General features: G+C 70.7%; 75 protein-coding genes and 5 tRNA genes. 36 read left to right on the top strand and 44 right to left on the bottom strand.

The annotated features are described in order from the left end of the window. The 4 genes from ACFY2A_RS27235 to ACFY2A_RS27220 form a co-directional block, all read right to left on the bottom strand. On the bottom strand, positions 1 to 891 hold an 891-nt coding region (locus ACFY2A_RS27235; protein ID WP_387175718.1), incomplete at its 3' end, for a lytic polysaccharide monooxygenase. Positions 892 to 1,206: 315 nt separating this feature from the next. Then, positions 1,207 to 2,304, bottom strand: a complete 1,098-nt coding sequence (locus ACFY2A_RS27230) for a lytic polysaccharide monooxygenase (protein WP_387175716.1) — start codon at positions 2,302 to 2,304, stop codon at positions 1,207 to 1,209. A gap of 207 nt (positions 2,305 to 2,511) precedes the next feature. Beyond that, positions 2,512 to 2,952, bottom strand: coding sequence for a GNAT family N-acetyltransferase (locus ACFY2A_RS27225; protein ID WP_387175714.1), 441 nt, complete (start codon positions 2,950 to 2,952; stop codon positions 2,512 to 2,514). Between the two features lie 124 nt (positions 2,953 to 3,076). Then, positions 3,077 to 3,337 (bottom strand): Prokaryotic metallothionein, encoded by a 261-nt coding sequence (locus tag ACFY2A_RS27220; protein WP_203994429.1) that lies wholly within the window; start codon positions 3,335 to 3,337, stop codon positions 3,077 to 3,079. Positions 3,338 to 3,488: 151 nt separating this feature from the next. On the opposite strand from ACFY2A_RS27220, the gene ACFY2A_RS27215 reads away from it, so the two are divergent. Together ACFY2A_RS27215 and ACFY2A_RS27210 are read left to right on the top strand one after the other, a co-directional pair. Beyond that, positions 3,489 to 4,238: a lytic polysaccharide monooxygenase gene (locus ACFY2A_RS27215; RefSeq protein WP_332908026.1), complete on the top strand. Its 750-nt coding sequence runs from the start codon at positions 3,489 to 3,491 to the stop codon at positions 4,236 to 4,238. 128 nt (positions 4,239 to 4,366) lie between these two features. Beyond that, positions 4,367 to 5,032, top strand: a complete 666-nt coding sequence (locus ACFY2A_RS27210; protein ID WP_387175711.1) for a DUF305 domain-containing protein — start codon at positions 4,367 to 4,369, stop codon at positions 5,030 to 5,032. Between the two features lie 98 nt (positions 5,033 to 5,130). On the opposite strand, the gene msrB is transcribed toward ACFY2A_RS27210, so the two are convergent. Then, entirely contained in the window at positions 5,131 to 5,541 is a 411-nt protein-coding gene (gene msrB, locus ACFY2A_RS27205) for a peptide-methionine (R)-S-oxide reductase MsrB (RefSeq protein ID WP_099846960.1), read from the bottom strand. Positions 5,542 to 5,588: 47 nt separating this feature from the next. On the opposite strand from msrB, the gene ligD reads away from it, so the two are divergent. Then, complete coding sequence (gene ligD, locus ACFY2A_RS27200; protein ID WP_387175709.1) at positions 5,589 to 6,614, top strand: non-homologous end-joining DNA ligase; 1,026 nt, start codon at positions 5,589 to 5,591, stop codon at positions 6,612 to 6,614. A gap of 189 nt (positions 6,615 to 6,803) precedes the next feature. Here the strand turns inward: ligD and ACFY2A_RS27195 are convergent, their stop codons facing one another. Together ACFY2A_RS27195 and ACFY2A_RS27190 are read right to left on the bottom strand one after the other, a co-directional pair. After that, positions 6,804 to 6,998 carry a DUF397 domain-containing protein gene (locus ACFY2A_RS27195; protein WP_387175707.1) on the bottom strand — a complete coding sequence of 65 codons (195 nt, stop codon included), beginning with the start codon at positions 6,996 to 6,998 and terminating at the stop codon, positions 6,804 to 6,806. Next, positions 6,991 to 7,869: a helix-turn-helix domain-containing protein gene (locus ACFY2A_RS27190; protein ID WP_387175705.1), complete on the bottom strand. Its 879-nt coding sequence runs from the start codon at positions 7,867 to 7,869 to the stop codon at positions 6,991 to 6,993. Before ACFY2A_RS27190 ends, ACFY2A_RS27195 begins: the two co-directional genes overlap by 8 nt. 354 nt (positions 7,870 to 8,223) lie before the next feature. Between ACFY2A_RS27190 and ACFY2A_RS27185 the strand changes: the two genes are divergently transcribed. Beyond that, on the top strand, positions 8,224 to 8,508 hold the full coding sequence (locus tag ACFY2A_RS27185) for a hypothetical protein (protein WP_387175703.1): 285 nt from the start codon (positions 8,224 to 8,226) through the stop codon (positions 8,506 to 8,508). On the opposite strand, the gene ACFY2A_RS27180 is transcribed toward ACFY2A_RS27185, so the two are convergent. The 3 genes from ACFY2A_RS27180 to ACFY2A_RS27170 all read right to left on the bottom strand — a co-directional run bounded on the left by ACFY2A_RS27180 (position 8,498) and on the right by ACFY2A_RS27170 (position 10,107). Further along, on the bottom strand, positions 8,498 to 8,950 hold the full coding sequence (locus ACFY2A_RS27180) for a GNAT family N-acetyltransferase (protein ID WP_387175701.1): 453 nt from the start codon (positions 8,948 to 8,950) through the stop codon (positions 8,498 to 8,500). The genes ACFY2A_RS27185 and ACFY2A_RS27180 overlap by 11 nt on opposite strands. Before the next feature lie 48 nt (positions 8,951 to 8,998). Beyond that, entirely contained in the window at positions 8,999 to 9,289 is a 291-nt protein-coding gene (locus ACFY2A_RS27175; RefSeq protein WP_387175699.1) for a hypothetical protein, read from the bottom strand. 92 nt (positions 9,290 to 9,381) lie between these two features. Continuing rightward, positions 9,382 to 10,107: a DUF899 family protein gene (locus ACFY2A_RS27170; protein WP_387175697.1), complete on the bottom strand. Its 726-nt coding sequence runs from the start codon at positions 10,105 to 10,107 to the stop codon at positions 9,382 to 9,384. 62 nt (positions 10,108 to 10,169) lie between these two features. Between ACFY2A_RS27170 and ACFY2A_RS27165 the strand changes: the two genes are divergently transcribed. The 3 genes from ACFY2A_RS27165 (at position 10,170) to ACFY2A_RS27155 (ending at position 13,337) form a co-directional block, all read left to right on the top strand. After that, entirely contained in the window at positions 10,170 to 10,844 is a 675-nt protein-coding gene (locus ACFY2A_RS27165; RefSeq protein ID WP_387175695.1) for a winged helix-turn-helix transcriptional regulator, read from the top strand. Between the two features lie 677 nt (positions 10,845 to 11,521). Beyond that, positions 11,522 to 11,995 carry a hypothetical protein gene (locus ACFY2A_RS27160; RefSeq protein ID WP_387175693.1) on the top strand — a complete coding sequence of 158 codons (474 nt, stop codon included), beginning with the start codon at positions 11,522 to 11,524 and terminating at the stop codon, positions 11,993 to 11,995. Positions 11,996 to 12,185: 190 nt separating this feature from the next. After that, complete coding sequence (locus tag ACFY2A_RS27155; RefSeq protein ID WP_387175691.1) at positions 12,186 to 13,337, top strand: Clp protease N-terminal domain-containing protein; 1,152 nt, start codon at positions 12,186 to 12,188, stop codon at positions 13,335 to 13,337. Positions 13,338 to 13,378: 41 nt separating this feature from the next. On the opposite strand, the gene ACFY2A_RS27150 is transcribed toward ACFY2A_RS27155, so the two are convergent. Both ACFY2A_RS27150 and ACFY2A_RS27145 read right to left on the bottom strand, forming a co-directional pair. Beyond that, on the bottom strand, positions 13,379 to 14,962 hold the full coding sequence (locus ACFY2A_RS27150) for an alpha/beta hydrolase (RefSeq protein WP_387175689.1): 1,584 nt from the start codon (positions 14,960 to 14,962) through the stop codon (positions 13,379 to 13,381). A gap of 33 nt (positions 14,963 to 14,995) precedes the next feature. Next, positions 14,996 to 16,096 carry an ATP-dependent DNA ligase gene (locus tag ACFY2A_RS27145; protein ID WP_387175687.1) on the bottom strand — a complete coding sequence of 367 codons (1,101 nt, stop codon included), beginning with the start codon at positions 16,094 to 16,096 and terminating at the stop codon, positions 14,996 to 14,998. A gap of 136 nt (positions 16,097 to 16,232) precedes the next feature. On the opposite strand from ACFY2A_RS27145, the gene ACFY2A_RS27140 reads away from it, so the two are divergent. After that, the gene (locus tag ACFY2A_RS27140) at positions 16,233 to 16,445 is read left to right on the top strand and encodes a hypothetical protein (RefSeq protein ID WP_387175685.1); all 213 of its coding nucleotides are present in this window, start codon (positions 16,233 to 16,235) and stop codon (positions 16,443 to 16,445) included. An 8-nt stretch (positions 16,446 to 16,453) separates the two neighbouring features. Here the strand turns inward: ACFY2A_RS27140 and ACFY2A_RS27135 are convergent, their stop codons facing one another. Then, positions 16,454 to 17,371, bottom strand: a complete 918-nt coding sequence (locus tag ACFY2A_RS27135) for a DNA-3-methyladenine glycosylase family protein (RefSeq protein ID WP_387175683.1) — start codon at positions 17,369 to 17,371, stop codon at positions 16,454 to 16,456. A gap of 450 nt (positions 17,372 to 17,821) precedes the next feature. Between ACFY2A_RS27135 and ACFY2A_RS27130 the strand changes: the two genes are divergently transcribed. After that, complete coding sequence (locus ACFY2A_RS27130; RefSeq protein WP_387175681.1) at positions 17,822 to 19,621, top strand: stealth family protein; 1,800 nt, start codon at positions 17,822 to 17,824, stop codon at positions 19,619 to 19,621. A gap of 105 nt (positions 19,622 to 19,726) precedes the next feature. Here the strand turns inward: ACFY2A_RS27130 and ACFY2A_RS27125 are convergent, their stop codons facing one another. The 12 genes from ACFY2A_RS27125 to ACFY2A_RS27070 form a co-directional block, all read right to left on the bottom strand. Further along, positions 19,727 to 22,576: a stealth conserved region 3 domain-containing protein gene (locus tag ACFY2A_RS27125; protein WP_387175679.1), complete on the bottom strand. Its 2,850-nt coding sequence runs from the start codon at positions 22,574 to 22,576 to the stop codon at positions 19,727 to 19,729. After that, positions 22,573 to 23,559: a hypothetical protein gene (locus tag ACFY2A_RS27120; protein WP_387175678.1), complete on the bottom strand. Its 987-nt coding sequence runs from the start codon at positions 23,557 to 23,559 to the stop codon at positions 22,573 to 22,575. Before ACFY2A_RS27120 ends, ACFY2A_RS27125 begins: the two co-directional genes overlap by 4 nt. Further along, positions 23,556 to 25,190: a stealth family protein gene (locus tag ACFY2A_RS27115; RefSeq protein ID WP_387175676.1), complete on the bottom strand. Its 1,635-nt coding sequence runs from the start codon at positions 25,188 to 25,190 to the stop codon at positions 23,556 to 23,558. Before ACFY2A_RS27115 ends, ACFY2A_RS27120 begins: the two co-directional genes overlap by 4 nt. A 553-nt stretch (positions 25,191 to 25,743) precedes the next feature. Continuing rightward, complete coding sequence (locus tag ACFY2A_RS27110) at positions 25,744 to 26,406, bottom strand: hypothetical protein (RefSeq protein WP_387175674.1); 663 nt, start codon at positions 26,404 to 26,406, stop codon at positions 25,744 to 25,746. A 218-nt stretch (positions 26,407 to 26,624) separates the two neighbouring features. Then, entirely contained in the window at positions 26,625 to 27,401 is a 777-nt protein-coding gene (locus ACFY2A_RS27105) for an anti-sigma factor family protein (protein WP_387175672.1), read from the bottom strand. After that, complete coding sequence (locus ACFY2A_RS27100) at positions 27,398 to 28,090, bottom strand: sigma-70 family RNA polymerase sigma factor (RefSeq protein WP_093402862.1); 693 nt, start codon at positions 28,088 to 28,090, stop codon at positions 27,398 to 27,400. The genes ACFY2A_RS27105 and ACFY2A_RS27100 overlap by 4 nt, the downstream gene beginning before the upstream one ends. An 83-nt stretch (positions 28,091 to 28,173) precedes the next feature. Continuing rightward, positions 28,174 to 29,031 carry a spermidine synthase gene (locus tag ACFY2A_RS27095; protein ID WP_387175670.1) on the bottom strand — a complete coding sequence of 286 codons (858 nt, stop codon included), beginning with the start codon at positions 29,029 to 29,031 and terminating at the stop codon, positions 28,174 to 28,176. After that, entirely contained in the window at positions 29,031 to 29,999 is a 969-nt protein-coding gene (locus tag ACFY2A_RS27090) for a hypothetical protein (RefSeq protein WP_387175668.1), read from the bottom strand. Before ACFY2A_RS27090 ends, ACFY2A_RS27095 begins: the two co-directional genes overlap by 1 nt. 7 nt (positions 30,000 to 30,006) lie before the next feature. After that, positions 30,007 to 32,481, bottom strand: coding sequence for an AAA family ATPase (locus ACFY2A_RS27085; RefSeq protein ID WP_387175666.1), 2,475 nt, complete (start codon positions 32,479 to 32,481; stop codon positions 30,007 to 30,009). Beyond that, a complete protein-coding gene (locus tag ACFY2A_RS27080) occupies positions 32,481 to 33,629 on the bottom strand; it encodes an exonuclease SbcCD subunit D (protein ID WP_387175664.1) in 1,149 nt (382 codons plus the stop codon). Before ACFY2A_RS27080 ends, ACFY2A_RS27085 begins: the two co-directional genes overlap by 1 nt. Before the next feature lie 20 nt (positions 33,630 to 33,649). Then, positions 33,650 to 35,401, bottom strand: a complete 1,752-nt coding sequence (locus tag ACFY2A_RS27075) for an ATP-binding protein (RefSeq protein WP_363917447.1) — start codon at positions 35,399 to 35,401, stop codon at positions 33,650 to 33,652. A 169-nt stretch (positions 35,402 to 35,570) separates the two neighbouring features. Next, complete coding sequence (locus ACFY2A_RS27070) at positions 35,571 to 36,317, bottom strand: pyrimidine reductase family protein (protein ID WP_387175662.1); 747 nt, start codon at positions 36,315 to 36,317, stop codon at positions 35,571 to 35,573. A gap of 151 nt (positions 36,318 to 36,468) precedes the next feature. Here ACFY2A_RS27070 and ACFY2A_RS27065 point away from each other — a divergent pair, with 151 nt between their 5' ends. From ACFY2A_RS27065 to ACFY2A_RS27040, 6 genes are all read left to right on the top strand, one after another. Beyond that, positions 36,469 to 37,014: a plasmid pRiA4b ORF-3 family protein gene (locus tag ACFY2A_RS27065; RefSeq protein ID WP_387175660.1), complete on the top strand. Its 546-nt coding sequence runs from the start codon at positions 36,469 to 36,471 to the stop codon at positions 37,012 to 37,014. Positions 37,015 to 37,281: 267 nt separating this feature from the next. Next, entirely contained in the window at positions 37,282 to 38,571 is a 1,290-nt protein-coding gene (locus ACFY2A_RS27060; RefSeq protein ID WP_387175658.1) for an ABC transporter substrate-binding protein, read from the top strand. A 109-nt stretch (positions 38,572 to 38,680) separates the two neighbouring features. Continuing rightward, positions 38,681 to 39,649 carry a carbohydrate ABC transporter permease gene (locus ACFY2A_RS27055; protein WP_387175656.1) on the top strand — a complete coding sequence of 323 codons (969 nt, stop codon included), beginning with the start codon at positions 38,681 to 38,683 and terminating at the stop codon, positions 39,647 to 39,649. A 10-nt stretch (positions 39,650 to 39,659) separates the two neighbouring features. Next, positions 39,660 to 40,502 (top strand): carbohydrate ABC transporter permease, encoded by an 843-nt coding sequence (locus ACFY2A_RS27050; protein WP_363917457.1) that lies wholly within the window; start codon positions 39,660 to 39,662, stop codon positions 40,500 to 40,502. Continuing rightward, positions 40,499 to 41,932 (top strand): GH1 family beta-glucosidase, encoded by a 1,434-nt coding sequence (locus ACFY2A_RS27045; protein WP_363917459.1) that lies wholly within the window; start codon positions 40,499 to 40,501, stop codon positions 41,930 to 41,932. The genes ACFY2A_RS27050 and ACFY2A_RS27045 overlap by 4 nt, the downstream gene beginning before the upstream one ends. 82 nt (positions 41,933 to 42,014) lie before the next feature. Next, positions 42,015 to 43,061, top strand: coding sequence for a LacI family DNA-binding transcriptional regulator (locus tag ACFY2A_RS27040; RefSeq protein ID WP_363917461.1), 1,047 nt, complete (start codon positions 42,015 to 42,017; stop codon positions 43,059 to 43,061). Positions 43,062 to 43,607: 546 nt separating this feature from the next. Here the strand turns inward: ACFY2A_RS27040 and ACFY2A_RS27035 are convergent. Both ACFY2A_RS27035 and ACFY2A_RS27030 read right to left on the bottom strand, forming a co-directional pair. After that, entirely contained in the window at positions 43,608 to 44,828 is a 1,221-nt protein-coding gene (locus ACFY2A_RS27035; RefSeq protein WP_387175653.1) for an acyl-CoA dehydrogenase family protein, read from the bottom strand. Further along, positions 44,828 to 45,880: a phosphotransferase family protein gene (locus tag ACFY2A_RS27030; protein WP_363917465.1), complete on the bottom strand. Its 1,053-nt coding sequence runs from the start codon at positions 45,878 to 45,880 to the stop codon at positions 44,828 to 44,830. The genes ACFY2A_RS27035 and ACFY2A_RS27030 overlap by 1 nt, the downstream gene beginning before the upstream one ends. Before the next feature lie 148 nt (positions 45,881 to 46,028). Here ACFY2A_RS27030 and ACFY2A_RS27025 point away from each other — a divergent pair, with 148 nt between their 5' ends. Both ACFY2A_RS27025 and ACFY2A_RS27020 read left to right on the top strand, forming a co-directional pair. Then, positions 46,029 to 46,730, top strand: coding sequence for an amino acid-binding protein (locus tag ACFY2A_RS27025; protein WP_363917467.1), 702 nt, complete (start codon positions 46,029 to 46,031; stop codon positions 46,728 to 46,730). A gap of 101 nt (positions 46,731 to 46,831) precedes the next feature. Then, positions 46,832 to 47,893 (top strand): GNAT family N-acetyltransferase, encoded by a 1,062-nt coding sequence (locus ACFY2A_RS27020; protein ID WP_387175651.1) that lies wholly within the window; start codon positions 46,832 to 46,834, stop codon positions 47,891 to 47,893. 97 nt (positions 47,894 to 47,990) lie between these two features. On the opposite strand, the gene ACFY2A_RS27015 is transcribed toward ACFY2A_RS27020, so the two are convergent. Together ACFY2A_RS27015 and ACFY2A_RS27010 are read right to left on the bottom strand one after the other, a co-directional pair. Further along, positions 47,991 to 49,559, bottom strand: coding sequence for an aldehyde dehydrogenase family protein (locus ACFY2A_RS27015; protein WP_387175649.1), 1,569 nt, complete (start codon positions 49,557 to 49,559; stop codon positions 47,991 to 47,993). A 349-nt stretch (positions 49,560 to 49,908) separates the two neighbouring features. Continuing rightward, positions 49,909 to 50,655 carry an LPXTG cell wall anchor domain-containing protein gene (locus ACFY2A_RS27010; RefSeq protein ID WP_387175647.1) on the bottom strand — a complete coding sequence of 249 codons (747 nt, stop codon included), beginning with the start codon at positions 50,653 to 50,655 and terminating at the stop codon, positions 49,909 to 49,911. A 457-nt stretch (positions 50,656 to 51,112) separates the two neighbouring features. Between ACFY2A_RS27010 and ACFY2A_RS27005 the strand changes: the two genes are divergently transcribed. Next, positions 51,113 to 53,965, top strand: coding sequence for a glycoside hydrolase family 9 protein (locus tag ACFY2A_RS27005; RefSeq protein WP_387175722.1), 2,853 nt, complete (start codon positions 51,113 to 51,115; stop codon positions 53,963 to 53,965). Between the two features lie 2 nt (positions 53,966 to 53,967). Here ACFY2A_RS27005 and ACFY2A_RS27000 read toward each other — a convergent pair whose 3' ends face one another. The 3 genes from ACFY2A_RS27000 to bioB are packed head-to-tail and all read right to left on the bottom strand — an operon-like array spanning position 53,968 to position 55,713. Further along, positions 53,968 to 54,516, bottom strand: a complete 549-nt coding sequence (locus ACFY2A_RS27000) for a GNAT family N-acetyltransferase (RefSeq protein WP_387175645.1) — start codon at positions 54,514 to 54,516, stop codon at positions 53,968 to 53,970. Positions 54,517 to 54,520: 4 nt separating this feature from the next. Beyond that, positions 54,521 to 54,718 carry a hypothetical protein gene (locus ACFY2A_RS26995; RefSeq protein WP_363917477.1) on the bottom strand — a complete coding sequence of 66 codons (198 nt, stop codon included), beginning with the start codon at positions 54,716 to 54,718 and terminating at the stop codon, positions 54,521 to 54,523. Next, positions 54,718 to 55,713 carry a biotin synthase BioB gene (gene bioB, locus ACFY2A_RS26990; RefSeq protein WP_363917479.1) on the bottom strand — a complete coding sequence of 332 codons (996 nt, stop codon included), beginning with the start codon at positions 55,711 to 55,713 and terminating at the stop codon, positions 54,718 to 54,720. The genes ACFY2A_RS26995 and bioB overlap by 1 nt, the downstream gene beginning before the upstream one ends. On the opposite strand from bioB, the gene ACFY2A_RS26985 reads away from it, so the two are divergent. The 3 genes from ACFY2A_RS26985 to bioD are packed head-to-tail and all read left to right on the top strand — an operon-like array spanning position 55,712 to position 57,740. Continuing rightward, a complete protein-coding gene (locus ACFY2A_RS26985) occupies positions 55,712 to 55,846 on the top strand; it encodes a hypothetical protein (RefSeq protein WP_363917481.1) in 135 nt (44 codons plus the stop codon). The genes bioB and ACFY2A_RS26985 overlap by 2 nt on opposite strands. A gap of 32 nt (positions 55,847 to 55,878) precedes the next feature. Further along, positions 55,879 to 57,015, top strand: a complete 1,137-nt coding sequence (locus ACFY2A_RS26980) for an 8-amino-7-oxononanoate synthase (protein WP_387175642.1) — start codon at positions 55,879 to 55,881, stop codon at positions 57,013 to 57,015. Continuing rightward, positions 57,003 to 57,740, top strand: a complete 738-nt coding sequence (gene bioD, locus ACFY2A_RS26975) for a dethiobiotin synthase (RefSeq protein WP_363917485.1) — start codon at positions 57,003 to 57,005, stop codon at positions 57,738 to 57,740. The genes ACFY2A_RS26980 and bioD overlap by 13 nt, the downstream gene beginning before the upstream one ends. Positions 57,741 to 57,753: 13 nt before the next feature. Here the strand turns inward: bioD and ACFY2A_RS26970 are convergent, their stop codons facing one another. Together ACFY2A_RS26970 and ACFY2A_RS26965 are read right to left on the bottom strand one after the other, a co-directional pair. Beyond that, positions 57,754 to 58,941 carry a cytochrome P450 gene (locus ACFY2A_RS26970; RefSeq protein ID WP_387175640.1) on the bottom strand — a complete coding sequence of 396 codons (1,188 nt, stop codon included), beginning with the start codon at positions 58,939 to 58,941 and terminating at the stop codon, positions 57,754 to 57,756. 9 nt (positions 58,942 to 58,950) lie between these two features. Further along, positions 58,951 to 59,619 carry a 50S ribosomal protein L11 methyltransferase gene (locus ACFY2A_RS26965; RefSeq protein ID WP_363917487.1) on the bottom strand — a complete coding sequence of 223 codons (669 nt, stop codon included), beginning with the start codon at positions 59,617 to 59,619 and terminating at the stop codon, positions 58,951 to 58,953. A 176-nt stretch (positions 59,620 to 59,795) separates the two neighbouring features. Here ACFY2A_RS26965 and ACFY2A_RS26960 point away from each other — a divergent pair, with 176 nt between their 5' ends. Next, positions 59,796 to 60,698 carry a hypothetical protein gene (locus tag ACFY2A_RS26960; protein WP_363917489.1) on the top strand — a complete coding sequence of 301 codons (903 nt, stop codon included), beginning with the start codon at positions 59,796 to 59,798 and terminating at the stop codon, positions 60,696 to 60,698. A gap of 57 nt (positions 60,699 to 60,755) precedes the next feature. Here ACFY2A_RS26960 and ACFY2A_RS26955 read toward each other — a convergent pair whose 3' ends face one another. Together ACFY2A_RS26955 and ACFY2A_RS26950 are read right to left on the bottom strand one after the other, a co-directional pair. Beyond that, the gene (locus ACFY2A_RS26955; RefSeq protein WP_363917491.1) at positions 60,756 to 61,331 is read right to left on the bottom strand and encodes a TIGR03086 family metal-binding protein; all 576 of its coding nucleotides are present in this window, start codon (positions 61,329 to 61,331) and stop codon (positions 60,756 to 60,758) included. Positions 61,332 to 61,418: 87 nt separating this feature from the next. Continuing rightward, positions 61,419 to 62,021, bottom strand: coding sequence for a TetR/AcrR family transcriptional regulator (locus ACFY2A_RS26950; protein ID WP_210939633.1), 603 nt, complete (start codon positions 62,019 to 62,021; stop codon positions 61,419 to 61,421). 175 nt (positions 62,022 to 62,196) lie between these two features. Between ACFY2A_RS26950 and ACFY2A_RS26945 the strand changes: the two genes are divergently transcribed. The 5 genes from ACFY2A_RS26945 to ACFY2A_RS26925 all read left to right on the top strand — a co-directional run bounded on the left by ACFY2A_RS26945 (position 62,197) and on the right by ACFY2A_RS26925 (position 64,413). Then, a tRNA-Gly gene (locus ACFY2A_RS26945) sits at positions 62,197 to 62,269 on the top strand. Between the two features lie 34 nt (positions 62,270 to 62,303). Next, positions 62,304 to 62,374 (top strand) — tRNA-Cys (locus ACFY2A_RS26940). A gap of 15 nt (positions 62,375 to 62,389) precedes the next feature. Beyond that, a tRNA-Val gene (locus ACFY2A_RS26935) sits at positions 62,390 to 62,464 on the top strand. 135 nt (positions 62,465 to 62,599) lie between these two features. Further along, the gene (locus ACFY2A_RS26930; RefSeq protein ID WP_363917493.1) at positions 62,600 to 63,196 is read left to right on the top strand and encodes a PadR family transcriptional regulator; all 597 of its coding nucleotides are present in this window, start codon (positions 62,600 to 62,602) and stop codon (positions 63,194 to 63,196) included. Continuing rightward, positions 63,193 to 64,413, top strand: coding sequence for an FAD-dependent monooxygenase (locus ACFY2A_RS26925; RefSeq protein WP_387175637.1), 1,221 nt, complete (start codon positions 63,193 to 63,195; stop codon positions 64,411 to 64,413). Before ACFY2A_RS26930 ends, ACFY2A_RS26925 begins: the two co-directional genes overlap by 4 nt. A gap of 84 nt (positions 64,414 to 64,497) precedes the next feature. Here ACFY2A_RS26925 and ACFY2A_RS26920 read toward each other — a convergent pair whose 3' ends face one another. Then, positions 64,498 to 64,743 (bottom strand): DUF6458 family protein, encoded by a 246-nt coding sequence (locus ACFY2A_RS26920; RefSeq protein WP_363917497.1) that lies wholly within the window; start codon positions 64,741 to 64,743, stop codon positions 64,498 to 64,500. Positions 64,744 to 64,896: 153 nt separating this feature from the next. On the opposite strand from ACFY2A_RS26920, the gene ACFY2A_RS26915 reads away from it, so the two are divergent. Further along, a tRNA-Gly gene (locus ACFY2A_RS26915) sits at positions 64,897 to 64,969 on the top strand. Positions 64,970 to 65,009: 40 nt separating this feature from the next. After that, a tRNA-Val gene (locus ACFY2A_RS26910) sits at positions 65,010 to 65,084 on the top strand. A gap of 56 nt (positions 65,085 to 65,140) precedes the next feature. Here the strand turns inward: ACFY2A_RS26910 and ACFY2A_RS26905 are convergent. Next, positions 65,141 to 66,088: a helix-turn-helix domain-containing protein gene (locus ACFY2A_RS26905; RefSeq protein ID WP_363917499.1), complete on the bottom strand. Its 948-nt coding sequence runs from the start codon at positions 66,086 to 66,088 to the stop codon at positions 65,141 to 65,143. Between the two features lie 106 nt (positions 66,089 to 66,194). On the opposite strand from ACFY2A_RS26905, the gene ACFY2A_RS26900 reads away from it, so the two are divergent. Beyond that, positions 66,195 to 67,265, top strand: coding sequence for a saccharopine dehydrogenase NADP-binding domain-containing protein (locus tag ACFY2A_RS26900; RefSeq protein ID WP_387175633.1), 1,071 nt, complete (start codon positions 66,195 to 66,197; stop codon positions 67,263 to 67,265). Positions 67,266 to 67,389: 124 nt separating this feature from the next. On the opposite strand, the gene ACFY2A_RS26895 is transcribed toward ACFY2A_RS26900, so the two are convergent. The 3 genes from ACFY2A_RS26895 to ACFY2A_RS26885 form a co-directional block, all read right to left on the bottom strand. Further along, positions 67,390 to 68,058, bottom strand: a complete 669-nt coding sequence (locus ACFY2A_RS26895) for a polysaccharide deacetylase family protein (protein ID WP_387175630.1) — start codon at positions 68,056 to 68,058, stop codon at positions 67,390 to 67,392. 95 nt (positions 68,059 to 68,153) lie between these two features. After that, positions 68,154 to 69,347: an endo-1,4-beta-xylanase gene (locus ACFY2A_RS26890; protein ID WP_363917505.1), complete on the bottom strand. Its 1,194-nt coding sequence runs from the start codon at positions 69,345 to 69,347 to the stop codon at positions 68,154 to 68,156. A 402-nt stretch (positions 69,348 to 69,749) separates the two neighbouring features. Next, positions 69,750 to 71,372, bottom strand: a complete 1,623-nt coding sequence (locus tag ACFY2A_RS26885; protein WP_387175628.1) for a glycoside hydrolase family 43 protein — start codon at positions 71,370 to 71,372, stop codon at positions 69,750 to 69,752. Between the two features lie 251 nt (positions 71,373 to 71,623). On the opposite strand from ACFY2A_RS26885, the gene ACFY2A_RS26880 reads away from it, so the two are divergent. From ACFY2A_RS26880 to ACFY2A_RS26865, 4 genes are all read left to right on the top strand, one after another. Continuing rightward, complete coding sequence (locus tag ACFY2A_RS26880; protein WP_363917509.1) at positions 71,624 to 72,916, top strand: extracellular solute-binding protein; 1,293 nt, start codon at positions 71,624 to 71,626, stop codon at positions 72,914 to 72,916. A gap of 99 nt (positions 72,917 to 73,015) precedes the next feature. After that, on the top strand, positions 73,016 to 74,053 hold the full coding sequence (locus tag ACFY2A_RS26875) for a LacI family DNA-binding transcriptional regulator (protein WP_387175626.1): 1,038 nt from the start codon (positions 73,016 to 73,018) through the stop codon (positions 74,051 to 74,053). Positions 74,054 to 74,181: 128 nt separating this feature from the next. Next, entirely contained in the window at positions 74,182 to 75,195 is a 1,014-nt protein-coding gene (locus ACFY2A_RS26870; protein ID WP_387175624.1) for a LacI family DNA-binding transcriptional regulator, read from the top strand. Positions 75,196 to 75,470: 275 nt separating this feature from the next. After that, positions 75,471 to 76,499, top strand: coding sequence for an NAD-dependent epimerase/dehydratase family protein (locus ACFY2A_RS26865; RefSeq protein WP_387175622.1), 1,029 nt, complete (start codon positions 75,471 to 75,473; stop codon positions 76,497 to 76,499). A gap of 35 nt (positions 76,500 to 76,534) precedes the next feature. Here the strand turns inward: ACFY2A_RS26865 and ACFY2A_RS26860 are convergent, their stop codons facing one another. Then, the gene (locus tag ACFY2A_RS26860) at positions 76,535 to 77,509 is read right to left on the bottom strand and encodes an Acg family FMN-binding oxidoreductase (RefSeq protein WP_387175620.1); all 975 of its coding nucleotides are present in this window, start codon (positions 77,507 to 77,509) and stop codon (positions 76,535 to 76,537) included. A gap of 315 nt (positions 77,510 to 77,824) precedes the next feature. Between ACFY2A_RS26860 and ACFY2A_RS26855 the strand changes: the two genes are divergently transcribed. After that, the gene (locus ACFY2A_RS26855; protein WP_281566709.1) at positions 77,825 to 78,463 is read left to right on the top strand and encodes a response regulator transcription factor; all 639 of its coding nucleotides are present in this window, start codon (positions 77,825 to 77,827) and stop codon (positions 78,461 to 78,463) included. A gap of 56 nt (positions 78,464 to 78,519) precedes the next feature. Here the strand turns inward: ACFY2A_RS26855 and ACFY2A_RS26850 are convergent, their stop codons facing one another. After that, a complete protein-coding gene (locus ACFY2A_RS26850) occupies positions 78,520 to 80,193 on the bottom strand; it encodes a GAF domain-containing protein (protein ID WP_387175720.1) in 1,674 nt (557 codons plus the stop codon). Between the two features lie 134 nt (positions 80,194 to 80,327). After that, positions 80,328 to 81,332, bottom strand: a complete 1,005-nt coding sequence (locus ACFY2A_RS26845) for an Acg family FMN-binding oxidoreductase (protein ID WP_363917520.1) — start codon at positions 81,330 to 81,332, stop codon at positions 80,328 to 80,330. 176 nt (positions 81,333 to 81,508) lie between these two features. On the opposite strand from ACFY2A_RS26845, the gene ACFY2A_RS26840 reads away from it, so the two are divergent. Beyond that, positions 81,509 to 83,530 (top strand): heavy metal translocating P-type ATPase (locus tag ACFY2A_RS26840; RefSeq protein ID WP_387175618.1); only part of this gene is annotated, 2,022 nt, incomplete at its 3' end.

Genomic DNA, 83,530 nt, shown 5'->3' with positions numbered 1-83,530 from the left:
GCGGATGGCCGCGTTGCCGGCGGTCACCTGGACCTCGCCCTGGAATCCGCCGGACCAGGTCGAGGTGACCCGGTACGTCGCCGAGCAGGCACCCGTCACCGGCGGGTTGGTGGTGGGCGGGGTAGTGGTCGGCGGGGTGGTGGTGGGTGGCGTGGTGGTCGGCGGCGTGGTCGTGGGCGGCGTGGTGGTCGGCGGGGTGGTGCCGCCGCCGAACTGGACGTCGCTGCAGTGGTAGTACGACTGGTCGAAGTGGCTGGCCTGCCAGACGGTGAAGATGATGTGCCGGCCGGTGCGGCCCGGCGCGTTCACCGGAATCTGGATCGACACCCCGTCGACCTCCCGCTGCCACTGCGACGCCGGCGTGTAGCCGATCTGGCCGACCAGTTCCAGGTCGGACCAGGCCAGTGGCTTGGTGAGCGTGTCCACGCCCTGCCGGGTGGCGTACACCCGGAGGTAGTCGGCACCGTGGCTGGCCTGGTCGAAGAACTTCAACTGGAAGCTGTTGGGGACCGGGGTGGTCCGCCAGGCACCCAGGGTGTCGAGGGCGTTGTAGCGACCGCCCTCGGCGCGCCCGCCCGAGCAGAGTTGGCCGTTCGGTACGGCCGCCTGGTGGTTGCCGCCCACCCCCTCGCGGAGTTGGCCGTTCCAGTTCCACATGGCGCTCGGGTTGGCCTGCCAGGCCTGCCAACACATCGGGTCCTCGGTGGCCATCCGCGGGTTCATGTGGTCACCACCCCAGCGCTCCCAGCAGCCGTAGGCGCGGGACCCGGGGTTGACCGTGGCGCCGTGCGCGGAGACGGGGTTTGTCAGCGCGGTGGTGAGCAGCAACAGGGCGACGGCCGCGATGGCCAGCAGCCAGGCAGCGCGTGGTGATCTGAGTACGTTCGACATGGAGCTCCCCAAGGGAATTGTCAGTTCGCGACATCGCCCGGACGCTCGGGAGTTGCCTCTCCCGTGGCCGATCTGCGGTGCCCCTGTGGTGTTGGCTCCGAGGGAAGCGTGCCACGGAGCATCGGCGTACGTCAACGCGGGAAGCGCTCTCCGGCACCACCACCGGACAGGTGCTGGCCACCCCGCCGGGCTACCGGGCGCCGATGCCCTGCCGGCTGGCGTTGCCGGGTCGTCCGTTCGGCCGGGAGTCGTGCGCCCGTCCACTGGGCCGGGCGGGGCCGCGCCAGAGGGAGTGTGGCGCGGCCCCGGCCGGGGTCAGGTGGTCGCGGTGCAGGTCACCGTCGGTGTGTTCGTGCTGCTGCCGGAGGCCAGGAAGCCGAAGCTGGTGCTGGCGCCGGCACCGAGGTTGCCGTTGTAGCTGACGTTCGTGGCGGTCACCGTGGAGCCGCTGGAGGTCACTGTGGCGTTCCAGGCCTGGCTGACCTGTTGGCCGCTGCCGTTCGTCCAGTTCACCCGCCAGCCGCGGATGGCCGCGTTGCCGGCGGTCACCTGGACCTCGCCCTGGAATCCGCCGGACCAGGTCGAGGTGACCCGGTACGTCGCCGAGCAGGCACCCGCCGGTGGCGGGTTGGTGGGCGGCGGCGTGGTCGGCGGGGCAGTGGTGGGCGGCGGCGTGGTGGGCGAGGGTGTGGTCGGCGGCGGCGTGGTGGGCGGAGGGTTGGATCCGCCACCGAACTGCACGTCGCTGCAGATGTAGTACGACTGGTCGGAGTGACTGGCCTGCCAGATCGTGTAGATGACATGCCGGCCGGTGCGGCCCGGGGCGTTGACCGGGATCTCGATGGAGACCCCGCCCGGCTCCTGCTGCCACTGCGAGGCCGGCGTGTTGCCGATCTGACCGACAAGTTCCAGGTGCGACCAGGCCAGCGGCGTGTTCAGCGCGTCGTAGCCCTGCCGGGTGGCGTACACCCGGATGTAGTCGGCACCGTGGCTGGCCTGGTCGTAGAACTTCAGCCGGAAGTTGTTGCCGACCGAGGTGGTCCGCCAGGCACCCGGCACGTCCATCGCCCGGTAGCGCCCGTTCTCGGTGCGCCCGCCGGAGCAGAGCTGGCCGTTCGGGATGGCGGCCTGGTGGTTACCGGCCACGCCCTCGCGGTAGAGGCCGTTCCAGTTCCACATGGCGTTGGTGTCGGTCTGCCACGCCTGCCAACACATCGGGTCCTCGGTGGCCATCCGCGGGTTCTGGAAGTCACCGCCCCAGCGCTGCCAGCAGCCGTAGTTGCGGGAGATGGGGTTGGCCACCGAGCCGTGCGCGGAGGCGGATGGCACAAATGCCGTGGTGAGCAGCAGAGCGGCGACGGCCGCGACGGCCAGCAGCCAGAGCGCCCGCGATGATCTGAGTGAATTGGACATGGAGCCCCCAGGGGGAGTCGTCGGATCTATCTCGACATCGCCCGGACGCTCGGGAGTTGCCCTCTCCCGTGCTGTAAGCGTCGCCCTCGTGTACTGGCTCGACCGGAAGGATGGCACGTTAGATCGTCACACGTCAATGAGGAAAGCGATTTCCAGCACGGTGTGCGAGGCGTCGTCGAAGCGCTTCCACCACCGGGTTCGGGCGTCTCACCACTTCCGGCGCATCGGTGTGTGGGGGATGCCGTCCTCGACGTACTCCGGCCCGCTGACCGTGAAGCCGTGCCGGGTGTAGAAGTCGACCAGATGCGACTGCGCGTCCAGCACGCACGGCCGGTCACCGATCTCCGCGAGCGCCGCCGTCATCAGATGTCCCGCGTGCCCGGCACCCCGGGCCTCCGGGGCCACCACCACCCGTCCGATCCTGGCCACCCCGCCGGGGTCGGCCAGGATCCGCAGGTACGCCACCGGAGCGCCGTCGCGGGCAAGCCACAGGTGCCGGGTGCCGGGTTCGACGTCGCGCCCGTCGACCTCCGGGTACGCGCACTCCTGCTCGACCACGAAGACGTCGACGCGCAGCCGCACCAGGTCGTGGAAGGTGCGGGCGTCCAACTCGGCGAAACTGGCTGCCCGCAACTGTGTACTCGACATCCCGTCAGGCTAGTGCGGTGCCCGGGATTCCTGCCGGCCGCCGGTGTGGCATTGGTGCTGGTGCTGGTGCTGGTGACCTGCGGCGCTGGTGCTGCTCGTGCCGCGGTCTGTCGGCGCGGGGCGGTCAGGCGGGACGGGCACCCACCGCGTCGCGGATCTCGGCGCCGCGCTCGGCCTCCACTGCCCGGGCGCAGTGGCCACAGCAGAAGAACCGGCCGGAGACCTCGACCCCGTGGCCCGAGATCTTGATGCCGCAGTGCTCGCAGATCGGTGCCAGCTTGTGGATCGCGCACTCGAAGCTGTCGAAGGTGTGCACGTCGCCGCTGACCGTACGCACCTCGAACGCCAGCCAGTAGTCGTTGCCACAGACCTCGCAGGTAGCCACGCCCCGTACCTCCATCAGAAGACCTTTTGTCCATCTTGCGGCATGACGTCGGGCGGCTCGTCTTTTATCGACAGTGGTCTTTACTGTTAACAAGGTTTAAATTATGTTGGTGGCACCTCACCAGGCATCACGCCGACAAGGAGCTGCCGCCATGCGCCGAAGAATCACCCTTCCGCTCGTCGCGACGGGCGCCATGGTCTCCACCCTGGCCGTCGCCACCCCCGCCCAGGCCCACGGCTACGTCTCGTCGCCGCCGAGCCGCCAGGCGCTCTGCGCCCAGAACCGGGTGCCCGACTGCGGGCAGATCAGGTGGGAGCCGCAGAGCGTCGAGGGCCCCAAGGGGCTGCGCAACTGCCACGCCAACATCTCGCACTTCGCCGTCCTCAACGACGACAACCGTGGCTGGCCGGCCACCTCGGTCGGTACCACCGTGACGTTCACCTGGGTCAACACGGCCATGCACGCCACCCGCGACTGGGAGTACTTCATCGGCAACACCCGGGTCGCGGTCTTCTCCGGCGGCGGACGCCAGCCCGGCGCGACCGTCTCGCACACCGTCAACCTGTCCGGCTACTCGGGTCGGCAGAAGCTGCTGGCGGTATGGAACATCTCCGACACCGCAAACGCCTTCTACTCCTGCGTTGATCTGCAGATCGGCGGTGGCGGCGGCAACCCCACGCCCAGCCCGAGCCCGACCACGAACCCGCCCGCCCCGTCGCCCACGCCGACGGTCGCACCGACCACCAACCCGCCGACCGGCGGCACCTGGGCAGCCGGTCGCGCGTACGCCGTCGGGGACCAGGTCACCTACGGTGGCCGCACCTACCGCTGCCGGCAGGCGCACACCGCCATCGCCGGTTGGGAGCCGCCGAACGTACCGGCGCTGTGGAGCCAGATCTGACCAACGGGAGGTGCGACCGGACCCGGCCGCACCTCCCGTTCGCCGTACCGTCGCTCCTTCGTGCCCTGCTGTGGGCGGGAGCTGGTGTGCTGTCGGCCGGAGCCGCCGTGTCGCGGGCCGGAGCCGGCGTGCTGGGGGCCCGAGTCGTCGTGTCGTCGGCCCGGCCGCCCGAGGGGTGCGCCGTGGTGCGGGCGCGGCGTGCCACGCTGCGTGTGCTGCCGCTGCACCTGCTCGCGGTGCTGCTGGTTGCCGGCTGCGGCGGCTCGCCCGCGCCGTCCGGGCAGCCCGCGCCCACCGACGCCACGCCTCCGGTGGCCGCCACCCCTGCTCCGGCGCCTGTAGTCACGAGCGTGATGGCCGGCATCGACCTGCTGTTCCTGTCGATGATGGCCGGGCACACCGAGCAGACCCTCCAGATCGTCCGGCTGGTCCGGGACCGGCTGACCGACAGCGAACTGCGCACCCTGGTCGCCGCCGTCGAGGCCACCGAGTCCGACGAACTGGCCACCGCACGCGGCTGGTTGGCGCAGGCCGGGCGCAGCGCCCGCGCCGACGACCACGCTGGGCACGGCACCGGCCCCGAACAGTTGGCGCGGCTGCGCGACGCCCCGGACGCCGAGGTCGACACGGTACTGATCGAGGTGTTCAGCGCGCACCAGCAGGCCGCCGCCGACCTGGCCCGGGCGCATCTGGCCGCCGGTACCGACGCGCGGGTGCTCGACCTGGCCCGGCGCGTCGAGCAGTCGCGTACCGCTCAGGTCGCGTTGATGGCCGCCCGGCCCGCAGCCGGTTGACCGCCCGGCCGCGCGGACCCCGGCCGGTAGGGACGCGGGTCGGCGCGGGCCGGCACCGGCTTGCGCGGGCCGGAGTGGCCGCGGGCGGGGTGCCCTGGTCAGGCGTCGTTCGGGTCCAGGCGGATGGAGAGCGAGTTCACGCAGTGCCGGGTGTCCTTCGGGGTGAAGCCCTCACCGCGGAAGACGTGCCCGAGGTGGCTGTCGCAGCGGGCGCAGCGGATCTCGGTGCGGCTCATGCCGAGGGAATTGTCCTCGATCTCCTTGATCGCGCCGGGGATGGCGTCGTCGAAGCTCGGCCAGCCGCAGTGCGAGTCGAACTTGGTGTCACTCGGGTACAACTCGACACCGCAGGCCCGACACCGATACATGCCGGGCGTCTTGGTGTCGACGTACTCACCGGTCCACGCCGGCTCGGTGCCGTGCTCACGCAGCACCCGGAACTCGGCGGGGCTGAGCCGGACCCGCCACTCGTCCTCGGTGCGGGGCAGTTCGCTGTCGGGAAGAGTCACAGGTCAACGGTACGCCGAAGGTCGGACCCATCGCATATGGTCGCGCAATGGGTGGCACGAAGGCTGCGGCCGAGCAGATCGAGGTGGCCGGGCACACCGTACGACTGTCGAGCCCCGATCGGGTGATCTTCCCGAAGCGGGGCTTCACCAAGGCCGACGTCTTCCACTACTACGTGAGCGTCGGCGACGGCATCATGCGGGCGCTTGGTGAGCGACCGACGACGTTGCAGCGCTTCCCCGACGGCATCGAGGGGGAGATGTTCTTCCAGAAGCGGGTGCCGACCCGGGGCGTGCCGCCCTGGGTGCAGACTGCCGAGATCAGCTTTCCCAGCGGTCGCAAGGCCGCCGAGCTGTGCCCGGCGGACCTGGCCCATGTGGCCTGGGCGGCGCAGATGGGCACTGTGGTGTTCCACCCGTGGCCGGTCCGCGCCGCCGACGTCGACCAGCCCGACGAGCTGCGGGTCGACCTCGATCCGCAGCCCGGCACCGACTTCGCCCACGCCGCCACCGCCGCCGCCGAGCTGCGGACGATCCTCGACGAGCTGGGCGTGCCGGGCTGGCCAAAGACCTCCGGCGGCCGGGGCGTGCACGTCTACCTGCGCATCCAGCCACGCTGGACGTTCGTCGAGGTACGTCGGGCCACCATCGCGCTGGCCCGGGAGCTGGCCCGCCGCCGGCCTGACCTGGTCACCACCGCCTGGTGGAAGGAGGAGCGCGGCGAGCGGGTCTTCGTGGACTACAACCAGATGGCGCGGGACCGCACCATCGCCTGCGCGTACTCGCTGCGCGCCAACGCCCGGGCGACCGTCTCCACCCCGGTCACCTGGGACGAGCTGGCCGACGTCGACCCGGACGACTTCGACCTGCGTACCGTGCCGGAACGGCTGGCCCAGCGCGGCGACCCGCACGCCGGCATCGACGACGCCGCATGGGACATCACACCGCTGCTCGAATGGGCCGAGCGGGACGCCGCCGCCGGAGAGGGCGACCTGCCCTACCCGCCCGACCATCCGAAGATGCCGGGCGAGCCGAAACGCGTGCAGCCGTCCAAGGACCGCGACCGCCCCCGCTGACCCAACCCGCCCGCTTCCGCCCCCTCCCATCCCTCCCATCCCTCCCGTATCCGTTGATCATGAGGTTAGCGGCAGTTTGAAGATCCACAACTGCCGCTAACCTCATGATCAACGAGGCGCGGGCAGGGAGCGTGACCTTGGGCGGCGGAACGAGGCGGGACCCGATGCCCGCAGGTTGCGGCGAAGGGGCTACGGGAGGCCGTTGGCCTCGAGGGTCTCGACGAAGGACCGCCACTGGGCGGGGGCGAACAGCAGCACCGGCCCGGCGACGTCCTTGCTGTCCCGCACCCCGACCGCGCCGGCCAGATCGTCGGCCACCTCGACGCACTCGCCCTCACCGCTCCGGCTGCTCTTGCGCCACCTGGCGTTGGTCAGGTCATTCATCGAAGGTCTCCTTGATAACCGTCCCGATCAGATCTTCAGACTCGCGCACGCCCAGTGAAAGGTCCAGAAGGGTGGACCAGGCGTCAGCGTAAGCCGCCACTTCTGTCGGCTTGTCCAGGTAAAGGCTGCCGGTCAGCGACTCGCTGTAGACGGTCGACGGCTCTGCGGGCCGCGTGCCGACCGCTGGAAAGTCCAGCATGATGAACGACCCGGCAACGGATGCCGCGTGGGGGCCGCTGCCCAGCGGCAGCACCCGGACCGAGACGTTCGGTCGCTGTGCGGCGTTCACCAGGTGTGCGAGTTGGCTGCGCCAGGCGTCCAGGTCGGTAATGGGGCGGCGGATTACGGCCTCGTCGATGATGGCTTCGAAGCTGGGAGCCTTTGGGCTGCGGCGAGCGAGCAGCTTCTGACGCTCCATGCGTAGTGCGACCTTCTGCGCAACCTCATCCTGGCTCCGGCCAGCCTTGGCGCTGAAGATGACCGCAGCGTATTCGGCCGTCTGAAGCAACCCAGGGATCAGCGTCGGCTCGTACTGACGCACGCGACGGGCCGCCGCCTCCAGCCCGACGTACAACTCGAACCACGCCGGGATGGCCTCACCGTAGGCGTGCCACCAACCCCGACTCTTGCTTTCCCGGGCCAGGCTGACCATGACCTCGGTTAGCTCGGCGGAGGTGCCGTAGTTCTGGCACATCAGGGTCACATCGTGGGTACGCAGAGAGGTCTGTCCGCTCTCCAGGCGGTACATCTTGGCGCGCGACCATTCGAGGGCCTCGGCGGCAGCCTCCAGGTTGATGCCGGCTTCCTCCCTGGCCTGGCGCAGCAACCTGCCCAGTTGCCGTCGCGGCACCGAAGACCCAACGTCGCTCATTTCACCCCGTCTCACATCGGTGCTGCCAGTGTCTCGTTTTGGAACAGCATCGAGGCCCAGATGACACACCGTCAGTATCTTTTTCCGAATCTCCGTATGAGACATTGCAGATCGGCGAAGCGCGGACCGATGGTGGCAGGCATCGGCATCATCGGTGCGTGTTCGCGGGAGGCTCGTGGTGGTTTGGTGGAGATGGTTTCAACGGCAGGACGAACCGATCGACGTGGTGCAACGGTCCGCGTACCACGAGCGGGCCGGTGCGTACCGCGCCGATCAACCCGGGCGGAACGCCCCGGCGGCCCGGCTGTGGCGGTCCCGCCACGTCGTGCGGCGATGCCATCGGCGGAGCTACCGGTGAGCGCGGAGCAGAGCATCGGGTCCGTCGAGGTGGCGGACCTGCCCGAGATCGAGGTCGACAGCAAGCCGGAACTGCTGGTGCTCGTGGCGGAGAACGACATCCCGATCGGCTGGGCGGTCGTCCTGCCCGAGGGAGACTTCTGGCTGATCCGGAAGTCCACCCGGTCCTTGGCCCACGGGTCGAGTCTGGCGACGCTGACGACCTTCTGGGCCACAATCCTCGGTTGCGACGTGGGACGCCCCCGGCTGGCCGGGTCCCCGTCCGCCGGTGTCAGAGACTGAGCTTCATGCCCTCGTGGCTGGCGACGAAGCCGAGGCCGAGATAGAAGCGGTGCGCGTCGTGGCGGGCCTTGTCGGTGGTGAGCTGCACCAGGCCGCAGCCGCGTTGCCGCGCCTGGTCGATCGCCCAGGTCATCATCTGCCGGCCCAGGCCCCGTCCGCGCTGATCCGAGCGGACCCGGACCGATTCGATCAACTGTCGCTCGGTGCCGTGCCGGCCGAGCCCGGGGATGTAGGTGAGCTGCATGCAGCCGAGCAGCTCACCCCCCGCCTCGGCGACGACGAGCTGGTTACGCGGGTCGGCGGTGATCTCCGCGAACGCCTTCTCGTACCTGGCGTCGACCTCGCCGACGTCACGGGTACGCCCCAGCATGTCGTCGGCGAGCAGATCGAGGATGGCCGGCAGGTCGGCCCGGACCGCGTCACGGAAGATCACCTCACTCATCCCGCGAGCGTCCCACAACGGCGCGCCCCGATGCGCGGCAGAGCACCGTCAACTGTCGCTGTGCCGGGTGACGCGTTCGAGCACCGCGACGAAGGTGCCGACGGAGGCGCATGCGACGGGGACGGGTGGCAGATGTTCCGGCGGGCCGACCTCGGTGAGCGGAGCCTCGAAGGATCCACCGCTGCCGTCGACCCGATCACCCACGACGATCTCTCCGACGTCAGGCACGTGTACGCCCGCCCGGCCGTTCGGAAGCAACGTGGTGCCCGGCGGCCAGACCACCACCTCTGCGGCCCCTGCTTCGTCCCGCAGGATCAGACAGCCGCGAGCTAGGGACATGTCGAAGTCCCCGGGCGCGCGGTAGGCGGCCCGGGGACTTCGTTGAGGCCCGGTTGGCCCTCAGGCGGGTGGCAACCGTTCGGCTCAGGTCTTCAGTGGCAGTGGTGCTGGTCCGACTGGACGGGCGTGGCGCCGGGGCGGGTCCACTGGGCTACCGGGCGGCCGTCCTTGCGCCACCAGCTGTACGTCGGGTCGGCCTGCGGCCAGCCGTCGGGGGAGTCCTCCCAGGCTTCCTGTCGTCCGTAGGCCGTCATGTCGAGCAGCTTGAGCGAGCCCATGATCGCCTCGACGCCGCGTCCGGTCGTCTCGTAGGTGAGGAACACCCGGTCACCCCGGCGCAGGTAGCAGGCGATGTTGCCACCGCCGGCCACAGCGGGCTCGTCGATGCCGTACGTCGAGTACCACGGGTGGAGGTAGCCCATGAACTCGCGGAACGGTGCGATCTCCTCGTACGGTCCCTCGGCGAAGACCGCGAACCTGATGCCCCGTGCCTCCAGGTAACTAGCCTCGTGGAAGTTCCAGATGCTGATGGTGCAGCCTTCGCACTGCTCCTCGAACGGCTTGCCGAGGTGCCACATGTGCTTGTAGACCACGAGTTGGTCTTGCCCGTCGAAGAGGTCGAGCAGCGAGACCGGGCCCTGCTCGCCGACCAGTTTGACCGGGTTGACCTCGGTCATCGGAAGGCGCCGGCGGGCAGCGGCGATGGCATCACCCGCCCGGGTGTGCTCCTTCTCCCGGACGAGGAGTGCGTTTCGCTCCCGGAGCCAGGTGTCGCGGTCGACCACCGGAGGTGCTGGCGGTGTATCCATACTCTGCATACCGCTACTATAAACATAGTATCCACTCGTGTGAAAGAAGTTGATCGGGATTGCCTGTCAAGTTGACCTACGCGCACCACGGCGACGCCTGCCGGGCTGCCAACGCCCTCGACCTGGTGGGCGACAGGTGGACGCTTATCGTCGTCCGCGAACTGCTCCTCGGCCCCAAACGCTTCGCCGACCTTCAGGAGTCCGTCCGTGGCATCACGCCGGCCGTCCTCAGTGACCGGCTCAGATCCCTGCGTCAGGCCGGCATCGTCGACCAGGTGACGCTTACCGACCTGGCGCGCACCCGCGCGTACGCCGTCACCGAGTGGGGCCGTGGCCTGGAGTCGGTCCTCGCCTCGCTCGGCCGGTGGTACTCGTCCGGGCCGGACCCCCGCACCAGCGGTGGCATGACCCCCGACGCCATGGTCCTCGCCATGCGCACCATGGCACCCCCCGTCCCCGAGGGCCTGCCGCCGACCGCCCTGCGCCTCTACGACACCCGCCAACCCGACCCACCGGTCCGCGACTACCGGCTGACCACCGTCGACGGGCTGTTGGACATCCAGCCCGGTGCTGCCGTCGACCCGGTGGCGACCGTGACCGCCGACTCGACTGCCTGGAGCGACGTGCTCTTCGGCGGTCTGCCACTCACCGAAGCCGAACGCGCCGGCACCGTACGCGTCGAGGGCGACCGCGACACCGTCCTCGGCGTCGTACGCCACTACCACACGGCCGTAGCCCCCTCATGAGACGCTACGGCGACCTACCCGCCCTGTAGCGGGTTGCTGCAACGCCTTGTTCGGGTGCGGGATTGGATCTCAAGATTGACGGAATGGCCTTCATGTGAGCGCTTGTGACTACTCGAACTGGACGGTTTGGGCGATCCTTGTTCCGGCCTTCGGAAGAGCGTCACATGGCGGTCGACCATCCGTCGGATCGGGTGACCTGCTGCTGGAGTGCTGTCGGAGGATGGGCCGCAAGGTGCCCCTCCTTAGGTCCGTCCTGAGGTCAGACGGTCCGGCGTCAGACGGCGGGAGGTTTGACAACAAGGGAAGCGCTGGAAGCGTAGACCCGCTCTCGTTGTACGGGGCTCGTGCCGTCCTGCGCGAGGTTGTGCGCGAGAGATCGGGCTTCCTTCTTGGTGAGCAGCCCTCGATGTCGCCCGCGTGGACGGCGGGAGCCGTGCAGGTCCTGGCAGATGCGCGAGCAATGTCTGCGGAGCGGGGACTTCCGTGGGTCGGCGACCGCGAGGTGCTACTCGCGCTTCTCGCGAGCGAGGGAACGACGGCGAGTGTCCTCGTGACGCGCAGTGGCGTCGATCGCGGTGACCTGTTGTCGGCGGTCGGCCGGCTGAAGCCGTTCCAGGGTCAGCACCCGTGGGCACCTGCGGTCGATTCGCTGGAACGGATAGGTTTCCTGCTTCCTGATGTGGCCCATCACCGTGCTTTCGAGGAAGGTCGACGGGCCGAGCTCCGGCCTGCTGACGACGCTCGAGGATGAGGCAGTTCGGCAGGCCGTCCGTGAGGGGTCCGCCGACGTCCAGTTCGAGCACATCGTGCTCGCGGCAGCCTCGATCCTTCATCAGTTGGCGCTGATTAAGACTTCTGACCCGGCAGAGTTGCACAACTCCCGGCCGCTACTTGACCGATACGGCCTCTCCTACGCCGAGCTGATGGGCCGACTCGTTGACCGCGCCGATCATGTGGTGTCTCCGTCCGCTGTGGAGTCGCCCACCGTCCCGGCCCGCCCACCGGTCGCCTCACCAGAAGTTGCGAGGGCCTTTGACCTTTCGCGTCGCCGCGCCGCGCAGGGTGCCAGTTACCCAGAGATCCTGGCGCACCTTTTCGCGATGCCGCAGGCAAGGGCTGCGATCTCTGCGCTCACTGCCGACCAACCCTGAGGCTCGATCAGCTCGGCTCGGCGACTACGAGGTGTTCGAGCGGGCTGCTGCCAACCCGAGCGCTGCGGCGGCTGTACCGGCACGCCTCGCAGGAACACTGACCTGTCCAGCCCACATCGGGCGACCCGGAGTAGTTGATGTCGACCGTCATTGTGGTGCCGGAGAGCGTAGCGCCAGATGGGAGGCCACGATGTCTATCGTCATGGGAGGAGGCGTCTACTCAGTGCTGCGCCGAGCTGCGCGCGAGGCGGCGCGTTTGAAGAAGCTGAGCATCGATGTCGACGATGTGCTCTTCGGCATGCTGGGGCGTTATCCGCTGCTGCGGTCGGTGATCCCGGTCCGGCCGCAGCAGCAGCAGCCGCGGCGGCGTAGCGAGGCGTCGCACGTCTCGACCGGTGATGTCGAGTTGTCGGGGGAGCTGACCCTTGAGGTCGTTCGGGCGATGCGGGAGGCGTACTGGCGGAGTTTCGGTTGGCCCGGCCCGGCGCGGGACCGGTTTGCCGAGGCACTCGGCTGGGAGGCACCTGCGGTGGCGGTGCTACGGCTCGCCGCTCATCTTGCGGTGCGGCGTCGGGCACCGTACGTGGGCAGCCCCCATGTACTCGAGGCGCTGTTGGAGGATCCGGGCCAGCACGCCCACGAGTACCTCGTGTCGGACCAGATCGTGCCCGGCCGGTTGGATGCCGTGGTCGCTCGGCTGTGGCCGCAGGGTGACCGGGAGCCGCCACGGCCGGGGCTCGCCGGGCCGTTGCCGGAGATCGGGGTCATCGCCCGGGAGCCGGGCAGGAAAACCGGCCGGTTGAAGAGAGGCCTCGTGCTCTCGGTCGCTCGGCTGTTCGCGGAGACCACGCCGGCACTGAACTGGCTGGAGTTGGAGGCGGTCGCCGAGACGGTCCGTCTCGGGCACGACCGTACCTCACCGGCCCACCTGGTGATGGGAGTTCTCGTGCTCGAGGAGGAGATGCAGGCCGGGGATCTGCGGCCCGTCTCGCCGTCCGATGTCGCGAACGAGATGCTGCTCGGCCGGTTCGGAGTGACCCGGCAGGACGCCGCTCTGCGGGTGGCGAAGGCGAGCTACGGCACGGAACTCGCCGAATCACGCCCTAAGCGGTCCTGGCAGACCGAACGAAGCAACCCGCCGTGGACGGCGGCGGCTGCCCGGATCGCCGAGCGGGCTCGGGAATTGGCCAACCTCGGCGCGCGGATGCCGGCGGGAAGCGCTCACCTGGTGTACGCCGCCGTTACCGACTCCGACGACACCGGCCGAGAACTCCTCGCTGATCTGGGCGTCGATGCCCGCGCCGTTCGCGACCTGGCCGCCGCCCGCCTCGGACTGAACTGACCTCGACGACAACTGCGAGACGCCCCCGTCAGGGCCGGTGGCTAACGGGCCGGACAACGCACGCCGTCGGTCGGGACGGTGAGGTCGATCAGGTACGCGTTGACGGCCTGGGTGATGCAGGCCGTCTGCGGGTAGGCGGTGTGGCCTTCGCCCTCCCAGGTGAGCACTCGCCCGACGCCCAGCATCTCGGCCAACGCCGGGGTCTGCTCGTACGGGGTGGCGGGATCGCCTGTGGTGCCGACGACAAGGATCGGCGGGGCGCCCTCGGCGCGGCCGGTGGGGTAGGGGTCGCTGCCGCCGGGCCATTCGGTGCAGGAGACCAGGCCGGCGGCGAGCGGTGCGCCGAAGAGTGGGTACTGCGTGCGCCACTCGGACTGGAGCTGGCGGATCCGCTCCAGGTCGGGGCGTTGTTCCTCGTCGGCGCAGTTGATGGCCAGGTTGGCGTCGAAGAGGTTGCTGTAGTTGCCGTCGGAGTCGCGGTCGGTGTAGTTGTCGGCGAGCCGGAACACGTCTGTCGGGTTGCCCTCGTTCAGCCGGTCGATGGCCTGGGCGAGTTGCTGCCAGCCGGGCTCGGAGTACAGCGACGAGACGATGGCGTAGAAGATCCAGCCGGCGGTGGCTTCCCGACCGTCGGCGGAGCGGACGGGGGAGACCTCGGCCTTGTCGATCGCCGAGGTGACCGCCGCCCGGGCGTCGGGGGCGATCGGGCAGCGGCCCGCGTTTGCCGCGCACCACCTGGTGAAGTTGTCGAAGGCGCGTTCGAAGCCCTTCGCCTGGCTCTCCGAACCCTCGATCAGACCTTGCCGGGGGTCTACCGCGCCGTCGAGCACAAGCGCCCGCACCCGCTGCGGGAACAACTGGGCGTACGTGGCGCCCAGCAGGGTGCCGTAGGAGTAGCCGAGGTAGGTCAACTTCTCGTCGCCGACGGCAGCCCGGATGGCGTCGATGTCGCGGGCCGCCTGCTCGGTGCCGTACAGCGGCAACTGGTCGCCGTACTTGGCGCCGCAGCCTTGACCGATCTGCTTGTTGAGCGCGACGAAGTCGTCGAACGACGCCTGGCTCTCCGGGTCGGGGTTGTAACCGAAGGCGGCGTCGAGGTCGGCGTCCGGGATGCACTCGACCGGGCTGGACCGGGCTACCCCGCGGGGGTCGAAGCCGACGATGTCGAAGCGTTCGAGGATCGCGTCGGGCAGGCCGCCGTACTGCTCGCCGAAGGTGAGGTAGACGGCGGTGTCGACGCCCGAGCCGCCGGGGCCACCCGGGTTGATCAGCAGCGAACCGATCCGGTCGCGCTGGTTCGTGGAGCGGGCCCGGAGCAGCGCGATCTCGAAGGTCTCACCGGCACCGGGACCGGTCGTGGCGGCGCTGCCGCCCGCCCAGTCCCGCGGCACCTGGATTCTGGTGCACTCGTACCGGATGTCCGGAGCGCGTCGCCCGACCACCTCGTCGGCCACCTCGGGGCAGGACCGCCAGGTCGGCGCGGCCCCCGGTGCCGCGGCCTCGCCGTCGACGTCGGCGCGCGGCGCGAACGCCGGCAGCGTGCAGCCGGCGGTGAGCACGACGGCGGCGGTCAGGCCGGCCACGGTGAGCCGGAAACGACGGATCCGGTCGGGCGTACGGGTCACGAACGAGCCTCCGTGATCAGGATGCCGGCCAAGCTACGCGGGACCGGCCGGGACCGCCGGGTCACCCCGCAGCACCTGGTCCACGTCGAACCGGACCGGCTGGTCGAGTTGATCGTATCGGCAGGAGAGCGGGTCGCGGTCGGGTCGCCAGCGAACGAAGCGCGCGGTGTGCCGGAACCGGTCACCCTCCATCGCGTCGTACGCCACCTCGACCACCAGCTGCGGGCGTAGCGGCTCCCATTCCAGGTTTTTCGTGCCGGTCCAGCGGCTGACCCCGCCGGGGATGCGCTGCCCGCGTTCGTGGTCGCCGTGCACCCACGGGTGCTCGGGCCCGGCGTCGCGGTAGGGGGCCAGCTCCTCCAGCAGCTCGGCGCGGCGGGCCATGGTGAACGAGGCGCTGACCCCGACGTGGTGCAGCACCCCGGCGTCGTCGTAGAGGCCGAGCAGCAGCGAACCGACCACCGGGCCGGACTTGTGCCAGCGGAACCCGGCCACCACCGCGTCGGCGGTGCGGGCGTGCTTGACCTTGGACATGAGCCGCTTGCCCGGCTCGTACGGCAGGTCGGCGGGCTTGGCGATCAGCCCGTCCAGGCCGGCGCCCTCGAAGACGTCGAACCAGCGGCGCGCCACCTCGGCGTCGGTGGTGATCTGGGTGACGTGCACCGGGGGTCGCACCCCGGACAGCGCCTGCTCCAGTCGGGCCCGGCGGGTCGGGTAGGGGGCGTCGAGCAGGCTCTCGTCGTCGAGCGCGAGCAGGTCGAAGGCGACGAAGTCGGCGGGGGTCGTCTCGGCGAGCAGCTTCACCCGGGAGGCCGCCGGGTGGATGCGCTGGGCCAGCAGCTCGAAGTCGAGCCGGGGTTGCCCGTCAGGGCCGTCGCGGCGGATCACGATCAGCTCGCCGTCGACCGCGCAGCGCGGCGGCAGTTGCCGGCGGGCCTGCTCGACCACCTCGGGGAAGTAGCGGGTCATCATCTTGCCGCCCCGGCTGGCCAGCTCCACCTCGTCACCGTCGCGGAAGACGATGCAGCGGAAGCCGTCCCACTTGGGCTCGTAGGTCATCCCCGGGGCGGTGGGGATCGAGTTGACACTGCGGGCGAGCATCGGCTCCACCGGCGGGTTGATCGGCAGGTCCACGGCGATCAGTCAACCAGACGGCACCGACAGTGGTGAGCCGGATCACGGCCGACCGGTGGGCGGCGTGTCCGTCTCAGGTCCGTCACGTCCCGCCCGGGCGAATCGGAAAACCGCAGGTCAGAGCTACTTTCGCGAGGTGGTGGAGTGGGTGTGCGGGTGCTGCGGGCGGTGGCGGGTCAGCGTCGAGCTGATCCACGGCCGGTACCTGTACCGGTTGGTGCACACCTATCCCCGGCGCTTCGGTGGCGGCAAGAACGTGCTCGGCGAGGTGGGGTCGGTGGATGAACTGGCCGAGCTGCTGCGTCGGCGTACCCCGGTCGACCTGGCCGACCTGCGCGAGGCCGCCTGATACTCCGGTCAGTAGTGGGAGAAGGAGCGGATCGGGGCGCGCGGGCCGAACTTTGGTGCTTGCACGGCGGCGGCCTCCAGCAGCCAGCAGACCCGGCCCCGGTGGCCCCGGAACGGCTCCAGCAGCTCCAGCATCCGGGCGTCGTTGCCGCGCGGCTCGCCGGCCAGGGCCCAGGCGACCGTGTTGGGTACGTGATAGTCGCCGACGCTCACCGCGTCCGCGTCGCCGTACGCGACCCGGACCACCTCGGCGGCGGTCCACGGCCCGATGCCCGGGATCGACCGCAACAGCCGGGTGGCCTCGGTCGAGTCGGCGCATCGTTGCAGGCGGTCGGCCACCCGCGCGGCGCGCGTCAATGTCTCGGCCCGTCGCTGCTCCACCCCGAACGGATGGAATACCCAGTACGGCGCGGCCGCGACAGCCGCCGGGTCGGGTGGCAGCAGCAGCCGTACCGGACCCGGGGCCGGCTCGGCGAAGTGGCGCACGGTCGCCGCGTACCCCCGGTAGGCCTCCTTGCCGGTGACCTTCTGCTCCAGCACTGCCCGCAGCACCCGGGGAAAGATCAGCCCGCTGGCCGGCATCCGCAGCCCCGCCTGCTGGCTGGCCAGCCGCGCCACCACGGGGTGGCTGGCGGCCAGCTCGGCGAACCCGGTCAGGTCGTCGCGGAGCCCGGCCACCGCGTCGGCGTGCTCGACCATCCAGTCGGCGCCCGGGCCGTGACCCTCGGCGACCAGATCGCCGCCCTCGGGCCGCAGGGCAAGGGTGGCCGGCCCGTCGGGCGTGCGCGCCGCCCACCAGAAGACGCCCGCGACGATTCGCGCACACGGGTCGTACGGGCTGAAGGTGAGCGGGCGCACCGAAGCGGTGAAGCGGTAGCCGGCTGGTGTTCGCAGCACCCGACGCGCTTTCGGTTCGTTCCCGGTCACCCGGTCACTGTGCCACCTGGTGCGGGCGGGTCGTCGTGGACCCACCCGGACGCGATGGATAGACGTTGCTCGGTCAATTCTCGGTAGCCATCCGTGCGGTTTTCGGACCGCCTGATCGGCCAGTATTCTTAGGGCAAATCCCCGCATCAGCGGACCTATCTGGCCTGCCGTGTGTCGACACGGTTACCGGCCGGAGGAGCGCGGCTGTCCCGCAGGTGAACACGCTGCTATGGTCCGACCTGCGCAGGGCCAGATCCGTCCGGAAACGGACGGTGAGTCGGATGATCCATCGACCGGTCGCCCTTCGCGCATCACGGGGAGCTGTGCAGAAGGGTAACGGGGATGGCTGCCGCTGCGGTTGTTCACAGAGAGCGCCTGGCGCACGGTGTTCGCTTCAGCGCACCTCCGTGCTGATCGTGCCGTGACCGTCCACACTGAACGGCTCGCCGGATGATTGCGCTGCGCGTCTACCGTCTCCTGCCGCCCGCCCTTCGGCGGCGACTCCTCGATCTGCTCCCCGAGCACCGGCGGCTCGGAATGGTGCGTACCTTCACCCGGCCGCGTGGCAGTGACTCACTGCACCCGGTCGGCACGCGGGTGCCGGTGACCGACGACGGTTCCCGTACCGAGGCCGAGGTGGTGGCCGCGGCGACACCGCTGGAGCTGTGGCACCGCAACCTGACGGCGGTAACCGTGGCCCTGGAGAACGCCGGAATCGAGTACCACTGCCTGCGTAACGACGACTACCTGCGTAGTTCGGTGGCGATCCTGGTGGATCAGCGGGATGCCGTCCGCCGGCTGGTGCGTTCGGCGCCGGGACTGTCGGGCGCGCACGTACGCACCGTCGAGGTACGCCCCGGGCGCAACCAGCCGGACCTGGCACCGACCGAGGTCATCCAGGTGTGGTTCCCGGTGACCGACGTCCGGGCCGGAGTGGTGCTCGGTGCTCAGTTCGCCTGCGAGATCGAGTTCTGGAGCCGGGTCGGCGACGTGGTCCGCGCCCCTCGGCACAACGCGGTGATCGACGAGGCGCCGGCCCGGGCCGAGCGGGTCCGGGTCGCCGCGGCGCTGCTCAGCCATTTCGTGCCGGAGGCGGACGACCACACCTACGGCACCCGCCGCGACCTCACGGTCCGCGCCCCGGACCGGGTGGGGTTCCCGATCGACGCGGTCTACACCTGGGTGGACGGCTCGGATCCGGAGTGGTTGGAGCGCAAGCGGGCCGCGCTGGGCGCCCCGGGCGGTGCGCTGCACGCGATCGCGGCCAACGAGTCGCGCTACCACAACCGGGACGAGCTGCGGTACTCGATGCGCTCGCTGCACAGCTTCGCCCCGTGGCTGCGGAAGATCTTCCTGGTCACCGACGGCCAGCTGCCCAGTTGGCTCGATCCGAGCCACCCGATGATCACCGTCGTGTCGCACGCCGAACTCTTCGCCGACCTCGGCGGGCTGTCGTCGTTCAACTCGCACGCCATCGAGTCCCGGCTGCACCGCATCGAAGGGCTGGCGGAGCACTTCCTCTATCTCAACGACGACGTTTTCCTGGGTCGCCCGTTGCTGCCGACCCACTTCTTCCACGCCAACGGGATCGCCAAGTTCTTCCTCTCACCCGCCCAGTTCGGGCTCGGCGAGGCGAAGCCGACCGATCCGCCGGTGAACGCCGCCGGGAAGAACAACCGCCGGCACATCCAACGTCAGTTCGGTGTGACCATCACGCAGAAGATGAAGCACACGCCGTTCGCCCTGCGCCGCAGCATCATGCATCAGATCGAGGCGGTGTTGCAGGCCGACGTGACCGCCACCGCGCAGCACCGGTTCCGCCACCACGAGGACCTGTCGATCCCCTCGTCGTTGCACCAGTACTGGGCGTACCTGACCGCGCAGGCGGTACCGGCCGACATCGAGTACGAGTACGCCGACCTCGGCCACCCCTCGACCCCGGCCCGCCTCGCCGAACTGCTGGCCCGACGCCACCGCGACGTCTTCTGCCTCAACGACACCGACTCCGACCCTCGTGCGCTGGCGGAACAGGAGCGGATGCTTGCCGATTTCCTGCCCCGCTACCTGCCCTTCCCAGCACCGTTCGAGCTGCCGGAGGAGGAGGTGGCGGAGTGCCGGAAGCAGGGCGCCAGCGCGCTGTGGCGCCGCTCCCGTCAGGCCGTCCCGACCAGCCGGCGACCCAACCAGGTCGACGCGCCGACCCTCCCGAACTCCCGCTTTAACATGATCGGCGACCGGAGGCCGTCCTGATTCTGCCGGTCGCCCGCCCGTCCGTGGCGGTAGCCGCCTGTGCCGCTCGTTCGAACCAACACCCCCACTGGCCGGCGGGGAAGTCCCGCCGGCCAAAGGAGACTCCTAGGCCCGCGCTTTGCGGAGCTGGTTCCGCACGCTGCCTCGCTCGAACTGGCTGGCCACCGGGAAGTAGCTCTCCAAGAAGCCGGAGACAACCGGGATCTGCTCCGTGTCATCGAGTTCGCCGTGGTGGGTGTCATTGAGGCAGAACGCGTCGTAACCGCGGGTGACGAGAATCTGGGTCAGCTGCGGATGCTCGTTCGGATCGCCGGTGTTGACGTAACTGACTCGGATGGATCCCGGCACGGAGCGCTGAGTCAGGTAGCCGTAGTAGTGGTGCAGCGATGAGGCGATCGACACATCGGCGTGGTTGCGCAACCGGCTCGCCGCGGTTCGCTCGACCTCGTCGGCGAAAGCCTTGTCCAGGTCGTAGGCGACGCTGCGGCGCATCGGGTAGGGCGCATGCAGCAGGCCGTGGGTGAGGGTGCGGCCGAACGCCTCCCGGATCAGCCGACGGTTGTTCTTCGCGGCGCTGAAGTTGAAGTCGTCCTCCTCGTTCACCTCCACCATCGGGATGGGCGTCGGGGAGAGGAAGAACTGCGCCAACCCGTTGCTGCGGAAGAACAGGGACGGTGACACCGACCTGCCCAGGAAGAAGTCGTCGTTGAAGTAGATGAAATGCTCGGCCAGGCCGTCGATGTGGTGCAGCTGCGACTCGATGGCGTGCGAGTTGAACGTCGGCAGCGCGCCCCGGGAGTCGAACAGATCCCGGTGATCGACGGCCCTGATCCGCGGGTGGCCGGTGTCCAGCCAGGCCGGAGTCTGTCCGGCCGTGACCAGGTAGATGTTCCGCACCCATGGGGCGTACATGTCGATGGAGCGCAACGAGTAGCGCAGCTCGGCGCGATCCCGGAACCGGGCGAGGCTCTCGGCGGCGTCGATCGGAGATCTCCCCGCCTCCGAAAGGACGCTGTTCTTACTCGCCAACCAAGCTGGGTCAGCGCCATCGACCCAGGTGTAGACGACGTCGATCGGGAAGTCCACGTCGGAGACGAGTCGTTGGGTGAAGGGCTCGATCGTGGGGTGCTGACGATCCCGGATGGTGAGGGTCCCCGGCCTGATCGCCTGTGTCGGCACCATATCGCCGAGCAGCGTGCGGCGGGTCGCCAGGAGCGTGTCCCCCTGCGCGGAGGGCATCCAGAATTCGACGTCGCAGCCGACGGCAGGGCCGTAGCGCAGGGTTCTCGACGGCGAAACGTAGGGCTGGAACATCCGCAGACCGACGGCGTCGGCCGCGCGTGGCTCGGTGACCAGGCAGGCCGCGAGTGTTACCGAGGTGACTTTGGCGCCTTCGGACAGCGTCTCGGCGTAGCAGGGAGTCGTCGCGAATGCGCTTGCGAACGCGGCAAGCGTCTCCTCCCGCCGCTCCAGCGGAACGACCACCCGGTGGCGCACACCGGTGTCGCGGACGATCCAGTACGGGATGCCGCGTTCCTCCAGCACATCGACCACAGCGGTGAAGTTGGCGTACGCGACGTCGGCCGGCACCAGATCGTCCCGGACGACGCTCAACCGGCCACCGCTGCGAACCAATCCGGGAACCGCGTCTTCGATCCGCTGCTCAAGTGACTCCAGATCAGGGCCGGTGGTCACCTGGCCGGGGCGGGGCGCGGCCGGCGCGAAGCCGGATCCGCCCGCTCGCGCCAGCCATGCGGCCAGCCGGTCCGCGCGCGCCTGCTCCTGGCTGGCGTGCTCCGCGATCAGCTCGGTGAAGAGATCCTCCCAACGCTGCATGATCGGCGCGATGCGGTAGCGCTCCGCTGCGACGAGAGCGTTGGCGCCGCAGCTGCGGCGCAACTCGTCATCGGCGATGAGCCGGATCAGCGCCTGCGCGAGCTGGTCCTCGTCACCGGAGGGGACCAGCAGGCCGTCCACGCCGTGCGTGATGATCTCGGCCGGCCCGGTCTGGATGTCGTAGCTGACCGCCGGAACTCCTGCCGCGAACGCCTCCAGCAGCACCAACGGCAGGGCCTCCCCGTCACGGGAGGAGAGCAACGCGACGCTCGCCTTAGCCCACTCCTCGGTCATCCGGTCGGTTGCACCCACGAGCTGCACGTTGTCGTGCAGACCGAGGTCGGCGGCGAGTCGTCGCATCTCCGGTAGCAGCGGACCGTCGCCATAGACGCGCAACGTCCACTCAGGATAGGCCGCGGCAACCTTCCCGAAGGCCCGGATGGCGTGGTCGATCCGCTTCTCCGGAACCATGCGTCCGGCAATGGCGACCACGGGGTTGCGCAGGTCGGATCGGGGCCGGAAACCGTCGGGGATGCTGTTGGGGATGACCTCCAACCGTGGGGCCGACGGACCGAAGGTGTCCACGAACCAGTCCCTGGTCCGATCGGTGAGCACCACCAGGGCGTCCAACCGTGGAGACATCTGGAAGAGCGGCTGGCCGGTTCCGCCGCGTAGCTGCGACGGTCGGTGCTCCTGGTGCACGGTCACCACCCCGGGCGGAGCCAGCGTCGTCGCCAGAGACATCAACGCCGGTGATGACGAGACCAGGACATCGGCGTCGAGGGACCGCAGCGCCCGCTCGACCTCAAGGTCGGCCAAGCGGTTGAACTGCTTCTCCCAACGCTTCGGGATCAGCCGGCTACCGCTGCGAGCGAGAGCTTCGTACGCGGCGTCGTCCACCGGCGTGGACCGCTCCGGCCGGGGTGTGGTTCCGGTGAGGTCGACCAGATAACGACGACGTACCCGTGCGTCATTCGAGAAGAAGCTCGTTGCGCCCGTCCGGAAGACGCTGATGACCTCGACATCGTGGCGGCGCGCCAGGTAGTCGGCCTGGGTGAGGATGGCCCGCTCGGTTCCGCCGAGGGCGTCGGCTGTGTTCAGCAGGAATGTGATCTTCATGTTGCTGCCCCCGTGAAGTGCAGGCAGGCCACCGCCAGGTTGCCAGCCTTCGTGTAGTAGGGCCGGTATCCCACGAAGCGTCGGTCTTCGATCGTCACGGTGGTCCGGCTGACCCGCAGAACGGTCCGCGGATCACGTAGGTCGTGCAGGAACCGGCCGAGGCGGATCATGCGAGTGGGTGACGTGCGTACCCATGCCTCCCAGATCACCTCGGTGCCGGGCGGTCCAGCAGCCAGCTCCGCCAACGGGACCGCGAAATCGAACCGCCCGTCGATCGGGTCGATCGGCACCACCACGTCCGGCCCGCCGCTTCGCGGCGTGAACACGATCATTGGGTCTTGCAGCGTGCCGACGCCGACCAGCCTCGCGTGAACCCGTGCCTCGGTCGGCCCGGTTGCGAGCCGGGTCACCTCGGCCCGGGACCTGGCACCGAGGATGGTGAGTTGTGCCAGGCCGTGATTGCCGCAGCCTGGCTCGTATCGCCAACCGGAGACGGGGTGTGGCGGGTTGGAGAGCGTCGGCCCCTCGTGCTCCGCAGGCTCCCTCGTCTGCAGGGCGAATCGTCGCTCACCGGCCGCTTCCGAGACCGCGAGGGCCAGCGACCAGACACCCTTGTTCAGCGAAATCTCGTCAGGAGCGGTGCCGAAGGTGACCCGAGCCGTCACCGAGACCCGGTCGCCAGCCGTTTCGGCTGACGCCGGGCAGGCCACCAGGCGGTGCCCCTGGAGGAACAACAGGGTCACCGAACCGACGTCGACGGCGGAGGTGGGTAGCACGGCATGCACGTGCAACGTCCGGCCGTCGAGTACCGCGAAGTAGTCGCAGGTGGCCCGAGCGAGTTCGGCGACGGGTTCGCGGCGTAGGCGTGTCGTTCGCCGGGCGAGACGATCCGCCACCACACCCGCCCGTCGGCGAGCGCCGTAGACCACCTGAAGGAGTCGTAGTGGCGGGCGGCTCGAACTCCGACGCTCGTTCGGGCTCATCGGACCGGCTCGCGACCGCTGATGGGTGCACCTGCCCGACCGCCATCGGGAACCTGGCGGATCGCGTGCTCCAGCGGCAGGCTCGCCGCGGCGAGTGCAGTTGCGGTCTGGGATGCTCGCTCCGCCTCAAGGTGGGCAGGCAGCTCGAATGGCGTACGGAACGGGAAGTACGCCGAGAGAAACTCGCTGAGCATGGCGTGTTGTTGGGGAAGTGAGACCTCTGCCGAGTCGGTGTCGTTCAGGCAGAAGGCGTCGCGATCACGACGGGTGAGTAGCCTCGCCAATTGAATCGGCGCGGATGGATGACCCAGATCGGCGTAGGAGTATGCGATCGATCCAGGCGCCGCCTTCCCCGACAGGTACGACCAGTAGTGCTGCAACGACGAAGGGATGGACAGGTCAGCCGGGTGCCGGAACTGGTGTTCGGCCGTCGCGAGCACCTCATCGGTGAGCTCCCGCTCGATGTCTTCCAAGACGCTCTTGCGGAGCGGGTAGGGCACGTGACGCATCTTCTGCGTGATCGTGCGTCCAAATCGTTCCTGAATGTGTCGGCGGTTGTTCTTGCCGGCTGCGGTCACCGGCGGGTCATAGATCGTCGCTGGTCCGACATCGAGTTGGGCCGGAGAGGGGAAGAACTTCGCGAGCCCGTTGGCGTGGAAGAACTTGGTCGGCAGGAGCGGACGACCGAAGAACATGTCATCGTTGATGTAGATGAAGTGCTCGCTGAGGCCAGTGATGTGGTGCAATCGCGATTCGATGGCATGAGAGTTGAAGCTCGGAAGCCGGCCGGTGTCGCCGAAGATATCTCGGTGAGGTACGACTTTGATCATGGGATGCGCGACATCCAACCAGGGGGGCACCTGGTCATCCGTCACAAGGTAGATCGTCCGGATCCAGGGCAGGAAGGCCACGAGCGAGCGGAGCGAGTAGCGGAGTTCGTCCCGGCTGACATAGCGGGAGGCGTTGGCGGCAACATCGCTGATCTCAGAGCCTGGCTGCTGCTCAAGCAGCGCCAGGTTCTTCCGCCGCATCCAGTCGGCATCGTTGCCGTCCACCCAGGTGTAGACGGCGTCGATCGGGAAGGTTATGTGCTCGTATCCCAGGCCCGCGAACTCCGCCCGACTCCGGTAACGACCCGGCTCGCCGCGTTCTGGAGCGAGTCGGGTCAGGCGCGAGGCCGGCACGGTGACGGCTTGACCCTGGGCTGGCAGGGAACTGGCGACCTGGTTGCCACGCGGTGCGACGATCTCAGTGATTGGTCGGTCGGTCGGTGTTGTCACCTGCCAGAATTCGACCTCGCAGGCAAATTCGCTACCGAGGACGGTGACGCTGTCAGGATCTGACACGGAGCTGAACACCTGGACGACTGCGGCACGCTGTTTGACGCTTGCGCGCTTTCCCTCACCGTTGGTCAGGCGTACCGTGACCTGCGGCTGTTGAGTGAGTTGTTGGAGCGCCCGGAGCGCCTCGCCCTTGTGTGCCAGCGGCACGGCGACCGCACTTTGCAGGTCGTTCTTGTGGGGGACGCAGAAGTAGTCGATGCCCGCTCTGTCGAGCGCGTTGGTCACCAGATCGAGGTTGCGTTGCCACATGGCCAGCGGGGTCGCCTGCTCCACCACCTCTGCGAACACCCAGCTACCGCGGTCGCGGACCCGGTGTACCCGTCCGACAGGGGTATGGGCCCGAGGCGGTGCCAGTCTGGTCAATCGTCGGACGAGCCAGAGTTGCCGCTGCGGGGGAAGGAGCTGGACGAGCCGGACTCGATAGCGCCGAGGCAAGGTCCGGTAGATGCGCAGCGCGATCATTGCAGGTTCACTTCTGGCAGGGCCGAGCCGTGCTGATCGTGTTGCCGGAAAGGTTCAGCAGACAAGCCGAGATCCCCACATGTATCACTCCGGGCGCGCCGGAGACTCCCCGATTAGTTCGTCGGTCGCGGAGCGGTGTCAGGCTCGGCATGCCGTGGCCGGACGCGCCGGCGCGCGACGTGTGGCAATGTATCAGCCTGGAGATCCTGGGGATACTTGCCGTTCGTCCATGCGTTGCCCACTGTTCGGCTTATCGGTGATCTTCAACCAAGCGGGCGTAGCCGCTGTGTCTCGCGCAACGGCTGAATGCGCCTGACAGACGCCGGTGGCCGGCCGCGCCATTGCTGGCTGCGGCCGGCCACCGGGACGTGCTGACGGCTCAGTAGTCGTAGTCGGAGTCGTTCGACTCGGTCTTCGACGGCGGGGCGACCGCCTTCGGGGTGCCCTTGGGCAGGCACTCCAGGTTCTTGCTGCCGTCCGGGTTGACCACGAACCAGGTGCCACCGACGCCCTGGCCCTTCCAGGCGCCCGGCTTCTTGTCACCGATGTAGGTGTAGAGCGGCCAGCCGTCGAGGGTGATCTGGCGGGTGCCGTCCTCCCGGGTGATGGTGCCGACGGCGTCGTCGGAGACACCCTTGAGATCCGGGGCACCGTCGGTCAGCGCCGGCGGCCACACCTCGGCGCACTGGCCGTCGCAGTTGGACGACGGCGGGTCGTTGGTGTCGCGGTCGAAGCGGTACAGGATGAATCCGTCCTGGTTGACCACGGCGCTACCCATCCGGGGGAACTTCTTGCCGGTCAGACTGTCGGTCAGCTCCACCCCGTCGGGCAGGGGAGCGTCGGTCTCGGCCTCCGCGCCCGGTGACGCCGAGGCGCCCGGCTCCGCGCTGGCCTCGGGGTCGGCGGTCACGCTGGGCTCGGCCGCGGCGACGGCGACCGGCTCGGCCGCGCCCGCGTCCGCCCCGTTGTAGCCTGCGGGAGCGCAGGCCGTAAGTGCGAACATGGCGCCCACGGCGATGACGGTTCGCTTCATCTGTGCCACGTGCCCTCCTCATACTTGACAAGTTCACCGGGAAGTACGGGACGAGCGCTGTCAAGGTTGAATCCGAAAGGGTGGGCAAGTTCACAAGAATCCATTGAACTGTCTGGGCTCTCTGTGCGTGTGAGTCCGTATCCCCAGGTCGCTGTGCCTGCCCGGTGAGGATGAACCTGAACGACGAAGGCCCGCCTCGATCGAGGCGGGCCTTCGTGCACAGTGGATCAGGCCGTTGGGACGGTCACCAGAGTGTCGGTGGCACCCCGCGAGTCGATCTCCTGCACCTCGAAGTGCTTGATGGCGTCCAGCTTCGTCGACGTGGCCGCCGACAGGGCCAGCAACTGCGGGTTGGCGTTCGTGCCATACCCGCCGTCCGGCACCGACCAGGTGGAGACGACCTCGGTGGAGCCGTCGTCGCGCACCACCACCAGGCGGCAGGTACGCGGCCCCGGCAGCTTGCTCAGGCTGAAGTCCATCTTCGTGCCGAAGTCCTTCGAGATCAGCCAGAACGTCGCCTTGACGCCGGTGGTCGAGTCGGTGACGTCGACCTGCGCACCCTCCTGCTCGTTGCCACCCACGTTCGGACCGCTGGGGTTGCCGGGGCGGTTGCTCGGCGGGTCCACCGGAGCCGTGGTCGGCCCGGCGATCGGCGGTGCCGTGCTGCTGTCGGTGAGATTGCTGAACACGACACCGGTCAGCCCACCGAAGACCACCACGGCCGCCGCGGTCGCCAGGACCTGCCGGAACCGGGCCCGCCGACGATGCGTACGCAGCGCCACGAGCGTCCGGTCCAACAGGACCGGATCCGAGTGGGTCTGCTCCAGCGCCGTGATCGACTCCTCGTCGATGTCGGAGAGCATCCCGACCACCGGCACCATCGTTTCCAACTCGCCGGCACAGGCCCAGCAGGTCGCGAGGTGTTCCTCGAACCGCTCCATGTCCTGTTCGTCAAGCACGCCGAGCGCGTACGCGGCGACGTCCATGTGGTCAACCCGGCTCATTCCGTCACCCCCCTCTCCTGCAGAGCTGTGCGCAGCGCGCGCAGCGCGTAGTAGACCCGCGACTTCGCGGTGCCCAGTGGCAGACCGAGCTCCTCGGCCGCCTCCGGCACCGTCCGGCCCCGGAAGTACGTCGCCACCAGGATCTCCCGGTGCGACTGACTCAACGTTCGCAGCGCGTCCGCCACCGTCATCGACCGCAGCACCCGGTCGGTGCTGTCCGCCTCGGCGAAGGCGGTCAGGTCCCGGTCGTACGTCTCGGCCGGGCGGGCCTGCTCGCTGCGGTGCTCGTCGATGGCGATGCGGCGGGCCACCGTCACCAGCCACGGCCGTAGCGACCCCTGTCCCTGCGTGCCCAGCCGATGCGCGTTGCGCCAGGCCCGCAGCAGCGTCTCCTGGACGATGTCCTCGGCTCGTTGCCGGTCACCGCCGGTCAACCGCATCACGAACATCAGCAGCGGTCCGGCGTGTTCCGCGTAGAGCGTGCGGACCAACTGGTCGGAGTGGGCGGCTTCGGTGGTGGAAGCCTGGTGGCGGCCAGGGGTGGGTCGCGGCGTCACCGGGCTATTCTGGCGAGCCGCCGCACGAGAGTCGACCCCACGGGTGGACGTGGTCGGCCGCGACTGGGACCGGGCGGACATCCAGTCCACCCGCACCCGGTCGCCCTGCCAACCGACCGCCAGTGCGTGCATGCAGACCTCCGACGTCCATGGACAGAAAGCCGTCCCCCCACGGGCATGGCTGCTGACTGGTACGGAAGGCGGCACCGAACGGATCAACGTCGGGTGGAAAAAATCCCCGGCGGCGGTGGCGTCGAGTCGACGGCGTCGGCGTCACGCACCACCGTGGCGCCTCCGGTGAAGCGGTCGAGTTCCGCGTCGGCCAGCACCCGGCCGGGAAACCAGTCACCGGCGGCCCGGCGGGCCAGCGCGGCCACCGGCGGGTCCTGGCGGCCGGCGAGGAGCACCAGGTTGCCGTAGCGCCGGCCCCGCAGCACGGCGGCGTCGGCGACCAGACACGCCCGGGGCAGCACCGTCCGCACGGTGGCCACCTGCCCACGGGCGTGGCGCAGCGGCGGACCGTCGGCGACGTTGGCCAGGTACCAGCCCGCCGGGTGCAGCACCCGGGCCGCCTCGGCCGCGTACTCCACCGAGGTCAGCCGGGCCGGTGTCCGGGAACCCGCGAAGACGTCGGCGACCACCACGTCGTAACTGGCATCCCGACCCGAGGCGAGCACCGCCCGAGCGTCACCCACCCGTACCTTCAGGCGTGGGTCGGCCCGCCACGGCAACGCCCGCCGAACCAGATCGACAAGCGCCCCGTCCACCTCGACCACCCGCTGCGTCGAGCCCGGACGGGTGGCGGCGACATAACGGGGCAGGGTCAGCGCACCACCGCCCAGATGCAGCACCCGCAGCGGGGCACCCTCGGGTGCCACCAGGTCGATTGCGGCGGCCAGCCGACGGACGTACTCGAACTCCAGGTGCGTCGGGTCAGTCAGGTCCACATGCGACTGCGGTGCGCCGTCGAGCAGCAGCGTCCACGAGCCGGACCGGTCCGGATCCGGCACCAGCTCGGCGAGCCCCGTGTCGACAGGCTCGGTGATCCGGTCGGCGTCGCGCCGCCGGCCCATCAGCGCCCGGCCCGGGCGGCGGCGGTACGGGCGGCGACGGTCAGCGCGCGATGCAGTAGCCGCGCGTCGCCCAGCCGGGAACGCAGCAGCCGCTCCAGCCCGGCGATCGGGACGAGGTTCTGCGGGGCCCGGGGATCCTTGTACGGGGTGGAGGCGAAGCGGGGCAGGGTGACAAGCGACAGGTCGGCCAACCGCACCGCCTCGGCGATCTCCAGGTCGGCGGAGCACTCCAGCCGTACGATCCCCGCCCAGGGTGCCCCCGCCGCCACCGGTAGCCGCAGATACCAGGACCAGCCGCCCCAGGCGGTGCCGAGCCGGAACACCGGCGAGCGGTGGCCCGGCGCGAGACCGGTGACCACGGCGGTGAGCCGGGCGTCGAGGTACTGGCTGTGCTGGGTCTTGATGTAGCCGAGCGTGCGCGGCAGCTGCCGCCGGTTACGCAACGGCCCGTCCACCACCAGCAGATCGTCGTCGGTACGCGCGGCGGCCGAGACCTGCACCTCCAGGGCGGTCAACGGCCCCTGCACCGCCGCCGGGAGCTTGGCCAGCTCACCGCTGCCGCTGACCTGATGTACCGGGTAGCGGACGTTGCCGGCCACCACGTCGGTGGCCGACGGGCTGGCGGTGAACAGGCCGCGCTCCACCGTGGCGCCGGCCAGTTGCGCGGCACCGCGATCCAGGTCGCAGCGCACCACCCCGGCCGCGTACGAGGCGGCCAGCCCGGGAAACGAACCGCCGTCCTCCTCGGCTGTCCAGATGCTGGCGTCGATCCGGCGTACCCCGTCGACAAGCAGCACCACGTCCGGTGCCCGGACACCCGGACGCGGGCCGATCGCCCGCCAGTCCACCGCCGGCAGCTCGTGCTCCGCCTCGACCTGGGCGCTGCTCGGCGTGGCCGGACCGGCCGGTGACGCCTCGAAAGACGCCCCGTAGCTCGGATCCCAGGCATCGACGAAGAAGCGGTTCATGTCCGCATCACCGGCCGGTCCGTTCCACCCGGGCGGAGCGGGCGTCCTTGTGCACCTCGAAGCGGACCGGGATGCGCTCGGCCAACGCCGGTACGTGGGTGACCACGCCGACCATCCGGTCGCCCCGGGCGGCGAGATTTTCCAGGGTGGCGGCGACCGTGTCGAGGGTGGCCGCGTCGAGGGTGCCGAAACCCTCGTCCAACACGATCGACTCCAGGCTGGCGGCGGTGGTGGACATTCCGGCCAACTGCTCGGACAACGCCAACGCCAACGCCAGCGACGCCTGGAACGTCTCACCGCCGGACAGCGTCCGCACCCCGCGACGCAGCCCGGCGTCGTGGTGGTCGACCACGAAGAACTCGCCCTTGTCGTGAACCAGGTCGTACTGGCCGCCGGAGAGTTCCCGCAGGATCCCCGACGCGCCGTCGACAAGCAGGTCCAGCGCCTCGGCCAGCAACCACCGCTCGAAGTTGTTGGCCCGCAGGTGCCCCGCCAACGCCCGAGCCACCTGTGCCTCGCGTTCGTGCCCGGCCCGCTGCTCCCGCAGCGTCCCGGCCTGCTCACGCCGCTCGGTCAGCCGGCGCAGCTCGGCCTCGGCCCGCTCCACGGCGACGGTCGCGGCGCGCACCGGGTCGTCCGGTGCGGGCAGCCCGGCGTCGGCGAAGATGCCGGCGATGCGGTCCGTCGCCGCGTCGGCCGCCGTCTCGGCCTCGACCACGGCCGTGGCCAGCCCGTCCCGTTCCGACCGACGACGCTTCGCCTGCTCCCGCGCCCACTCGGCCAACGTGGCCCAGGCGGCGGCCACATCGTCGCGGTCGGTGGCCGGCGGCCCGAACCGGGCCACCGTGTCGCGGGCACCGTCGAAGCGGCGCCACGCCGTCCGGAGCCGATCCTGCGCCGCCTCCACCGCCGCCCTGGCCTGCCGGGCGGCGTCCCGGCCGGCGCGGACCGCCGTGGTCGCCTCGTCCAGCCCCTGCCGCAGCCGGGCCAGCTCCGCCAACCGCGCCCGCAGCGCCTCAGCGGTGGCCGCACCGGCGAGCCGTTCGTCCAGCTCGACGAGTCGGGTCCGCAGCCCGTCATGTTCGGTACGGGCGCGCAGCAGCACCCGTTCCAGCTCACGCGCGGCAGTGTCCCGCTCGGCGACGACCTTCCTGGCCGCCTCGTTCGCCGCCCGAGCCGCCTTGCCGGCCGCCACCGCCCTCGCCACCGCCGAGCCGGCCGGAATCGCCGGCACCCGGGCCACCGTCTGCTCGCAGACCGGGCAGGCGTCCCCGTCGGTCAGGTGGGCCCGCAACGCCGTCGCCTGATCGGCGGTCTTCGCCTCCTCGTGCGCCTGGAACGCCGCCGCCAGCTCCGCCTCGGCACGCTCGGCCGCCGTCTGCGCCCCGGTCAGCGCCCGCACCGCGGCGTCGTGCTCGACGCCGGCCGCTTCCATCGCGGCCCGCACCTGCTCCGCCTGAGCGGACAACTGCTCCCGGTCGGCGTACGCCCGCAGCAGCATCCGCAGGGCACTCTCGTCGCCGGCGGCGGCCAGCTCGCCGCGCAGCTTCTCCTCGCGCTCCTCGGCCAGCGACACCGCGGCCGCTGCGGCGTCGGACTCGGCCCGCGTCGCGGTCACCGCCCGGGCCACCTCGGCCACCCCGTCCGGCGCTCGAACCTGGCCCAGGGTGGCCAGTTCGGCGTCGAGTGTGGCCAGGGCCGCGTTGGCCTCCCGCACCGTCGTACGCGCCGCTTCCAGTTCCGGTACGGCGGCGGTCACCGACCCGGCCAGCTCCCGCATCCGGTCGACCTGGCCGGCGGCCCGTTCCAGCGCGTCGTCGTCGACGTCGGCCAGCCCGGCGAGCAGCTGATCGACCGCCTCCAGCTTCGCCTCCGCCTGCCCGGCCCGGGTCGTGGCCCGCTGCTGCACCTGCTCGTACACGCCGAGACCGAGCAGGTTGACCAGGATCTGCTGCCGGGTGGCCGGGCGGGCGTGCAGGAAGTCGGCGAACTGGCCCTGCGGCAGCACCACGCAGCTGGTGAACTGCTCGTACGGCAGCCCGACCGCCGCCAGCACGGCCGCGTCCATCTCCGCCGGGGTCCCGGCGACCACCTCGCCGAGATCCTCCGGGCTGAGCCCGGTGTCCAGCTTGGTGACGTCGAACCCCTCCGGCATCAGCTGCAACCCGGCACCGGCGGTCTTGACGTTGCCCCGGCTGTCCCGACGCACCACCCGGGTGGCGACGTAGCGGGCGCCGCCGGACTCGAAGACCAGCCGTACCCGCGCCTCGGTGGCCGACGGAGCGAGCGCGTTGCCCAGCCCGCGGGTACCGCCCCAGCGGGGCACCGTGCCGTAGAGCGCGAAACAGATCGCGTCGAGCACCGTCGACTTGCCCGAGCCGGTCGGCCCGACCAGGGCGAAGAAGTCCGCGTCGGTGAAGTCGATGGTGGTGGCGTCGCGGAAGACGGTGAAGCCGGCCAGGTCCAGCCGCATCGGCCGCATCAGTGATCGACCTCCTCGAGCAGCTCGTCGAAGAGTTCGCGGACGCCCTCGTCGGCATGCCCCCGGCTGTCCAGGTAGTCGGCGAACAACTGCCGGGGCGACCGGCCGGACCGTTGGGCCACCCGGGTGCCGGTGCCGGGTGCCGGCACCAGCTCCGGGTCGATCCGGATCTCCAGGGCCCGGGGCAGCAACTGCTGCACCTCCTCCCGCAGGCCGGCGCGGGGCTGCTCGCGCACGTACACCCGCAGCCAGCCCTCCGGCGGGGTGATCTCAGCGAGTTGGGCGAGGGTGCCGCGTACGGTGCGCAGCGCGGTCGCCGCGGTCACCGGTTCCTCGCGGATCCGCGCGGCCGTGGTCGCGGTGACCTCGACCAGGGTCACCGCCGGGACGTTCTCCTGCTCGCCGAAGTCGACCGCGAGCGGGGCACCGCTGTAGCGGATCGGGCACGGCCCCTGCACCCGCTGGGCGCGGTGCAGGTGCCCGAGCGCCACGTAGTGCGCGGTGCCGGGAAAGACCGAGGCGGGCACCGCGTAACCCATGATGGTGTGCGCGTCCCGTTCGCCGCCGCCGGTGGCCGCGCCGACCACCGTGAGGTGGGCGGTGACCAGGTGCACCCGGTCCGGCTCGTCGAAGCCCTCGGTCAGCCGGGCCAGGATGCGGCCCAGATGGTCGGCGTACGTCTGGGTGGTCTCGGCGGCGGTCAGCTCGTACATCTCCACCGCGCGTACCGCGTACCGTTGGGACAGGAAGGGCAACGCGGCCAGCCGCCAGCGTTCCCCGTCGGCGGTGGTGCCGTCGATGACGTGTTCGGCCGGATCCTCGCGTACGCCGCCGCGCAGGGTGATGCCGGCGGCCTCGGCCCACGGGCGCAGCGCGTCCAGGGCCGGACCGTTGTCGTGGTTGCCGCCGATCGCCACCACGTCCGCGCCGGTGCGGCGCAGCGCGGTCAACGCCCGGGTGACCAGGCGGGTCGCCTCCGGGGTCGGTGCCGCGGTGTCGTAGAGGTCACCGGCGATGACGACCAGGTCGGGCCGTTCCCGCCGGGCGATCTCGATGACCCCGGCCAGCACCTGTTTGTGCTCCTCGGCCCGCGACTGCCCCTTGAGGACCTTGCCCACGTGCCAGTCGGAGGTGTGCAGGATCTTCATGCTGTTACCCCACCCCCGGGCTAGAACGGGATGTCGTCGTCGGTGCCGCCACCGGACCCGACCACGGCGAACGGATCGGCGGACTGGGTGATCGACCGCAGGGTCTGCGACGGCGCGGCCCCGGCCTCGGAGACCCGGGTGGCCCAGGCGGGGAACGGGAACTCCAGACAGAGCGGCACCGGGATGTCCGGCTGGTTGACGAACATCGTGCCCGGTTTGGCCAGCAGCGCGCGTTGTCGCTGGGCCGGCGGGAGGAAACCGTACTCCGGGCGGGACGCCTCGGCCGGATCCAGCCGGCCCACCACCCGGATGGCCGAGTTGGTGACGATGCGTCGTTCCACCTCGCTGGCGGTCTGCTGTGCGCCGATCAGGATCACCCCGAGCGAGCGGCCCCGCTCGGCGATGTCGAGCAGCACCTCCTTGATTGGGGAGGAGCCCTCCCGCGGGGCGTACTTGTTCAGCTCGTCGAGCACCACGAACAGCAGCGGCTTGGCGGTGCCGGACTTCTCCTTACGCTCGAACTCGCTCTTGAGCGTCACACCGACCACGAAACGTTGCGCCCGGTCCGGCAGGTTGTGCAGGTCGACGACGGTGACCTGGGCGCTCTCGGCGGTGTTGATGCTGTGCGGGCGGCGGGTGGCCAGGTCGCCACGGATCAGCCGGGACAGGTCCTTCTTGCTGCCGATCAGCCGGCGGGCGAACGCGTTGACCGTGCCCAGGCCCACCGCGCTGCCCGCCCAGTCACCGCGGGTCTCGTCGTCGCTGAGCTGCTCGACGATGTGGTCGACCAGATCGCCGTAGCTGCCCAGCCGGACGCCGTCGATGCTGACGCCGCCGTCGGCGGGCTGGGCGTACCGGGCCAGGTGGGCGGCGACGGAGTGGACCACCATCGTGTACTGCTGACGTTCGTCGTCGGCGTCGGCGAAGACGTACGGCAGCAGGCGGTCGGCGCAGAACTCGGTGAGCGTCCAGTAGAAGCTGTCCACGCCGGTGAGTCGACTGCTCACGTCCGGCGTGCCGGACGAGTCGCCGACCCGGGGTGGCGCGTAGACCCGTACGTCGGGGAAGGCGTCCGCGGCCAGGCCGAGCCGGGCGTAGGCGGCCCGGGTCGGATCGTCGAGCCGGGCGTTCGGATGGTCGAGGAAGAGCAGATCCTCGCCCTTCACGTTGAAGATCAACGCCTTGGCGTTGACCGCGTCGCCGCCGAGCTGGCCGGAGCGGAACACCGAGTAGAGAAGAAAGGTGGCGAAGCTGGTCTTGGTGGCCACCCCGGAGATCCCGGAGATCGACACGTGGGCGCCCCGGCTGCCGTCGAGGAAGTCGGCGTTCAGGTAGACCGGAACACCGTCCCGGCCGGTGCCCATCGGGATCCGCCGTTCCATCCGGTCGAAGTGCAGTGCCCGGGCGCGGGCGTCGCCTTCGGCCCGGTGCACCACGGCACCCGGCTGCGGCGGCACGTAGAACTCGGGATCGACCCGGGTGGTGGTGATCTCGGCGGCCTCCTGCACCATCGCCGGCAGCGTGCCGTCGGCGATGGCGAAGACGTCGGAGTCGAACTGCGCGCCCTCGTGCCGCGCCCGGACCTGGGTGACCACCCCGGCGATGGTCACCGGCTCCCGGTCGGGCAACTCCCGCCGGGTCACCACCACGTCATCGAGCTGGAGATAGCTGCCCGGGGCGACCGCCGTCCAGAACTGAAGGGGAGTGGCGTCGGCGGTGCCCAGCACCCGGCCCACCCCCTCGCCCGGGCCGTCGAACCCCTGGTCGGTCATCGGGCAACTCCGCTCGATCGGTCGTCGCGGTCGGCACACACGCCCTGCATCCTGCCGGAGGAGTACGACAGGCCGCCACGCGACGCGGCGCGGGCCACGTAACGACATCGCGCCGAACGCGCACGGCGATCGGATTCTGACGGCGGGTGTCCGTGACGGATCGGTCGTCTCAGTGCCGGGCGTGGCGGAGCAGCAGGGTGCCGTCGTCGGCGCGGAGGACGTGCCGCAGCGGCAGGCTCCGGGCGGGACTCGGTATCCCGGCGGTGATCCGGCCCGGTCCGGCCCCGGCGAGCAGCGGCGCGACCGAGAGGCACACCTCGTCGACCAGGTCGGCGGCGGTGAGGGCGCCGAACAGTTGCGGACCGCCCTCGCAGAGCAGTTGACCGAGCCCGCGACGGCGCAGTTCGGCCAGGCCGGCGACCAGGTCGACCCGGTCGTCACCGAGGCGTACCAGGTCGGCCACGGCGGTCAGGCCGGGAGGTGCGGCCGCGTCGCGGCGAGTCAGCACCACCGGGCGCACGGGTGCGTCGGCGAAGGCGGCCTGGGCCGGATCGAGGTTGAGGGTGCCGGAGGCCACGACCAGGGTCGGATACTCGGTCAGCCCGTGCGCACGTCGCCAGGCCCGGCGTCGCTCGTCGAGCCGGATCGCCCGGTAACCCTCGTGGCGCAGCGTGCCGGCGGCCACCAGCAGCGCGTCGCAGAGCATCCGGAGCAGCCCGAAGACCCGCTTGTCGGGTGCGCCGGACAGCCCGGCCGAGTAGCCGTCGAGACTGACCGCGCCGTCGACGCTGGTCACGAAGTTCATCCGCAGATGTGGCCGGTCGGCGCGGCCGTACCGGGCGATGAGCGTGTCGTCGTCCACCGGCTCGGGTGACGGGTCCGGCCAGAGGACGGAAATCGGCGCTCCGTCGCTCATTCGCCGGCCGGACCGGTGACGGGAGGGGTGGGTCGGGGGGTACGGTGCTGGCAGTCGCACCAGTTCCGGCCCGGGCAGTCGTCGTGCCGCCGCGCCCGGCACGCTCGGCAGATCATGCTCGCAGCCTATGCCGAGGGAGGATGGGACACCTATGCCGCGTCAGATCTTCCAGCTGAGGATGTCCCTGTCCGGGGTTCGTCCGCCGATCTGGCGCCGGGTGCTGGTACCCGGCGGCTACACCCTGGATCGATTGCACCGGGTGGTGCAGCACGCGATGGGCTGGCGCGACTGCCACCTGCACTCGTTCGAGATCGACGGCGTGCAGTACGGCGAACCTGACCCCGACGGCGAGCTGGCCCTGCACGACGAGTTGGACGTCCGATTGGACGCGGTGGTCGGCAAGGGCAGCCGGTTCCACTACACGTACGACTTCGGCGACTGGTGGGAGCACGACCTGCTGGTGGAGGACGCCTTCGGCGCCGAGGCGGACGAACGCTACCCGAGCTGCCTCGACGGGGAGCGGGCCTGCCCACCGGAGGACGTCGGCGGGCCGCAGGGCTATCTGGTGCTGCTCGCCGCGTTGGCCGAGCCGGGCCATCCGGAGCACCGGACGATGCGGGACTGGGTGGGTACCGGGTTCGACCCGGCGGCCTTCGACGTCGGTCGGGCCGACACCCTGCTGCGTCGTTTCTGCTGAGCACCGTTTCCGAACCCGCAACCTGTCTCCGTTTTCCGATTGTTTGCCGGGTCAAACGAGCTGCGTGGTAACGATCTGGGATCGCTCCCACTGGACTATTGACACTCCCGACACCTGCCGGCAATCTCATGGGAGCGTTCCCAAGAGGCGTGGATCACACACCGCCCCCTTGGGCGCCGACACCGACTGACCGAGTCGGTGCCGGCAGGCGCTGCGGCACCCCCCACCACAGACAAATGCAGCCTCACCATCGAAAGAGGGGTCAGGATGAGCCTCACCACGCGGCGTGCCCGCATGGCGGCAGCCACCCTGGCCGCGATCACCGCCATCGGCGGGCTCGCGGCCTGCGGTAACGACGACGACACGCCGGCCGAGGGCGAGAAGCCCGCGAAGCTGGTCGTCGACACCTTCGGCGAAATGGGTTACGACGAGCTCGTCAAGCAGTACGAGCAGCAGACCGGCATCAAGGTCGAGCTGCGCAAGACCGCGCAGCTCGGCGAGTACCGGCCGAAGCTGGTCCGTTACCTCGCCACCGGCAAGGGCGCGGCCGACGTGACCGCCCTGGAAGAGGGCATTCTCAACGAGTTCAAGGCCAACCCGCGTAACTGGGCCGACCTGACTCCGCTGGTGTCGTCCGAGATCGCCGACGACTACCTGCCCTGGAAGTGGGAGCTGGGCAAGGCGCCGGACGGCCGGCTGATCGGTCTGCCGACCGACGTCGGCAGCCTCGCGGTCTGCTACCGCAAGGACCTGTTCGAGGCGGCCGGCCTGCCCACCGAGCGGGACGCGGTCTCGGCGCTCTGGCCGGACTGGAACGGCTTCCACCAGGCTGGCCAGAAGTACAAGCAGGCCACCGGCAAGGCGTTCGTGGACTCGATCACCGCCGTCTCCAACGGCGTGCTCTTCCAGCAGGGCACCGACCTGTTCTACGACAAGGAGAACAACATCATCGCGGACTCCAGCCCCGCGGTGAAGGCCGCCTGGGAGACCGCGACCTCGATGGTCGACATCTCCGCCAAGGCGTCCACCTGGTCGCCGGAGTGGTCCGGTGGCTTCAAGCAGGGCACCTTCGCGGCCACCTTCTGCCCGTCCTGGATGCTCGGCATCGTCGCGGACAACTCTGGCGAGGCCAACAAGGGCAAGTGGGACGTTGCCGCAGTGCCGGGTGGCGGCGGCAACTGGGGCGGCTCGTGGCTGGCCGTGCCGGAGCAGAGCAAGTACCCGGAGGAGGCGGCAAAGCTCGCCGAGTTCCTGACCAACGCCACCAGCCAGGTGGAGGCCTTCAAGGCCAAGGGCCCGCTGCCCACCAACCTGGAGGCGCTGAAGAACGAGGCCTTCCTCAGCTACACCAACGAGTACTTCAGCAACGCGCCGACCGGCAAGATCTTCGGTGAGAGTGTCGCCCAGATCCAGCCGGTGCACCTGGGCCCGAAGCACCAGGCGGTGAAGGAGAACGCGTTCGAGCCGGCGATGCGGGCGTTCGAGAACGGGCAGGCCAGCAAGGATGCGGCCTGGGAGCAGTTCACTAAGGATGCGCAGACTCAGGGCGTCTTCTGAGTGATTCCCTTCCGGTGGCGTTCGGGACTACCCGGACGCCACCGGTCGGTCCCCACCGCGCAGCATGCTGCGCGAGGGCCCCCGGGCCTCGCTGGAAAAGGAAACTCGCATGAGCCTGTCGGCCACGACGGCGCCGCCGTCGCCAGCAGCACCACCCCCTGACGTCCCCTCCCGACGCCGCCGGGGCTATCTCTTCAACCGCCTGGATCTCAAGTACTCCCCGTACCTCTACATCGCGCCGTTCTTCCTGATCTTCGGAGCCTTCGGGCTGTACCCGATGCTGCGCACCGCCTGGATGTCGCTGCACGACTGGGACATGGTCGGCGAGCACACGTTCATCGGGTTCGACAACTACACCGAGTTGTTCTCCGACGAATACTTCTGGAACGCGCTTGTCAACACGTTCGGCATCTTCGCCCTGTCGACCATCCCGCAGCTGCTGATGGCGCTGTTCCTGGCGAACCTGCTCAACCAGACCCTGCTGCGCGCCAAGACCTTCTTCCGGATGGCCATCTTCGTGCCGAACGTGGTTTCGGTGGCCGCCGTCGCGATCGTCTTCGGCATGCTGTTCCAGCGCGACTTCGGCCTGTTCAACTGGCTGCTCAGCCTCGTCGGCGTGGACCAGATCGACTGGCGCGCGCAGGAGTGGAGTTCCTGGACCGCGATCGCCACGATGGTCAACTGGCGGTGGACCGGCTACAACACCCTGATCCTGCTCGCCGGCATGCAGGCCATTCCGAAGGATCTGTACGAGGCGGCCGCGATCGACGGGGCCAGCCCGTGGCGGCAGTTCTGGCAGATCACCCTGCCGATGCTCAAGCCCACCTTCATCTTCGTGGTCATCCTCTCCACGATCGGCGGCATGCAGCTGTTCACCGAGCCGCTGCTCTTCGCCAACGGCAGCATCATCGGCGGCAACCAGCGGGAGTTCCAGACGCTGGCCATGTACATGTACGAGAAGGGCATCTACAACCTGAGTACCGCAGGTTACGGAGCCGCGGTGGCCTGGGCGATCTTCATGATCATCGTCTTCGTGTCGCTGATCAACTTCGTACTCGTCCGCCGCGCGGCCAAGTGAGGAGAGATCGATGATCTCGGCTTCAAAGCGCCTGTGGCGCACCAGTCCACTTACCTACATGGCGCTCGTCCTGGCGGCGCTGCTGTCGATCTACCCCTTCTACTACATGATCGTGATCGGCACCCGCAGCCTGGAGTCGATCAACGACGTGCCGCCGCCGATGACCCCTTCCGGCGCGTTCGGTGACAACTTCGGCCGGGTGCTCGACAACGACGCGGCAAACTTCCTCAAGGGCCTGATGAACTCGATCATCGTCTCGTCGGTGGTCACCGTGTCGGTGGTGCTCACCGGCTCCCTGGCCGGCTTCGCCTTCGCGAAGCTGCGCTTCCGCGGTCGCAACGTGCTGCTGCTGGCGATCATCGTCACCATGATGATCCCGACCCAGATGGGCCTCATCCCGCTCTGGAGCATGATGCAGTCGTTGGGGTGGTACGACACCCTCTACGCGGTGACTGTGCCGTTCCTGGTCAGTGCCTTCGGCGTGTTCATGATGCGGCAGTACGCCAGCCAGGCGATCTCCGACGAGCTGATCGAGGCCGGCCGCGTCGACGGTGCCAGCACCTTCCGGATCTACTGGAACATCGTGCTGCCCGCGCTGCGTCCGGCGGCCGGCGTGCTCGGCCTGCTCACCTTCATGGAAACCTGGAACTCCTTCCTCTGGCCGTACGCGATCCTCACCCCGGAGAACCCGACCCTTCAGGTCTCGCTCTCCTTCCTCTCGTACGCCTACTACACGGACTATTCCCAGGTCTTCGCCGCCACGGCGGTCGGCACCATCCCGCTGGTGCTCGTCTTTCTTCTCTTCGGCCGCCAGATCATCGGCGGGATCATGGAAGGTGCAGTCAAGTCGTGAGCAACCCCGCCACCCCGCCCGCCGTCGGTGTCCTCGACGAGCGTCCGCCGCTGACCTTCCCGCCCGGCTTCCTCTGGGGCGCGGCGACCGCCGCGTACCAGATCGAGGGCGCGGCGAACGAGGGCGGCCGGACCGCGTCGATCTGGGACACCTTCAGCCACACCGAGGGTCGGACGGTCGCCGGGCACACCGGCGACGTGGCCTGCGACCACTACCACCGGCTCAGCGACGACGTCCGGCTGATGGCCGAGCTGGGGTTGAAGTCGTACCGGTTCTCGGTGTCCTGGCCCCGGGTGCAGCCGGGCGGGTCGGGTCCGGCGAACGCCAAGGGGCTCGACTTCTACCAGCGGCTGGTCGACGAGCTGCTGGCCAACGGGATCGAGCCCTGGCTCACCCTCTACCACTGGGATCTGCCACAGGAGTTGGAGGATGCCGGCGGCTGGCCGGCCCGGGACACCGCCGCCCGGTTCGCCGACTACTCCCTGTTGGTGGCCGACGCCCTGGGTGACCGGGTGAAGTACTGGACGACGCTCAACGAGCCCTGGTGCTCGGCCTTCCTCGGGTACGGCTCCGGGGTGCACGCCCCGGGGCGTTCCGACGGGGCCGACGCGGTCCGTGCCGGACACCACCTGATGCTCGGGCACGGCCTCGCCGTGCAGGCGCTGCGTACGGCGGTGCCGCAGGCGCAGCTTGGGGTGACCGTCAACCTGTACCCGGTCACCCCGGCTAGCGACGCGCCGGGCGACGTCGATGCGGCCCGGCGGATCGACGCGCTGGCCAACCGGTTCTTCCTCGACCCGATGCTGCGCGGCGCCTACCCGGACGACCTGGTGGCCGACCTGGCGAAGGTGACCGACTTCGGCCACGTTCACGAGGGTGACCTGGCCACCATCTCCACCCCGTTGGACGTGGTGGGCGTCAACTACTACAGCCGGCACGTGGTGGCTGCGCCGATCCCCGACGAGCAGCCGGAAGCCTACTGGCGGGACCAGGCCTGCTGGCCGGGCAGCGAGGACGTCCGGTTCGTCACCCGCGGGGTCCCGGTGACCGACATGAACTGGGAGATCGACGCTCCCGGTCTGGTGGAGACGCTGCGCCGGGTACACGAGGAGTACACGGACCTTCCGCTCTACGTGACCGAGAATGGCTCGGCCTTCGTCGACGAGGTCGTCGACGGTCAGGTCGATGACGTCGATCGGCTGGCCTATTTCGACGCCCACCTGCGCGCCTCGCACGAGGCGATCAGCGCGGGCGTCCCCCTGCGGGGATACTTCGCCTGGTCGCTGATGGATAATTTCGAGTGGGCCTGGGGCTACACGAAGCGGTTCGGCATGATCTACGTCGATTACGACAAGCAGACCCGCATCCCCAAGTCCAGTGCCAGGTGGTACGCGGAGGTGATCCGACGCAACGGTCTGGCCGCACAATAGGGCGATGGCCAGCCAGTAACGGGCGGCCCGGCACCAACGCTGATGAAGGTGCCGGGGCCGCCTGACGTCGGAGGAGCAGACGATGACAACGCAGCGCACCCGGTCGCTCGGGCGGCCGACGCTCGACGCGGTTGCCGCCCGCGCTGGAGTGGGCCGCGGCACGGTCTCCCGCGTGGTCAACGGCTCCCCGCAGGTGAGTCCGGAGGCCCGGGCCGCCGTGCAACAGGCCATTGCCGAACTGGGGTACGTACCCAACCGCGCCGCTCGGGCGTTGGTCACTCAGCGGACCGACTCGGTGGCCCTGGTGGTCAGCGAGTCCGGTGAGCGGATCTTCGCCGAGCCGTTCTTCGCCGGCATCGTCCGGGGGATCAGCTCCGCCCTGCTGGAGACGCCGTTGCAGCTCTGGCTGGCCATGGCCCAGTCGCCGCTGGAGCGGGAGCGGGTCGAGCACCACCTGACCAACCAGCACATCGACGGCGTACTGCTGCTGTCGCTGCACGACGACGATCCGCTGCCCACCCTGTTGGAGGAGCGCGGCCTGCCCACCGTGCTCGGCGGGCGGCCCGCGCGGATGCTGCACCCTGAGGCGCAGCCAGCCTCGTTCGTCGACGTCAACAACGCCGGTGGGGCACGGCAGGCCGTCGAGTACCTCGCCGGCCGGGGACGGCGACGCATCGCCACCATCGCCGGGCCGCAGGACATGGGCGCCGGCCTGGCCCGGTTGTCCGGCTATCGGGACGCGGTCCGCACCGCCGGGTTCGGCGTCAACCCCGACCTGATCGCGTACGGCGACTTCAGCGAGGAGAGCGGGGCGACGGCCATGCGCGGGCTGCTGGAGCGCTGCCCTGACCTGGACGCCGTGTTCGTGGCCGCCGACCTGATGGCGTTCGGTGCCATGCGGACGCTGCGGGAGGCCGGCCGTCGGGTGCCGCAGGACGTGGCCGTGGTCGGCTTCGGCGACGAGCCCATCGCCCGGCAGGCCAACCCGCCACTGACGTCGGTGTTTCAGCCGGTGGAGGAGATGGGCCGGCAGATGGCGCGGCTGCTGGTCGACCGGATCCGCGGTGACGAGATCGCCACTCCGCACGTCGTCCTGGACACCCAGTTCGTCGAGCGCGCCTCCGCCTGAACCCAGCACCCGACTGCGCTGTGCCCCGGGCTGCGCTGTGCCCCGGGCTGTGCCGTTCCCGGGCTGCCGTGCCCGGAGACTGCCGCGACGCGAGCCAGCCTGCGGGCCGCCGTCGGCGCCGGCCCGATCAGCAGCCGATGACTCCCCGTGTTTTTGACGCTGCGTGACAGCGCTGCCGACTCCCCACATGCCAACTCGCACGCTTTGCTCTGCTTCAACTGACGCACTGGTGCGTGACCAGCGGTAATGCGGAGGCAGGATTCGGCTATCGGCCGGGCATCGAAACTGAGCGTGACTGTTGCGTCAGTTGAAGCAGAGCAAAGGACGTGAAGTAGTTACCTCGGGGGCGGCTCGGTGCATACGGAAAGTGATGCTCGGAGATATCGTCCGTTCGGTGGCTCCGGTCCTGAGAGGCGGCGACGCGGTGGCCCGCTCGCTGAATTGAAGCCGACCCGTGCGGGCCCGGTCGTGCCCGGGTGAGGTGCCCAGTACGGGCGGTCCAGTGACGGGGAACGGTCTTTCGCGTGGTGGGTGGCCTGGCTGTGGTCAGGCGGGGGCGGTCCAGCGGCGTAGCTCGCGCTTGGCGAGGCTGTTGCGGTGCACCTCGTCTGGGCCGTCGGCGAGGCGCAGCGTCCGGGCCTGGGCCCAGAGCTGGGCGAGAGGGGTGTCCTGGCTGACCCCGGCCGCGCCGTACGCCTGGATGGCCTTGTCGATGACCCACTCGGCCATCGCCGGTGTGGCGATCTTGATGGCCTGGATCTCGGTGTGCGCGCCCTTGTTGCCGACCGTGTCCATCAGCCAGGCCGTCTTGAGGACCAGCAGCCGGGCCTGTTCGATGCGGACCCGGGCCTCGGCGATCCACTCGCGTACCACGCCCTGTTCGGCGAGCGGACGACCGAAGGCGACCCGCTCGGCGGCCCGGCGGCAGAGCAGTTCCAACGCCCGCTCGGCCATTCCGATCAGGCGCATGCAGTGGTGGATCCGGCCGGGGCCGAGCCGGGCCTGGGCGATGGCGAAGCCGGTGCCCTCGGCGCCGACCAGGTTCTCCGCCGGCACCCGTACGCCCTCGAAGTCGACCTCGGCGTGGCCGCCGTGCGACGCGTCGCTGTAGCCGAAGACCCGCATGCCCCGGCGGACGGTGACCCCCGGGGTGTCGCGGGGGACCAGGATCATGCTCTGCTGCCGGTGCCGGTCGGCGCCCGGATCGGTCTTGCCCATCACGATGAGGATCTCGCAGGCCGGGTCCATCGCGCCGGAGGACCACCACTTGCGGCCGTCGATGACGTAGTGGTCACCGTCGCGGCGGATCGACGTGGCGATGTTCGTCGCGTCGGAGGAGGCCACCTCGGGCTCGGTCATGCAGAACGCGGAGCGGATCTCGCCCGCCAGCAGCGGGGTGAGCCACCGTTCCTGTTGGGCGGGGGAGCCGAACTCGGCGAGCAGTTCCATGTTGCCGGTGTCCGGTGCGGCGCAGTTGAGCGCCTCCGGGGCGAGGTGCGGGCTGTGCCCGGTCAGCTCGGCCAGCGGGGCGTACTGGAGGTTGGTCAGCCCGGCACCGTGGCGCGGGTCGGGCAGGAAGAGGTTCCACAGGCCGCGCCGGCGCGCCTCGGCCTTCAGCTCGGCCAGCACCGGCGGGCGGGCCCACGGGTCACCGGCGGCGCTCACCTGGGCGGCGTGCACCGCCTCGGCCGGGTACACGTGCTGCTCCAGGAATTCGGTCAGCTCCGCGCGCAGCTGCTCGGTCCGGGCGTCGTACGCGAAGTCCATCAGGTCTCCTTCACCGCGGTCAGTCCGTGTGCGACAAGCGGGGCGACGAGGCCGCCGATGGTGTCGAAGCCCTCGCCGAGGGTCTGGCCGAGGGTGTGCCGGTAGTGGATGCCCTCGCAGATGACGGCGAGTTTGAAGCAGCCCAGCGCGATGTGCCAGTGCAGGGGACCGACGTCGACGTCGCTGCGGCCGGCGTACCTGTCGATCAGCTCGGCACCGCTGGGAAAGCCGGCGCGCGGGCCGAGGCCGTCGGCGACGGGATTACCGTCGGAGACCTCACTGCCGCCGAGCACGTCCCAGTAGGTCAGCAACAGCCCCAGGTCGGCGAGCGGGTCGCCGAGGGTGGCCATCTCCCAGTCCAGCACCGCCGTCACCGTCACCGGGTCGACGGTGGCGAGCAGGTTGTCCAGCCGGAAGTCCCCGTGCACGATCCGGCCGGCGTTGGCGCCCTCGGGCGCGGTGGCGGCGAGCCGGTCGCGCAGCTCGTCGATGCCGGGCAGCGGCCGGCTGCGGGAGCGGTCGAGCTGCCCCGACCAGCGGCGGACCTGCCGCGCCAGGAACCCCTCCGGGCGGCCGAAGTCGGCCAGGCCGACCGTCGCCGGCTCGACCGTGTGCAGCGCCGCCAGGGTGTCCATCATCGTCATGGCCAGCCCGTGTCGCTGCTCGCCGGTGAGCCGGTCGGTGCGGGAGCGGCTGCGGAACACCTCGCCTGGCACCCGTTCCATCAGATAGAACGGCGCCCCCAGTACCTCCGGCTCGGCGCAGAGCAGCAGGGCGCCGGGCACCGGGACGTCGGTCGGGGCGAGCGCCGAGATGACCCGGAACTCCCGGGCCATGTCGTGCGCGGTGGCCAGCACGTGCCCGAGCGGTGGGCGGCGCAGCACCACCTCCCGATCGCCGGCGTGCACCAGGTAGGTCAGGTTCGACCGGCCACCGGCGATCAGCTCGGCCCGTAACGGGCCGGCGGCCAGATCGGGGCGGCGCGCCGCCAGGTAGCCGCGGAGCCGGTCCAGATCCAGACCGGCGGGCGAGCCGGCGGTCGGTTCGGTCATCCGGACAGTTCATGGCAGCTCCGGCGGGTTGTCAAGGTCAGGTTTGACCCTCGGGACATGCCGCCGCAACAGGGACGAAATGGTCAACTGCCAGGCTGACACCAGCCTGCCGGCCAGTGTGCCGGCCCGCCGAGCGGAGGGGTTTGAGATGTTGCTGCGCGTTCGGGTCACCCTGCCGGACCGTCCAGGCACGCTCGGTCAGGTGGCGCGCACCCTCGGCGTGTCCGGGGCGGACATCGTCCAGGTGGTCGTGCTGGAACGCCTCGGCGGGCGGGCGGTCGACGATTTCACTGTGGTGTGGCCGGGCGCCGCGCGGGTGGAGCGGCTGCTGGCCGGCCTGGCGGCGATCCCCGGCGTACGGGTGGACGGGGTCTGGCGGGCGATCGGCGCGCCCACCACCACCGGTCAGGACGCCGAGCTGCTGGCCCAGGTCGCGGCCAACCCGGCCGACGGGCTGGCCACCCTGGTCGACGCGGTACCCGGGCTGCTCGCCGCCGACTGGGCGGTCGCCGCGGTGGTGCCGGTCGACTGGGCCTCCCGCACCGGGGGTGGCGGTGCGACGGTCGGGCACGCCAGTTGGCGTACCCCGGTGCCGCCGAAGCTGCCGGAGGTGACCCCGCTGCGCGCCCGGTCGATGACCGCGCTGGACGGCGGCCATTTCGCGGTCGCGCCGTTCGGCCGGGCCGGGCTGGTGCTGGTGGTGTCCCGTGAGCACGGCGAGACCCTCACGCCGGCCGCCTTCCACTCCACCGAGGTGGACCGGCTCGCCCAACTGGTCCGCGCCTGCGCCGTGATCCTCGGCGACCGGCTCGACCTGGTCGGCGCTCCGCCGGTCAGCGCCAACCCCTGACCGAATGTGACGCAGACCGCAGGGCCGGACGCGGCTGGACATGGTGAGGCAACCGACCGGCAACAGCCGCGGACGAGGGTGGCACGCGAAGGGAGGCAACGATGACGCTGTGGCGGATCCGAGCCACCGTGGACGACCGGCCGGGTTACCTGTCGGTGCTCACGGCGAGCCTCGCGTTGCGTGGAGTCAACATCCTCACCGTGCAGGTGCACACCACCGAGCACGGTGCCGTCGATGATTTCCTCGTCGACGCGCCGGACACACTCGACGAGGCGGGACTGCTCGCCGCCGTCGAACGCGGCCGGGGGCGGGACTGCTGGGTGGCGCGCAGCGAGGCGCGTGGCCTGGCCGATCAGCCGACCCGGGTGCTCGGGCTGGCGACCCGGCTGGTGCATGACCCGGACGCGACAGGTGAGGTGCTACGGGCTCTGCTCGGTGCCGACGAGGTGACCTGGCGGGCCGCACCGGCCCTGGCCCGCCCGGGAATCGACGGCATGACGATGCTGCTGGCCGACCCGAACGGCGGGTCGTACACCCTGCGCCGGGTCGCGCCGAGCTTCACCCCGGCCGAGTACGCCCGGGCCCAGGCGCTGCTCGAACTGGGGGCCACCGCCGCCCGCCGCAGCGCTGAGCAGGTCACCGTGGTCCTGCCGGATGGTGCCGAACTGACCGTACGCCCGGCCGTCGCGGACGACCTGACGGCGGTGGTCGAGTTGCACCAGGCCTGCTCGGTGCGCAGCCGGCAGCGCCGTTACCTGGGGGGTGCGGGTCTGCCCTCACCGGCCCGACTGCGTCGACTCCTGGAGCCGGCCCGCGGGCTGACCCTGATCGCCGCGACGACCGGCTCCGGCGGGGCGGCGGAGTCGGTCGTCGCGATGGCGAACCTGCTGGCCGAGGGCGACGAGGCCGAGTTGGCGCTGTTGGTACGCGACGACTGGCAGCGCCGTGGGCTGGGCTCGACGCTGCTGCGTCGGCTGACCCGGCAGGCCGAGTCGGCGGGTTACGCGGCGATGGTGGCGCACGTCCAGGCGGACAACGCACCGATGCTGCGTACGCTGCGCCGGCTGTCCCGGCCGACCACCGTCCAGCGGGACGGCACCCTGCTGACCATGACCGTGCCGTTGGGCGCCGAGGCACCGGCGGCGGCGAAGAGCGCCGGCTGACGGCTCAGACGACCGACCTCCGGTGCGGAGGCCGGTGAGGTGGGCAGGACTCCCGGTGCGGGAGTCCTGCCCACCGCGTGCTTCCTGGCCGATGCGGTCAAATGTTCGGGGGCAGGGCGGTGCGGTCCTGGAAGTTGCCGTAGAGGCGGTCGTCGTCGCCGACGGTGACGGCCTGGACGAGCAGGTCCCCGCCGACGAAGGCACCCTTCCAGGAAGCACCCCGACCGCCGAACGGCTCCTGGCGGTCGCCCCGGGAACGGGGCTTGTTGATGCCCACCTTGAAGGCCTGGAGGTCGACCGCCAGCTTCGCCGCCTCGTCGGTGTCGTCGCAGGCGAGGGAGGCCACCAGCGCGCCGTTGGAGGCGTTCATCTGGGCCAGCAGCTCGTCGGTGGTGTCCACCACGACGATCGTGTCGACCGGGCCGAACGGCTCGGCGTGCATCAGCCGGGACCGGCCGGGCGGGGCGAGCAGCACCGACGGCGCGACGTACGCCGAGGTGTCCTGCCCGGGCAGGAACGGCGCGCCGTCGAGTTTGCCCCGGTACAGCGGGACGGCGCCGCCCCCTACCGCCTCGTCGACCTTGCGGTGCAGCTCGTCGGCCTTGGCGGCGCTGATCAGCGGGCCGAAGTCGAGCTCCGGCAACGGGTCTCCGACCTGCCAGGTCTCGTCGACCGCGAGCGGGTGCCCGAACCGGACCGAGCGGACCACCGGCAGGTACATGTCGAGGAACTCGTCGACCAGGTCCCGCTGCACCACGAACCGGGGGTACGCGGTGCAGCGCTGCTTGCCGTACTCGAAGCCCTTCTTCAGGTGGGCGGCGAGCAGGTCCCACTGGGAGAAGTTCCAGACGCCCCAGGCGTTCAGGCCCTCCTGCTCGATGAAGTGGCGCTTGTTCGAGTCGAGCAGTGCGGCGGCCACCTTGCCCCCGTTGGAGCGGCCGCCGACGAACGCCACCGCGCCGATCTCGGGTGCTCGTACCAGCACCTCGGACAGCGCCTCGCCGCTGCCGGAGAGCAGGGTGGCGGGTAGTCCGGCACGGTGCAGCAGCGCGTGCGCGACGGTGAGACAGACCGCGCCGCCCTGCGACGGTGTCTTGGCGATGACCGCGTTGCCGGCGAGCAGCTGCACCAGTTCGGCGTGCACCAGCACGCTCATCGGGTAGTTCCACGAGGCGATGTTGCCGACCGGGCCGGGTAGCGGAGCGCGACCGTCGGCGAGCATCCGATCGATCTCCTCGACGTACCAGCGCACTCCGTCGAGTGCGCGGTCCACGTCGGCACAGGCCAGTCGCCACGGCTTGCCGATCTCCCAGACGAGCAGCATTGCCAGCAGGTCGCGATGGTCGGTGAGGGCGTCCAGGGCGTCGGTGACCCGCGACTTGCGTTCGGCCAGCGGGGTGTCGGCCCAGGTGGCGTGGGCCGCGGTGGCGTGGGCGACCGCGTCGTGGGCGGTCGCCGCGTCCAGTCGAGGCAGGTTGACAAGCACACTGTTGTCGACCGGGGTACGCGTCGGCGTCGGCACGCCACCGGTGCGCCACTCGCCGCTGACCAGGTTCCGCAATGTGGTGGTGCCGTCGACCGGGCGGTCGAACGCCTCGCCGGTGGCGGCCACCGCCCGGGCGAGGGTGTCGGACCAGGAGGTTCCGTTGGCGAGTCGTAGAGCCATCGCGATCTCCTCAGGTGGGCGGGGAGCGGCCATCGACGGGTGCCGCCAGGTGCCGCGTACTGTCGCGTGCCGCCGAGCGCGACGGCAACAGCACGTTCCGTATCGCAGGACACCCGGTTCGGTTCACTCCTCAGTGGAGGATCGCCCGCGCCTCGATTCACCCGCTCTCACCTGCCGATTCGCTGTCTAAATATCGAGCAGTTTGAATGATGTGAAGAATCCCCCTTTGTTACTGGCGAGTACGGCCGCGGTTACCCGGCGGTGGCATCGACCAGGGGCGGCCCGCCGGCGCCTCCACGACGAGAACGGCCGCCGGAGGGACGCCGGCGGCCGTTCTCGGATGGTGGTGTCAGCTGGTGAAGGTGATCCCGTCGCGGCGGCGTCGCAGCGCGACCAGGGCGACACCGCCACCGATCAGGCCGACGCCGACCAGGGCCATGGTCGTCACCGCCGTGCCGGTGACCGGCAGGTTGCCGTCGTCGTCACCGCCGCCACCGCCGGTGCCGTCCGACGGGCTGGCCGACGGTGTGTCCGACGGAACCGGCGACTCGGGAGCGGTGGGCGTCGGCGTGGGCGACTCCGGGGTGGGTGATTCCGGAGTGGTGGGCGTGGGGGTCGGCGACTGCGGAGTCGGCTGGCCGGCGCAGGTGTGGCTGAGGTTGAAGCGGTCACCCTGGCCGCTGATCGTGGCGCTACCGTTCACCAGCGTCCACCCGGCCGGGGTGAACAGGTAGGCGTGAATGAGCCGGGACTGGTTCTGCCCAGCGGGGTAGAGCGCGTCCGGGTAGGCGTCGGCGGCGTCGGGCACGGTGACGTTGACCGTGCCGGAGCCGTTGTCGAAGGTCAGTGTCAAACTCTCGAAACCGCCGGCGGACGGACCGCCGGGCAGGACGAAGTGCCAACCGTCGTGGTCGGCGGGGCGGTCGGCGAACCTGGTGTCCGCGCACTGCTGCTGGAAGTCGGCCGCAGTGGAACCTTGGTGGGCCGAGTGGAGCGAAACGGTGCTGCTCGCCCAGGCCGGGGCGGCGAGGGCGAGGAGGGCCGTGGCGGCGACGCCGGAAACGGCCGCACGCGCCACGTGCCGACGCTGTGGCATGAGAATTCCTCCGGATCTCAGCGGGGTGACGGCACATGCTCGCATCCGGACGGCCGGCGCTGATCTCGGGCGAACGGTCTGACCTGGGCAGACCTGAGGCCGCGATGTGCCCGCGGGGGTGTCTCGGGGGCTGTCTCCGCGCGTGTCGGTGTAACGCCGCAAGGCTTTCCGACGCCCCACGTCGCCGTCGGGCGGGCTTCCCAACCGTCGGTGCCCGGATTACATTGTCAGCTATCCATGGGAGCGCTCCCGGTCCTGTTGGAGCCACCTCGCCACCACCACCGCCGGCAGCCGTCCAGTCCGACGCGGGCACGCGTCCGGTCGATGCCGTCGGGCACGCATCGACAGGAGTAGTCGTATGCATCTACCCCCAGGGTCGGGCCGCGTCCGCGGCGATCGACCGCTGCCGGACCAGCCATCTCCGCACCACCGTCCCGACCAGCCCTGGCCCCGCCGAATGCTGGCCACCGTCACCGCACTCGCCGCCGGTCTCGCACTCGCGATCGGCGTACCCGCGACCGGTGCCGCCGCCGCGCCGACCGACGGCGCCGTGACCGCCGCCGCGGGACCGACCTTCAACTACGCCGAGGCGCTACAGAAGTCCCTGCTGTTCTACGAGGCGCAGCAGTCCGGGGAACTACCGGACTGGAACCGCGTCTCATGGCGCGGCGACTCGGGGCTCCGCGACGGCTCGGACGTCGGAGTCGACCTCACCGGCGGCTGGTACGACGCCGGTGACCATGTGAAGTTCGGCTTCCCGATGGCGTTCAGCGCCACCATGCTGGCCTGGGGAGCGGTCGAGTACCGGGCCGGGTACGCCGCCTCCGGTCAGCTTACCCACCTGCTCAACAACCTCCGCTACGTCAACGACTACTTCGTCAAGGCGCACCCGTCGCCGAACGTCCTCTACGGCCAGGTGGGCAAGGGCGACGACGACCACAAGTGGTGGGGGCCGGCCGAGGTGATGCAGATGGCGCGGCCCGCGTACAAGATCGACGCGAGCTGTGGTGGCGCGGACCTGGCGGGGGAGACCGCCGCCGCGATGGCCGCCTCGTCCATGGTGTTCCGGCCCACCGACGCCGCGTACGCCGACAAGCTGCTGGCCCACGCGCGGCAGCTCTACACCTTCGCCGACACCGTGCGGAAGAACTACCACGAGTGCATCACCGACGCGACCAGCTTCTACCGCTCCTGGAGCGGCTACCAGGACGAACTGGTCTGGGGCGCGATCTGGCTGTACCGGGCCACCGGCGACGCCGCGTACCTGGCCAAGGCGGAGAGCGAGTACGACAAGCTCGGCACCGAGCCGCAAACCACCACCCGCTCCTACAAGTGGACCGTCGCCTGGGACAACAAGCAGTTCGGGGCGTACGTGCTGCTGGCCAACCTGACCGGCAAGCAGAAGTACGTCGACGACGCCAACCGGTGGCTGGACTTCTGGACCGTCGGCGTCAACGGCGAGCGGGTCCGGTACTCGCCCGGCGGGATGGCGGTGCTCGACTCGTGGGGTGCGTTGCGGTACGCCGCCAACACCGCGTTCGCCGCGCTCGTCTACAGCGACAAGACCACCGACGCGACCCGCAAGGCGCGATACCACGACTTCGCCGTCCGGCAGATCAACTACGCGCTCGGCGACAACCCGCGCAGCTCCAGCTACGTAATCGGCTTCGGCACCAACCCGCCGAAGAACCCGCACCACCGCACCGCGCACGGCTCCTGGTGGGACAGCATGACCGTGCCCACCGAGACCCGGCACACCCTCTACGGCGCGCTTGTCGGCGGGCCGTCCTCGCCGAACGACGCGTACACCGACAACCGGTCGGACTACGTGATGAACGAGGTCGCCACCGACTACAACGCCGGCTTCACCTCCGCGCTGGCCCGGCTGTCCCAGGAGTACGGCGGCACCCCGCTGGCGAACTTCCCGGTTCCCGAGCAGCCCGACATCGACGAGCTGACCGTGGAGACCACGGTGATGCAGAACGAGACGCGGTCCACTGGCATCAAGGCGATCGTCTACAACAAGTCGGCCTTCCCGGCGCGGGCACTCACCGACGCCAAGTTCCGCTACTACTTCCGGGTCCCTGGTCTGGGCCTGGAGCCGATTCTGGTCACACCCGGCTACACCCAGGGCTGCCCGGCGCCCACGACCGCCAGGAACGTCAGCGGCGATCTCTGGTACGTCGAGGTCGACTGCACCGGGCACACCATCGCCCCCGCCGGCCAGTCGCAACACCGGATGGAGGTGCAGTTCAAGATCGGAGTGCGGGAGGGCGTCGCCTGGGATCCGAGCGACGACCCGTCGTTCCAGACCACCGCCGGGCCGAACCGCAACGTGCCGCTCTACGTCGGCGGTGAGCGGGTGTGGGGCGCGGAGCCGGCGTCCAGCAGTGACACCACGCCACCTACCACCCCCGGCACGCCGGTGGCGACCTCGGTCACCTCCCGCTCGGTGAATCTGACCTGGGCAGCGTCCACCGACGTGGGCAGCGGGATCGACGTCTACATCGTCAACACCCACGTGGTCGGCAGCGACACCTACAGCTGGTACCCCTCCAGCACGAACTCGCTGGTGCTCGACGTCTCCCCGGCCCGTACCTACGAGATCACCGTGCAGGCCCGGGACAAGGCCGGCAACACCTCGACCGCGTCGCCGATGCTGACCGTGACCGTCCCGGCGGTCGACGACGGTGACACCGTCCCGCCGAGTGCGCCGAGTTCGTTGACGGCGTCGGCGATCACCACCACCGGTGCCACGCTGAGCTGGGCCCCGTCGACCGACAACGTCGGTGTGACCGGGTACCGGATCTACCGGGGACCGGCCCTGGGTGACGTGCTTGTCGCCACGGTCACCGGGACCACGTACGCGGTGACCGGCCTGCAACCCGAGAACACGTACTCCTTCTACGTGGTCGCGATAGACGCCGCGGGCAACGCCTCGTCGCCCTCGGAACGGGTGACGGTGACGACCTCGGCGCCGCTGCCCACCTCGCCCTGCCGGGTCTCCTACGGCAGCAACGACTGGAGCACCGGCTTCACCGCCAACATCACCATCACCAACACCGGCACCACCGCGATCAACGGTTGGACCCTGGCGTTCAGCTTCCCGAACAGCGGACAGCGGGTCGGTCAGGGCTGGTCGGCCACCTACGCCCAGACCGGCGCGGCGGTGACCGCCACCAACCTGTCGTACAACGGCAACCTGGCGGCGGGCGCGTCGGTAGGCATCGGCTTCAACGGCACCCACACGGGCAGCAACCCGAAGCCCACCGCGTTCACGCTCAACGGCGCCACCTGCACCGTCGGCTGAGATTAGCTGGCGGCGGCTCGGCCGTGCCCGTCCCAGACCTGGGACGGGCACGGCAGGTCGTCGGCGAGGAGATCCATCAGCAGGCCGTCGTGCCAGCGACCGTCCTCGCCACGTTCGTAGCGGCGCATCACTCCGACCGTCCGGAAACCCACCTTCGCGTACGCGCGGATGGCGGCGGTGTTCGCCGCCGCCGGGTCGATGGTGAAGCGGTGGTGGCCGTGGTCGTCGATCAGGTGGCGGATCAGGACACGGATGGCGTCCCCGGCGAGCCCGGCGCCGCGTACCGAGGGGTCGAGGAAGATGTCGAGGCCGGCGTGCCGGTAGTCCGGGTCGTCCTCGGCGTGCCACTGGATCGCGCCGACCACCCGGTCGCCGTGCTCGATGGCGTACACCGAGACGCCCTCCTCGGCGAGATCCGCCTCGACGGCGGCGACCAGGTCGTCGCCGCCGCGCCACCAGCGGCGCACCTCGGGCTCGGCGCGGATCCGCGCCAGTACGGGCACGTCGGCGGCCGTCGCCGGTCGTAGGGTCACCGCCTTGCCGCGCAGCATCCGCTCAGCTCCGAATCTCCCCGTGTTCGACGCAGATCGCCGACCAGCCGACCGGCAGTACCTGCACCTTCATCCGGCGTCGGCATTGGGCGCAGTACCGGGGCGGCTCCAGGGCGCGGGCCGCCGCACACTGCTCGTGTGCGCCGGACGCCGCTGCTTCCCCGCACCTGTCGCACCAGGTCTGACCTGCCACGGCTGGCATCACAGCGTCGCTGACAGCGCCTTGACCGGCATCTTCAACTCGTCGAGCAACTTGAGGTCGTCCGTGGCCGGTCGACCGAGGGTGGTCAGGTAGTTGCCGACGATCACGGCGTTGATGCCGCCGAGCAGCCCGTCGCGGGTACCGAGATCACCCAGGGTGATCTCCCGCCCGCCCGCGTACCGCAGGATGGTGCGCGGCATGGCCAGCCGGAACGCGGCGATGGCCCGCAGCGCGTCCCTGCCCTCCACCACCGGGCGGTCGCCCAGCGGCGTGCCGGGCCGAGGGTTGAGGAAGTTCAGCGGCACCTCGTGCGGATCCAACTCGGCGAGCTGCGCGGCGAACTCGGCCCGCTGCTCGACGGTCTCGCCGAGGCCGAGGATGCCGCCGCAGCAGACCTCCATGCCGGATTCGCGGACCATCCGCAGGGTCTCCCACCGCTCCTCCCAGGAGTGCGTGGTGACCACGTTCGGGAAGTACGACCGGCAGGTCTCCAGGTTGTGGTTGTAACGGTGCACGCCCATGTCGACAAGCTCGTCGACCTGCTCCTGGGTGAGCATGCCGAGCGAGGCGGCGACCTGGATGTCGACCTCGGCCTTGATCGCCGCGACGCCCGCACGCATCTGCTTCATCAGCCGGGCGTCCGGGCCGCGGACGGCGGCCACGATGCAGAACTCCGTCGCCCCGGTCGCGGCGGTCTGCTTCGCCGCCTGCACCAGCGACGGAATGTCCAGCCACACCGACCGCACCGGCGAGGTGAACAGGCCAGACTGGGAGCAGAAGTGGCAGTCTTCCGGGCAGCCGCCGGTCTTCAGCGACACGATGCCCTCGACCTCGACCTCCGGGCCGCACCAGCGCATCCGCACGTCGTGGGCGAGCTGGAGCACGGCGGACAGGTGCTCGTCGGGCAGGTTCAGCACGGCGAGGACACCGGCCTCGTCGAGACCGACGCCGTTGTGCAGCACCTGGTCCCGGGCCTGGTCGAGGATCTCTGGCATGGCACGTACCCTACAAGGCCGCCGCGCCGCCCGATCTGACCCGGCCGCCCGGGTGACGCAGCGCGGCGAGCCGTACGCCGCCACGCCGGTGCGGGCGTCCCGGGTGGTAACTTCGCCCGGCGGAAGCGCCTGACGGGCGGAGACCGGCGGGGAAGGGACGTGGCGGTGGCGGACTGGCTGGCGGCACTGGACCGCCGCGCCGAGCTGCGAGCGAAGGCGGGACTGACCCGCCGAATGCATCCGCGCGCCGCCGCCGACGGCGTGGTCGACCTGGCCGGCAACGACTACCTGGGTCTGGCCGCGCACCCCGAGGTGGTCGCCGCCGCCACGCGGGCGTTGGCCGCGTACGGGTTGGGTGCGACCGGATCGAGGCTGGTTCGTGGCTCCACCGACGCCCACCACACGTTGGAGGAGACGCTCGCCGGCTGGCTCGGCACCGATCGGGCCCTTGTCTTCTCCTCCGGGTACCTGGCCAACCTCGGTGCGGTCCGCGCGCTGGTGCGCCCCCGTACGCTGCTGATCTCCGACGCGCACAACCACGCCTCCCTGATCGACGGCTGCCGGATCTCCGGTGCGGAGACGGTGGTGACCCCGCACGCCGACGTGGCGGCGGTCGCCGCCGCCCTCGCCGCCGCCCCGGGCCGACCGGCGGTGGTGGTCACCGAGTCGGTCTTCTCCGTCGACGGTGACCTCGCCCCGTTGGCGCGGCTGCACGCCACCGCCCGCGAACACGGCGCGTTGCTGCTCGTCGACGACGCACACGCGCTGGGCGTGGTCGGTCCGGACGGTGCCGGTGCGGTCGCCGAGGCCGGGCTTACCGGCGAACCCGACGTGGTGGTCACCGCGACCCTGTCCAAGGCACTCGGCGGGGCCGGTGGCGTGGTGGCCGGCCCGGCCGAGTTCGTCCGGCACCTGGTGGAGACCGCGCGGACCTTCATCTACGACACCGCACTGCCGCCCGTGGTGGCGGCCGGGGTGCAGGCCGCCGTCGGGCTGACCCGCTCCGGTGCCGGCCTGCGCGCCGAACTGGCCGAACGGGCCGCCCTCGCGGTGGGTCGGCTGCGCGCCGCCGGCCTGGACGTGTCCGCTGCCGACGCCGCCGTCGTCTCGGTCACCGCACCGGGCCCGGAGGCGGCGACGGCATGGGCCGCCGCCTGCCGGGACCGAGGGGTGGCGGTCGGCTGTTTCCGCCCGCCGTCCACCCCGGACAGCCGGTCGAGGCTGCGACTGACCGTCAGCGCCGGGGCGCCGCGAGCGGACTTCGAACACGCCCTGGAGGTCATCGTGGAATGTGCGCCATGACGGATCAGTGGCGCGGACCGGTGCTGGTCACCGGCACCGACACCGAGGTCGGCAAGACGGTGGTGACCGCGGCGATCGCGGCCGCGGCGCAGGCGGCCGGGTTGCGGGTCGCGGTGATCAAACCCGGCCAGACCGGTACGGCCACCGGCGAACCCGGTGACGTCGAGGTGGTCACCCGGCTGGCCGCCCCGATGACCGGGCGTACGCTTGCCAGCTTCCCGGACCCACTCGCGCCGCTGGCCGCCGCCCGGGTGGCCGAACTGCCCCCGCTGGAGCTGTACAACGCGGTCGACGCGGTGCGGGAAGAGGCGGACAAGCACGACCTGGTGCTGGTCGAGGGAGCCGGCGGGCTGCTCGTACCGATGGGGCTGCGGCCGTCGGGGGAGCCGTGGACCGTCGCCGACCTGGCCGTGTCGCTTGGCGCTCCGGCGGTGGTGGTGGCCCGTGCCGGTCTGGGCACCCTCAACCACACCGCGCTCACCCTGGAGGCACTGGACCGGCGGGCCGTGCCGGCCGGAGTGGTGATCGGCGCCTGGCCGGCCGAACCCGAGCTGGTGCACTGGGCCAACCTCAGCGACCTGCTGCCGAACCTGCTCGGCGCGCTGCCGACCGGGGCCGGTTCGATGGACCCGGGAGTGTTCCGGCGCTCCGCGCCGGGCTGGCTCACCCCGGCGCTGTACGGCGTGCTCGACGACTGGCGCGCCTGGGCCGACGAGACCACCTGAACCACGGTGCCGGTCAGCGGCGGACGACGAAGGTGTCGGGCATCCGGAAGGTGAGGTTGTCGGGGTAGTGGGGCGGCCGCACCACGCGTACCCCGGTCAGCATCGGTGCGGCCTCGGTCACCAGCGTGGTGGCTTCCATCCGGGCGAGTTGGTCGCCGACGCAGCGGTGCACGCCCGCCCCGAAGGCCAGATGCCGGCGCGACCCGCGCTGCCCCGGGCGGAACTCGTCCGGCGACTGCACGACCTCCGGGTCCCGTCCGGCCCGGGCCAGCCACAAGACCACACTGGTACCCGCCCGCACCACCGTCCCGCCCAGCGTGGTGTCCACGGCGGCGACCCGCCGCCAGGTGACGATCGGCGGTTCCAGCCGCAGCCCCTCCTCGACCACGTCGGCTACCGACACGGATCCGTCGCGCAGCCCGGCGAGTACCGCCGGCTCACCGGTGAGCCGGTGCAGCAGCAGGGTGAGGAACTGCGAGGTGGTCTCCTGGCCGGCGACCAACAGGAAGAACAGCGCGCCGACGACCATGTCGGGTGGATGCCCGGCGGCGCGCAGGGACGCCGCCAGGCCGTCGCCGGTGGCCGCGAATTCCCGCAGCAGCCGGTGGAAACGGCCCACCTCGACGGCGAGCAACTGCTGCCGGTCGGCGTCCAGCGGCGCCCAGAAGAGTTCCAGTGCCGCGCGGGCGAACTCCTTCACCGCCGCGACGGGAGCGTCGGGCAGGTCGACCAGCCGGGCCAGGACCAGCAGCGGCAGGTCGGCGGCGAGGCCCGCGTGCAGGTCGACAGGTACGCCGGTGTCCAGGGTGGCGGTCAGTTCGGCCACCCGCTGCCGGACCAGCGTGGCCAGCCAGTCCCGTTGGGCGGCCACCCGGGTCGGGTGCAGGGCGTCGGCGACCAGGGTACGGATTCCCGGGTGACTGGCTCCGCCGTTGTTGGCAAGGGTCGGCGGTAGCCGGAACCGGTGGGCGGCGAGCAGCCGCAGCGCGGCCACCGGCAGCGGGGTGACCGCGTCCAGCGCGTTGTCGGGTCGGAACGTCGTGGGGTCGGTGAGCACCTGCCGGACCAGGGCGTGCCGGGTCACCAGCAGGTGCTCGACGCCCACGTGGTCGGCGACCCGGGCCACCTCGGGCCAGTGGGCGACGCCAGCCCCGGCATCTGCGGGCACCGTCGGAACCTGCTCCCAGCTGCGGAACAGCACGGCGTCACGCTAGTCGGCCGCCTCCGGCCGCCCGGCGCGCAACCGCCACACCGTGGTGCGCTTCACCCGTACGCTCTCCAGCGCCTCGCTGACCGGCACGTCGTAGGCGGCGAGTTCGTCGAAGCGTTCCCGGGGCAGGAAGGCCCGTCCCGGGTCGCCGACCAGCACCGACGCGCCGGCTCGGGTGGCACGCAGCAGGAACCGCAGCACCCGGTTGGCCATCGCCTCGCTGTAGAAGACGTCGCCGGCCAGGATCACCTCGGCGTCGCCCGCGTCGCCGTCGAGGATGTCGCCGAGTTCGGCGTCGACGCGTACCCCGTTGGCCTCGGCGTTGAGCGCGACGGCCGCGACGGCAAGTTCGTCGACCTCCACGGCGCGGACGCCGGCCGCGCCGGCCCGGGCGGCGGCGATGGCCACCAGGCCGGAGCCGGAGGCCAGGTCGAGTACCCGGCGGCCGGCGACGGTCTCCGGGTGGTCGGTGACGTAGCGCGCCAGGCCTTGGCCGCCCGCCCAGGCGAAGGCCCAGAACGGTGGCGGTCGGTCGCTGCGGAACTCGCCCTCGGTCAGCTCCCACAACCCGATCGGCTCGTCCGCCTGGTGCAGCCGCACCTCGGGTACGAAGGCGACGGGGGCGAGCCGGGCATGCAGCCGGACGAAAGCGGCGGAGAGGGCGGACATCCGGTGATTGTCCACCGTCACCGCGCCCGGCGTGTCGCGGGTGATCCGTGACCGGTTCAATACCGTAGGTGAAATCGGGCATCTCGCTTCACGGTACGTGCGAACACGCCCGTCTACCGGGTGGCCTCCCGCGCTCCTAGCGTTGCGAATGGAGGCGACCAACGGGAGGACGGATCGTGAAGAGGCTGTGGCGTTACACGCTACGGATCGGGGTGGCGCTGGCATGTCTCACCGGGGTGGACTTCGCCATGGCCGCGCCGGCGCACGCGGCGTTCGCCACCGAACTCGGCGGCCTGCCGGACCAGTTCACCGCCGGTGGGCGGGTGGCGACGGTCTCCGCTGTGGTGTCCCGCGACGACCAGGGTGACTGCATCAAGGTGCGCTGGTCCCTGGTGCTGGGTGTGCAGGGGTTGCGGCTGGACCAGGTGCGGGTGGATCGGATCGAGGAGACCGGTTCGTTCCCGGTGGAGGTGCGTACCGAGGGTGACGCGGCACGGCTGACCGACCGCCAGCTCGACCCGGGCACGCTCTGCCCGGGGCGTACGGTCACCGCGCAGTACCGGATCGCGTTCGCCCGGGACGTCGACCGGGGACAGGTGAGCCTCGCCGCTGAGGCGTACGACCGGAACCTGCGGTTGCTGTCCCGTCAGACGGCGACCCGCGAGGTGGTGGGTCGGGGTGTGGAAGCCCGCCCCACGACCGCGTCACCCACTCCGTCGCAGGTGCCGACGGTCGACCCGACGGAGGAGCCGGTCGAGGTGCCGACGGTGGATCCGACCGAGGAGGAGAGCGATCCCGCCGATGACGCGGGGTACGCGGGTGGGGCGGCCGACCCGCCGGACGCCGACGCGGCCGGTAACCAGACGGGCAGCGGGCTCGGTCTGACCGAGGTGGCTTTCCTTCTCGGCGGTCTGCTGCTCTTCCTCGGGGTGGGCCTGCTGCTGCGGTTGCGGCAGCTGACCCGTGAGCCCGAGGCCGTGGTCGATGCCGGTGGTCCGGCGCCGGGTCGTTGGGAACGGCGGTCGGACCCGCGGAGCCGGTGGCGGACGGTACCCCGCGACGGCGGTTACCTGAGTTGACCTGGGCCACGGTGGGGCGGACGGAATCCGTCCGCCCCACCGTGGCGTCGGGTCAGGTCACGGGGCCCAGTCGGGGTCGCGGCCGAAGGCGGCCAGGAGGCGGTCCTGTTCGCCGGCCCCGGCGGGCAACTCGATCTCGGGTTCGACGAGCCCGTTGCGCCGGTAGTCCTCGACGTGGCGGGAGTACCAGCGGGCCGCCTCGGCGACCGCGTCGGCGTCCATCGTCGGGTCCGCGCCGATCGCCACCGCCAGGTCCCAGCCGTGTACGAGGTGTTCGGCAAGCATCTGGTGCAGGTACTCCTCGGCGGAGGTGGCACCGGCCGACAGGTGCACGGTCCGGTCCAGGGTGCCCGGACTGGTCGCGGCGACCTCGGCCTGCGCCGCGGCCTCACGGGCGACCTTGATCGGGTCGGCACCGAGCTGGTCACCGTCGTAGCGGTCACCGACCTCGTCGATGGTGCGTCCGGCGAGCAGCGGCACGCTCCAACGTTCCTCGCTGACCACATGGTTGACAAGTGTGCGGACGTCCCAGCCGGGGCAGGGGGTGGCGGCCGACCATTGTCCGGGGTGCACCTGTTCCACCCGGTCGGTGAACTCGGCCAGGCTGCGCCGGTACGTCTTCAGCAGCTCCATGCCGCCTTTGTTCCCGCCGGTGGCTCGGGTAACCCGCCGGATTCGGTGGCGCCGGTAACCCTCGGATCCGGCCGGCCGCCGGTGCGGCTAATCCAACTGTTCGGGATCCAGTCCCAACTCGCGGGCGGTCACCAGGCGCACCCACTCGGCGAACTGCCGACGGGAGATCACCCGGTCGTGCACCGCGAGTTGCACCGCCAGGCCGTCCATCACGGCGCTGATCCGCCAGGCGGCGCCGGCCGGGTCGGCGCAGACGAAGCTGCCTTCCCGGACCCCGTCGGCGATCACGGTGGCGAGATCCTGCCGCCAGCGCAGGTCCAGCTTGCGGGAGACCTTCTCCAACTCGGGGGTACGCAGGGACTCCGCCCAGCCGTCGATCCACATGGACCAGGAGGTGGCGCGCCCGGCCGGAGTGTAGAGGCGCAGGATGCGGCGGAGCTTGGTCAGCGGCGGGGCGCTGGAACGGGTGACCGCGTCGAGCCGGGCCAGATCCTGCTCGACGGCGTACGCGAAGGCCTGGGCGAGCAACCGTTCCTTCGTGGCAAAGTGGTAGAAGACCAGCGCCTGGCTCACGCCGGCGGCCTGCGCCACGTCAGCCGTGCGGGTGTTCGCCAACCCGCGCTGCCCGATCACGTCACATGCGGTGCGCAGCAGGGCATCCAGGCGGATTTCCGCCGCACGTCTCGTCACGCCCGTCACCGTATCCGATTGAATTGGATACGGCCGGTCACCAAACCCCTGTTGATCCTGCTTACGACAGTCGGAAGCCGGACAGTTCCGGACTCGCCGGGACGGGAGCCCGATTTGGCATCCGTTCCACCGCTCGGCTAGAGTTCTCATCCGTCACCGGGTACACCCGGGGCGTGCGGACGTAGCGCAGTTGGTAGCGCATCACCTTGCCAAGGTGAGGGTCGCGGGTTCGAGTCCCGTCGTCCGCTCGGAGCTGCCGCCACGCGTGACGGGGGCAACCTCGGTGGGGTGGCCGAGAGGCGAGGCAACGGCCTGCAAAGCCGTGTACGCGGGTTCAAATCCCGTCCCCACCTCGGTAAGAACAGCAAGGGCGATTGGCGCAGTGGGAGCGCGCTTCCTTGACACGGAAGAGGTCACTGGTTCAAACCCAGTATCGCCCACCAGCAGATCCAACAGTTGAAGGCCCGTTACCGGAGATCCGGTAGCGGGCCTTTCGCATGTCTCCGTCGCACCCGTCGAAAGCGGGTTGACGCTCATTGGTCAGTCCTGCATAGTCAGCACTGACTAAAGGAGCTGTGGTGGAGCGACGTCGGAGAGTGCCCAACCCGCTGGCGCTGGCCGTGCTGGCCTGGTTGTTGTGGGAGCCGATGCACCCCTACGAGCTGGGCCGACGACTCAAGCAGACCGGCAAGGATCGGCACATCCGTTACACCCGCAGCTCGCTCTACATGGTCATCGAGCAGCTCGCCCGAGCCGGTTTCGTCACCGCGCAGGAGACGGTCCGGGACAGCGCCCGACCCGAGCGCACGGTGTACGCGATCACCGAAGAGGGCCGGCACGAGGTGCACGACTGGCTGCGCTCCCTGCTCGCCCAGCCCCGCGAGGAATATCCGCACTTCGCCGTCGCGCTGTCGCTGCTCAGCCTGCTCCCGCCCGACGAGGCCGTCGAGGTGCTGCGTCGCCGGTCGGCGGCGCTGGCCGGCCGGATCGAGGAGACCCGCACGACCATGGACGAGGCCCGCGCCGACGGCGTCGCGTGGATCTTCCTGGTCGAGGAGCAGTACGCGCTCGCGCTGCTGGAGGCGGAGCGCCGGTTCGTCACCGAGCTGATCGAGTCACTCAAGCAGCCGGACTATGCGAAGTCCTGGCAGGAGACCATGGGGGGTCGCGCATGACAGCCGTCCGAACCGCGCTGGTGATCGGTGGCGGGATAGCCGGTCCGGTGACCGCGATGGCGCTACGCCGCGCCGGGATCGAGGCCACCGTCCACGAGGCGCACCCGTCGCCGGCCGAGGGGAGCGGGGTCACCCTGACCATGGCACCCAACGGGCTGGCCGCGTTGCGCTCGGTCGACGCCGAGCGGTCCGTCGAGGGCGTCGGCCTGCCCATGCGACGGACCGTGGTCACCGACGGTCGCGGGGGTCGCATCGGCGCCTTCCCGCACGTGGCGGTGGAACCGGTCACGCTCGGGCTGTGGCGCGACGACCTGGCCCGGGTGCTGCGCGAACGGGCCGAGGCGCAGGGCGTGCGCATCCGGTACGACAAGCGGCTGGTCGACGCCGAGCAGCGCGGTGACGGCGTGCTCGCCCGATTCGCCGACGGCTCCACGGCCAGCGCCGACATGCTGGTCGGCGCGGACGGCATCCGCTCCCGGGTGCGTACGCTTATCGACCCGCAGGCACCCGCGCCGCAGGTGCTGCCGCTGCTGAACCTCGGCGGCGCGGCCCGGTACGTGGTGCCCGACGCCGATCCGGAGGCGATGTACTTCGTCTTCGGTTCCCGGGCCTTCTTCGGCTACTGGGTGCAGCCCGACGGCCGCACCGCCTGGTTCGCAAACGTTCCGGACCGCCGGCCGACCAGCTACGCCGAGGCGAGCCGGACCCCGAGGCCGCAGTGGTTGCACCGGCTCCGCGAGGTGTTCGCCGACGACGTGCCGGCCCGGCAGGTGCTCGCCCACACCGAGCCGGACGACCTGGTGGCCATCGGATCGATCGAGAGCATGCCGTCGGTGCCGCGCTGGCACAGCGGTCGGATGGTGCTGGTGGGTGACGCGGTGCACGCGCCGTCACCGAGTTCCGGCCAGGGCGCGTCACTGGCCGTGGAGAGCGCCGTGCAGTTGGCCCGCTGCCTGCGGGACCACCCCGACGTGCCGGCCGCCTTCGACGCGTACGAGCGGCTGCGCCGTGGGCGGGTCGAGAAGGTCCTCCGGCGGGGTCGGCAGACGACCTCCACCAAGACGGTCGGCCCGATCGCGAAGCGGATGATGCGATTCATGATGCCGCTGGCGTTGCGTACCTTTCTCGACCCGGAGCGGACGCTCGGCCCGGAGCAGCGCTACCGGATCGACTGGGACGAGCCGGTCGCCACGGAACTGGCCGCCGGCTCCTCCTGAGCCGACGAGCTGCGCCCGCCGCCAGGCCGTCGACGCGTGGCGGCGGTGGCGGCCACCGTCCGGTGACCGCCACCGCCCTACCGGTCACATCGGCGGTGCGACGTCCCGACGCTCCTCGACCCGGCGGTATTCCACCGGCTCCTCCGTCGTGGTGGCGACCGTCTGGCGACGGCGGCCCCAGACGAGCGTCGTCAGGATCAGGCCGAGCACGCCGGCGGCCATCAGGATCCAGCCGACCACGTCCAGGTCGAGCCCGCCGACGCTGGCGTTGACCGCGAAGGTGAGGATGGCGCCGAGCGCCAACAGAAAGATGCTGGTGCCGATTCCCATGACAGCCTCCTTTGTCCGGGGGGTGCGGTGTGCTGTCGGGAGAGGTCTGTACCCGGGGGATGAGCGGCGCAATCACGGTCGTGCCGGGGCGGCGCCCCCGGCGATCTTGCCATCGGGTACAGTTGGCCCGTTCCCGGCGGATGACGGGAGCAGGCGGACGTAGCGCAGCTGGTAGCGCATCACCTTGCCAAGGTGAGGGTCGCGGGTTCGAATCCCGTCGTCCGCTCGCGGTCCGGCCACACCCGCGGGTGTCGCCGGTTCACCACGGGCGATTGGCGCAGTGGGAGCGCGCTTCCTTGACACGGAAGAGGTCACTGGTTCAAACCCAGTATCGCCCACCATCTATGGCGCAACACCGTCCAGCTGCGGAGACGCGGTTTCCGCCCGTGGGCACAGCTCAGACTCGGAAGGTACGCCGGTAGGTGTCCGGCGGTACCCCGATCGTGCGGTGAAAATGCCGGCGTAACGTCGTCGCCGTGCCCATGCCAGCGGCCGAGGCGATGGTGTCGATGCTGTCGTCGGTGCCTTCCAGCAGTTCCTGCGCGCGGCGGATCCGCTGCGTGAGCAGCCACTGGAGCGGAGTGGTGCCGGTCACCGAGCGGAAGTGGCGGGCCAGCTGACGGGAGCTGAGGTTCGCCCGGCGGGCCAGATCCTCGACGGTGAGCGGTTGATCCAGTCGGTGCATCACCCAGGGGAGCAGTTCGGTCAGGGGATGACCGTCCTGGGCGGGCACCGGTGTGCTGACGAACTGGGCCTGACCACCGGCCCGGTGGGGTGGCACGACCAGGCGACGCGCGACCACGTTGGCGGTCGCCGGGCCGTGATCACGGCGGACCAGGTGCAGGCACAGGTCCATCGCCGCGGCCTTGCCAGCCGAGGTGAGCACCGAGCCGTTGTCGACGTAGAGCACGTCCGGGTCGACGGTCACCCGCGGATAGCGCGCGGCCAGGGCAGTGGTGTGGGCCCAGTGCGTCGTCGCCCGCAGCCCGTCCAGCAGGCCGGCGGCGGCGAGCACGAACACGCCCGTGCAGAGGGAGACCACCCGCGCACCCGATTCGTGCGCCGTACGCACCGCCTCGACCAGGTCGATGGGCGGCTCCTCGTCGACGTCCGCCAGGGCGGGAACGATCACGGTGTCGGCGTCCGCCAACCGGTCGAGCCCGTGGTCCGGCTCCAGCCGGAACCGGCCGACGTGGACGGGGTGCGTGCCGCACACCCGGACGTCGTACCAGGGGCCGGGCACGGCGTCCGGTGCGGAGCCGAAGACCTCGTAGGCCAGCGCCAGTTCGAAGTGGAGCATTCCGTCGGTGGCGGCGATCGCGACGGAGTGCGGGGCAGCGCTCATGTCGGAAATTGTACGGGTCGTGTCGTTCCAGACACTCGCCCCGCCTCGCCGGCCCCGGCAGAGTCATGCCCAGAAGATCACGTCGAGCGGCGAGCAGGGAGCAGGCATGGGATCGGGTGCAGCGGTGGCGGTGTTCGGCGCGTACGGGCACACCGGCAGGTTCGTGGTCGCGGAGTTGTGCGAGCGCGGCTACCTGCCGCTGCTGCTCGGTCGTGACCAGGACAAGCTGCTGGCGCTGGCGCGGACCCGACCGGGGCTGGAAACGCGACAGGCGGCGGTCGACGATCCGGCCTCCCTCGACCGTGCGCTGCGCGGCGCGACCGCTGTGATCAACTGTGCCGGACCGTTCGCCTCCACCGCCGCCGCGCTGGTGGCGGCGGCGCTGCGCGCCGGCATCCCGTACGTCGACGTGGCGGCGGAGATCGAGGCGAACCTCGACACGTTCCGGCACTTCGCGGCGCCGGCCCGCGCCGCGGGCGTCGTGGTGGTCCCGGCGATGGCGTTCTTCGGTGGTCTCGGTGACCTGCTGGTCACCACCGTCATGGACGACTGGGCGGCGGCGGACGAGGCGCACATCGCCTACGGTCTGACCAGTTGGCGACCCACCGCCGGAACCCGCGCCTCGGGCGCGGTGTCGGCACAGCGACGAGGTCGCCGCCGGGTCCGCTACACCAGCGGAAAGCTGGAGTACCACGATGACGCGCCGTCGACTCTGGAGTGGCCGTTCCCGGCTCCGCTCGGCTCGCAACGCGTCATCGGGGAGTTCACGATGGCCGACGTCGTCACCGTGCCCAGCCACCTGGCCGTCCCACGGGTGTGCACATACATGGCGGCCACGGCGGCGGCGGACCTGTCCGCCGCGGACGCGTCGGCGCCGACCGCTGTCGATGAGCGCGGCCGATCCGCGCAGACCTTCGTCGTCGACGTGCTCGTCCGAGCCGGCGGTACGCAACGACGCCTGGCGGCGACCGGTCGGGACATCTACGCGATCAGCGCGCCGCTCGCGGTTGAGGCCGTCGACCGCATCCTCACCGGCCGGGCCAGGACCGTCGGTGTCGCCTCGGCGGGCGCGGCCTTCGACGCACCGGACTTCCTCGCCGCCCTGTCCCCGGACCTCTCGCTGCATGTCCCGCGCGAATCCGCGCTGGCGGGCTTCGGTCCGGATCACCTACGGTGATCCGGGCAAACTTTCGCTGGCGGGCGCAGGTCCGGATCAGCCGCGGTGATCCGCGCAGCGGTCAGGCGGTGCCGGGCAGGCCGGCCAGGCGGACGGTCGCGGGGCGGATGCGGGGCGGATGCGGTCAGCGCCCGTCCGCGCTGGTGGGTAGCGCGAAACGCCAACCGTCCGCGTGCAGTGCGGGGATGGCCCGGTCGACGGCGTCGACGGTCTGGCTGCGGTCGCCGCCGCCGTCATGCAGCAGCACCACCGCGCCCGGTGCGACGCCCTCGATGAGGCGCCGCAGCAGCTCGTCAGTGCCGGGCGGTTCCCAGTCCGTCACGGCGAGCCGCCAGCCCATCGGTCGCATCCCGAGCGCCGTGGCCACGCTGGGCGTCTGGCCCCAGGCGCCGTACGGTGCCCGGAAGTAGGGGACCCGGACGTGCGGGACGGCGTGCCGGATGACCGCGTTGGTCTCCAGCAGGTCCGAGGCGATCCGGCCGGCGGTCCAGGAGCCCATGTCGTCGTGGTGCATGCTGTGGTTGCCCAGCGCGTGCCCGGCCTCGACGATCCGGCGTACCAGCCCGGGATGCTCGATGACACGGTCGCCCTGAAGGAAGAAGACCGCCCGGACGTCGTGGGCGGCCAAGATGTCGAGCAGGTGCGGGGTGTGCTCCGGGTGCGGTCCGTCGTCGAAGGTGAGGCACATGACCCGCTCGGTGCCGATCACCTCGGTGGGCCGTACCGGCGGCGGTCCAAGGCCCAGCCTGGACGCGGCACGCGGGGGATGCAGGGGCTGCGTGGTGGACGACATCGGTCGGACCTTCCGCTGGGTGGGCCGGGTGGGGCGCCGAGCGCCCCACCCGGCCCGCTGGTGGTGGATGGCTGGTCCGCCCGCCGTGACGAGGATCAGCGGCGGGGCTTGGGTGCGATGCGGGGCAGGACGTACGGCGGGCCGGCGAGGATCAGGTCGGACTTGATCTCGTGGTAGGCCAGCTTGGGCTGGTAGTTCTCGTCCATGATGGTGGCCAGGCCCTCGGGCGGGTCGTCGAACCAGCCCGGCACCCAGGAGTGCTTGTCGCTGAAGCCCCAGACGGTGTACGAGAGGCAGCTGCGGACGGCCAGGCAGGCCTTCATCAGCACGCTGTGGTTGGCGGCCGACGCCTGCAACCTGGGGTTGATCTCCTCGGTGTTGCCGGCCTGAACCGCCTCGGTCATCTGGCTACGGACGTCCACCTCGGTGAACGCGGTCGCCACCCCGAGCGAGGTGAACTTCTTCAGCGCCTCGGTCACCTGGAAGGTGTTGAAGTTGCCGTACTGGGTGCCGAGGTGGCCCTGTGCGCCGACGCCGTCGATCGGTACGCCCTGGGCGCGCAGCCGCTTGACCATGTCGTAGACGAACTGGGTCTTGTCGTCGGCCGGGTTGCCGGAGCCGAACGCCTCGATGTTGTAGTCGTTGTAGAACAGCAGTGCCTTGGGGTCGGCGGCGCGGGCCCACCGGAACGCGTCAGCGAGGTAGCCGGGCCCGAGGTTCTCGGCCCAGAAACCCTTGTAGTGCAGGGTGGGCGGAGTGTCCCAGGGGTCGCTGACCGCCTCGTTGACGACGTCCCACTGCCAGATCTTGCCCTTGTAGCGCTTGACCACCGTGGTGATGTGCTTGCGCAGCAGCTCGCGCAGCTCCTGCTTGCTGATCGAGCCGTCGGCGACCCCTTCGGTCAGCCACTGCGGCAGCTGGTTGTGCCAGACGAGCACGTGACCTCGTACGCTCTGGCGGTTGCGCTTGGCGAAGTTGACGAGCTGGTCGGCCGGCTCCCAGTTGTAGGTGCCGCGGGTGGGTTCGAGGCTCTCCCACTTCATGGCGTTCTCGGCGGTGACCGAGACGAACTCGGATGCGGTGATCTTGCGGTATTCCGGGTCGGCGGTGTCGTTGAGGGCGTCCGCGCTGACCGCGGTGCCGATGTGCAGGCCGTGGCGCAGGCCGAGTGCGCCCAGGGTCTGTGCGGTCGGGTCGTACGGCCGGCCGGCCGTGGCCGGCACCATGTTCAATGCCGTCGCGGTCGCGACGGCGACCGCACCGACGGCCATCCACCGTCTCAACTTCATCTGCATTCCTCTCGATCTTCAATCGACAAATGTCGATCATGAAGTGCAGGCTAGGGCCGGTGCTGAGCAGGTTGGCAGCGGAACGTGGCGCCGTGACCGGACGTGTCTCGTGGTCGCGGAGGGCGCCGATATTTTTCCGGATGTCGATCGGTAACTTGGCCGAAACGTTAGGGCCATCGATGGCCGCAGTCAACCACGAAAAATTCCGGAAGTGGGCCCTGTGCACTGCTGGAACGTCCGGTTTACAACCGGAAACTTCCGGATCCAAGGCCCCGTCGCCGCTGTGGAAGTGGCCGGGCCGGCTCGCTCCCGCGGGTTCCGTGGACGGGGTCGAGCCGGCCCGGGTCGAGGGCCCGCCGGCAGCGGGTCGGTCGGACGGCGTGCGCCGCCCACCGATGCGGATCAGTGCTCGAGATAGGTGGCGTGGTCGAAGTCGGCGTAACGCCCGTCGCCGCCGATGTCCTGCACCCAGAGGCCGAGCAGGGCGCCGGTGAAGCCCCAGGCCGCTGGCTCGCCGTCGACGATCCGGGCCGCGTGTTCGTCCGAGAGGATGGTGGCATCCAGTTCCACCGGCAGTCGCCGCCAACCGTCACCGAGGTCGTACGCGAAGTGCAGCACCGGGCCGTCGAAGGTGACCCGCAGCCCCACCCGCAGCCGACCACCCGTGTCGACGGTCAGTTGCGGGTACGCGGTGCGGTGGCCGCCGTCGCAGCTGAGCAGCTCCAGCACGGAGCGTCCGTCGTCGGCCCGGGTCAGGTAGAGGTGGTGCCAGTTCTCGGTGTTGTAGTAGCCGGTGATGCCCGCCAGGTGCCGGTGGTCGCCCGGGTCGAACTCGACGACGGTCTCCAGCGAGCAACGGACCGCACCCACCGGCCGCGCCACCAGGCTCGGCGTCTGCTTACCGACGGGGGACTGGCCACCGTGCACCCGCAGGTACGACGGGCGGGAGCGCAAATCGATCCAGTCGTCGGTCGCCGGTCGCCGCAGGGTCGACCAGCCGGCACCCAGCTGGGGAGCGTCGAAGTGGTCGGTGGCCGGCTCGTCGGGCCACGGATGGGCCGGCAGGTCCGGGGCGGGGATCTCGTCGGCCGGAACCCGGCCGGACACGCACGGCCAGCCTCCCGGCGACCAGTCGACCTTCTGTATTGCGGTTTCCCGCCCGAGGACGCAGTTGCCGAGCGGAGTGTAGGGGCGAGCCACCAGGTGGGCCAGGTACCACTCACCACGCTGGGTACGGACCAGACTGCCGTGACCGGCCTTCTGCAACGTCAGCTCCGGGCGACCGACCGAGGTGAGCAGGGGCCCGGCCGGGTCCACCTCGTACGGTCCGAACAGGTCCCGCGACCGGGCCACGGTGACCTGGTGCTCCCAACTGGTGCCGCCCTCGGCGGTGACCAGCCAGTACCAGCCGTCGTGCCGGTAGAGGTGTGGTCCCTCGGTCAGGCCTACCTCGGTGCCGGTGAAGATGATCCGGGGTCGGCCGACCAGTTGCCGTCGGGCCGGGTCATACTGCTGAATCTCGATGCCGCCGAAGCGGTCGCGCCCAGGCCGCCAGTCAGCACTCATCGCCAGCAGCCAGGAGGTGCCGTCGTCGTCGTGGAACAGCGCGGCGTCGAAGCCGTGCGAGTGCAGCCGCACCGGGTCCGACCACGGTCCCGTGATGGTCGGCGCGGTGGTGAGGAAGTTCTGAGCGTCCCAGTAACCGCTGGCGAAGCTGGCGACGTCGCTGTAGACCAGGTGGAACAGTCCGTCGTGGTACGTGAGGTCGGGCGCCCAGATCCCGTTGGAGTCGCCGCAGCCGCGCAGGTCGAGCAGGCGTCGTTCGGTGATGATCCCGCCGAGCTCCCGCCAGTGGACGAGGTCCTTCGAGTGGTGCACCCGCACACCGGGATACCACTCGAAGGTGGAGGTAGCCAGATAGTAGTCGCCGTCGACCCGCAGGATCGACGGATCCGGATGGAAGCCGGTGAGGACGGGGTTGCGGATCGACCGGGCGATAGCCACGTCTGCGATCTCGGTCGACATGTTCGACTCCTTCAGGTCACGATCCCGGTTTATTCCCGGAAATACTCCGGAAGTGCCAAGATTGCGCTCACGGTATCGGCTCGCGTCGGCTCGCGACACCCCCTTGACCGGCGACGCAAAGCCGTCGTAACGTGCCGGCCATCACGTCGAAAATACCGGTATCGAAGCGAAACTTGCGATCCCGTTTTCATGGCCGCCGCCGAGCGCGGTGGTGTTCCCTCCGCGTACTACGCCTCCCGAAGGGATGAACCATGACATCGCACCTCTCCCGCCGGTCGCTGCTGGGGTTGGCCGGCGCTGGTGCCGGCGCACTCCTGCTCGGCGCCTGCGGGGATGGGGACGGCGGCGCTTCCGCGAGCCCGCAGAAGATCAGATGGTGGCACGTCCAGGACGCCGAGCCGATGCTCAGCGTCTGGGCTGATCTGGCACGGCAGTACGAGAACGCGCACACCCACGTCACCGTCGAGGTGCAGCCGTTGGAGGTCGAGGCGTTCAAGACGAAGCTGAACGGTGCGGTCGAGGCGGCGATGCCACCGGACCTGTTCCAGTCGTGGGGCGGCGGGGCACTCCAGCAGCAGGTCGAGGCCGGTCTCGTCAAGGACATCACCAGCGAGGTCCAGGGTTGGATCGGTCAGCTGCTGCCCGCCTCGTTGCAGCCGTACACGGTGAACGACAAGATCTACGGCATTCCGTTCGACATCGGCATGGTCGGCTTCTGGTACAACCGGGACCACTTCGCCAAGGCCAACATCGAGACGCCGCCGAAGACCTGGGGCGAACTGCTGGAGGTTGTCACCAAGCTCAAGGCCGTCAACATCGCCCCGATCGCGCTCGGCGGCAAGGACAAGTGGCCCGGGCACTACTACTGGGCGTACCTGGCGATGCGGATCGGCGGTCTCGAGGCGCTGCAGCGCGCGGCCGAGGACCGGAACTTCAACACGCCGGTCTTCGTCGCCGCCGGTGAACGCCTCCGGGAACTGGTCGACATGCAGCCGTTCCAGAAGGGCTACCTGCGCGCGGAGTACGGGTCCGAGACCGGGCAGGCCGCGACGATGGGCAACGAGGAAGCTGCCATGGAGCTGATGGGCCAGTGGGCGCCGTCGGTGCAGGCGTCCTCCTCGACCAGCAAGCGCGGCCTCGGTGACCGGCTCGCCTTCTTCCCCTTCCCGGCCGTCGAGGACGGCAAGGGCTCGGCCACCGACGCGTTCGGTGGCGGTAACGGCTTCGTGGTCGGCCGCGACGCACCGCCCGCAACCGTGGAGTTCCTGCGGACGCTGCTCCAGGCGAGGAACCAGCGCCGGGCCGCGCAGACCGGCGCGGTACTGCCCACCAACCAGGCCGCGGTCGGCGGGATCAAGGACCTCAACAACCAGGTCGTGGCGGCGAACCTGGGCATCGCGACCGGCTTCCAGCTCTACCTCGACCAGGCGTACCCACCGGCGGTGGGTCAGCAGGTAAACGAGAGTGTGGCCCAGCTGATCGCCGGCACGAAGCGGCCGGACGAGATCGTCAAGGACATCACCAGGGTCGCGAAGAAGCAGTAGCGGGTGTCGCCGGCGCTCGGGCACCGCGCCGTCGCCGTACGTCAGCCCGTCGGCGCTACCGCCGGCGGCGTCGAGGGATGAGCGAAGTAGGGAGGGCGCATGGCTGCCAACGACAACCGGACAGTGACCATCGCGGCCATCGCCCGCCTGGCGGGGGTGTCGGTGCCGACGGTGTCCCGGGTGATCAATGGTCGTTCGGATGTGGCTCCGCAGACCCGTGAGCGGGTGGAGGAGTTGCTGACGCGGCATGGTTACCGGCGTCGGCCGCCGAGTATGCGGGCCAGTTCGGGGTTGGTGGACCTGGTCTTCAACGACCTGGACAGTCCGTGGGCGGTGGAGATCATCCGGGGTGTGGAGGATGTGGCGCACGCTGCGGGGGTGGGCACCGTCGTGTCGGCCATCCACCGCCGCTCGTCCTCGGCCAAGCAGTGGCTGGACAACATCCGGACCCGGTCCACCGAGGGGGTCATCTTCGTGACCTCCACCCTCGAACCGCCACAGCAGGCGGAGTTGCGCCGGCTCAACATCCCGGCCGTGATCGTCGACCCGGCGGGTGTCCCCGCCCAGGACGCGCCGACCATCGGCGCCACCAACTGGGCGGGGAGCCTGCGGGCGACGGAGTATCTGATCGGGCTGGGGCACCGGCGGATCGGGTTCATCGCGGGGCCGCCGCAGTTGATGTGCAGCCGGGCCCGGATGGACGGCTACCGGGCGGCCCTGGAAGCCGCCGGGATCCCGATCGACGACCGGTTGATCCAGGCGGGCAACTTCTACCACGAGGCCGGCTTTTCCGGTGGGGCGCGGCTGCTGGGCCTGACCGAGCCGCCGACGGCGATCTTCGCGTCGAGCGACCAGATGGCGTTGGGCGTGTACGAGGCGGTCCGGCAGCGCGGTCTGCGGATGCCTGATGACATCAGTGTGGTGGGTTTCGACGACCTGCCGGAGGTCCGGTGGTGCTCGCCTCCGTTGACCACGGTGCGGCAGCCGCTGGCCGAGATGGGGATGTTGGCGGCGCGGACGGTGCTGCGGCTGGCCCGCGGTGAGAAGGTGGAGAGCCCCCGGGTGGAACTCGCCACCGAACTCGTCATCCGGGACAGTGCGGCCGCGCCGAAGGCCGACCGGGGGTCGTCGGAGTGAACTGCGCCAACTACCGATAGTCGAGTGAAATTTTCGGCACTAGGGTGTGGGCGGGCGGCTGGTTGCCCGCCCTGGCCGCCCCGGGGCAGGGTGCGGGCTGTCGCCGTACCGGTTGGGTAGGGAGTGCCGTGGTTGCCAGAGACACCCGGAAGATCACGATTTCCGCGATAGCGGACCTGGCGGGGGTGTCGGTGCCGACGGTGTCCCGGGTGATCAATGGTCGTTCGGATGTGGCTCCGCAGACCCGTGAGCGGGTGGAGGAGTTGCTGACGCGGCATGGTTACCGGCGTCGGCCGCCGAGTATGCGGGCCAGTTCGGGGTTGGTGGACCTGGTCTTCAACGACCTGGACAGTCCGTGGGCGGTGGAGATCATCCGGGGTGTGGAGGATGTGGCGCACGCTGCGGGGGTGGGCACCGTCGTGTCGGCCATCCACCGGCAGACCTCCTCCGCGGAGCAGTGGCTGGACGGCATGCGCCGCCGGGGCACCGAGGGCGTGATCTTCGTGACCTCGATGGTCGAGCCACCCCTGCAGGCCGAGCTGCGCCGGCTGAGCATCCCGGTCGTGATCGTCGACGCGGACGGCCTGCCGGCCCGGGAGGCGACGACGATCGGTGCCACCAACTGGGCAGGGGGCCTGCGGGCGACGGAGTATCTGATCGGGCTGGGGCATCGGCGGATCGGGTTCATCGCCGGGCCGCCGCAGTTGATGTGCAGCCGGGCCCGGATGGACGGCTACCGGGCGGCCCTGGAAGCCGCCGGGCTGTCCTTCGACGAGGACCTGGTTTGCCCGGGCGACTTCTACCACGAGGCCGGTTTCAACGGTGGGGTGCGGTTGCTGGGCCTGGCCGAGCCGCCGACGGCGATCTTCGCGTCGAGCGACCAGATGGCGTTGGGCGTGTACGAGGCGGTCCGGCAACGCGGTCTGCGCGTACCGGACGACATCAGCGTGGTGGGTTTCGACGACCTGCCGGAGGTCCAGTGGTGCTCGCCGCCGTTGACCACGGTGCGGCAGCCGCTGGCCGAGATGGGGATGTTGGCGGCGCGGACGGTGCTGCGGCTGGCCCGAGGCGAGCAGGTGGAGAGCCCCCGGGTGGAACTCGCCACCGAACTCGTCATCCGGGACAGCGCGGCTGCGGCCTAACCAGGTATCGATATTTTTCCGGAAGTTGTTGACGCGGCATCCGGTGGGGCCGACGATGGGACTCGCCGTCCTTTCACCAAGGAACTGGCTGGTGGTGCCCGCCGTGCCCGCGGCACCGCCCGGCCGTGTCCGGCGGACGCCCACGCCGTCCGCCGGACACGGCACCCACCTTCCACCCGGCCAGGCGCAGGTCGTCGCCGGCTTCTGCCGTTGGCAGATCCGCTGACGGTGAACGAGCCACCCAGACGCCGGCGACAAGGGGCAGGGTGGCTCAGATGAAACTCCTCATGCTGGGCGGGTCGGGATTCGTCGGCGGGGCGGTGGTCGCCGAGGCGATCCACCGGGGCTGGGCGGTGACGACGTTCAACCGGGGGCGGCACGGGGCGCCCCCGGCTGGCGTACGGCAATTGGTGGGTGACCGCACCACCGTCGACGGGTTGGCCGCGCTGGCCGAGGGAGAGTGGGATCTCGTCGTCGACACCTGGGACGGCGCGCCCCGCGCCGCCCAGGCGACGGCACGGATGCTGGCCGAACGGGTCGGGCGCTACGTCTACGTCTCCAGCGGTTCGGTGTACGCCCGGCCGGTACCGGCCGGCGTGACCGAGCAGGCGCCGCTGGTCGACGCCGCCCCGGACGACATCGACGGTGAGTACCCGACGCTCAAGGCCGGTGCCGAGCGGGCCCTACGCGTGGTGTTCGGCGACCGGGTGCTGCTCGCCCGGGCCGGGCTGATCCTCGGTCCGGGCGAGGACATCGGCCGGCTGCCGTGGTGGCTGAACCGCCTGGCCCGGGGCGGTGACGTGCTCGCGCCCGGCCCTGCCGACCTGCCCGTGCAGTACGTCGACGTCCGCGACCTGGCGGCCTTCCTGCTGGACGCCGGGGTCGCCGGCCAGGCCGGTGCGGTCAACGTGGTGAGCCGACCCGGCCACACCACCATGGGCGAGCTGCTCACCGTCGGTGTGACGGCCACCGGCGCTGACGCTCGGCTGCGTTGGGTCGAGCCGGGGCAACTGCTCGCCGCGGGTGTGGAACCGTGGAACGATCTGCCGGTCTGGATTCCGCCGGGGCACGAGTACCGGTGGATGCAGCAGATGGACGTCACCCGTGCGTACGCTGACGGGCTCAGCTGCCGACCGGTGACCGAAACCGTCGTCGACACCTGGGCCTGGTTGCGCCGGGTGGGTTCGGTGCCGGCCCGCGCCGGTCGACCGGCCCGGCGGCCGGTCGGTCTGGACCCGGCCCGGGAGGCCGGCCTGCTCGCGACCCTGACCACCGACGTCCCGTCCCCGGTGCCACCCCGCTGACGGCCGTCCCCGGTGCCACCCACCGCTGACAGCCGCTAGGCGAGGTGCACCGGCAGGTCCAGCACCTCGTCCACCGCGCGGCGGGGAGTGGGCCGGCCCGGCTGGCCGTACCCGATCCGCATCACCATCTGTGGCGTACCGAACCGTCCCAGCGACAGCCGGAGCTGCTCCCGGGCCGACGGCACCTCGATCGGTTGAGACAGCATCGACACGGACAGCCCGGCGTCGGTGGCGGTCAGCAGCATCCGCTGCAACGCCTGACCCGCGACCACCTGGTCGACGGCGGTGTTGCCGGCGGAGCCGAGCACCGCCACGAGTGGCTCCGGCTCGAAGTCGCGTCCGGGTGCCCGCGGAATACCGCCGAAGCCACGCGACGGAAGCAGGTCATGGGGCTCGGCCTGGGGGCCGCTGGCGGTGACCGGGACGCCGTCCGGCTCGTCTCCCGCGCGTACCCACGCCTCGCGTTCCGCCCGGTAGGCGGGGTCGCGTTCGAGGACCCGGTGCGCGCCGCGAGCGATCTCGGCGAAGGCGTTGACGGCGCTCACCCCGATCAGCAACTCCAGCCAGCAGTGCTCGGCCCGGGCCGCCTCACCCAGCCGCCAGCGGGAGTCGGCCGGAACCGGGTCGGGCCAGAACGGGGCACGGTTGCTGAACCGGCGTGGAATGGCCGCGTAGAGGCTCTGCTCGGCGGGGCTGGGTCGGCGCGGCAGGTCCGGAACCAGCCGGGCCAGCACGTCCGGTTCCGACGGGTACGGACGCAGTCGTACCGTCGCCGGGGCGCCGGCCACCGCCAGGGCGAGGCGCAAATTGAACAGCGCCGCTCCGCCGGCGACGCGGGCACCCCAGCCGCTCGGGTCGGTGGCGGGCAGCCGCCGGGTCGGGTCGAGGAGCACCTCGATTCCACCGTCGCGCAGCCGGAACCGCCACGGCTGGACGTTGTGCAGCGACGGTGCACGGACCGCGTCTGTCGCGGCGGCCCGCAGTTGTTCGACGGTGTAGCCGGTTTCCATGGTCGGGCCCCCTCGCATTCGCCTGCTACCTCTTCCCCACGGTGCCCCCCGCCCCCACCCACCCAGCAGGGCCACACGTCCCGAACCCCCAGGACACCCCGCCCTCCCTGACCCCACCCGCCGGAAGCTGATCATGAAGTTGTTGTCGCGCCACGCCGGACCCAGCCGCAACAACTTCATGATCAACGGGGTGGAAGTTGGTTGGGTGGGGTGGGTGGGTGGGTGGGGTGGGTGGGGTGGGTGGGGGAGGTTGGGTGGGGGAGGTTGGGACTTTTGGCCCGGGCGGGGGTGGGCGGGAGGGGGTAGAAAGGGGGGATGATCCGGGTGTTTCTGCTTGACGACCACGAGGTCGTCCGTCGTGGTCTGGCCGATCTGCTGCATGCCAGTGGCGACATAGAGGTGGTTGGTGAGTCCGGCTCCGCCCCGGAGGCGGCCCGCCGGATTCCGGCGCTCCGGCCCGACGTGGCGATCCTCGACGCCCGGCTACCCGACGGAAACGGCATCGACGTGTGCCGGGACATCCGGGCCGTGGACTCCTCGATCAAGGGGCTGATCCTCACCTCGTACGAGGACGACGAGGCACTTTTCGCCGCGATCATGGCCGGTGCCTCCGGGTACGTGCTCAAGCAGATCCGCGGCACCGACCTCGTCGACGCGGTACGCCGGGTGGCGGCCGGTCAGTCGCTGCTCGACCCGGCGATCACCACCCGGGTGCTGGACCGCATCCGCAGCGGCGTGGAGCAGCCCCGCGAGTTGCAGTCCCTCACCGAGCAGGAGCGGCGCATCCTGGAGTACGTCGCCGAGGGGCTGACCAACCGGGAGATCGCCAGCAAGATGTTCCTGGCCGAGAAGACGGTGAAGAACTACGTCTCCAGCGTGTTGGCCAAGCTCGGCCTGGAGCGTCGTACCCAGGCCGCGGTGCTGGCCACCCGCCTGCTCGGCAAGACCCACTGACCCCACCCGCAGGGCTGCGGCGGCTCAGGCCCGTCAGCGGGACCGACAAGTGCGGCTCAGGCCCGGAGCGGGACCGACCAGTGCAGCTCGGTGCCGCGCGGTTCGGCACCGCGTACCTCGAAGGTGCCGGCGTGCCGTTCGGCGCGTTCGCGCAGGTTCACCAGCCCGCCCCGGGCGGCGGCCGGGTCGCAGCCCACTCCGTTGTCGGTGACGGTGACGCTGACCTGGGTGGCGTCGACGCGTACCGCCACCGACACCGCCGTGGCCTCGGCGTGGCGTACCGCGTTGGACAGCGCCTCGCGGAGCACGGCGGCGAGTTCGGGGCGCACCTCGTCCGGTACGGCGCTGTCGATCGGCCCGATCAGCTCCAGCCTCGGCCGGAAACCCAACGACTCGGCGGCGGCTTCCACCGCCTCGCGGATCTCGGTACGCAGCGCCGCGCTCATTGGGGTACGCAGCTCGAAGATGGTGCGGCGGATGTCCTTGATTGTGGTGTCCAGGTCGTCGACCGCGGCGTTGATCCGCTTGGCGACCTCCGGTCGCGCCGTCAACGGCACCGCGCTCTGCAGTTGCAGGCCGGTGGCGAACAACCGCTGGATCACCACGTCGTGCAGGTCCCGGGCGATCCGCTCGCGGTCCTCCAGAACCACCAGTTGCTCGCGTTCCTCCTGGCCACGGGCGCGTTCCATGGCCAGCGCCGCCTGACCGGCGAAGCTGCCCAGCAGGGTCACGTCGTCGTCGGTGGCACCGCCGTGGTCGGCGCTGTGCGCGATCACCAGCACGCCGTGCAGGGTGTCGGCGGTGGCCAGCGGAGAGATCACCGCCGGCCCGGTGTGCAGCACCGCCGGCCACGGCGCGGCGTGGGCCAGATCCTCCACCGAGTCGTGCCGGCCCGCCACGACCGGGCCGGCGAAGCTGGTGTCGGCGACCGGCAGCACCGTGCCGACCAGCGCGCGAGCCTGGCTACCGACGCCGTCGACGACCTCGACGGTGAAATGGTCCGCATCCTCGTCGTAGAGCAGCACGAGGGCCAGCTCGGCCTCGGCGACCTCGCGGGCGCGACGGGCCACCAGGGTCAGCGCGTCGGTACGGCGCACCTCGCCGAGCAGCACCGAGGTGATCTCGGCGGTGGCGGAGAGCCAGCGTTCCCGCCGGTGGGCCAGCGCGTACAGCCGGGCGTTCTCGATCGCCACGCCGGCCGCTCCGGCGAGCGCGACGACGATCTCCTCGTCGTCCTCGGTGAACTCGGCGCCGCCCTGCTTCTCGGCGAGGTAGAGATTGCCGAAGACCTGGTCGCGGATGCGGACCGGCACCCCGAGGAAGGTGTGCATCGGCGGATGGTGCGGCGGGAAGCCGTAGGAGTTCGGATGCTGGGTGATGTCCGGCATCCGTACCGGCTTCGGCTCGTCGATGAGCAGGCCGAGCACTCCCCGGCCGTGCGGCAGATCACCGATCTTCGCGTGCAGCTCGGGGGAGATGCCGTGGGTGATGAAGTCGTGCAGCATCCGGTCGGGGCCGATCACCCCGAGCGCGCCGTAGCGGGCACCGGCCAGGTCGCAGGCCGCCTGCACGATGCGCCGCAGGGTGCTGCGCAGATCCAGGTCGGTGCCGATGCCGACGACGGCGTCGAGTAGCGCCCGCAGTCGTTCCCGGCTGGTCACCACCTCGCCGACGCGATCCAGCATCTCCTGGAGCAGTTCGTCCAAACGGACTCGGGACAGCGGGCTCAGGCCGAGCGACGGTGGCTCGTGCCGGGGGTTGGGTGCACCGACGGTCACCCGGCGATGCTAGCCGGTGGCCGGCCGTGCGGGAATGTTCCGCCTTGCCGATCGCCGCCTGGACCTCGCCACGACACGGCACACCGCTAGGCGTCGCCGGACACGGCCGAGGTGTCCACCACCTGCTCGCGGGGCAGTCGCGGGGTGTGCGGTGGGCCGGCGTGGGCCGGGTCGGCGACCCCCAGGCGCAGACCGAGGTACGGGTGGCCGAGCCCGGCGAGCATCTGGCGCAGGGTCTGCCGGGTGGCCGGCACCTCGACCACGCCGCTGAGCGGCACCATCGAGACACCCAGTCGGGTGGCGGCCAGCCAGGCAGCCGACAGCGCCTCGCCGGCACGTAGCCAGTCGACCGGCTCGTCCTGGTCGCCGTAGAGCACCGCGTAGGACGCCGCCCGGTCGTGCCCCGGCCCGACCGGCAGGGTGCCGGGGCGACCGAAGTCCCGGCCCGGCACAGTGGTCTGCGTGGGCTGCTCCGGCAGCACCTCCGCGGTGAGCCCGGTCCCGCCGGCGCGGCTGGTCCAGTACTCCAGTTCCTCCCGCAGTTGGGAGTCCTCCGCCTCGACCGTGGCGGCGTGCGAGGCGGACGCGGCCAGTTGCAGCACCTGGTCGCGGTCGAGGATCTCCAACCGGGCACCCTCCCGGCCGGCGGCCGACGCGATGGCGCTCAACGAGTCGGCGGAGACCGGCTCGTCGCTGACCGGACGTCGGTCGGTGTGCCGCACCTGCATGCACTGCACCGACCGCATCGCGTCCGGGTCGGCGCCGGTGGCTCGTGGCTCGGTGAGCCGGGCGAGCAGGTCAGGGTCGCCCGGGTCGGGCATCCGCTGCACGCTTGTCGCCCATCCTTCGGCGGCCAACGCCAGCCGGGCATGGTGCAGCGCCGCACCGCAGCTGAGGGTGACCAGTTCGCCCTGCGGATCGGTGGCGGCCAGCCTGGTGTCGCGCACCATCCGCAGCTCCAACGCGTCGGGCAGCACCCGCCAGCGCCACGGCTGGCTGTTGTGCACCGACGGCGCATGACCGGCCATCGCGGCGGCCTCCGCGAGTGCGGTGGTCAGCGGGCGGTGGGTAGCCGGCGTCTGGTGGCTCATCCTCACGACCTTTCCGTCTCTGCCCCATGGTGCCGCACCTCGGTACGGCTGTGGGCGCGGTCCGGTTCATCGTGCGCCATCGGCCGGCGCCTCGCACGACCCGCACGTCCCGACCGGACGGGACCTGTGACCCGCGTTCCGCCCCGACCATTCGACCCGGCTGAGACGATCCGCAGGTGAGGGAGCAGCGGTCGGCAGGTGACCGGGGCAACGGCGAGTGCCTGCCGGACCAGCCGGCGCGACCCGAATCCGAGGGATCCGGTCGGCGGCGTCGGAACTGGTGGCTGTGGACCCCGCTGGCCGGACTCACGCTGCTGGTGCTGGCCGGCGCGGCGGTGCGACTGGCCGGGCGTTCGGGCGCTGCCGACGCGCTGTGGGCGGTGGCCACCCTGGTCGCGTTGCTGCCGGCTGCCGCGTCGGTGCTGCGGGAGTTGCTGCGGCGACGGTTCGGCGTGGACGTGATCGCCGTGCTGGCGCTGGGCGGCGCACTTGTCGTCGGCGAGTACCTGGCCGGTGCGGTGGTCGCGGTGATGCTGGCCACCGGGCGGAGCTTGGAGTCGTACGCGCAGCGGCGGGCGACCCGGGACCTGCGGGCGCTGCTGGAGCGGGCACCGCGTACCGCGCGGCGGCGTACCGCCGACGGTGGCGTCGAGGTGGTGCCGGTGGACCGGGTGGCGGCCGGTGACCGGTTGCTTGTCGGCCCGGGTGACGTGGTCGCCGTCGACGGCGTCACCGAGACCGCCGCGACGTTGGACGAGTCGGTGGTCACCGGCGAGTCCCGGCTCGTCGAGCGGGTGGCCGGGGCCCGGGTGTCCAGCGGTGTGGTCAACGCCGGGGCCGCGTTCGGGTTGCGGGCCACGGAGAGCGCCGAGCGCAGCACGTACGCCGGGATCGTCCGGCTGGCGGAGGAGGCGACCGCGCGCAAGGCACCGACGGTGCGGCTGGCCGACCGGTACGCCGCCGCCTTCGTGCCGTTCACACTGGTGCTGGCCGGGCTGGGCTGGGTGCTCTCCGGCGAGTTCCTCCGCGCGGTGGCGGTGCTGGTGGTGGCGACACCGTGTCCGTTGCTGCTGGCCACGCCGATCGCCATCGTCTCCGGGTTGTCCCGGGTGGCCCGGCGCGGGGTCCTGGTTCGCGACGGCGGTTCGCTGGAGGTCCTGGGGCGGGCGCGCACCGTGCTTGTCGACAAGACCGGCACGCTCACCGCCGGCCGTCCCCGGGTCGCCGACACCGTCGTGGCTCCCGGCGGTGACCCGGACGAGGTGCTGCGCGTGGCCGCCTCGGTGGAACAGTTGTCCTCGCACGTGCTGGCGGCGGCGCTGGTGCGTGCCGCCGGTGAGAGCGGCCTGCGACTGGTCACTCCGGCAGAGGTGACCGAGGAGCCGGGCCGGGGGGTGAGCGGGCGGGTCGACGGGCGGCGGATCCGGGTCGGCCAGCTTCCCGGGACGTTGCCGGAGTGGGCCGAGCAGGCCAGCCGCCGGGCCGTCGCGGCGGGACACTCGCTGGTCTGGGTGGCCGACGAGGCCGGGCCGCTCGGCGCCGTCCTGCTGGAGGATCCGGTACGCCCCGACGCCCGCCGGACCGTGGCGCGGCTGCGTGCCGTCGGGCTCACCCGGATCGTGATGGTCACCGGGGACCGGCCGGAGGATGCCCGCCGGGTCGCCGACGCGGTGGGCGTCGACGACGTGCTGGCCCGGTGCACCCCGCAGGAGAAGGTGAGCCGGGTTCGAGCCGAGGCGGGCCGGGCGGTGACGGTGATGGTCGGTGATGGGGTCAACGACGCTCCGGCGCTGGCGGCGGCGCATGTCGGCGTGGCGATGGGGGCCACCGGGGCGACCGCCTCGGCCGATGTCGCCGACGCGGTGCTGAGCGTCGACCGCCTCGATCCGCTCGCCGACGCGGTCGAGGTGGCCCGGTACGCCCGCCGGATCGCGGTGCAGAGCGCCACGGTGGGGATGGGGTTGGCGCTGCTCGCGATGGGATTCGCGGCGGCCGGTCGGCTGCCGCCGGTGGCGGGCGCGTTCCTTCAGGAGGGCATCGACGTACTGGTGATCCTCAACGCGCTGCGCGCGCTCCGGGGCGGGCATCGTGGGGCGGGCGGGCCCCGGCCGGCCCCCCCCCCCCCCCCCCCGTGCCCCCCCCCCCCCCCCCGGCCCGGGGGGGGGGGGGGGGGGTTGGGGGGGGCCCCGCCCCGCCGC

The sequence above is a fragment of the Micromonospora sp. NPDC000442 genome (genome assembly GCF_042898635.1).
In the GTDB taxonomy this organism is placed as follows: domain Bacteria; phylum Actinomycetota; class Actinomycetes; order Mycobacteriales; family Micromonosporaceae; genus Micromonospora.
This window is presented reverse-complemented; position numbering and strand designations above follow the sequence as displayed.

Bases quoted from the DNA above. Each gene is read 5' to 3' on its own strand.
- ACFY2A_RS27230 (WP_387175716.1), bottom strand. From the start codon at position 2,304: ATGTCCAATTCACTCAGATCATCGCGGGCGCTCTGGCTGCTGGCCGTC.
- ACFY2A_RS27225 (WP_387175714.1), bottom strand. From the start codon at position 2,952: ATGTCGAGTACACAGTTGCGGGCAGCCAGTTTCGCCGAGTTGGACGCC.
- ACFY2A_RS27215 (WP_332908026.1), top strand. From the start codon at position 3,489: ATGCGCCGAAGAATCACCCTTCCGCTCGTCGCGACGGGCGCCATGGTC.
- ligD (WP_387175709.1), top strand. From the start codon at position 5,589: ATGGGTGGCACGAAGGCTGCGGCCGAGCAGATCGAGGTGGCCGGGCAC.
- ACFY2A_RS27195 (WP_387175707.1), bottom strand. From the start codon at position 6,998: ATGAATGACCTGACCAACGCCAGGTGGCGCAAGAGCAGCCGGAGCGGT.
- ACFY2A_RS27190 (WP_387175705.1), bottom strand. From the start codon at position 7,869: ATGAGCGACGTTGGGTCTTCGGTGCCGCGACGGCAACTGGGCAGGTTG.
- ACFY2A_RS27180 (WP_387175701.1), bottom strand. From the start codon at position 8,950: ATGAGTGAGGTGATCTTCCGTGACGCGGTCCGGGCCGACCTGCCGGCC.
- ACFY2A_RS27175 (WP_387175699.1), bottom strand. From the start codon at position 9,289: ATGTCCCTAGCTCGCGGCTGTCTGATCCTGCGGGACGAAGCAGGGGCC.
- ACFY2A_RS27170 (WP_387175697.1), bottom strand. From the start codon at position 10,107: ATGCAGAGTATGGATACACCGCCAGCACCTCCGGTGGTCGACCGCGAC.
- ACFY2A_RS27160 (WP_387175693.1), top strand. From the start codon at position 11,522: ATGTGGCCCATCACCGTGCTTTCGAGGAAGGTCGACGGGCCGAGCTCC.
- ACFY2A_RS27155 (WP_387175691.1), top strand. From the start codon at position 12,186: ATGTCTATCGTCATGGGAGGAGGCGTCTACTCAGTGCTGCGCCGAGCT.
- ACFY2A_RS27130 (WP_387175681.1), top strand. From the start codon at position 17,822: ATGATTGCGCTGCGCGTCTACCGTCTCCTGCCGCCCGCCCTTCGGCGG.
- ACFY2A_RS27125 (WP_387175679.1), bottom strand. From the start codon at position 22,576: ATGAAGATCACATTCCTGCTGAACACAGCCGACGCCCTCGGCGGAACC.
- ACFY2A_RS27120 (WP_387175678.1), bottom strand. From the start codon at position 23,559: ATGAGCCCGAACGAGCGTCGGAGTTCGAGCCGCCCGCCACTACGACTC.
- ACFY2A_RS27105 (WP_387175672.1), bottom strand. From the start codon at position 27,401: ATGAGCCGGGTTGACCACATGGACGTCGCCGCGTACGCGCTCGGCGTG.
- ACFY2A_RS27100 (WP_093402862.1), bottom strand. From the start codon at position 28,090: ATGCACGCACTGGCGGTCGGTTGGCAGGGCGACCGGGTGCGGGTGGAC.
- ACFY2A_RS27095 (WP_387175670.1), bottom strand. From the start codon at position 29,031: ATGGGCCGGCGGCGCGACGCCGACCGGATCACCGAGCCTGTCGACACG.
- ACFY2A_RS27090 (WP_387175668.1), bottom strand. From the start codon at position 29,999: ATGAACCGCTTCTTCGTCGATGCCTGGGATCCGAGCTACGGGGCGTCT.
- ACFY2A_RS27085 (WP_387175666.1), bottom strand. From the start codon at position 32,481: ATGCGGCCGATGCGGCTGGACCTGGCCGGCTTCACCGTCTTCCGCGAC.
- ACFY2A_RS27080 (WP_387175664.1), bottom strand. From the start codon at position 33,629: ATGAAGATCCTGCACACCTCCGACTGGCACGTGGGCAAGGTCCTCAAG.
- ACFY2A_RS27075 (WP_363917447.1), bottom strand. From the start codon at position 35,401: ATGACCGACCAGGGGTTCGACGGCCCGGGCGAGGGGGTGGGCCGGGTG.
- ACFY2A_RS27070 (WP_387175662.1), bottom strand. From the start codon at position 36,317: ATGAGCGACGGAGCGCCGATTTCCGTCCTCTGGCCGGACCCGTCACCC.
- ACFY2A_RS27065 (WP_387175660.1), top strand. From the start codon at position 36,469: ATGCCGCGTCAGATCTTCCAGCTGAGGATGTCCCTGTCCGGGGTTCGT.
- ACFY2A_RS27060 (WP_387175658.1), top strand. From the start codon at position 37,282: ATGAGCCTCACCACGCGGCGTGCCCGCATGGCGGCAGCCACCCTGGCC.
- ACFY2A_RS27055 (WP_387175656.1), top strand. From the start codon at position 38,681: ATGAGCCTGTCGGCCACGACGGCGCCGCCGTCGCCAGCAGCACCACCC.
- ACFY2A_RS27050 (WP_363917457.1), top strand. From the start codon at position 39,660: ATGATCTCGGCTTCAAAGCGCCTGTGGCGCACCAGTCCACTTACCTAC.
- ACFY2A_RS27040 (WP_363917461.1), top strand. From the start codon at position 42,015: ATGACAACGCAGCGCACCCGGTCGCTCGGGCGGCCGACGCTCGACGCG.
- ACFY2A_RS27035 (WP_387175653.1), bottom strand. From the start codon at position 44,828: ATGGACTTCGCGTACGACGCCCGGACCGAGCAGCTGCGCGCGGAGCTG.
- ACFY2A_RS27030 (WP_363917465.1), bottom strand. From the start codon at position 45,880: ATGACCGAACCGACCGCCGGCTCGCCCGCCGGTCTGGATCTGGACCGG.
- ACFY2A_RS27025 (WP_363917467.1), top strand. From the start codon at position 46,029: ATGTTGCTGCGCGTTCGGGTCACCCTGCCGGACCGTCCAGGCACGCTC.
- ACFY2A_RS27020 (WP_387175651.1), top strand. From the start codon at position 46,832: ATGACGCTGTGGCGGATCCGAGCCACCGTGGACGACCGGCCGGGTTAC.
- ACFY2A_RS27015 (WP_387175649.1), bottom strand. From the start codon at position 49,559: ATGGCTCTACGACTCGCCAACGGAACCTCCTGGTCCGACACCCTCGCC.
- ACFY2A_RS27010 (WP_387175647.1), bottom strand. From the start codon at position 50,655: ATGCCACAGCGTCGGCACGTGGCGCGTGCGGCCGTTTCCGGCGTCGCC.
- ACFY2A_RS27005 (WP_387175722.1), top strand. From the start codon at position 51,113: ATGCTGGCCACCGTCACCGCACTCGCCGCCGGTCTCGCACTCGCGATC.
- ACFY2A_RS27000 (WP_387175645.1), bottom strand. From the start codon at position 54,516: ATGCTGCGCGGCAAGGCGGTGACCCTACGACCGGCGACGGCCGCCGAC.
- ACFY2A_RS26995 (WP_363917477.1), bottom strand. From the start codon at position 54,718: ATGCCAGCCGTGGCAGGTCAGACCTGGTGCGACAGGTGCGGGGAAGCA.
- ACFY2A_RS26985 (WP_363917481.1), top strand. From the start codon at position 55,712: ATGGCACGTACCCTACAAGGCCGCCGCGCCGCCCGATCTGACCCGGCC.
- bioB (WP_363917479.1), bottom strand. From the start codon at position 55,713: ATGCCAGAGATCCTCGACCAGGCCCGGGACCAGGTGCTGCACAACGGC.
- bioD (WP_363917485.1), top strand. From the start codon at position 57,003: ATGTGCGCCATGACGGATCAGTGGCGCGGACCGGTGCTGGTCACCGGC.
- ACFY2A_RS26965 (WP_363917487.1), bottom strand. From the start codon at position 59,619: ATGTCCGCCCTCTCCGCCGCTTTCGTCCGGCTGCATGCCCGGCTCGCC.
- ACFY2A_RS26955 (WP_363917491.1), bottom strand. From the start codon at position 61,331: ATGGAGCTGCTGAAGACGTACCGGCGCAGCCTGGCCGAGTTCACCGAC.
- ACFY2A_RS26925 (WP_387175637.1), top strand. From the start codon at position 63,193: ATGACAGCCGTCCGAACCGCGCTGGTGATCGGTGGCGGGATAGCCGGT.
- ACFY2A_RS26920 (WP_363917497.1), bottom strand. From the start codon at position 64,743: ATGGGAATCGGCACCAGCATCTTTCTGTTGGCGCTCGGCGCCATCCTC.
- ACFY2A_RS26905 (WP_363917499.1), bottom strand. From the start codon at position 66,088: ATGAGCGCTGCCCCGCACTCCGTCGCGATCGCCGCCACCGACGGAATG.
- ACFY2A_RS26900 (WP_387175633.1), top strand. From the start codon at position 66,195: ATGGGATCGGGTGCAGCGGTGGCGGTGTTCGGCGCGTACGGGCACACC.
- ACFY2A_RS26895 (WP_387175630.1), bottom strand. From the start codon at position 68,058: ATGTCGTCCACCACGCAGCCCCTGCATCCCCCGCGTGCCGCGTCCAGG.
- ACFY2A_RS26890 (WP_363917505.1), bottom strand. From the start codon at position 69,347: ATGAAGTTGAGACGGTGGATGGCCGTCGGTGCGGTCGCCGTCGCGACC.
- ACFY2A_RS26885 (WP_387175628.1), bottom strand. From the start codon at position 71,372: ATGTCGACCGAGATCGCAGACGTGGCTATCGCCCGGTCGATCCGCAAC.
- ACFY2A_RS26880 (WP_363917509.1), top strand. From the start codon at position 71,624: ATGACATCGCACCTCTCCCGCCGGTCGCTGCTGGGGTTGGCCGGCGCT.
- ACFY2A_RS26875 (WP_387175626.1), top strand. From the start codon at position 73,016: ATGGCTGCCAACGACAACCGGACAGTGACCATCGCGGCCATCGCCCGC.
- ACFY2A_RS26865 (WP_387175622.1), top strand. From the start codon at position 75,471: ATGAAACTCCTCATGCTGGGCGGGTCGGGATTCGTCGGCGGGGCGGTG.
- ACFY2A_RS26860 (WP_387175620.1), bottom strand. From the start codon at position 77,509: ATGGAAACCGGCTACACCGTCGAACAACTGCGGGCCGCCGCGACAGAC.
- ACFY2A_RS26855 (WP_281566709.1), top strand. From the start codon at position 77,825: ATGATCCGGGTGTTTCTGCTTGACGACCACGAGGTCGTCCGTCGTGGT.
- ACFY2A_RS26845 (WP_363917520.1), bottom strand. From the start codon at position 81,332: ATGAGCCACCAGACGCCGGCTACCCACCGCCCGCTGACCACCGCACTC.